The 113,272-nt window shown below is 58.1% G+C and carries 113 protein-coding genes (2 of these 113 running past the window's edge); 50 read left to right on the forward strand and 63 right to left on the reverse strand.

Going from position 1 to position 113,272, the window contains the following annotated elements:
- From K3556_RS10555 to K3556_RS10570, 4 genes are all read left to right on the forward strand, one after another.
- A protein-coding gene (locus tag K3556_RS10555) for a ligase-associated DNA damage response DEXH box helicase (RefSeq protein WP_260519229.1) crosses the window boundary here: on the forward strand, positions 1 to 1,875 show its 3' portion. 540 nt of this gene lie to the left of the window's left edge; the window shows 1,875 of its 2,415 coding nt (coding positions 541–2,415); its start codon lies beyond the left edge, outside the window; it ends in the stop codon at positions 1,873 to 1,875.
- Positions 1,876 to 1,931: 56 nt separating this feature from the next.
- On the forward strand, positions 1,932 to 2,594 hold the full coding sequence (gene pdeM, locus K3556_RS10560; RefSeq protein ID WP_260516750.1) for a ligase-associated DNA damage response endonuclease PdeM: 663 nt from the start codon (positions 1,932 to 1,934) through the stop codon (positions 2,592 to 2,594).
- 72 nt (positions 2,595 to 2,666) lie between these two features.
- Entirely contained in the window at positions 2,667 to 3,110 is a 444-nt protein-coding gene (locus tag K3556_RS10565; protein ID WP_260516751.1) for a PaaI family thioesterase, read from the forward strand.
- 60 nt (positions 3,111 to 3,170) lie between these two features.
- Positions 3,171 to 3,965, forward strand: coding sequence for a crotonase/enoyl-CoA hydratase family protein (locus K3556_RS10570; RefSeq protein ID WP_260516752.1), 795 nt, complete (start codon positions 3,171 to 3,173; stop codon positions 3,963 to 3,965).
- Between the two features lie 23 nt (positions 3,966 to 3,988).
- On the opposite strand, the gene K3556_RS10575 is transcribed toward K3556_RS10570, so the two are convergent.
- From K3556_RS10575 to ruvC, 21 genes are all read right to left on the reverse strand, one after another.
- Positions 3,989 to 5,041, reverse strand: coding sequence for a Hint domain-containing protein (locus K3556_RS10575; RefSeq protein WP_260516753.1), 1,053 nt, complete (start codon positions 5,039 to 5,041; stop codon positions 3,989 to 3,991).
- A 304-nt stretch (positions 5,042 to 5,345) separates the two neighbouring features.
- Entirely contained in the window at positions 5,346 to 6,398 is a 1,053-nt protein-coding gene (locus K3556_RS10580) for a Hint domain-containing protein (RefSeq protein ID WP_260516754.1), read from the reverse strand.
- A 245-nt stretch (positions 6,399 to 6,643) separates the two neighbouring features.
- Complete coding sequence (gene folD, locus K3556_RS10585) at positions 6,644 to 7,546, reverse strand: bifunctional methylenetetrahydrofolate dehydrogenase/methenyltetrahydrofolate cyclohydrolase FolD (RefSeq protein WP_260516755.1); 903 nt, start codon at positions 7,544 to 7,546, stop codon at positions 6,644 to 6,646.
- Between the two features lie 163 nt (positions 7,547 to 7,709).
- On the reverse strand, positions 7,710 to 9,386 hold the full coding sequence (locus K3556_RS10590) for a formate--tetrahydrofolate ligase (RefSeq protein WP_260516756.1): 1,677 nt from the start codon (positions 9,384 to 9,386) through the stop codon (positions 7,710 to 7,712).
- Positions 9,387 to 9,591: 205 nt separating this feature from the next.
- On the reverse strand, positions 9,592 to 10,176 hold the full coding sequence (locus K3556_RS10595) for an MOSC domain-containing protein (RefSeq protein WP_260516757.1): 585 nt from the start codon (positions 10,174 to 10,176) through the stop codon (positions 9,592 to 9,594).
- Between the two features lie 93 nt (positions 10,177 to 10,269).
- Positions 10,270 to 10,881 (reverse strand): LysE family translocator, encoded by a 612-nt coding sequence (locus K3556_RS10600; RefSeq protein WP_260516758.1) that lies wholly within the window; start codon positions 10,879 to 10,881, stop codon positions 10,270 to 10,272.
- A 134-nt stretch (positions 10,882 to 11,015) separates the two neighbouring features.
- Positions 11,016 to 12,932: an ATP-dependent zinc metalloprotease FtsH gene (gene ftsH, locus K3556_RS10605; protein WP_260516759.1), complete on the reverse strand. Its 1,917-nt coding sequence runs from the start codon at positions 12,930 to 12,932 to the stop codon at positions 11,016 to 11,018.
- A gap of 87 nt (positions 12,933 to 13,019) precedes the next feature.
- Positions 13,020 to 14,273, reverse strand: a complete 1,254-nt coding sequence (tilS, locus tag K3556_RS10610) for a tRNA lysidine(34) synthetase TilS (protein ID WP_260516760.1) — start codon at positions 14,271 to 14,273, stop codon at positions 13,020 to 13,022.
- A complete protein-coding gene (gene ybgF / locus K3556_RS10615; protein WP_260516761.1) occupies positions 14,270 to 15,103 on the reverse strand; it encodes a tol-pal system protein YbgF in 834 nt (277 codons plus the stop codon). The genes tilS and ybgF overlap by 4 nt, the downstream gene beginning before the upstream one ends.
- Positions 15,104 to 15,129: 26 nt before the next feature.
- A complete protein-coding gene (pal, locus tag K3556_RS10620; RefSeq protein ID WP_260516762.1) occupies positions 15,130 to 15,636 on the reverse strand; it encodes a peptidoglycan-associated lipoprotein Pal in 507 nt (168 codons plus the stop codon).
- 148 nt (positions 15,637 to 15,784) lie between these two features.
- Positions 15,785 to 17,089: a Tol-Pal system beta propeller repeat protein TolB gene (tolB, locus tag K3556_RS10625; protein WP_260519230.1), complete on the reverse strand. Its 1,305-nt coding sequence runs from the start codon at positions 17,087 to 17,089 to the stop codon at positions 15,785 to 15,787.
- A 56-nt stretch (positions 17,090 to 17,145) separates the two neighbouring features.
- Positions 17,146 to 17,862, reverse strand: coding sequence for a copper homeostasis protein CutC (locus K3556_RS10630; RefSeq protein WP_260516763.1), 717 nt, complete (start codon positions 17,860 to 17,862; stop codon positions 17,146 to 17,148).
- Positions 17,859 to 18,926 (reverse strand): hypothetical protein, encoded by a 1,068-nt coding sequence (locus K3556_RS10635; protein ID WP_260516764.1) that lies wholly within the window; start codon positions 18,924 to 18,926, stop codon positions 17,859 to 17,861. The genes K3556_RS10630 and K3556_RS10635 overlap by 4 nt, the downstream gene beginning before the upstream one ends.
- Before the next feature lie 10 nt (positions 18,927 to 18,936).
- On the reverse strand, positions 18,937 to 19,419 hold the full coding sequence (locus tag K3556_RS10640; RefSeq protein ID WP_260516765.1) for an ExbD/TolR family protein: 483 nt from the start codon (positions 19,417 to 19,419) through the stop codon (positions 18,937 to 18,939).
- Position 19,420: 1 nt separating this feature from the next.
- Complete coding sequence (tolQ, locus tag K3556_RS10645; RefSeq protein ID WP_260516766.1) at positions 19,421 to 20,116, reverse strand: protein TolQ; 696 nt, start codon at positions 20,114 to 20,116, stop codon at positions 19,421 to 19,423.
- A 110-nt stretch (positions 20,117 to 20,226) separates the two neighbouring features.
- A complete protein-coding gene (ybgC, locus tag K3556_RS10650; RefSeq protein WP_260516767.1) occupies positions 20,227 to 20,610 on the reverse strand; it encodes a tol-pal system-associated acyl-CoA thioesterase in 384 nt (127 codons plus the stop codon).
- Between the two features lie 33 nt (positions 20,611 to 20,643).
- Positions 20,644 to 21,180, reverse strand: coding sequence for an RNA 2',3'-cyclic phosphodiesterase (thpR, locus tag K3556_RS10655; RefSeq protein ID WP_260516768.1), 537 nt, complete (start codon positions 21,178 to 21,180; stop codon positions 20,644 to 20,646).
- Positions 21,181 to 21,858 (reverse strand): hypothetical protein, encoded by a 678-nt coding sequence (locus K3556_RS10660; RefSeq protein ID WP_260516769.1) that lies wholly within the window; start codon positions 21,856 to 21,858, stop codon positions 21,181 to 21,183. It lies immediately after the preceding gene.
- 56 nt (positions 21,859 to 21,914) lie between these two features.
- Positions 21,915 to 22,982 carry a Holliday junction branch migration DNA helicase RuvB gene (gene ruvB, locus K3556_RS10665; protein ID WP_409557748.1) on the reverse strand — a complete coding sequence of 356 codons (1,068 nt, stop codon included), beginning with the start codon at positions 22,980 to 22,982 and terminating at the stop codon, positions 21,915 to 21,917.
- 17 nt (positions 22,983 to 22,999) lie between these two features.
- The gene (ruvA, locus tag K3556_RS10670) at positions 23,000 to 23,677 is read right to left on the reverse strand and encodes a Holliday junction branch migration protein RuvA (RefSeq protein ID WP_260516770.1); all 678 of its coding nucleotides are present in this window, start codon (positions 23,675 to 23,677) and stop codon (positions 23,000 to 23,002) included.
- Complete coding sequence (gene ruvC / locus K3556_RS10675) at positions 23,674 to 24,180, reverse strand: crossover junction endodeoxyribonuclease RuvC (protein ID WP_260516771.1); 507 nt, start codon at positions 24,178 to 24,180, stop codon at positions 23,674 to 23,676. The genes ruvA and ruvC overlap by 4 nt, the downstream gene beginning before the upstream one ends.
- Positions 24,181 to 24,552: 372 nt before the next feature.
- Here ruvC and K3556_RS10680 point away from each other — a divergent pair, with 372 nt between their 5' ends.
- Entirely contained in the window at positions 24,553 to 24,750 is a 198-nt protein-coding gene (locus K3556_RS10680) for a DUF1127 domain-containing protein (RefSeq protein ID WP_260516772.1), read from the forward strand.
- Positions 24,751 to 24,837: 87 nt separating this feature from the next.
- On the opposite strand, the gene K3556_RS10685 is transcribed toward K3556_RS10680, so the two are convergent.
- The 7 genes from K3556_RS10685 to rpiA all read right to left on the reverse strand — a co-directional run bounded on the left by K3556_RS10685 (position 24,838) and on the right by rpiA (position 32,299).
- A complete protein-coding gene (locus K3556_RS10685; protein WP_260519232.1) occupies positions 24,838 to 26,286 on the reverse strand; it encodes a Do family serine endopeptidase in 1,449 nt (482 codons plus the stop codon).
- A 239-nt stretch (positions 26,287 to 26,525) separates the two neighbouring features.
- A complete protein-coding gene (locus tag K3556_RS10690) occupies positions 26,526 to 27,560 on the reverse strand; it encodes a fatty acid desaturase (protein WP_260516773.1) in 1,035 nt (344 codons plus the stop codon).
- Positions 27,561 to 27,673: 113 nt separating this feature from the next.
- Positions 27,674 to 27,859 (reverse strand): DUF2065 domain-containing protein, encoded by a 186-nt coding sequence (locus K3556_RS10695; protein ID WP_260519233.1) that lies wholly within the window; start codon positions 27,857 to 27,859, stop codon positions 27,674 to 27,676.
- Positions 27,859 to 28,728 (reverse strand): protease modulator HflC, encoded by an 870-nt coding sequence (gene hflC / locus K3556_RS10700; protein WP_260516774.1) that lies wholly within the window; start codon positions 28,726 to 28,728, stop codon positions 27,859 to 27,861. Before hflC ends, K3556_RS10695 begins: the two co-directional genes overlap by 1 nt.
- Positions 28,728 to 29,873: an FtsH protease activity modulator HflK gene (hflK, locus tag K3556_RS10705; protein ID WP_260516775.1), complete on the reverse strand. Its 1,146-nt coding sequence runs from the start codon at positions 29,871 to 29,873 to the stop codon at positions 28,728 to 28,730. Before hflK ends, hflC begins: the two co-directional genes overlap by 1 nt.
- A gap of 139 nt (positions 29,874 to 30,012) precedes the next feature.
- Entirely contained in the window at positions 30,013 to 31,380 is a 1,368-nt protein-coding gene (gor, locus tag K3556_RS10710; protein WP_260516776.1) for a glutathione-disulfide reductase, read from the reverse strand.
- 136 nt (positions 31,381 to 31,516) lie between these two features.
- A complete protein-coding gene (gene rpiA, locus K3556_RS10715; protein WP_260516777.1) occupies positions 31,517 to 32,299 on the reverse strand; it encodes a ribose-5-phosphate isomerase RpiA in 783 nt (260 codons plus the stop codon).
- A gap of 194 nt (positions 32,300 to 32,493) precedes the next feature.
- Between rpiA and K3556_RS10720 the strand changes: the two genes are divergently transcribed.
- Positions 32,494 to 32,847, forward strand: a complete 354-nt coding sequence (locus K3556_RS10720; protein WP_260516778.1) for a YbaN family protein — start codon at positions 32,494 to 32,496, stop codon at positions 32,845 to 32,847.
- A gap of 88 nt (positions 32,848 to 32,935) precedes the next feature.
- Positions 32,936 to 34,315: an L-serine ammonia-lyase gene (locus tag K3556_RS10725; RefSeq protein WP_260516779.1), complete on the forward strand. Its 1,380-nt coding sequence runs from the start codon at positions 32,936 to 32,938 to the stop codon at positions 34,313 to 34,315.
- Here K3556_RS10725 and K3556_RS10730 read toward each other — a convergent pair.
- The gene (locus tag K3556_RS10730; RefSeq protein ID WP_260516780.1) at positions 34,312 to 34,974 is read right to left on the reverse strand and encodes a thiamine diphosphokinase; all 663 of its coding nucleotides are present in this window, start codon (positions 34,972 to 34,974) and stop codon (positions 34,312 to 34,314) included. The genes K3556_RS10725 and K3556_RS10730 overlap by 4 nt on opposite strands.
- Positions 34,975 to 35,122: 148 nt before the next feature.
- On the opposite strand from K3556_RS10730, the gene K3556_RS10735 reads away from it, so the two are divergent.
- Complete coding sequence (locus K3556_RS10735) at positions 35,123 to 37,225, forward strand: hypothetical protein (protein WP_260516781.1); 2,103 nt, start codon at positions 35,123 to 35,125, stop codon at positions 37,223 to 37,225.
- Between the two features lie 66 nt (positions 37,226 to 37,291).
- Here the strand turns inward: K3556_RS10735 and K3556_RS10740 are convergent, their stop codons facing one another.
- Both K3556_RS10740 and K3556_RS10745 read right to left on the reverse strand, forming a co-directional pair.
- Positions 37,292 to 37,567, reverse strand: a complete 276-nt coding sequence (locus K3556_RS10740) for a DUF2842 domain-containing protein (RefSeq protein WP_260516782.1) — start codon at positions 37,565 to 37,567, stop codon at positions 37,292 to 37,294.
- Between the two features lie 5 nt (positions 37,568 to 37,572).
- On the reverse strand, positions 37,573 to 38,868 hold the full coding sequence (locus K3556_RS10745) for an adenylosuccinate synthase (RefSeq protein WP_260516783.1): 1,296 nt from the start codon (positions 38,866 to 38,868) through the stop codon (positions 37,573 to 37,575).
- A 198-nt stretch (positions 38,869 to 39,066) separates the two neighbouring features.
- On the opposite strand from K3556_RS10745, the gene secG reads away from it, so the two are divergent.
- The 11 genes from secG (at position 39,067) to K3556_RS10800 (ending at position 49,829) form a co-directional block, all read left to right on the forward strand.
- Positions 39,067 to 39,432 carry a preprotein translocase subunit SecG gene (gene secG, locus K3556_RS10750; RefSeq protein WP_260516784.1) on the forward strand — a complete coding sequence of 122 codons (366 nt, stop codon included), beginning with the start codon at positions 39,067 to 39,069 and terminating at the stop codon, positions 39,430 to 39,432.
- Between the two features lie 198 nt (positions 39,433 to 39,630).
- Entirely contained in the window at positions 39,631 to 41,274 is a 1,644-nt protein-coding gene (locus K3556_RS10755; protein WP_260516785.1) for a CTP synthase, read from the forward strand.
- Positions 41,271 to 41,948 carry a hypothetical protein gene (locus tag K3556_RS10760; RefSeq protein WP_260516786.1) on the forward strand — a complete coding sequence of 226 codons (678 nt, stop codon included), beginning with the start codon at positions 41,271 to 41,273 and terminating at the stop codon, positions 41,946 to 41,948. The genes K3556_RS10755 and K3556_RS10760 overlap by 4 nt, the downstream gene beginning before the upstream one ends.
- Before the next feature lie 196 nt (positions 41,949 to 42,144).
- On the forward strand, positions 42,145 to 42,600 hold the full coding sequence (locus tag K3556_RS10765) for a TerB family tellurite resistance protein (protein WP_260516787.1): 456 nt from the start codon (positions 42,145 to 42,147) through the stop codon (positions 42,598 to 42,600).
- A gap of 264 nt (positions 42,601 to 42,864) precedes the next feature.
- A complete protein-coding gene (locus tag K3556_RS10770; RefSeq protein ID WP_312847258.1) occupies positions 42,865 to 43,668 on the forward strand; it encodes an amino acid ABC transporter ATP-binding protein in 804 nt (267 codons plus the stop codon).
- Positions 43,669 to 43,709: 41 nt separating this feature from the next.
- Positions 43,710 to 44,432, forward strand: a complete 723-nt coding sequence (locus K3556_RS10775) for a transporter substrate-binding domain-containing protein (RefSeq protein WP_260516788.1) — start codon at positions 43,710 to 43,712, stop codon at positions 44,430 to 44,432.
- Between the two features lie 102 nt (positions 44,433 to 44,534).
- A complete protein-coding gene (locus K3556_RS10780) occupies positions 44,535 to 45,419 on the forward strand; it encodes an ABC transporter permease (protein ID WP_260516789.1) in 885 nt (294 codons plus the stop codon).
- Positions 45,416 to 46,222 (forward strand): ABC transporter permease, encoded by an 807-nt coding sequence (locus tag K3556_RS10785; RefSeq protein WP_260516790.1) that lies wholly within the window; start codon positions 45,416 to 45,418, stop codon positions 46,220 to 46,222. Before K3556_RS10780 ends, K3556_RS10785 begins: the two co-directional genes overlap by 4 nt.
- Before the next feature lie 146 nt (positions 46,223 to 46,368).
- A complete protein-coding gene (locus K3556_RS10790) occupies positions 46,369 to 47,049 on the forward strand; it encodes a type 1 glutamine amidotransferase (RefSeq protein WP_260516791.1) in 681 nt (226 codons plus the stop codon).
- Positions 47,049 to 48,428, forward strand: a complete 1,380-nt coding sequence (locus tag K3556_RS10795; RefSeq protein ID WP_260516792.1) for a glutamine synthetase family protein — start codon at positions 47,049 to 47,051, stop codon at positions 48,426 to 48,428. The genes K3556_RS10790 and K3556_RS10795 overlap by 1 nt, the downstream gene beginning before the upstream one ends.
- Before the next feature lie 180 nt (positions 48,429 to 48,608).
- The gene (locus K3556_RS10800; protein ID WP_260516793.1) at positions 48,609 to 49,829 is read left to right on the forward strand and encodes a DegT/DnrJ/EryC1/StrS family aminotransferase; all 1,221 of its coding nucleotides are present in this window, start codon (positions 48,609 to 48,611) and stop codon (positions 49,827 to 49,829) included.
- Here K3556_RS10800 and K3556_RS10805 read toward each other — a convergent pair.
- Both K3556_RS10805 and K3556_RS10810 read right to left on the reverse strand, forming a co-directional pair.
- A complete protein-coding gene (locus tag K3556_RS10805) occupies positions 49,826 to 50,788 on the reverse strand; it encodes a LysR family transcriptional regulator (RefSeq protein WP_260516794.1) in 963 nt (320 codons plus the stop codon). The genes K3556_RS10800 and K3556_RS10805 overlap by 4 nt on opposite strands.
- A 61-nt stretch (positions 50,789 to 50,849) precedes the next feature.
- Complete coding sequence (locus K3556_RS10810; RefSeq protein ID WP_260516795.1) at positions 50,850 to 52,901, reverse strand: ComEC/Rec2 family competence protein; 2,052 nt, start codon at positions 52,899 to 52,901, stop codon at positions 50,850 to 50,852.
- A 156-nt stretch (positions 52,902 to 53,057) separates the two neighbouring features.
- Here K3556_RS10810 and gltX point away from each other — a divergent pair, with 156 nt between their 5' ends.
- From gltX to K3556_RS10825, 3 genes are all read left to right on the forward strand, one after another.
- Positions 53,058 to 54,461 (forward strand): glutamate--tRNA ligase, encoded by a 1,404-nt coding sequence (gltX, locus tag K3556_RS10815; protein WP_260516796.1) that lies wholly within the window; start codon positions 53,058 to 53,060, stop codon positions 54,459 to 54,461.
- Positions 54,462 to 54,528: 67 nt separating this feature from the next.
- Positions 54,529 to 55,824: a citrate synthase gene (gltA, locus tag K3556_RS10820; RefSeq protein ID WP_260516797.1), complete on the forward strand. Its 1,296-nt coding sequence runs from the start codon at positions 54,529 to 54,531 to the stop codon at positions 55,822 to 55,824.
- Between the two features lie 101 nt (positions 55,825 to 55,925).
- Positions 55,926 to 56,300, forward strand: coding sequence for a GFA family protein (locus tag K3556_RS10825; RefSeq protein ID WP_260516798.1), 375 nt, complete (start codon positions 55,926 to 55,928; stop codon positions 56,298 to 56,300).
- A 3-nt stretch (positions 56,301 to 56,303) separates the two neighbouring features.
- Here K3556_RS10825 and K3556_RS10830 read toward each other — a convergent pair whose 3' ends face one another.
- The 11 genes from K3556_RS10830 to K3556_RS10880 form a co-directional block, all read right to left on the reverse strand.
- Positions 56,304 to 57,080 carry an enoyl-CoA hydratase-related protein gene (locus tag K3556_RS10830; RefSeq protein WP_260516799.1) on the reverse strand — a complete coding sequence of 259 codons (777 nt, stop codon included), beginning with the start codon at positions 57,078 to 57,080 and terminating at the stop codon, positions 56,304 to 56,306.
- Between the two features lie 111 nt (positions 57,081 to 57,191).
- Positions 57,192 to 57,653, reverse strand: coding sequence for a cytochrome c-type biogenesis protein CcmH (locus K3556_RS10835; protein ID WP_260516800.1), 462 nt, complete (start codon positions 57,651 to 57,653; stop codon positions 57,192 to 57,194).
- A complete protein-coding gene (locus K3556_RS10840) occupies positions 57,650 to 59,620 on the reverse strand; it encodes a heme lyase CcmF/NrfE family subunit (protein ID WP_260516801.1) in 1,971 nt (656 codons plus the stop codon). Before K3556_RS10840 ends, K3556_RS10835 begins: the two co-directional genes overlap by 4 nt.
- Before the next feature lie 71 nt (positions 59,621 to 59,691).
- Entirely contained in the window at positions 59,692 to 60,093 is a 402-nt protein-coding gene (locus K3556_RS10845) for a hypothetical protein (protein WP_260516802.1), read from the reverse strand.
- Positions 60,094 to 60,244: 151 nt separating this feature from the next.
- Positions 60,245 to 60,439, reverse strand: a complete 195-nt coding sequence (locus tag K3556_RS10850) for a hypothetical protein (protein WP_260516803.1) — start codon at positions 60,437 to 60,439, stop codon at positions 60,245 to 60,247.
- Positions 60,429 to 61,019, reverse strand: a complete 591-nt coding sequence (locus K3556_RS10855) for a holin family protein (protein ID WP_260516804.1) — start codon at positions 61,017 to 61,019, stop codon at positions 60,429 to 60,431. The genes K3556_RS10850 and K3556_RS10855 overlap by 11 nt, the downstream gene beginning before the upstream one ends.
- Positions 61,010 to 61,621, reverse strand: a complete 612-nt coding sequence (locus tag K3556_RS10860; RefSeq protein WP_260516805.1) for a holin-associated N-acetylmuramidase — start codon at positions 61,619 to 61,621, stop codon at positions 61,010 to 61,012. Before K3556_RS10860 ends, K3556_RS10855 begins: the two co-directional genes overlap by 10 nt.
- A 67-nt stretch (positions 61,622 to 61,688) precedes the next feature.
- A complete protein-coding gene (gene ccmE / locus K3556_RS10865; protein WP_260519235.1) occupies positions 61,689 to 62,132 on the reverse strand; it encodes a cytochrome c maturation protein CcmE in 444 nt (147 codons plus the stop codon).
- A gap of 30 nt (positions 62,133 to 62,162) precedes the next feature.
- Entirely contained in the window at positions 62,163 to 63,191 is a 1,029-nt protein-coding gene (argC, locus tag K3556_RS10870; RefSeq protein WP_260516806.1) for an N-acetyl-gamma-glutamyl-phosphate reductase, read from the reverse strand.
- Between the two features lie 55 nt (positions 63,192 to 63,246).
- Positions 63,247 to 64,059 carry a glutamate racemase gene (gene murI, locus K3556_RS10875; RefSeq protein WP_260516807.1) on the reverse strand — a complete coding sequence of 271 codons (813 nt, stop codon included), beginning with the start codon at positions 64,057 to 64,059 and terminating at the stop codon, positions 63,247 to 63,249.
- A gap of 124 nt (positions 64,060 to 64,183) precedes the next feature.
- Positions 64,184 to 67,600 (reverse strand): indolepyruvate ferredoxin oxidoreductase family protein, encoded by a 3,417-nt coding sequence (locus K3556_RS10880; protein WP_260516808.1) that lies wholly within the window; start codon positions 67,598 to 67,600, stop codon positions 64,184 to 64,186.
- A 169-nt stretch (positions 67,601 to 67,769) separates the two neighbouring features.
- Between K3556_RS10880 and K3556_RS10885 the strand changes: the two genes are divergently transcribed.
- The 5 genes from K3556_RS10885 to grxD all read left to right on the forward strand — a co-directional run bounded on the left by K3556_RS10885 (position 67,770) and on the right by grxD (position 72,744).
- Positions 67,770 to 68,663: a LysR family transcriptional regulator gene (locus K3556_RS10885; protein ID WP_260516809.1), complete on the forward strand. Its 894-nt coding sequence runs from the start codon at positions 67,770 to 67,772 to the stop codon at positions 68,661 to 68,663.
- A 442-nt stretch (positions 68,664 to 69,105) separates the two neighbouring features.
- A complete protein-coding gene (gene purL / locus K3556_RS10890) occupies positions 69,106 to 71,265 on the forward strand; it encodes a phosphoribosylformylglycinamidine synthase subunit PurL (protein ID WP_260516810.1) in 2,160 nt (719 codons plus the stop codon).
- Positions 71,266 to 71,268: 3 nt separating this feature from the next.
- Positions 71,269 to 71,805 (forward strand): hypothetical protein, encoded by a 537-nt coding sequence (locus K3556_RS10895; protein ID WP_260516811.1) that lies wholly within the window; start codon positions 71,269 to 71,271, stop codon positions 71,803 to 71,805.
- 60 nt (positions 71,806 to 71,865) lie between these two features.
- Positions 71,866 to 72,108, forward strand: coding sequence for a BolA family transcriptional regulator (locus K3556_RS10900; RefSeq protein WP_260516812.1), 243 nt, complete (start codon positions 71,866 to 71,868; stop codon positions 72,106 to 72,108).
- Between the two features lie 273 nt (positions 72,109 to 72,381).
- Positions 72,382 to 72,744: a Grx4 family monothiol glutaredoxin gene (gene grxD, locus K3556_RS10905; RefSeq protein ID WP_260516813.1), complete on the forward strand. Its 363-nt coding sequence runs from the start codon at positions 72,382 to 72,384 to the stop codon at positions 72,742 to 72,744.
- A gap of 6 nt (positions 72,745 to 72,750) precedes the next feature.
- On the opposite strand, the gene K3556_RS10910 is transcribed toward grxD, so the two are convergent.
- From K3556_RS10910 to K3556_RS10920, 3 genes are read right to left on the reverse strand one after another with little or no spacing between them, the layout of a single operon-like run.
- Positions 72,751 to 73,068: an MliC family protein gene (locus K3556_RS10910; protein ID WP_260516814.1), complete on the reverse strand. Its 318-nt coding sequence runs from the start codon at positions 73,066 to 73,068 to the stop codon at positions 72,751 to 72,753.
- A 43-nt stretch (positions 73,069 to 73,111) separates the two neighbouring features.
- Complete coding sequence (locus K3556_RS10915; RefSeq protein ID WP_260516815.1) at positions 73,112 to 73,495, reverse strand: cell division protein ZapA; 384 nt, start codon at positions 73,493 to 73,495, stop codon at positions 73,112 to 73,114.
- Positions 73,488 to 74,009, reverse strand: a complete 522-nt coding sequence (locus K3556_RS10920; protein ID WP_260516816.1) for a hypothetical protein — start codon at positions 74,007 to 74,009, stop codon at positions 73,488 to 73,490. Before K3556_RS10920 ends, K3556_RS10915 begins: the two co-directional genes overlap by 8 nt.
- A 239-nt stretch (positions 74,010 to 74,248) precedes the next feature.
- Here K3556_RS10920 and tkt point away from each other — a divergent pair, with 239 nt between their 5' ends.
- Positions 74,249 to 76,273, forward strand: a complete 2,025-nt coding sequence (gene tkt, locus K3556_RS10925; protein WP_260516817.1) for a transketolase — start codon at positions 74,249 to 74,251, stop codon at positions 76,271 to 76,273.
- Positions 76,274 to 76,392: 119 nt separating this feature from the next.
- Positions 76,393 to 77,253, forward strand: coding sequence for a DMT family transporter (locus tag K3556_RS10930; protein ID WP_260516818.1), 861 nt, complete (start codon positions 76,393 to 76,395; stop codon positions 77,251 to 77,253).
- Here K3556_RS10930 and K3556_RS10935 read toward each other — a convergent pair.
- Positions 77,250 to 78,212 (reverse strand): DUF808 domain-containing protein, encoded by a 963-nt coding sequence (locus tag K3556_RS10935; RefSeq protein WP_260516819.1) that lies wholly within the window; start codon positions 78,210 to 78,212, stop codon positions 77,250 to 77,252. The genes K3556_RS10930 and K3556_RS10935 overlap by 4 nt on opposite strands.
- Positions 78,213 to 78,461: 249 nt before the next feature.
- Here K3556_RS10935 and gap (K3556_RS10940) point away from each other — a divergent pair, with 249 nt between their 5' ends.
- The 3 genes from gap (K3556_RS10940) to gap (K3556_RS10950) all read left to right on the forward strand — a co-directional run bounded on the left by gap (K3556_RS10940) (position 78,462) and on the right by gap (K3556_RS10950) (position 80,838).
- Entirely contained in the window at positions 78,462 to 79,460 is a 999-nt protein-coding gene (gap, locus tag K3556_RS10940) for a type I glyceraldehyde-3-phosphate dehydrogenase (protein WP_260516820.1), read from the forward strand.
- A 115-nt stretch (positions 79,461 to 79,575) separates the two neighbouring features.
- On the forward strand, positions 79,576 to 79,719 hold the full coding sequence (locus K3556_RS10945; protein WP_260516821.1) for a hypothetical protein: 144 nt from the start codon (positions 79,576 to 79,578) through the stop codon (positions 79,717 to 79,719).
- 120 nt (positions 79,720 to 79,839) lie between these two features.
- Positions 79,840 to 80,838: a type I glyceraldehyde-3-phosphate dehydrogenase gene (gap, locus tag K3556_RS10950; RefSeq protein WP_260516822.1), complete on the forward strand. Its 999-nt coding sequence runs from the start codon at positions 79,840 to 79,842 to the stop codon at positions 80,836 to 80,838.
- 106 nt (positions 80,839 to 80,944) lie between these two features.
- Here gap (K3556_RS10950) and K3556_RS10955 read toward each other — a convergent pair whose 3' ends face one another.
- From K3556_RS10955 to K3556_RS10970, 4 genes are all read right to left on the reverse strand, one after another.
- The gene (locus K3556_RS10955) at positions 80,945 to 83,239 is read right to left on the reverse strand and encodes an arginine/lysine/ornithine decarboxylase (protein WP_260516823.1); all 2,295 of its coding nucleotides are present in this window, start codon (positions 83,237 to 83,239) and stop codon (positions 80,945 to 80,947) included.
- A 293-nt stretch (positions 83,240 to 83,532) separates the two neighbouring features.
- Positions 83,533 to 84,024 carry a pantetheine-phosphate adenylyltransferase gene (gene coaD, locus K3556_RS10960; protein ID WP_260516824.1) on the reverse strand — a complete coding sequence of 164 codons (492 nt, stop codon included), beginning with the start codon at positions 84,022 to 84,024 and terminating at the stop codon, positions 83,533 to 83,535.
- A gap of 105 nt (positions 84,025 to 84,129) precedes the next feature.
- The gene (locus K3556_RS10965; RefSeq protein WP_260516825.1) at positions 84,130 to 84,564 is read right to left on the reverse strand and encodes a CBS domain-containing protein; all 435 of its coding nucleotides are present in this window, start codon (positions 84,562 to 84,564) and stop codon (positions 84,130 to 84,132) included.
- A gap of 108 nt (positions 84,565 to 84,672) precedes the next feature.
- Positions 84,673 to 85,563: a LysR family transcriptional regulator gene (locus K3556_RS10970; protein ID WP_260516826.1), complete on the reverse strand. Its 891-nt coding sequence runs from the start codon at positions 85,561 to 85,563 to the stop codon at positions 84,673 to 84,675.
- Positions 85,564 to 85,784: 221 nt separating this feature from the next.
- Between K3556_RS10970 and K3556_RS10975 the strand changes: the two genes are divergently transcribed.
- Positions 85,785 to 87,284: a CoA-acylating methylmalonate-semialdehyde dehydrogenase gene (locus tag K3556_RS10975; protein WP_260516827.1), complete on the forward strand. Its 1,500-nt coding sequence runs from the start codon at positions 85,785 to 85,787 to the stop codon at positions 87,282 to 87,284.
- Between the two features lie 62 nt (positions 87,285 to 87,346).
- Here the strand turns inward: K3556_RS10975 and K3556_RS10980 are convergent, their stop codons facing one another.
- Positions 87,347 to 87,781: a hypothetical protein gene (locus K3556_RS10980; protein ID WP_260516828.1), complete on the reverse strand. Its 435-nt coding sequence runs from the start codon at positions 87,779 to 87,781 to the stop codon at positions 87,347 to 87,349.
- 189 nt (positions 87,782 to 87,970) lie between these two features.
- Between K3556_RS10980 and K3556_RS10985 the strand changes: the two genes are divergently transcribed.
- The 6 genes from K3556_RS10985 (at position 87,971) to K3556_RS11010 (ending at position 93,257) form a co-directional block, all read left to right on the forward strand.
- The gene (locus K3556_RS10985) at positions 87,971 to 89,104 is read left to right on the forward strand and encodes a carboxylate-amine ligase (RefSeq protein WP_409557749.1); all 1,134 of its coding nucleotides are present in this window, start codon (positions 87,971 to 87,973) and stop codon (positions 89,102 to 89,104) included.
- A 132-nt stretch (positions 89,105 to 89,236) separates the two neighbouring features.
- Complete coding sequence (locus tag K3556_RS10990; RefSeq protein WP_260516829.1) at positions 89,237 to 90,388, forward strand: acyl-CoA dehydrogenase family protein; 1,152 nt, start codon at positions 89,237 to 89,239, stop codon at positions 90,386 to 90,388.
- Positions 90,388 to 91,416 (forward strand): enoyl-CoA hydratase/isomerase family protein, encoded by a 1,029-nt coding sequence (locus K3556_RS10995; RefSeq protein ID WP_260516830.1) that lies wholly within the window; start codon positions 90,388 to 90,390, stop codon positions 91,414 to 91,416. The genes K3556_RS10990 and K3556_RS10995 overlap by 1 nt, the downstream gene beginning before the upstream one ends.
- An 11-nt stretch (positions 91,417 to 91,427) precedes the next feature.
- Positions 91,428 to 92,300: a 3-hydroxyisobutyrate dehydrogenase gene (gene mmsB / locus K3556_RS11000; RefSeq protein WP_260516831.1), complete on the forward strand. Its 873-nt coding sequence runs from the start codon at positions 91,428 to 91,430 to the stop codon at positions 92,298 to 92,300.
- 25 nt (positions 92,301 to 92,325) lie between these two features.
- On the forward strand, positions 92,326 to 92,985 hold the full coding sequence (locus K3556_RS11005) for a Crp/Fnr family transcriptional regulator (protein WP_260516832.1): 660 nt from the start codon (positions 92,326 to 92,328) through the stop codon (positions 92,983 to 92,985).
- A 77-nt stretch (positions 92,986 to 93,062) separates the two neighbouring features.
- Positions 93,063 to 93,257, forward strand: a complete 195-nt coding sequence (locus K3556_RS11010) for a DUF2892 domain-containing protein (protein WP_260516833.1) — start codon at positions 93,063 to 93,065, stop codon at positions 93,255 to 93,257.
- Positions 93,258 to 93,381: 124 nt separating this feature from the next.
- Here the strand turns inward: K3556_RS11010 and K3556_RS11015 are convergent, their stop codons facing one another.
- The 5 genes from K3556_RS11015 to K3556_RS11035 form a co-directional block, all read right to left on the reverse strand.
- Positions 93,382 to 94,773, reverse strand: coding sequence for a TRAP transporter large permease (locus K3556_RS11015; protein WP_260516834.1), 1,392 nt, complete (start codon positions 94,771 to 94,773; stop codon positions 93,382 to 93,384).
- Positions 94,774 to 94,776: 3 nt separating this feature from the next.
- Positions 94,777 to 95,436 carry a TRAP transporter small permease gene (locus K3556_RS11020; RefSeq protein ID WP_260516835.1) on the reverse strand — a complete coding sequence of 220 codons (660 nt, stop codon included), beginning with the start codon at positions 95,434 to 95,436 and terminating at the stop codon, positions 94,777 to 94,779.
- Positions 95,437 to 95,547: 111 nt separating this feature from the next.
- The gene (locus K3556_RS11025) at positions 95,548 to 96,549 is read right to left on the reverse strand and encodes a DctP family TRAP transporter solute-binding subunit (RefSeq protein WP_260516836.1); all 1,002 of its coding nucleotides are present in this window, start codon (positions 96,547 to 96,549) and stop codon (positions 95,548 to 95,550) included.
- 245 nt (positions 96,550 to 96,794) lie between these two features.
- A complete protein-coding gene (locus K3556_RS11030) occupies positions 96,795 to 98,036 on the reverse strand; it encodes a sigma-54 dependent transcriptional regulator (protein WP_260516837.1) in 1,242 nt (413 codons plus the stop codon).
- Complete coding sequence (locus tag K3556_RS11035; protein WP_260516838.1) at positions 98,033 to 99,790, reverse strand: ATP-binding protein; 1,758 nt, start codon at positions 99,788 to 99,790, stop codon at positions 98,033 to 98,035. The genes K3556_RS11030 and K3556_RS11035 overlap by 4 nt, the downstream gene beginning before the upstream one ends.
- A 59-nt stretch (positions 99,791 to 99,849) precedes the next feature.
- On the opposite strand from K3556_RS11035, the gene K3556_RS11040 reads away from it, so the two are divergent.
- The gene (locus K3556_RS11040) at positions 99,850 to 101,025 is read left to right on the forward strand and encodes a cytochrome P450 (RefSeq protein ID WP_260516839.1); all 1,176 of its coding nucleotides are present in this window, start codon (positions 99,850 to 99,852) and stop codon (positions 101,023 to 101,025) included.
- Here K3556_RS11040 and K3556_RS11045 read toward each other — a convergent pair whose 3' ends face one another.
- Positions 101,026 to 101,487 carry an Lrp/AsnC family transcriptional regulator gene (locus tag K3556_RS11045; RefSeq protein ID WP_260519237.1) on the reverse strand — a complete coding sequence of 154 codons (462 nt, stop codon included), beginning with the start codon at positions 101,485 to 101,487 and terminating at the stop codon, positions 101,026 to 101,028. It abuts the gene before it with no gap.
- 140 nt (positions 101,488 to 101,627) lie between these two features.
- On the opposite strand from K3556_RS11045, the gene K3556_RS11050 reads away from it, so the two are divergent.
- The 6 genes from K3556_RS11050 (at position 101,628) to K3556_RS11075 (ending at position 106,235) form a co-directional block, all read left to right on the forward strand.
- Positions 101,628 to 101,969, forward strand: a complete 342-nt coding sequence (locus K3556_RS11050) for a DUF2849 domain-containing protein (RefSeq protein WP_260519238.1) — start codon at positions 101,628 to 101,630, stop codon at positions 101,967 to 101,969.
- Entirely contained in the window at positions 101,962 to 103,632 is a 1,671-nt protein-coding gene (locus K3556_RS11055) for a nitrite/sulfite reductase (protein WP_260516840.1), read from the forward strand. Before K3556_RS11050 ends, K3556_RS11055 begins: the two co-directional genes overlap by 8 nt.
- On the forward strand, positions 103,622 to 104,362 hold the full coding sequence (locus K3556_RS11060) for a phosphoadenylyl-sulfate reductase (RefSeq protein WP_260516841.1): 741 nt from the start codon (positions 103,622 to 103,624) through the stop codon (positions 104,360 to 104,362). The genes K3556_RS11055 and K3556_RS11060 overlap by 11 nt, the downstream gene beginning before the upstream one ends.
- Entirely contained in the window at positions 104,359 to 104,769 is a 411-nt protein-coding gene (locus tag K3556_RS11065; RefSeq protein ID WP_260516842.1) for a DUF934 domain-containing protein, read from the forward strand. Before K3556_RS11060 ends, K3556_RS11065 begins: the two co-directional genes overlap by 4 nt.
- A gap of 68 nt (positions 104,770 to 104,837) precedes the next feature.
- Complete coding sequence (locus tag K3556_RS11070; RefSeq protein WP_260519239.1) at positions 104,838 to 105,692, forward strand: ferredoxin--NADP reductase; 855 nt, start codon at positions 104,838 to 104,840, stop codon at positions 105,690 to 105,692.
- Positions 105,693 to 105,869: 177 nt separating this feature from the next.
- Positions 105,870 to 106,235 (forward strand): cupin, encoded by a 366-nt coding sequence (locus tag K3556_RS11075; RefSeq protein WP_260516843.1) that lies wholly within the window; start codon positions 105,870 to 105,872, stop codon positions 106,233 to 106,235.
- 67 nt (positions 106,236 to 106,302) lie between these two features.
- Here K3556_RS11075 and K3556_RS11080 read toward each other — a convergent pair whose 3' ends face one another.
- Together K3556_RS11080 and K3556_RS11085 are read right to left on the reverse strand one after the other, a co-directional pair.
- Positions 106,303 to 106,593: a hypothetical protein gene (locus K3556_RS11080; RefSeq protein ID WP_260516844.1), complete on the reverse strand. Its 291-nt coding sequence runs from the start codon at positions 106,591 to 106,593 to the stop codon at positions 106,303 to 106,305.
- A gap of 202 nt (positions 106,594 to 106,795) precedes the next feature.
- Positions 106,796 to 107,503, reverse strand: a complete 708-nt coding sequence (locus K3556_RS11085) for a translation initiation factor 3 (protein WP_260516845.1) — start codon at positions 107,501 to 107,503, stop codon at positions 106,796 to 106,798.
- 301 nt (positions 107,504 to 107,804) lie between these two features.
- On the opposite strand from K3556_RS11085, the gene infC reads away from it, so the two are divergent.
- The gene (gene infC, locus K3556_RS11090; protein WP_409557778.1) at positions 107,805 to 108,350 is read left to right on the forward strand and encodes a translation initiation factor IF-3; all 546 of its coding nucleotides are present in this window, start codon (positions 107,805 to 107,807) and stop codon (positions 108,348 to 108,350) included.
- Positions 108,351 to 108,426: 76 nt separating this feature from the next.
- Here the strand turns inward: infC and K3556_RS11095 are convergent, their stop codons facing one another.
- Positions 108,427 to 109,068, reverse strand: coding sequence for a class I SAM-dependent methyltransferase (locus tag K3556_RS11095; protein WP_260516846.1), 642 nt, complete (start codon positions 109,066 to 109,068; stop codon positions 108,427 to 108,429).
- Positions 109,069 to 109,152: 84 nt separating this feature from the next.
- Here K3556_RS11095 and K3556_RS11100 point away from each other — a divergent pair, with 84 nt between their 5' ends.
- Positions 109,153 to 110,052, forward strand: a complete 900-nt coding sequence (locus K3556_RS11100; protein WP_260516847.1) for a LysR family transcriptional regulator — start codon at positions 109,153 to 109,155, stop codon at positions 110,050 to 110,052.
- A gap of 85 nt (positions 110,053 to 110,137) precedes the next feature.
- Positions 110,138 to 110,758 (forward strand): trimeric intracellular cation channel family protein, encoded by a 621-nt coding sequence (locus K3556_RS11105; RefSeq protein WP_260516848.1) that lies wholly within the window; start codon positions 110,138 to 110,140, stop codon positions 110,756 to 110,758.
- A gap of 18 nt (positions 110,759 to 110,776) precedes the next feature.
- Here K3556_RS11105 and K3556_RS11110 read toward each other — a convergent pair whose 3' ends face one another.
- Positions 110,777 to 111,760, reverse strand: coding sequence for an XdhC family protein (locus K3556_RS11110; RefSeq protein ID WP_260516849.1), 984 nt, complete (start codon positions 111,758 to 111,760; stop codon positions 110,777 to 110,779).
- A 499-nt stretch (positions 111,761 to 112,259) separates the two neighbouring features.
- Between K3556_RS11110 and K3556_RS11115 the strand changes: the two genes are divergently transcribed.
- Positions 112,260 to 113,272: the 5' portion of a glycosyltransferase family 2 protein gene (locus K3556_RS11115; protein WP_260516850.1), read on the forward strand. It continues 34 nt past the right edge of the window; the window shows 1,013 of its 1,047 coding nt (coding positions 1–1,013); its start codon is at positions 112,260 to 112,262; its stop codon lies beyond the right edge, outside the window.

Consider the following 113,272-nt stretch of genomic DNA (forward strand, 5'->3'; position numbering starts at 1 on the left):
GGGCTGTCCGCCACGGTCGAAGATCCACCCGCCTTGGCTACGTTCCTCGCGCCATATCCGGCGCAATGCGACATAATCGAAGCCGACCCCGGCCCTGACCCTGACATCTCGATGCTGACGACGCAAACACCGCCCCCGTGGTCTGGCGGCGGCGGACGCTATGCCATCCGCGAGGTGCTGGACGCGGTCGCGCGCCACAAGACCACGCTGATTTTTCACAACACGCGCGCGCAAGCCGAGATCTTTTTCCACGAGCTTTGGCTGGCCAATGAAGCCGCCCTGCCGATTGGCATTCACCACGGATCGCTGGCGCTGGAACAACGTAAAAAGGTCGAGGCAGCGATGGTGGCGAGTGCGTTGCGCGCGGTGGTCTGCACGGGGTCGTTGGACCTTGGGCTGGATTGGGGTGATGTCGATCTTGTCATTCAGGTTGGGGCGCCCAAGAACGTCAAACGGCTTGTGCAACGCATCGGACGGGCCAATCACCGCTACAACGCGCCCTCCAAAGCGCTGATCCTACCGGCCAACCGCTGGGAGGTGATCGAATGCCACGCGGCGATCGAGGCGGTGCTGGCCCATGACCTTGATGGCGATCCGCGCGGCCCCGGCCCGCGCGACGTCTTGTGCCAGCATATCCTGATCACCGCGTGTTCAGGCCCCTTCGACGCCACCGCACTGTTTGACGAGGTGACAACCGCGGGCCCCTATGCCGACTTGTCACGCGCCGAGTTCGACGCCTGTCTGGATTTCGTGGCCACAGGTGGCTACGCCTTGCGCGCCTATGACCGGTGGCAGCGGCTGATGCAACGCGCCGACGGGCTGTGGCAGTTGCGCGATCCGCGTCTGACACAACAAGTGCGAATGAACATTGGCACGATCATCGACACCGACACATTGAAAGTGCGGATGAAAGGGCGGTCCGGTGCCTCGGCCGGCAAACCGCTGGGTGAGGTTGAGGAAAGCTTCGCCGCCTCGCTGGTGCCCGGTGATACGTTTCTGATGGGCGGCAAGATCGTGCGGTTCGAAACCCTGCGCGAGATGGAGGTGCAAGTCAGTCGCGACCGGGGGCGCAAGCCGAAACTCGCCGTGTTTTCTGGCACCAAGTTCTCGACCTCGACGCAACTGTCCGAACGTATTCTGGATCTTCTGCGCCGCCCACGCTTGCCCGATTTACCCCACCATACACTCGACTGGATCGCATTGCAGCGCGAGGTCAGTCAGTTGCCACGTGCAGGCCGCATCCTTGTCGAAAGCTTCGATCACGAGGATCGTCCACACACCTGCATCTATGGCTTTGCAGGTAAGAACGCGCAGCAAACACTGGGATTGATGGTGACACGCTGGATGGAGGACGCAGGGCTTGGCCCGCTGGGTTTTGTCGCCACCGATTATGCCACGCTGATCTGGTCCGTGTCCCATCTGGACAATCCTGCGAAAGCGCTGGACGCTTCAGGGCTGCGCGACGGGCTGGACGGGTGGCTGGCCGAGAACGCGTTGATGAAACGCAGCTTCAAAGGTGCGGCCACCATCGCGGGCATGATCACCCGAAATCTACCGGGGAAGCGATCCTCTGGGCGGCAGGCGACGTTTTCGGCCGACATCCTCTATGACACGCTCAGGAAGTACGACCCCGACCACCTGCTGTTGTCGATCACGCGGGACGAAGCGATGCGTGGGTTAATCGGGTTTGGCCGGATTGACGAGATGTTGGCGCGTACGGGCGGATTAATTGACCACGTTCATCCGGGCCGCGTGACGCCGTTTGCCGCCCCATTGTTCCTTGAGGTTGGCAAAGTGCCAGTCGAAGGAACCGGGGTCGAGGCCCTGATGCGGGCCGAAGCTGATCGCCTCATGATAGAGGCCGGGCTGGCATGATGCATGGTATGCAGGAATAGCTTGCATTGGGGCAGAAAATCGACTTGGAAGAACGTATGAAGGGGTATGAGTTCATTTTCACGGGGGTGAAACTGACGTTGTTGCCGTCCGGTGCGCTCTGGTGGCCGGATCAGAAGCTATTATGCGTCTCGGACCTGCATCTTGGGAAATCGGAACGGTTGGCGCGCAATGGTGGCGCGATCCTGCCGCCTTATGAGACCCGCGACACCTTGCACCGGCTGCAAACCGATATCGAGACTTCGGGCGCACGCACGGTTGTTTGTCTGGGCGACAGTTTCGACGATGTCGAAGCGTCAGAAAACTTGCCGGAAACCGAAGCCTTGTGGCTGGCCCGGCTGATGGCCGGACGCCGCTGGGTATGGATCGAAGGCAACCACGACCCCGGCCCCATCGAATTCGCGGGCACCCATCTGGCAGAGCTTTTACGCCCCCCGCTTTACTTCCGCCACATCGCACGGGTGGGCGCATCGGGCGAGATTACCGGCCACTTTCACCCCAAGGCGAAATTGCACGTCAAAGGGCGCACGGTCAGTCGCCCTTGTATGCTTTTTGACGGCGACCGGGTCATTATGCCGTCCTATGGCACCTATACAGGCGGCCTGTGGTCAGACCATTCTGTGCTGTCTCGATTGATGCGGCCCGAGGCCATCGCGGTGCTGCTGGGCGACCCGCCCCAGCCGATCCCAATGCCCCGGTAGGCCGTGTGACGCCACGTTCCACGTCGCACCTTCGCCGCCTGTGTTAGTCTTTGACGACAACCAGGATCGCACATGACAGACTTACCACCAGACACGATCGCGAAAATCCGCGAAAGCTTCGCGTCGCAAAACCTGATGACGCTGATCGGCGCCGAGATCACCGGTTTGCAGCATGGCTATTGCCAGATAACCGCGCCGATCCCTGACACAATGCGCCAGCAGCATGGCTTTGGTCACGCTGCGCTGACCTTTGCCTTGGGGGATACGGCGGCTGGCTATGCCGCGCTTGCGGTGATGGCCGAGGGCCAAGAAGTTCTGACCTCTGAGATCAAGATCAATCTGCTCGCGCCGGCCAAAGGAAACAAGCTTGTCGCGGAAGGTCGTGTTTTACGCATTGGTCGCCGCCTGATCCCAGTCGAAGCCGACGTCTGGGCCGAACAGGACGGGCAACGCACATTGATCGCCAAGCTTTTGGGCACGATGGTTCCGGTCTCCGCGCCACCTGCCGCAACGTGACGGTTGGCGCGGCCACTGACACGCGCCACACTCTGCCCCAAGCCCAAAGAGGAGAACCCCATGTCTGACCGCGTACGCATTACCGAAGACAATCACGTGGCCACAGTCACCCTGACCCGTGCCGACAAGCGGAACGCGCTGGATTTGGAGATGATCCGCGCCATCGTGGACGCGGGCGAAACGCTAGGCGCGCGCAAGGATATCCGCGCCGTCGTTCTGACCGGTGACGGACAAGCTTTTTCTGCAGGGCTGGACTTGGCAGCATTGCCGGAAATCGCGAAATTCGCAATGCAGGGCGACGTGTTTCTTGAACGCACGCATGGCAACTCCAACTTGTTTCAAGCCGCATCGATGGTCTGGGCTGAGATGCCGCAACCGGTGATCGCCGCCGTACACGGCTATGCTTTCGGCGGCGCGTTCCAGATCATGCTGGGCGCAGACATGCGGATTGCCGCACCGGACACGCGGTTTTCGATCATGGAAGGCCGTTGGGGCATCATCCCTGACATGGGGGGCATGGTGTTGATGCGGCGGTTGGCGCGCGGCGACGTGATCCGCAAGCTGACTTACTCTGCCGAGCAATTCGAAGCGCCACAAGCACTTGACTGGGGGTTTGTGACCGAACTGACCGACGCGCCGCTGGATCGCGCACACGCCCTTGCCGCCGAGATCGCTGGGAAGTCACCCGACGCAATTCGCGCCGCGAAGGCATTGATCCGCGACACCGAACTGATGGGGTGGAAAGAGACGTTGGTCGCGGAAAGCCATGCGCAAGAGGCCCTGATGGGCAAGCCCAACCAAATGGAAGCGGTGATGGCAGGCCTGCAGAAACGCGCGCCCAACTTTAATGACTGAATGTAAAGCGCCACGCCAATGGCTTACTGTACCGCCAGCAACGGCTTTCTATTGGACACATGACGCCGCACCAAGGTCTTCATGTGCTTGCCTTTGGGTGGGCAGAACCGCGCCATTGCTGGCAGATAGTCCGACGCGAGCAACTCGGGAAACAACGAGATAATCTCGTTATACGCGTCGTCGCCAACGCTCTTTAGGGCTTCTTTCCCTGTGAACAGGCTTTCGGTCGGGGCGCCTTCAGAGAATACAATCTCGTGGCTGTCAAACAGCATGTGCATATAGGTCACCGGCGCATTGACGGTGTCAGTAAAGATGCCGGGAATGTCGACCAGCTTGTGCGCCGGGATCAGCGTCTCTTCCTTGCCAAACATGCGCTTTGCGATGGGTGACCGCACCAACACACGATGTTGCGGCGACACGCACAGATCGCGCAACGGCAAATTCGCGCCAAGCGCCCCGGCCTTGATCCGGATCGGCGTCAGTTTCGGCTTCTTCAAAAGCTCGCGAAGGCTGAGGTCCCGCTTGCCGATCCAGCGGATTTTCTGCGGGCCATTGTCCAGTGTCAGCACCTCGTCGCCAACGTCCAGCGTTTCGATCTTTCGCGCGCCGGCTGGCGTGTCGATCATCGTGCCTGTCACAAAACAGGGCACGATTGAACTGACAGGAATCGAGGGTCCGTCATTCGTGACAGCTACCACGGTGAACGTCGTATTGGTCGGCGGCACCTGTCCGTTCAGGAACGCAATGAAATAACCTTGTTCGACAGACGTGCCCTGGATCTTGCCATTGCCGTTGGCATCCCAGTCCAAGACACCAATTTCATAGGTGTTCGTTCCGTCGGTTATCTGAATGGTATAATCCCAGATGATGACTTCGCCATTATAGGTCTGTCCTGCATCGTTCGGGTTTTCATCCTGACCGCTGTCACCGGTCACAACAGTACCATCACTACCGTCTTCGATCGTGATCTTGCTGTAAGACCCGAGTTCAAACGACGACCCTATCGTCGCGAGCTTAGCCGTAAACTTCGACATCGTCGTATCGGTGCGGAACGCACCATATATGGAAACGGACATGCTGTACCTGCAGCGCCTCTTGGCGGCGCCCTTTCGTGCGACTCTGTGGTCGCTATCGACTGCTCAATTGCCCGCGACTTTTTTGCGTCGCGTTAACGTTGAAAAGGTTAACAGAATATTTTCAGGCGCGAATCGAAATATTTTTCCCGCAAAAGCAGAGTGCTAAGTCTGCAACACTCGGTTTCGCCCATGATAACCGTGCGCCAAGGCACCAACACGCGCATCTGGCAGCGCTTCACCTCGCAAAACCTGATGGCGCTGGTCGCGGCGAAGATCACCGGACTGAGACATCGCTTTTGCCAGCTTAATGCACCGCCAACAAAGGCTTTCTATTGGACGCATGACGCCGCACCAAGGTCTTCATGTGTTTGCCTTTGGGTGGGCAGAACCGCGCCATCGCAGGCAGATAGTCTGATGCGACCAACTCGGGAAACAACGTAATAATCTCGTTATAGGCGTCGTCGCCAACACTCTTTAAGGCTTCTTTCCCAGTGAACAGGCTTTCGGTCGGGGCGCCTTCAGAGAAAACGATTTCGTGGCTGTCAAACAGCATGTGCATATAGGTCACCGGCGCATCGACGGTGTCAGTAAAAATGCCGGGAATGTCGACCAGCTTGTGCGCCGGGATCAGCGTCTCTTCCTTGCCAAACATGCGTTTTGCGATGGGTGACCGCACCAACACACGATGTTGCGGCGACACGCACAGATCGCGCAACGGCAAATTCGCGCCAAGCGCCCCGGCCTTGATCCGGATCGGCGTCAGTTTCGGCTTCTTCAAAAGCTCGCGAAGGCTGAGGTCCCGCTTGCCGATCCAGCGGATTTTCTGCGGGCCATTGTCCAGTGTCAGCACCTCGTCGCCAACGTCCAGCGTTTCGATCTTTCGCGCGCCGGCTGGCGTGTCGATCATCGTGCCTGTCACAAAACAGGGCACGATTGAACTGACCGGGATTGAAGGGCCATTATTGGTAACAGCAACAACTGTGAGGGTGGTATTCAGGGGCGGGATATTGGCATTCAAAAACGCAATGTAATAGCCTTGCTCCGCAGTCGGCCATTGGTAGTTTCCACTGCCGTTTATGTCCCAATCCATCACCCCCACTTCGTAGGTATTGGTCCCATCCGTGACCTGAATGGTGTAATCCCAGATGATGACTTCGCCATTGTAGGTCTGGCTGGGGTCATTCGGCGTCTCGTTGACGACAGTATCGCCCGTAATGATTGAACTGTCACCGCCATCCGTGATCGAGATTTTGCTGTAAGAATTGATCTGAAACGTCGACCCTATCGTGGCATAGGTCGCCGTATTGGCCGACATCGTCGTATTGGTGCGGAACGCACCATATATTGAAATAGACATGCTGTACCTGCAGCGCCACGTGAAGGCGCCCTTTCGTGCGACTCTGTGGTCGCTATCGACTGCTCAATTGCTCGCGACTTTTTTTGCGTCGCGTTCGCGTCGTGAAGATTAACAGATTATTAGCAGGTGTGAGAAAAAATATTTGGCCGAATAATCAGAGTGCTATGTCTGCAACACTCTGATCCGCAAGAAAAAAAGGGGCAAATCTGAACCTGCCCCCCCGTGATGCCGTGATCACCCGTTTCTTAGGCCGTCAGCCCCTCTGGTTCGACCAGTCCATTTGCACGGCAGCAAGCCGTCAGGGTATTGGCCAGCAGGCAGGCAATCGTCATCGGACCAACGCCACCGGGCACAGGGGTGATTGCGCCCGCAACCTTCGCCGCACTGTCAAAATGCACATCGCCCACAAGGCGGGTCTTGCCCTCGCCCTTCTCTGGCGCGTCGATGCGGTTGATGCCCACATCAATCACGGTCGCACCGTCTTTGATCCACTCGCCCGGTACCATTTCGGCCCGACCGACAGCGGCCACGACGATATCCGCACGCCGGACGACCTCGGGCAGGTCTTTGGTGCGGCTGTGCGCGATGGTGACGGTGCAGCTGTCGCCCAGCAGCAATTGCGCCATTGGCTTGCCAACAATATTCGAGCGACCGATGACCACTGCATTCAGGCCCGACAATGACCCATGATGGTCGCGCAACATCATCAGGCAGCCCAACGGCGTGCAGGGCACCATGGACTTCTGGCCCGTTCCCAGCAGGCCAACATTCGAGATATGGAACCCGTCGACATCTTTCGCAGGATCAATCGAGTTGATCACAAGGTCTTCGTTCAGGTGGCTGGGCAACGGCAGTTGCACCAAAATACCATGCACTGCGGGGTCGGTGTTCAACTTGTCGATCAGCGCCAGCAGATCGGCTTCGGAGGTGTCAGCCTCAAGCTTATGCTCATAGCTGTTCATGCCCACTTCGACGGTCTGCTTGCCCTTTGAGCGGACATAGACTTGGCTTGCGGGATCTTCGCCCACCAACACAACGGCCAGACCGGGGGTAATTCCGCTTTCGTCTTTGATACGCGCCACATGGGCAGCGACCTTTTCGCGTACCGTGGCCGCGAAAGCTTTGCCATCAATGATCTGAGCTGTCATCGCCCACTCTCCTCGTATGTCCATATTTGGCAGGTCGAGACGACAAGAATCTGGCGTGCTCTGACCGACCTTTGGCCTTCTTCAACGGCCTTTCCATCGCCCCGGCATTGACCATTGTCAATTGCAACAAGGCGCGGCGCTTGAGCGCGCCGCGCCCCTTCGATCAGAACAGACCTTCGATTTCGCCGTCTGCGTTCAAACCAATAGTCAAGGCCGCGGGTGCGCGTGGAAGACCCGGCATGGTCATGATCTCGCCGCAGACCACAACGATGAAACCAGCGCCTGCAGACAAGCGCACCTCGCGCACGGGCACAGAATGGCCAGTGGGCGCACCGCGCAGCGATGGATCGGTCGAGAAGCTATACTGAGTCTTTGCCATACAGACCGGCAGGTTGCCGTATCCCGCCGCTTCCCAGTCTTTCAACTGATTGCGGATCTTGGCGTCGGCCAAAACCTCGTCGGCGCGATAGATCCGCTTGGCGATGGTTTCGATTTTCTCCATCAGCGGCATCTCATCGGGATAGATGGGCGCAAAGCTGGCAACATCCGCATCGGCCACTTCGGCCACACGTTTTGCAAGATCCGCTGACCCCTCCGAGCCCAATTCCCAATGGCGCGACAGGATAGCTTCGGACCCATGACTATCTACATAGTCTTTCACAGCCTGCACTTCGGCGTCTGTATCGGTGACGAAATGGTTGATCGCGACGACGACCGGCACACCAAAGGATTTCAGGTTTTCGATATGACGTCCAAGGTTGGGGCAACCGGCTTGAACGGCCTCTACATTCTCAGCACCCAAATCGGCTTTCGACACGCCGCCATTCATCTTCATCGCACGCACGGTGGCCACCAGCACGACGACGCTGGGCGAAATTCCTGCCTTGCGGCACTTGATGTTCATGAATTTCTCGGCGCCCAGATCGGCCCCGAAACCAGCTTCGGTGACAACGTAATCTGTCAGTTTCATCGCGGTCTTGGTTGCGATAACCGAGTTACAACCATGCGCGATGTTGGCAAACGGGCCGCCATGCACGAAGGCTGGGTTGTTTTCCAGCGTCTGCACGAGGTTCGGCTGCATCGCATCTTTCAGAAGCACAGTCATCGCGCCATCGGCCCCGATGTCGCGGCAATAAATCGCCTTACGTTCGCGTGTATAGGCCACAATGATGTCGCCCAGACGCTTTTGCAGGTCCGCCAGATTGTTGGACAGACATAGGATCGCCATTACTTCGGACGCCACCGTGATGTCATAGCCAGTCTGACGTGCGAACCCGTTTGACACACCGCCCAGAGAAACCACGATATCACGCAGCGCGCGGTCGTTCATGTCGACGACACGGCGCCACGCAATACGGCGTTCGTCAATCTCAAGCTCATTGCCCCAATAGATGTGGTTGTCGATCATCGCCGCCAGCAGCGAATGCGCCGAGGTGATGGCGTGAAAATCGCCGGTAAAATGAAGGTTCATATCCTCCATCGGGACGATCTGCGCGTACCCGCCACCGGCAGCCCCACCTTTCATACCGAAGTTTGGCCCCAGTGACGCTTCGCGAATGCAGACCATCGCCTTTTTGCCGATCCGGTTCAGACCATCACCCAGACCTACGGTCGTGGTGGTCTTGCCTTCACCGGCGGGCGTTGGGTTGATCGCGGTGACAAGGATCAGCTTGCCATCTTTCTTGGACTGAACCGAGTTGATGAATTCCTGGCTGACCTTTGCCTTATCGTGGCCGAAGGGCAGCAGGTGTTCGGTCGGAATGCCCAGCTTGTCCCCAATTTCTTGGATCGGGCGTTTTTTCGCTTCGCGGGCAATTTGGATGTCGGACTTATAGCTCATGGCGGATCCTTAAGGTTCAATCGCATTTTCTGGACGGGTCGCAGCCCTGTTTATCCCGCGACCGTTTGTCCACTGATACATATCTACACAATTTTCAGCTCATAGAGCGAAATCCGACATGTTTGCCTAGGAATTCGTCGAAATGCCAATTGCCGGTTTCCGATGAGAACCTTGTGTTCCGGGCAAACCGTTTCAGTGGCGTTTGTCACCGGCCAGGCTGCCATGCCCGCTGGCCGGGCAAGTGCAGGCGCAATTGATCGCCCAACTTCAACACACCGGGATGTTCGACCCAGGCGGTAACGCCGCGTTTTCCTTTGGCCGCGGGCTTGAAGCCGATGCCGTGGCCGGGACGCGCCCGCTCTACCTCGCGGCTGACGAAATTGCAGGGTTGGTTTTCCATATCCACCACCAACACCGCGCCACTGTCCGCTTGCAGCCGCGCTGATGGGGGCAGATGGGTGAAATCCGGCAAACCCGCAAGCACCATCGACGCCCCCAGCCAGGTTGGATCCAATGCCTCAAGCTTCAAATCGGCTGCAATTTCGGCCAGTTCCTCAGCGGACAGCACAGAAAGCTGCCGGACATTCCGAATTTCCGTGCCAAGTGGATACTGGCTTGTCACCCGCGGACAAGAGGACCGTGTCAGGCCCGACCGTGCCTCGCCCACCACGCCTTCGTAAGTCAACTCGACTGTATCGCAGGCAACCGAGGTCAGTGTTGCGTCGCGGTCAGCGGTTTTACCAAGCCATGTGATTGTGGCGTAGTGGTCGGTTGGAATGAGGGCGGGCATAATGGCTCCTTCTTGAAAATTTTGCGCATCCTGCCAAGCCTTGCCTAAAGTCGCAATCAACCTACCGACCCAACACCGGGACAGGCAGATTGATCAAACCCCGATCTGGCCCGCGAAAAACATCCACACCGCTACAGCGCCAAGGATCACGGCGAATACGCTGTTAAGCCAGCGGGCATGGGCGGGGCTTCTGAAGCGTGCCAATATCTGATCCCCCACCACGGTCCAAAGAAGGAAGGCGATGAAGTTGTTCAGAGCGAAAACCGTCGCGATCCAAATCACGGTCGAGACACCGGGCATCGGAAAGGCCGCCAGAAACTGACTGAACATCAAGGCGATGATGACATAGGCTTTGGGGTTGAACACCAAAAGTAGCGCGCCACCAATCGCCCCAATCCCAACCGCATCGCGCCCGTGGCCTGACAAACCCGCTTGCAAGAACGTCCACGCCAACCATGCCACATAGGCAACCCCTGCCAACCGAAGCGCTGAAAACGCCGTGGGGGCCATATCTATCAGCGCCGAAAACCCCAGCCCAACGGCAAGGGTCACAATCCAGGTGGCAGCGTGGTAGCCCAGATTGGCGCGCATTGTCGCCCGCAACCCCAACCGAGCCCCCATCGCCGCGAAAACCATGTTTCCGGGTCCGGGGCTATAGGCCAGAGGGGCCAGAAACAGGATCAACGCGATTGTCGTTTGCAGCATGTGAAGCCTCCCTTCTGACAAAGATGGAAGAACACGCAGGCCAATTCGATCCGTATCCTGCGCAAATCCGGCGGCAAAGAAAAAACCCCCGAAGGGCGGAACCTTCGGGGGTTTGAATTTTTGCGTCGCTGCAATCAAGCGGACGGTTCAGGCTCCAAATCGCCATCGCCTGCCGGCTTGGTCCGCGGCTTGGTCTTGGGAATCGCCGTGAGGGATGGTGCATTGCCTTCATCCGGCGTGTCGTCGTCTTCGCTTTTTGTCGGGGGATCGCCCTTCATAACCCGCGCGATCTCTTCGCCGGTCAGGGTTTCGTACTCCAAAAGCCCTTGCGCAAGGTTTTCCCATTCCGCTTTCTTTTCGGTCAGGATCTTGAACGCGGTCTCGTACCCGGTTTGGATGAAGCGCTTCACTTCTTCCTCGATCAGCTCTTTGGTATGCGCCGACACCGAGAAACCAGCCGTGTTGCCCGAATACCCCTCGGCCGCTTCGGCATAGTCGATATTGCCAACCTTGTCGGACATGCCCCAACGCATCACCATGGCGCGCGCCAGACCTGAGGCTTGCTGGATATCACCTGCAGGCCCGTTCGAGACGTTATCTTCACCATACTTGATGATTTCGGCAGCTTTACCGGCCATGGTCATGGCAAGCTTTTCTTCACATTCGGAACGATGCCAGTTCAGGCGGTCGATCTCGGGAAGCGACACGACCATCCCCAACGCACCACCGCGCGGAATGATCGTCGCCTTATAGACCGGGTCACATTGCGGCAGCGTCAGGCCAACCACGGCATGTCCAGCCTCGTGATAGGCTGTCTTTTCCTTTTGGTCGTCCGTCAGGACCATCGAGCGTCGCTCGGCCCCCATCATGACCTTGTCTTTCGCGTTCTCGAAATCTTCCATGGTCACAAAGCGGCGACCAATACGCGCAGCCATCAGGGCGGCTTCGTTCACAAGGTTGGCCAGATCAGCACCGGACATGCCCGGCGTGCCACGCGCGATAATGCGCATGTCGGCATCTGGGCCCAGCGGAACTTTGCGGGCATGGACGCCCAGAATTTTTTCGCGGCCTTTGATGTCGGGGTTGGGTACAGTAACCTGACGGTCAAAGCGGCCCGGACGCAGCAGGGCTGGATCCAAAACATCACGACGGTTAGTGGCCGCAAGGATGATCACACCCTCATTGGCCTCGAACCCGTCCATTTCGACCAATAGTTGGTTCAGCGTCTGTTCGCGTTCGTCGTTACCACCACCGTAGCCTGCGCCACGCGAGCGGCCCACGGCATCAATCTCATCGATAAAGACGATACAAGGCGCGTTTTTCTTGGCTTGTTCGAACATGTCACGGACGCGACTTGCGCCGACGCCGACAAACATCTCGACGAAATCCGAGCCAGAGATGGTGAAGAAGGGCACACCGGCCTCGCCCGCAATCGCGCGCGCCAGCAGCGTTTTACCGGTGCCCGGAGGTCCAACCAGTAGTGCACCTTTCGGAATCTGACCGCCAAGGCGGCTGAATTTCTGCGGGTTGCGCAGGAATTCGACAATCTCTTCCAACTCTTCCTTGGCCTCATCAATGCCCGCCACATCGTCGAAGGTTACCCGGCCTTCACGTTCGGTCAGCATCTTGGCTTTGGATTTACCAAAGCCCATGGCCCCACCGCCCCCGCGACCCTGCATCCGGTTCATCATGAAGAACCAGAACCCGATCAGCAGGATCACCGGCAGAAGCAATGTCATAAGGCTCATGAAGCCCGACTGCTGTTGCGGTTCAGCTTTCAGTTCGACACCCTTATCAAGCAGCAGGTTTGACACCTCCGCGTCACGCGGAACGACGGTCTGATACATCTTTCCATCTGCTGATTGATAAATAACTTTTTCACCGTCGATGGTCGCGGTCTTAACCTCGTCCCCTTCGACAGACGTCACAAATTCCGAATAGCTGACCTGCGATGCTGCCAACCCTGCTTGCCCGTTCGAGAACAGGTTGAACAAGGCCAGGATCAACAGGAACAGAACGATCCAGAAAGCGAAATTTCTCGCGTTGCCCAAGGGTATCTCCTTTGAATGCCATGGCGACAAGGCGCAGCCTATCAGGCCACGCTGTGCCACTCTAAAATAGGGATGATCGCAGTATGTTCAATGCGATAAAATCGTTGATAGGAATTCTTCTGTGTCAGGCAAGCGCAAAAGCAGCTTCATTTCGCCAAATCCGGCAAGCGGGGCGGCGATCACTTGGTCCTGGTGCCAAAGGGCTGGGCCAGCCATCAGGGTGGTCCGGGTCAACCCGGCATCGCGCCAGTTTTCACACTGAGTGATGCCGTCCCCCAGCGGTTTCACCAGCAAATCCTGCACCTTAGCCGCGTCCGGCGCTTGCAGTACCCAGCGCCCATCCCAAAGCGCACCGGGGTGCGACTGGGTCGATGCCACTGCATTCAGCTCGCGCCCGATCACAAGCCCGTCGGATGTGCGCGAGATAAGACAGCCCTGCAACGTGCGGGTTTTCCCTGACAAAACATCGTTTTCCAAAGCACACAGGGCGGTATATCGCGGCCGGTAAGGTGTCGAAGACACATAATTGATAGCATGTGCCAACAGCCGATGGCGCGTTTCGGTCGGCAGTTTGCCGAAATCTTCCCGCGCGAAATGCACATCGCCGCCTTGCACCTGCGCAATCCTTCGCGCGGAATCATGTGCCAACCACGACAAGGCATCGCGCGCGCCTGCCATCCGGTCCGCCGTTTCGGTCAACCGTGCACGATCCAGTCCGATATGCGACAATTGCTGCATCGCTTGCCGCACCCGGACCCGATCAAACTGCGTGTCATCGTTCGACGGATCCTCGACCCAGTGTTGCCCGAGTTTAACCAACACGTTGCGCAAGGTCGCCCGGTCAGTGGCCAAAAGAGGTCGCATCCACTGCACCCCCCGGTCCCTCCAGTCGGAGCGCATGGTGGCCAAACCATCCACGCCCGACCCACGCGCAAGCCGCATGACAAATGTCTCTGCCTGATCATCCGCTGTGTGGCCCAACAGGACCGCATCAAGCTTCAGCCGCTTTGCCCATTCGGCAAGCAGGTCATAGCGGGCCCGGCGGGCGGCATCCTGCAGATTTCCTTCGGGGCTGTTCTGCCATACCAATGTCTCGTGCTGCACACTCAGACTCGCACAGGTATCATGCACCAATTGCGCCTCGTCCGCTGCGTCAGGTCGCAACCGATGGTCGACCGTCGCCGCAAACAGTGCGGCTCCATGCGCGCTGCACCAGTTTTTCGCAAGCCGCAAAAGCGCCATGCTGTCACCCCCGCCCGATACGGCAACACCCAAACGCAAAACGGGCCCGCCTGCGCGGACCCGATGCAGGGCGTCTGCCAGATCAGCGTCAGGCGTCATTGGCACCCAAGGCTGGCCCGCGCCGCTTGCGCATCGTCGACCGCTGGCGTGCCGGGGAACCGTTTTCCAACTTCGCTCAATGTCGCACAGGCTTCGGAAATCTGCCCCAATGCGCCCAGAGCATTGCCCAACCGGAACAACGCATCAGGCGCTCGGTCGCTGTTGGGAGCGCCGGAAAAGGCGTTCAGATATGACCGCGCCGCAGATTTGATGTCACCCTGCCCCGTCAAAGCCTCTCCACGCTGGAAATGCGCTTCGGCTGTCAGTGGCCCACCGGGATAGGTTTCAATGAAGGTTTCGTAAAGCGCGGCAGCGGCATCGAAATCCCCTGCCTCTAACGCGGCGCCGGCGGCGTCGAAATCCTGCTTCTCACCCACGGCAAGCTCGGTTGCCAAGGGTTGTGCGGGTTCCGGGGCGGCGACAGGCCCTACTGGAACCTCTCCCCCGCCAAGGGTTGAGGTTTCGCCAAGTTTCGAGACGTCGCCACCTTCCAATTCGACCAAGCGGAACTCAAGATCGCCAAGGCGGTTCGTGCCATCCTTAACGATCGAGTTGATGCGGAATTCCAGCTGTTCGGTCTGACCGGTCAGACGCGACAATTCGCTTTCGATCACGGCGATCCGCTCGGTCAAGCTGCCGGACCCGGTTGCGACATTTGCCGCCCCCGTGGTGGACAGCTCTGTCCTGAGTTTCTGAACTTCGACATACAGGATCGACATCTCTTGCCGGATATCGGCAAGAGATTGTGCGCGGTCCTGCGCTGAGGCCGAAGCCACCAACGCAATCGACAGGCTTAGGGCGGCGGCGGTCAGTCGGGGGAAACGCAACATCCGAACTTCCTCTATTTGGTCGTGGCTCAGCTTGTGGCCGCGCCAGCGGCCAGAACTGTCACAGCCCGGCGGTTCTTGGAATAGCAAAGCTCATCTGAACAAATCTCAAGCGGGCGTTCCTTGCCATAGCTGACTGTTTGCAGGCGGTTCGGGGCCACGCCACGTTCAATCAGGTAATTCTGCACGGTCGAGGCGCGACGCGCGCCCAGTGCGAGGTTGTATTCTCGCGTGCCTTGTTCATCTGCGTGCCCTTCGATCACCGCGGTATAAGCGGTGTTTTCCATCAGCCATGCGGCCTGCTTGGTCAAAAGGTCTGCACCTTCCGGATTAAGCGAGGATTGATCGACAGCAAACAGCACGCGATCCCCGATGGTTTGTTGGAAATACGCGGGTGATTTGGGGTCAGACGGGCTGCCCGCCACATAGTCACTGCCCAGTCCGGCAGTGCCATATTCGTCGCCCAAGCGGTCTTTTGAGCAGGCTGAAAGCGCCATAGCACCCACAACCAGCGTAGCCATTGCAAAACGGTTCATGATCGATCCTGTATCCATTTTCTCGCCCACCCTTTGGTCAGGCAGGCCATTTGTTGCTCGTTGGCGTTAGCTTAGCAGCAAAAACGCCGTTTGGAAACGGATCGGCACTGGCCCGCTGGCAAGGGCCGATCCCTGCGCAATTTTGCGCTTATTTCAACAGAGGCGACCACGCCGGGTCTGACGCTGCGCCTTCGGTGACCACCCGTCGCAAATTGCGGCCCGAGATGTCGACCGAATACAATGACGGTGCGCCCGTCGCCCCTTGGCTTTCACGGGTAAACATAATCACCCGACCATTGGGTGCCCAGGTTGGGCCTTCATCCAGGAACGAGGCTGTTAAAAGCCGTTCCTCTGATCCATCCGTGCGCATGACACCAATGTGGAAGCGGCCGGCATTTTGCTTGGTGAAAGCGATCAGATCGCCGCGCGGCGACCAGACGGGAGTGCCGTAACGCCCTTGCCCGAAGCTGATCCGCGCCGCTTCGCCACCGCCAGCAGGCATGACGTAAAGCTGCGGTGTGCCGGACCGGTCGCTTTCAAAAACGATCTGGCTGCCGTCCGGTGAAAAGCTGGGCGCAGTTTCGATGGACGGGGTCGACGTCAAGCGACGCGGATTGCCGCCGTTGATGTCCATCGCATAAATGTCGGTGTTGCCCCCTGAGGACAAGGAATAGACGACCGTTCGACCGTCTGGCGAAAAGCGCGGCGCAAAGGTCATCGTGCCTTGCTGCTGTGACAAAACCTGACGCCCGACCGTGGCGACATCCAGAACATATACCTGCGGGAAGCCGGTCTCATAACTGGTGTAAAGCACCCTGTCGCCGGTCGGCGAGAAGCGCGGGGCCAACACCAGCGCCGAACTGTCGGTCAGATATTGAACATTCGCGCCGTCGTAATCCATGACCGCAAGCCGCTTGCGCTTTGCATTTTTCGGGCCGGTTTCCGCGACAAACACGACGCGGCTGTCAAAATAGCCGCTTTCGCCGGTGATGCGGCTATAGACGATGTCGGCGACCTTATGTGCCACACGGCGCCATGACCCAATGGACCCCGAAAACTGAAGCCCCTCACCCAGAGGTTGGCCCGAAAACACGTCATAGACGCGGAATTTGACATTGATGCTGTCACCAGACGCGGACACCGCGCCGGTGATCAAAGCCTGCGCATTGATCGCCTTCCAATCGGCATAGGCGACCGGGCTAGCAAAGCTTGTGACGCCCGACACGAACGCGTCGGCCGGGATTTCGCGAAACAGCCCGGTGCCCGCCAGATCGGCTGCCACCACGCGCGCGATGGAGCTTGCATATTCGCCAGCCGCGCCATTCTCGTCCTGAAAATCAGGGACCGCGAATGGCAAGGGCTCGATCACACCATCAGTGATTTCGATCCGCAATGGCCCTTGAGCCTCAGCCGGTCGGCTCAGTCCAAGCACGCTGGCGGCGGCCACAATCATGACAGCCAAAACTGCGCCAAACGATCTTTCGAGGATCAGTTTCTTGAGGTTAATGCTCATGCGCCCAATTCCCTCTTCATTTGTTTCACTCGGTTCTTACAGGTTTCTTTGCGTCCACCGTGAGGGGAGAAATTTGAAAACCTCTCCCCTTCGGACGCAGTAACAGCGCAAGAAGCATGTACTTCGACAACCCCCGTCTGCGCCACGAAATCAGAAATATTGTCTTCTGTCAGCCCGCTACCGGGCATTATGGTGATCCGACCAGCCGCTTGCTGGACCATGGCGCGGATCATTTCGGTGCCTTCAACCGCCGCCGCAGCCCCGCCCGACGTCAATACGCGTTCAAATCCCAGCGCAATCGCCTGTTCCAGCGCCGCCAACGGATCCGGCACAATATCGATCACGCGATGCAGCGTTGCCCCCAGCCCTTCCGCAGCGGCCAGAAGACGTCCCAGCACACGGGTGTCCAATGTGCCGTCAGGATTCTGTGCGCCAAGGACAACCCCGGCCAGATCCGCTTCTTTTACGGCGGCGATATCATCCAGCATGACCTGGATCTCCGCTTCTGAATAGACAAACAAACCACACCGGGGTCGGATCATCGCGTAGGACGGGACGCCCAGCCCCGCTGCCGCAACCATCAGCCCGGTCGATGGCGTCAGTCCCCCTTCGGACAATGCAGCGCACAGCTCCATCCGGTCTGCCCCGCCAGCTTGCGCCGCGATGGCCCCGTCGATCGTATCCACACAGACTTCCAATTTGCGAGGCATCATTTGATCCTCATCTTTTCGGGATTGAAGGTCATCTCGATTTCCTGCCACTGGCCGTATTTTTCGGCCGGCAGGTCAAAACCAGCCGCGCCACAGCGAATGATCGCGCGCCGGGCGGCTTGAAACGCTGTGTTGGCCGCGCCTTCCGACGGGCCTTCCCATGATGCCATGCGGATGCCCTCGGGCTTGCCGTCGCGGCTCATCGAGACCATGACGACCACGGTGGTGGACAACGCGTCGGTCGAGCTTGAGCCAAGGTTCCAGCACCGGCTGACCGCGACCCGCAGCCCGTCTTTCTCGCCGCGGGTAAGCGGCGGGCCCTCGGGCACGTCCTCCGCCGGGCTGTCAGTTTCCCCGCCAGCCACCTGTTCGGCCACAGCCGCCGCGATCGCCGCTGCATTATTCGCAGGCGCAGGCGTTTCGGTGGGTGTTTCGGCTGGCGTCTCTGGTTCAGCAGTTTCAACGGGCGCGGGGCGGTTCGGTCTGCTTTTCGGCCGCGCAGAGGTCGCGGGGGCCAAAGACGGGTCTTCCACCGGCTCTTCCGCCTCGGTCACAATCTCGGTCGTGGCTTCAGGCGGCGCGGTTGGCGTCACCTCTTCCGGCACCGGCTCGGGTGTAGGCTCAGGCGAGGGTTCGGGTGCGGTGACCACTTCGGGCGCTTCTTCAACGGGCGTTTCCGGCGCGGGCGCTGGGGTCGGCGCCACGCGAGGCGCAGGTGCCGGTGGGGCAGTTTCGGGTTCGGGAACGGGTTCCGGCTCGGGTGCAGGTTCAGGTTCCGGGGTCGGTGCAGGCTCTGGTTCCGGCTCTGGTTCTGGTGCGGGTTCCGGTTCGGGCGCAGGCGCAGGTTCCGGCTCGGGTGTCGGGCGTGGTGCAGGCGGCGTGTCATCTTCGGTTGCGGCCTCACCTTTCGGCGCGCTTAACGCTGCAAATTCATCTTCCGAGATGATCGACACATCAGATACTTGCACAAACTCTTCATCGTCGGAGAAGTTGAACACTCCGCCGAATAGCACCCACAGGATCAGAATCCCGTGGACAGATGCCGAGATGTAAAGACCTCTGCGCATACGCTCTGCCCTAGTTGTCCGTGCCGGTCAGGCTTGGGCCGCCACCTTCGGTCACAAATCCGATCGACGTGAAACCCGCCGCGTTCAGCGCGCCCATGATTTGGGCGATCGCATCCCATTCCACCTGCCCGTCAGCGCGCAGGAACACCTTGTTGTCGGTGCGTTCTGCGGCCACGGCGCGCAGTTTGGTGATCAGCTCGTCCCGCGCAATCTCTGCAGTTTGCAGGAAAACCTGGCCATCTTCGGTGATGGTGATCGCCAGCGGATCTTCATCAGGCGCATCCAGCGATTTGGCGGCTGTTTTCGACAGTTCGACGGGCACGCCCACGACCATCAACGGCGCGGCCACCATGAAAATGATCAGCAGCACCAGCATCACGTCCACGAAGGGTGTGATGTTGATTTCTGCCATGACCCGGCGATGCTTGCCACGACGACGCCCGCGACGGGCGCGTCGATCCGCCCCCCCGCTTTGTTGCACACCCGCACCCATATCAGCTGTCCAGCTGACGGCTGAGGATGGTGGCAAACTCGTCTGCGAAGGCTTCGTATCCAGCCAGAATGTTGTCGCTGTCCACGCTCAACTTGTTGTAAAAAACTGCCGCCGGGATCGCGGCCAGAAGCCCAAGACCCGTGGCCAGAAGGGCCTCGGCAATACCGGGGGCCACAACGGCCAGGTTGGTGTTTTGCTGCTGTGCGATTTCGATAAAGGCATTCATGATGCCCCAAACGGTGCCGAACAGCCCAACGAAGGGTGCTGTTGACGCCACGGTCGCCAGAAAGCTCAGCCCGTTGTTCAGCTCTTCACCCTGCTTGGCAATTGCCACATCCATCGACCTGTCGATCCGCGATTGCGCGTTTGCAATCAGACCGCCATCGGCCCGGTGGCTGCGCCGCCATTCCAGCATGCCCGACGAAAAGACCTTTTCCGCTGATCCGCTGGGGGTCGGCCCGATCTGGTCAAAAAGCTCGTCCAGCGGCTCGCCCGACCAGAATTTCCGATCAAACGCTTCGGCGTCCGAGCGGGCCCGCCGGAACGCCATGTGTTTTGTAATGATGATTGCCCACGACCAAATGGACGCCACTATCAATAGCAGCATCACTAACTTGACCGTGAAAGTTGCGCGAAGAAAAAGGGCGAGGAAGGAGAAATCGATCTCCGCCGCCGCCTGAAGCGTTTCCGTTTCCATATGTCTGCCTCTGTACCGCCACCTCTTTGGGCAGCTTATCTGCACAAATACTAGCCCAATGCCATAAGGAATGCCATCAAAACCGCGTCATCGGCGCTAAAGGCGCTGGCTTAGTGAATCAAGCGGCGGATATTTGCCGGAAGCCGCGCAGGTTGGCCTGTCTCTGTCACACAAACGATGGTGACAACCGCTTCAAACAAACGTTCTTCGCCGCGTTTCACAACCTGTTCCATCACCAGACGCGCGCCGGTGACCTGCTGAACAGATGTTTCAACCTGCAACTCTTCGTCAAAACGCGCCGAAGACAGATAGTCAGCTTCGACCCGGCGCACGGCGAACACCTGTCCGTCCTCGCGCATCGCATTTTGGTCGATGCCTATCTCGCGCACCCAATCGGACCGGGCGCGTTCAATATAGCGCAGGTAATTGGCGTAATAGACGATCCCGGCCATGTCGGTGTCTTCATAGTAAACGCGGATGGGAAAACGGTGCATTGGGGCCTCGGCTCTGGACTGCTAGGCCTGACCCTAGCCGCGAAGGGGATAGTCTGCCAACCGCTCATATCGCGCGCCGTCCGGGCGCAACTCCGAGCGATAGAGCGACAGCGTGTCCAAGGTCACCGGATCAAACCGGATCGCGCCATGGGTTTCCAGCGCGCGACCCAAAGCCGACAGGTCACCTGCGGTCGGATCGCGCGGCAATCGCGCCAACGTCACGTGACCCCGAAACCTCCGATGTGGCAGCGTGATTCCGGCGCGACGCACAGCCCCCATGACCTGCTTGCGCAACCCATCCACCCCATGCGCGTTGACCGCGAGCACCGAGGGCACAGCCCCGCCCAAGGGCACCAGACCGGCCAGATCGACGGTTGCGGGCGGCGCGCGCAACAGATCAAGCTCGGTGTGCAGGTCTTCCAAGGCGTCGAGCGGTTGTTCATCTAAGAACGCCAGCGTCAGGTGGATGTTTTCCTCGGGCAGCGCGCGCCCAACCCGAAGGCGTCCGGCAAATCCGGCAAGTTGCCCGGCCAGAAGGTCCGGCAAGGGAAGGGCCAGAAAGCAGCGCATTCAGTGTCGCGTTTCCGCTTGCGACTGTTGACCCTGCATCCGCGCAAATATCCTGAACGCGTGAGACGCATCGTCAGCCGCAGGCGGCAGCATCGGATCATAGGCCGCCGCAATCAGTGTCGCAATTTCGGGGCGCAGGATGGTCTGGCCGTCTGGCAGCAGCGCCAGCGGGCTTTTGGCCGCAAACGCACCCTCGCTCCAGAGAAGCATCGCCTGCACAGCTTGCGTCAGAACAAGCGTTTCGGCCGGCTGGTCTGCCATCGCACCCTGCATGCAAACGAAAGTGAAACAGGCTTGAATGGCGTTCTGGTCGTCAAACCGGAAGGCGCGATATTGTGAGGCCCCGGACGCCTTCAGCCGGGCGACAAGCGGATCCAGCCCGGGGATCATCTCGCCCAGTTTCGGCACGTCCAGAAGCTCGTCCCAATCGCGAAAGAAAAAGACCATCAGGTTTGCCCCGAGTTCTGGATCGGTTTCGGCCATCTTGTGTCCAGCCAGAACGACCACGGCCTCAATCGCACCTTTGACGACCTGCAATGTCGCCTCCTCGACGCCGAACACGATCGGCACGATCGGACGGCCCCAACGGGAAAACGTGAAATCACCATTGGCACGGGTGAAATGTGCCGTCACGTCTTCGGGGGTCATAAGGGGGGCGGCTGAATTGGGGGCTGTCATATCGCGTCTCCTGATCTGCGGTGGGATGTCCCGCAAATGGACGCGCGTTTCAAGGGCTAACCGTCGAAAAGTTGTCCCTGCCCTGACCCGCGCGGCGCGGGCGCGGGAGCGGTCAGGCCAAGATGGCGCCATGCGATCTGGCCCAACATCCGCCCGCGCGGCGTGCGCTGAATCAAGCCTTGTTGCAGCAGGAACGGCTCGATCACCTCCTCCAGTGCATCGCGGCTTTCGGAAAGGGCTGCGGCCAGTGTTTCAATGCCAACTGGCCCGCCACCGTAATGCTCGGCCATCAGACCCAGATACCGCCGATCCGCGCCATCAAGGCCCAAATGATCGACGCCAAGCCGCGTGAGCGCATTGTCCGCCAAATCGCGAGTGATGCGCCCGTCGCCCTCGACCACCGCGAAATCGACAACGCGGCGCAACAGTCGCCCAGCGATGCGCGGCGTCCCACGGGCGCGTTTTGCAATTTCGCGCGCGCCGTCCTCATCGGCGGGTGCGCCAAGTTTGACAGCGTTGCGGGTTACGATCTCGTGCAACTCATCCACGGAATAGAATTGCAGCCGCACCGGGATACCGAACCGGTCGCGCAGGGGTGTGGTCAAAAGACCTAACCGCGTCGTCGCGCCCACCAGCGTGAAGGGCTGCAACTCGATCCGTACAGTGCGGGCCGCCGGACCTTCACCGATCACCAGATCCAGTTCGAAATCTTCCAGCGCGGGATAGAGCACTTCCTCGACCACTGGATTGAGCCGGTGAATCTCGTCGATGAACAACACGTCATTGGCTTCCAGATTGGTCAGGATCGCTGCCAGATCGCCCGCTTTGGCCAGCACAGGGCCAGAGGTCATGCGGAAGTTCACGCCCAATTCGCGTGCCATGATCTGCGCCAAGGTGGTCTTGCCCAGTCCCGGCGGGCCGTGAAACAGCACGTGGTCCATCGCCTCGCCGCGTTTGCGTGCACTTTCGATGAAGATGCGCAGATTGGCCCGTGCCTCGGCCTGACCGATAAAGTCGCCCAGCGTTTGCGGACGCAGGGCGCGGTTCACGTCCTCGGCGTCTTCGGGGCGGGGTGCCGGTCGCAGCGTAGGGTCCGGTGTGTTCAGGGGATCAGAGGCGGTCATGAACTCTTTCTAGCCCCCTACCCTTTGGGCGCAAGAAGTTTCAACGCAGCGCGGATCAGGCCAGAGGTCTCAAGCGATGGATCCTCGCCCAGCGCCTGTGCGACAGCGGACGCTGCTTCACCGGGCGCATAGCCCAGATTGGTCAAGGCAGACAACGCTTCAGATTGCGCGGCTGCATTGCCCGGGTGCGCCGGCGCAGCAACGGGCGCAGATGGGGCGACCGGTTCAATCACAGCCTCATCCGGCAGCGTATCAGCCGACGCTGCTTTGGTTTGGCCAGACAGCGCCATGACCGAGGCTGCCTTGTCTTTCAACTCGTTGACCACGCGCTGCGCCGTTTTGGGGCCAAGCCCCTTGGCAGCCTTCACCGCGTTCCAGTCACCCAGTGCAATCGCACGGCTGACCCCGTCCGGCCCCAGCGTGCTGAGGATCGACATCGAGGCTTTCGCGCCGATGCCCTGAACGCTCGTCAAAAGCCGATGCCATTCTTTTTCAACCAATGTGGTGAAGCCAAACAGTTGCAGATTGTCTTCGCGCACCAAAAGCTCGGTATAGAGCGCGACCGCCTCGCCCGGTCCAGGCAAGCTGGCCATAGTGCGATCCGAGACATAGACCAGATAACCCACCCCGCGCACATCGATCAGCACGTGATCTTCGGCACGGTAATCAAGACGTCCTGCGATTTTCCCAATCATGCCGACGCCTTTCTAAGCGCAGCTTCCAGCCGCCCCGCAGTCTGCGCGTGGAAGGCATGGCAGATCGCGATGGCCAGCGCATCTGCTGCATCGGCGCCTTTGATCTGAACGCCGGGCAACTGCATTTTCACCATGTGCTCGACCTGTTTCTTGTCGGCGTGCCCGACTCCCACCACGGCTTTCTTCACTGCATTGGGGGCGTATTCCCCGATGGACAGTCCAGCCTTGGCAGGCACCAACAACGCAATGCCGCGCGCCTGCCCCAGCTTTAGGGTGGCGACCGCATCTTTGTTCACGAAGGTCTGCTCAACCGCGGCAGTGTCCGGGGCGAACTGGCCCAGCACCTCGGACAATTGGTCGTAAAGCGACAACAGCCGCGACGCCAAGTCGCCGGTGCGCGAATGGCATATTCCGTTGGCCACGTGCGACATACGTGTACCGTCTGTGTCGATCACACCCCAACCAAGGTTTCTTAGCCCGGGGTCAATGCCAATTACGCGCATGGTAAACCCTGTCCGTCTGCTCTGTCCGGTTGCTATCGCGTAATGCGTGGCAACACTCGTTTTGATCGGGACTAGCACGAAACAAGAACACGCGCCAGAAAGATTTGCGAAGCCGCGCGGTTCCCGGACGTCTGACGCTGCGCCTCAGGGCTGATGTTTTTATGACACAGCTCGTTGTCAGAGGCGAAATCAAACGCACCATTTGCGCCAATTTCGTCCTGTTTTCGACCGTGCACAATCTGAATGCGACCCCATGCAAAAAACGCATATGGGTCATGCAAATAAGAGACTTGTCGCAACGGAAGTTCGGTTCTACGTGCCCGTCAACGCAATGATGCAAAGCACAGTATTTTAACCGAGAAGGACAAGAAAATGGCTGCTTTCGAAACCACCTACATCCCAGCACAAGGCGCGTCTTTCGGGAACCGCCTGTCCGCAACCATTTGGGCCGCTGTCGCCTCGATCTCGACTTGGAACGACGCCCGCAAGACACGCATCGCGCTGTCCAAGTTGACGGACCGTGAGCTGGACGATATCGGCCTGTGCCGCGGCGACATCGACGCCCTGTAAGCACACCACAACGACAAAGCCCGCGCGGTTAGGCGGGGGCTTTTCGCCCCGTCCGGCCACGCCAGACGGGGTTTTCTTTTGTCTGGACTATTCCAGCGTCAATGCCACGAAACGCGGATTGTCATCGCGACGCACTAGAAGAAGCACCGACTTGCGGCCTCCGTCTTTTGCAGCCGCAAGGCGCGCTTCAAGGTCTTCGATAGACCCGACGGCCTCTTGCCCGGCTTCGGCAATGACATCACCAGCGCGAATGCCTTTTTCAAAGGCTTCGCTGTCTTCGTCGATATCCAGCACAACCAGCCCCTCGGCGGTTGGCTTCAGGCCGAGTTCTTCGCGGCGGGTGTCGTCAAGTTCGCTCAGCGACATGCCAAGCACTTTGCCTTCAACCGGCGCTTCTGGTGCCGTCTCGCTGGGTGCCTCGCCCGGCGCTGTACTGGCATCCTCGCGACGGCCCAGCGTGATCTTCAGCGTTTCGGTCTGACCGTCGCGCAAGATCAACACACGAACCGCCTTGCCGACCGGCGCATTGCCGACAATGCGCACGAGTTCGCGCGTGTCGGTCACGTCCGTACCGTCGAAGGCCAGAATGATGTCATTGGGCAGAATGCCGGCGTCTTTTGCCGGACCATCAGGCACATCTGTGATCAGCGCACCGTTGGTATTCTCCAGCCCCATGGCTTCGGCAATGTCATCCGTGATGTCCTGAATGCGGACACCCAGCCAACCACGACGGGTTTCACCGAACTCTTTCAACTGGTCCACAACGCGTTTCACCACCGTGGAAGACATCGCAAAGCCGATACCGATTGAGCCACCATTGGGGCTAAGGATCGCGGTATTCACGCCGATTACTTCGGCATCCATGTTGAACAACGGCCCGCCCGAGTTGCCCCGGTTGATCGCTGCGTCGGTCTGGATGTAGTCGTCATACGCACCCGACAATTCGCGGTTGCGCTGAGAGACAATCCCGGCCGAGACAGAAAAACCCTGACCCAGCGGGTTGCCCACGGCCATGACCCAATCGCCGACGCGCATGATATCGCTGTCGCCGAACGTCACAAAGGCCAACGGCTTGTCGCTTTCCACTTTCAAAAGCGCAATGTCGGTGTTGGGATCGGTGCCGATGACTTTGGCCGGCAGTTCACCACCACCGTTGAAAAACTCGATCATGATCTCGTCCGCGCCTTCGATGACGTGGTTGTTGGTCACGATGAAGCCGTCCTCAGAAATAACGAAACCGGACCCAAGCGCCTGACTGCGTCGCTGGCGTTGTTGTTCTCCGTTACCATCCGGGCCACCGGGCTGGTTGCGTTCAAGGAAATCACGGAAGAAATCTTCAAACGGGCTGCCTTCGGGTATCAATGGCTGGTTGCCGGTTCGCTGGGCAACAAGGGTCGAAGTGGTGATGTTCACCACCGCCGGACTGACCTGCTCTGCCAGATCGGCAAAACTGTCAGGAGCGCCGCGCGCCTCGGCTCGAAGTCCGGTTGCAAGGACCACTGCCAGCGCCATGATAAGCCCGACAAAAGCGCGCATGCCCCGGATCTGCATGTGTTCGGGGGAAATAGCCTGCACTTTCACACCTCTCTCCTTTCAAGAAACAGTTTCGGGCCTCTGCCCGATTAGGAATAGTCTCTAGATAGGGACGCAAAAGCGCAACGCAAAGTTCCTAAACAGTGTTCACCGGCATGTGAACGTCTGTAATGCGGCGTGAGGCAAGTGCTATGCGCGCAGTGTGGCCCCCAAAAGACCTGTACTTACGCTGATTGGAAGGCTTAACCGTAGATCGCGCGGGCTTGTGCAAAAGACAAAAGCTGTTTGTTTTTTGCATCCCACAGATGCAGCCGCGCACAAGACAGGCTTTCTGCAATCGTCATCCGGTTGGCCTGTGCCAGCTCGGCATGATCGCGCAGAACTTCGGTCAGCCGATAAAACGGAATGCGACTGTATAGGTGATGCACGTGGTGAATGCCTATATTGGCGCTGAACCATTGCAGAACAGGCGGCATGATATAATGCGAGCTGCCTTCAAGTGCTGCATCGTGAAGCTGCCATTCCTCTTCGGTGCTCCAATGTGTGTCTTCGAATTGGTGCTGGACATAGAACAGCCACATGCCGGCCGTGGCCGCCAGAATTGTGGTAGGCAGGAAAATCAGGAACACGGCCGCAAAGCCACCGAAATACCAGATCACACCCAGGCCCGCGACGATTGCCAGATTGGTGCCCATCGCGCTGATCCAGTATCGAGCGCTGTTCATCAGGCCAAGTGGCAGGCGGTTTTGCAGCAAGAAAAGATAGCTTGGGCCAAATCCAAAAAGAACCACAGGGTTTCTGTAGAGCCGATATCTGAGCCGCTCGAATCGTGACAGCTCATTATATTCGTCAACAGTCAGGGTCACGATGTCGCCGATCCCCCGCTTGCCCAGATTGCCGGCAGAGCTGTGATGGATCGAATGGGTGCGCCGCCAAACGGCATAGGGGGTCAGGGTCAAGACCCCGATCACCCGCCCCACCCAATCGCTGAGCGCGCGTTGTTTGAAAAATGCCCCGTGACCGCAATCATGCTGAATGGTGAAAAGGCGCAGTAAGAACAAAGCGTTGACGATCGAGATCGCAAGCGTCAACCACAGGCTGACCGACATCGACAACCACGCCAGAACCCACAAGATTATGAACGGGCCAATGCTGACACCAAGCTCAAACGCACTGCGCCACTGGTTCGGTTCGCGATAGGCGGCCAATGTCTTAACCCAGTCTTTTGCGGATTTTGGACTGTCGGATGATGTCGGAAAGTCTGGTGTGTGTTTCATGAGCCTGCTTTTTCAATAACTCGGGCACGGATATACGACCTGCCCCACATAGCAAGTAATTTTTGCGAAATGGTCAATGTGCCACGGGTACCTGACGTCCAGCCATCACAGGTCTAAACACGCGACAGCCACACCAGCACAACACCCAACGCAAGCGCCAGCAACCCGATCAGCCGTCGTTGATCGCGTGACATCGCTGCCATCATGGCCACAAGGTCATCCAGACGCGAAGGGGCCAGTGCGAACACCAGCCCCTCGATCACGAGCACAAGCCCGATCCCTAACAGTATCGTTGAGATCACCGGCCGGTATCCGATTTCAGATAATCAAAGAATTCGCTGTCTGGCGATATGACCAGCGATGAATTGCCTCCGACCAACGAGTTTTCATAGGCTTCCAGCGACCGCAGGAAGGCATAGAATTCTTCGTCGCGACCCAGCGCATCGGCCAGAATACCGTTGCGGCGGGCGTCAGCCTCACCTCGGATAATCTGCGCCTGCTTGCGCGCTTCGGACACGGTTTCAACCACGGTCCGATCTGCGGTCGCCCGCAAACGTTGCGCGGCTTCATTACCACGTGCGATTTCATCCGCAGCCAGACGCTGACGTTCAGCCCGCATCCGTTCAAACGTTGCTTCAAGGTTTTGCTTGGGCAGATCGGCACGTTTGATACGCACGTCGATGATCTCGACCCCCAGCGACGATGCTTGCGCGCGTGCTTGGTCGCGGATCTGGTTCATCAGTAGAACACGGTCAGCGGACAGAACCGCATTCGAGTTCACTTTACCCAGAACCTCACGCAGTTCAGCGTTCAGGATGCGTTCAAGACGCGGTTGCGCACCGGCTATCGAGCTTGCGCCCACCGCACGGCGGAACTGCTTGGCATCGGAAATGCGCCAGCGCGCAAAGGCGTCAACTTCAAGCCGTCGGCTGTCTGCAGGCGTCACTTCAAGCTTGCTGGTTTCCAAAGGCAGGATACGAGCGTCATATTTGACGATCTCGTGAAACACCGGAATTTTGAAATACAGGCCGGGATCGGTGATCTCGGCTTGCACTTCACCAAACCACAGCCGCAGGGCGGTTTCGCGTTCATCCACGATGTAGACAGCCTGCAAAGCACCAAAGACAAGCGCGACGATGGCGACAAGGAATATCTGAGTACGTTTCATCAGTTCGTCCCTCCTTCGGTCTGCGCCGGTTTGCGGGTCAGCTCATTCAGCGGCAGGTAAGGCACCACGCCCCCTTCTCCGCCGACGTTGTTGTCAAGGATCACCTTATCCACGCTGCGCATCACCTTCTCGATCGTTTCCAGATACAGGCGCTTTCGCGTGATTTCCGGTGCCTTCGCAAATTCGTCGTACACCGCGATGAAGCGGGCGGCTTCACCTTCGGCCTCGTTGACGACACGGGCACGATAGCCTTCGGCTTCTTCCAGAAGCTGAGCGGCCTCACCACGTGCCGCAGCGACCACACGGTTTGCGTAAGCATCGGCTTGTTTCTGCAACGTGTCGCGGGTCTGCTCGGCAGCCTGCACTTCACGGAAACTGTCGATCACGTCCTCAGGCGGGTCGGCCTTGTCAAAGTTGACCCGAACGATGTTGACGCCCGACTGATATCCATCCAGCGTCGACTGGATCAGATCTTGCAGATCCTGTTGGATGATCCCGCGATCCGAAGTCAGGATCGGAGACAGGCGAGAGCGTGCGATAATCTCGCGCATGGCTGATTCCGACACAGCCTGAATGGTGTTTTCCGGTGCAGCCAGATTGAACACGAACTTCTCGAGGTCCGAGATGTTCCAGACAACCTGAAAGTCGATATCAACGATGTTTTCGTCACCGGTCAGCATCAAGCCTTCGTTGGTGCCATCGCCGATGTTGATCACGTTCTCACGCGTCACCGGATAGATTTCCCGGGTCACAATCGGCCAAGGCGCAAAGTTCAGACCCTCTTGGCCAACGCCGTAACGTTCGCCGAACAGAAGTTCGACCGATTGTTCAGACGTGTCCACGCGATAGAAACTGGCATAAATCCAGACCGCGACAGCTACAAGGGCAACCAAAAGGATGGAGCCGCGTCCGATGCTGGGGCCTTCGCCGCCGCCTGCACCGCCGCTGCCGCCGCCGCGTTTGTCGCCACGGCCGCCCATGAGCACGCGCAACTGCTCCTGACCCTTTTTCATAAGCTCTTCGATCTCAGGCATTTGCGGTGGTTCGTTTCCACCGCGCTTGCCGCCGCCGTTCGAGGGGGGACGCCCGTCCGAGCCGCCACGGTTACCACCGCCGCCCCAAGGGCCGCCATTGTCACTGGCCATTTGGTCCTATTCCTTCCACGTAAATGGTTTCGACGTATACCTGACCCTTTGCGGGCCGGATTTCAAGGCAAAGGGCATGTGAACCGCGCCCTTTTGGTTTGAAATCCATGTGGTTTCGCATTGCAGGCCGGTTTGAAGGTCAATCGCTGCGGGTTGGTGTCTTCATCAGAACGATTTCTTCCGACATGGTCGGATGCACCGCGACGGTCCGATCGAAATCGGCCTTGGTCGCGCCCATCTTCACCGCAATCGCGGCCAGCTGGATCATCTCGCCCGCGCCATCGCCAACAATGTGACAGCCCAGCACCTTCTGGGTTTTCTGGCTGACGATCAACTTGAACAACACCCGCTCATTCGTGCCGATAAAGCTTTTCTGCATGGGGCGAAACGCCGCGCAGTAGACGTCGATCTTTTCAGTCTCGCGCGCGTCCTCTTCCGACAGGCCAACGGTGCCGTATTCCGGCTGCGTGAACACTGCCGAGGCCACGTTTTCATGGTCGGGTTTAGTCGGATTGCCATTGAAGACCGTTTCGACAAAGGCCATCCCTTCGCGGATCGCCACCGGTGTCAGGTTGATCCGGTTGGTGACATCCCCCACCGCATAGATCGACGGAACCGAGGTCTGGCTGTAGTCATCCACCACCACCTCGCCCGAGCGGCCAAGCGTCACGCCAAGATCTTCCAATCCCAAACCATCGGTATTGGCCACCCGCCCAGTGGCAAACAGAACCTGATCGAATACCTCTTCGCGCCCGTCCGTACCCTTGACCCAGATTGTACCATCGCGGCGCTCCATCCGCTCCACCTCAAGCCCAACATGCAAATCGACGCCACGCTGGTGAATGTGTTCAGCAAGGAACCCGCGCACTTCGTCATCAAAACCACGCAGGATCTGCGCGCCGCGATACCATTGTGCCACATGGGCGCCGAGCCCATTGAAAATGCAGGCGAACTCGCAGGCAATATACCCGCCGCCGACAATCAGGATGCGCTTGGGAAAATCGTCGAGGTTGAATACCTCGTTCGAAGTGATCCCCAACTCTTTCGCGCCCGGCGTGTCGGGCAGGAAGGGACGACCGCCCGTGGCGACTAGGATGTGTTTTGCGGTGAAACTTTCACCGGTCGACAGCTCAACCGTATGGGCATCTTTCACCGTCGCGCGCGCATTGAAAATGTCCGCGCCTGAATTGCCCAGATTGCGAGTATAGATGCTTTCCAGCCGGTCAAGTTCCGCGTGCAATGCCGGGCGGAACGTGCCGGCCCAGTCAAATTCGCCACGCACATTGCCTTGCCAGCCATAGGCGCGGGCATCTGCTGCGGCCGGGCCGAATTGCGAGGCAAAAACCATCAGCTTCTTGGGCACGCAGCCGCGTATCACGCAGGTGCCACCCATACGAAACTCTTCTGCCAGCCCAACTTTCGCGCCACCCTCGGCTGCAACACGGCCTGCACGCACGCCGCCCGATCCGCCGCCAATCACGAAGAGGTCATAGTCAAATCCGCTCATGTGCATCCGCCTTTCCTGCCCCGACCACCGCGCCGAGGTGTAAACATATTCCGGCAGAAGCTATGGGCTTCGCCGCCGGACTTCCAGAGCCAGCAATGTCACATGGATCACGATTGCGCGGGTCAATCTGACCGGATCAGATATCGGCGAAGATATTGCTGCTGTCGCCAAACTCGATCCGCTCTTCCTCATGGGTGCCTTCGTTGATGTCGATCACCTCGACCCGGCCATCGCCATGGCCGATGACAACTGCATCACAGATGTCTATGAACAAACCGTTTTCAACCACGCCGGGCACTTGGTTGAGAACCATCGACAGTTTGCGCGGGTCTTGGATGCGCTTCAGGTGCAAATCGATGATGTGGTTGCCTTCGTCCGTGACAAACGGCACCCCGCCGCTTTCGCGCAGGATCGTTTTGGTGCCCAGCACATCCATCGCGCTCAGAAGCTCTTCGACCAGACCTTTGGTCGCCTGAAGGCCAAAGGGAATCACTTCGATCGGCAGCGGAAACGCCCCCAGCATATCAACGGCCTTTGTCGGGTCTGCGATCACCACCATCCGGTCTGACGCGGTGGCCACGACCTTTTCCTGCAGATGCGCACCGCCGCCACCTTTGATCAGGCACAGGTCCGGGTCATATTCATCCGTGCCGTCAATCGTCAGATCCAACCACTTGGCCGCGTCCAGCGTTGTGACCTCAATGCCCACCTGACGCGCCAAATCGGCGGTTCGGGTGCTGGTCGGCACGCCGGTGATTTTCAGCCCCTCGGTTCGGACCCGTTCCCCCAGGCAACGCACCATCCAAGCGGCGGTCGAACCGGTTCCCAGCCCCACGCGCATGCCATCCTCGACATATTGAACCGCGCGTTTTGCGGCGACGAATTTGGCGGTGTCGATGGGTGAGAGTTCTCCGGACATGGCAGCGATTCCCCTTGTGGCGCATGTTACGAGTCCTGCGGTTTATAAAACGCATGGGCAGAGGTGGCGAGGGGCTAACGTCGTGCGACGCTGAATTTCGCGCACGCCAGCATCCCGCGTGGGTCGGGTGGACAATCGCCACCGCTTCGCCCAATGCTGGCGCGACGCAGAACCGGCACAGGTTTCAAGGACCAATGAGCAGAGTTTTCTATATCGCGTTGGGTTGGAGCGCCGTGGCGCTGGGGCTGATCGGCGTCATATTGCCCGTTCTGCCCACCACTCCGTTCTTGCTGGTCGCAGCCTTCGCCTTTGGCAAAAGCAGCCCGAAAGCGCGCGCCTGGCTGATTGATCACGCCCATTTCGGCCCCGCCATTCAGGATTGGGAAGAGCGCGGCGCGATCTCGCGACGGGCCAAAACGCTTGCCGTATCGATGATGTCGCTGGTCTTTGTCCTGTCGCTAACCCTAGGAGCGCCCGGCTGGGTCCTGCTTGCTCAGGGCATCTTGATGGGCGCGGGAGCAGCTTTTGTGCTGACCCGGCCGGACTGACCTAAAAAGCGTCGCTTTCGCGATGACATTTACCGCTGATATAATCACTGTAGTCTGAACCACTAAACCCCTGAAGCACGAGGTCATTATGTTCCTGTCCGTTTTCGACATGTTCAAAGTTGGAGTAGGTCCCAGTTCATCCCATACCATGGGACCGATGGTGGCCGCCGGGCGTTTCCTTGACCACCTCAGGGCGCAGCCGTTCAAAGTTGTTGGTCTTCAGGCGTCCCTACACGGGTCGCTGGCGTTTACTGGCGTCGGCCATGCGACGGACCGCGCAACCATCCTTGGCTTGGCCGGCTTTCTGCCTGAGACCTATGACCGGGCTCGCGCAGAGGAAACGTTGGCCGAGATCGAACGCACTGGCACGGTAAGTCCTGAAGGGTTGGGCACTTTGTCTTTCACCCCCAAAACCGACCTGTATTTTGATTATGAAACGCCCTTGCCCGGCCATGCCAACGGGATGCAACTGATGGCGACCGATGCGCAGGGCGACGTTGTGGTGCGCGAGACCTATTACTCGATCGGTGGCGGTTTTGTGGTGACTGCTGCCGAACAAGCCCGCGAAGCAGTGATGGATGCGCGCGACGCCAAGCGCCACCCCTACCCGTTTGAGACCGCCGCCCAAATGCTGCAAATGGCAGAGGAATCCGGCAAAACCATTGCCGAGATGAAACGCGCCAATGAACTTGAGCATATGGGTCCCAACGCGCTGGCCGAAGGGCTGGACCGGATATGGGAGGTGATGAACAACTGCATCGACCGCGGCTTGACGGAAGACGGTATTCTGCCGGGCGGCTTGATGGTGCGCCGCCGGGCGATGGCGATTCACAACAGCCTGATGGCCGAACAGGGTCTGAACATTTCCGCGCCGCACATCATCAACGACTGGATGAGCGTCTATGCGATGGCGGTGAACGAAGAAAACGCCGCGGGTGGCCAGGTGGTGACCAGCCCAACCAACGGCGCGGCTGGCGTGTTGCCCGCCGTGGTGCGCTATTGGTTGCAACATGTGCCCAGCGCTGTCCCCTCTCGCGTGCACGACTTCCTGCTGACCGCCGCCGCCATCGGCGGGATTGTGAAACACAACGCCTCCATCTCGGGTGCCGAAGCTGGCTGTCAGGCCGAGGTTGGATCAGCCAGCGCCATGGCCGCCGCCGGGCTGTGCGCGGTCATGGGCGGCACACCAATGCAAATCGAGAACGCCGCCGAGATCGCGCTGGAACACCATCTTGGCCTGACCTGCGACCCTGTGCGCGGGCTGGTTCAGGTGCCGTGCATCGAACGCAACGGGCTGGGTGCGATTAAGGCCGTGTCGGCGGCGTCACTGGCGCTGCGGGGCGACGGCACGCACCTTGTGCCGCTGGATGCCTGCATCAAGACGATGTTCGAGACCGGGCAGGACATGTCGGAAAAGTACAAAGAGACGTCATTGGGCGGCTTGGCTGTAAACGTCCCAAACTGCTAGGATGGCGTCAGGGCCGCAATCGCGTCCGTCAGATGCGCCCGTGGCAGAATCACCAGAAGGCCCGCGCCATCGGCCTCAACCGTGACAGCGGGCGCATTGGTTTCGTTTGACGTGCCAATCATCCCCCAAGGCGACATTTCAAGATCGTCGAGCGGCCAGACCAATCCTGTGCCGCGCACATTCACTTTCGCCATCGGGAACAGCGAAAACCGTGTGCCGACCGGCAGCGTCATTTCCAATGGGCGGCTCAGATGGAAGCAAATATCCACCTCGCCCACCAGGATCACGCGCTTTTCAGGCAACCCAACCAAAGTGTTATAGCAGGCAAGCTCATGATCCAGCCGCTTGCCCATGAACCCAACACCCAACACCACAGGCGCATCAATCAGATCGAGTGTCTTGTGAAAATCCGTGCGATTCTGGTCAGGGGTCTCAACAAATCTGTCCGCGCCAATGGTCTTGCGCGCGTGCTCGGAAACAGAATCCATGTCTCCCGCGACAACGACAGGCACGTGCCCCAGCTCCAACGCCTGATCCGCGCCACCATCTGCCGCCACCAACTCCGGTGCGAGCTGAAGACAGTGCGAAAGCGTGGCAGGATTTACAGCGCCGCCGCCCAGTAAGGTCACATTGTGGGAAAATTGGCGAAAATATCTCATTATGGACACAATTGTCTCCCAATCTGATCTTAAGAACGGATTTGTCCGGAAAAAAATTTACCGTGCATTTGCACGATTTTGTTAAAGTTCCCGGAACCATGTACAGTGTGTATACCTGTGCAGTTTCGGAGGAGAAAGTGAGTTATCCATGGTGAGTAACAGCAAAATCCTCACTGTTTCCTATGGCACGTTTTCGTGCACGCTTGAGGGATTCGACGAGCCATTTGGGACGATGAAGTCCATCGCGGAGTATTTCCGCGACCTTGCCGCTGACGACCGTTATTTCGGTGCTGAACCGCCAACCCCTGATGCCGAAGTACTGCACCGCATTGCGGAACGCGAAGTTCAAAAGCGGGTCGAGGCGCGTGTGGAAGAAGACGGCGTTGTCTTGCGTCAAGAAGGCACCTCTCTGCCCTCCGTGACCAAGACCGGCGCGACATTAGTTGCGGGTCAGGCCCTGTTGAACGACGACGACGCCGATCAGCAGGTCGACGAAGTTGAAGAATCGGCAGACGAGCCCGAAGCAGCCGCGGTTGAAGAAACCGCAGCAGAAGAGGCCGTAGAAGAAGAAGCGTTGGCTGAAGAAGCCGCAGAAGAAACTGCCGAAGAAACCGTTACAGAGGCAGAGGAAGCTGTCGCTGAAGCCGAGGAAACTGAGGCCGCTGCCGATGAAACCGAAGCCGAAGTCGCTGACAATTTCGAACACATGGCGGAAGAAGCCGCCGCTGTGGAGCCGGAAGAAGTTGAGGTAGAAAGCGTAGAAGCAAAGCTGGCGCGCATTCGTGATGCCGCTGACGCAGATGACCTGGAAAGCTTCTCGGACGACCCGAACGCCGAGCCGTTCTATGAAACTGATGACGATGAAACGGACCTGACAGTATCGGAAGCCGACGACGCCGACGACGTCGATCAACCGGACCAGCGGGACGTTGCGCGGGCTGAAGATGACGAAGAAGCTGAGGTCATCGCCGACCTGACAGACAGCGATAAAGACGATGAAGGCACAACCGACGGTCCGTTGCTTCTGTCCGCCAAAGACAGCGTGCAAGGTGAAACCGACGATGACGTTGACGCGATCTTGTCGCAGTTGAACGCGCGTGGCGACAAAGCCGAAGCGGACACTGACGATTTTGAAGACAGCTACGACGACGATGACACCGCGGACCTGGATCTGGAGGACGGTGTCTCTAACGTTCTGGAGAACACATTCGACGACGAACCTGAGCCTGTCGTGCCGGTGAACCGTGTCGTGCGCGTTAAACGGATGCGCCGCAACGACGGCTCCGAAGAACTTGCGGTTGATCCCAAATCTGCGGATGACGCGGCTGTCGTGGATGCAGAAGCCACTGAGGCGACGGATCAAGGTGCCGACGAGACGGCAGGGGACGATCATTCGACGCTGAAGCTTCTGAACATGATCGACCACGAAGTCAAAACAGAGGCACGCCGCGAACGCCGCGAGCAAGTCTTTGACAATGGCGCCGCCGATCAAAGTGACGAGACGCTGAACCGCATTCTGGCGGAAACCAACGACAAAATGGACAGCCAAGAGGCTTCGCGCCGTCGCAATTCGATCGAGCACTTGAAAGCAGCCGTACAAGCCAAACGCGCGGACGAAGACGCGGGCGATGTTGAAGTGTCCGAAGACGAAGCTGATCCCTATCGTGCAGATCTCGCCCGTGCAGTGCGCCCGAAGCGGCCTGAAATTACCGAGGAAAAAACCAGCTCTTTGCGTATGGCGCCGCTGGTTCTGGTGTCAGAACAGCGGGTTGATGGTGTCGATGTTGCCGACGATGCTGATGACGCACAAACCGCTGAGCACAAAGCAAACAAAGCTGTTCGAATCGTGCGTCCGCGTCGCGTCAGCCGCAAGCCCGGAAGCAAGGCCGAGACCGTCGCCGGGCAAACCCAGATTGAAGGCATCGAAAAAGACGCACAAGCTGTATCAGCCGATCCGTCGCAGGACGGGTTCGCTGCTTATGTAAACGGCGCTGATGCCTCGGACATGAACGGCCTGATGGAGGCTGCGGCCACCTATGCCACCAAAGTTCAGGGCCTGCCCCAATTCAGCCGCCCACATGTGATGCGGTTGGTCATGGGACTGAAAGTGAACGGCGGCATCTCACGCGAAGAAGCGTTGCGTGCTTTTGGACGCCTGCTGCGTGAGGGCCGTATCAGCAAAATCGCACCGGGTCGGTTTGCCTTGGCTGCAGGTCAGGACTCTGACGAAAACGGTCGCCAATCGGCGTAAGATCTACGACAGAAACGAGAAAAGGGAGCCTGATTGGCTCCCTTTTTTTTGTGATCGCGTTCGATCCTATTTATCTTCGTCTTTCAGCGCATATTTGCCTTCTGGATCATGCGGATAGCTTTCCGGGTCTGCTTCCGGATCGGGCTTCCCCACCCCCAAAAACACTTTGCGCAGCGGGATCATCCACAGGAAACCAAGCACGATATAGACCAGCAGTTCCAGCAGAATTGGTGGACGGTCAAACAAGCTGACAACCTTTACGGCCACGAGAATGTAGAGTGGCAGGCCCACCAGTAAAACCAGCAAAGACAATCGTTTACGTGCTTTGTATCCCAAGGCCATGTCGATCAATCCGCAAACGGGTCGGTGACAAGGATCGTGTCGTCACGTTCCGGGCTGGTGGACAAAAGCGCGACAGGGCAGTCGATCAGCTCTTCCACCCGCTTCACATATTTGATCGCATTGGCGGGCAGGTCGTTCCAGCTGCGTGCGCCTTCGGTCGTTTCCGACCAACCGGGCATTTCTTCATAGATCGGGGTGCAGCGCGCCTGTTCATCTGCAGCGGTTGGCAGATAATCCATCTGCTTGCCGTCCAGATCATAGCCCACGCAGATTTTCAGCGTCTCAAACCCATCCAGAACGTCCAGTTTGGTCAGCGAGATGCCGGTCACACCCGATGTCGCACAGGTTTGGCGCACCAAGGCGGCGTCAAACCAACCACAGCGACGCTTGCGCCCGGTGGTGGTGCCAAACTCGTGGCCCCGTTCGCCCAGCATCTGACCGTCGGCATCGTCCAGCTCGGTCGGGAACGGGCCTTCACCGACGCGGGTGGTATAGGCCTTCACGATCCCAAGCACATAGTCGATTGATCCGGGGCCAATGCCCACACCCGTCGCCGCCTGCCCGGCGATGACGTTGGACGATGTGACAAACGGATAGGTGCCGAAATCAATGTCCAGAAGCGCCCCTTGCGCGCCTTCGAACAGGATACGTTTGCCAGCCTTACGCTTTTCGTTAAGCACCTTCCAGACCGGGGCAGCAAAGCGCAGGATTTTCGGCGCGACCTCTTTCAACTGGGCAACCAGCGCATCGCGGTCGATCGCCTCGATCCCCAGCCCCTTGCGCAGCGGGTCGTGGTGTTGAAGCGCGCGGTCGACGCGAGCCTCAAGCGTCGCGTGATCAGCCAGATCGGCAACGCGGATCGCGCGGCGGCCAACCTTGTCTTCGTAACATGGTCCAATACCACGCCCGGTGGTGCCAATCTTTGTGCCCTTGCTGGCAGCTTCTTCCCGCGCACGGTCCAGCTCTCCGTGAAACGGCAGGATCAGCGGTGTGTTTTCAGCGATCATCAACGTCTCGGGCGAGATATCGACGCCTTGCTTGCTGATCGTCTCGATCTCGTTCAGCAGGTGCCATGGGTCCAGCACAACACCGTTGCCGATGACTGACAGCTTGCCGCCGCGCACAACGCCGGATGGCAGCGCGTGCAGCTTGTAAACCTCGCCATCGACAACCAGCGTGTGGCCCGCATTGTGGCCGCCCTGAAAGCGCGCAATCACATCGGCACGTTCGCTGAGCCAGTCAACGATCTTGCCTTTTCCTTCATCGCCCCACTGGGCGCCTACGACGACTACATTGGCCATGATCTTTTTCCTGTCTCAAAGAAAACCCGTTAGGGTCATAGCCGCACATGACCCGGCGCGAAACCCGTAATCCGCATATCGAAGTTAAACAGGTGACGGAATCGCACATTGGGGGCGCGGCCCTTCTTGCACCCCTTCCGCTTTTCCCCTACATAGCCCCGCAGATCGAACGAACCCCCAGTCACGGAAGCGTCCCTTATGGAAAACGTCATCCTCGTCATTCACCTGGTCCTGGCCCTTGGCCTGATCGGGATCGTGCTTTTGCAGCGGTCAGAAGGCGGCGGCCTTGGCATCGGCGGCGGTGGCGGCGGTGGCGTTATGTCGTCCCGCGGCGCGGCAACCGCCCTGGGCAAGCTGACCTGGCTTTTTGCAATTGCCTTTCTGGGCACGTCGATCACCCTGACAGTGATTGCCGCAAAGAACGCGGCTGACAGCTCTGTCATTGACACGCTGGGCATCGAAGCCCCTGCGGCCGAAGGCGATGCGCCTGCCTTGCCAGACGTGACCGATTTGCTTCCGCCCAGCAGCGCGGATGACAGCCTGACGCCACCGCGCGCCGACTAATACCCACAATACCTTGAGGAGGGGCGGATTTCCTGCCCCATCATCTTGCGATCCGGTTGCGCGGGGCACCGGAATCGGTTATGTCTTTAACCCCGTGGGAAGCGGATTCGCCGGGGCCATATTTATGGCCGTGCGCAGTGTTCGAAAGCCAATAATCAAAGGCGCACTGACGCCGAATTCACGGGGGCAGCCTAACGCATGGCACGTTACATCTTCATCACCGGTGGTGTTGTTTCTTCTTTGGGCAAAGGTTTGACCGCTGCAGCCCTTGGCGCGCTGTTGCAAGCGCGCGGCTATACGGTGCGGATGCGCAAACTTGACCCCTATCTGAACGTCGATCCCGGCACGATGAGCCCGTTTGAGCATGGCGAAGTGTTTGTCACAGATGATGGCGCAGAAACCGATCTGGATCTTGGCCATTACGAACGTTTTACCGGGGTTGCCGCCCGCAACACCGACTCGGTCAGTTCCGGTCGCATTTACACCACCGTGTTGGAGAAAGAACGGCGCGGCGACTATCTGGGCAAAACCATTCAGGTGATCCCGCACGTCACCAACGAAATCAAAGACTTCGTAGAGATCGGCGATGACGAGGTTGATTTCATGCTCTGCGAAATCGGCGGCACGGTCGGTGATATCGAAGCCCTGCCTTTCTTTGAGGCCATCCGTCAATTCAGTCAGGAACGCCCGCGTGGTCAGTGCATCTTCATGCACCTGACGCTGCTGCCCTTCCTTGCGGCCTCGGGCGAGTTAAAGACAAAACCCACACAGCACTCGGTGAAGGAACTCCGGTCAATCGGTATCGCGCCCGATGTGCTGGTGTGCCGCGCCGAACATAATATCCCGGAAAAGGAGCGCGACAAGATTGCGCTGTTTTGTAATGTCCGCCCGGATGCGGTGATCCCGGCCTATGACCTGAAGTCGATTTACGAAGCGCCGATGGCGTTTCACAAAGTCGGGCTGGATCAGGCCGTGCTGGACGCCTTCCAGATCGCCCCTGCCCCCAAGCCTGACCTGCGCCGCTGGGAAGATGTCGAAGATCGCATTCACAATGCGGAAGGCGAAGTGCGCGTGGCCGTCGTTGGCAAATATATCCAGCTTGAGGATGCCTATAAGTCGATCAAAGAGGCTTTGATGCATGGTGGCATGGCCAATCGTGTGCGGGTCAAACTGGAATGGGTGGATGCCGAACTGTTTGAGGCGGAAGACCCGGCGCCATATCTGGCAGGGTTCCACGCCATCCTTGTGCCCGGCGGCTTTGGCGAGCGCGGCACGGAAGGCAAGATCAAAACCGCACAATTCGCCCGCGAACGCAAAATCCCCTATTTGGGCATTTGTCTGGGGATGCAGATGGCGGTTGTCGAAGCGGCGCGCAACGTCGCGGGCATCAAGGATGCCGGATCGGAAGAATTCGACCACGAGGCCGGTGAAACCCGCTTCACGCCGGTTGTCTATCACCTGAAGGAATGGGTGCAGGGCAATTACAAGGTCAAGCGCAAGGTCTCGGACGACAAGGGTGGCACCATGCGGTTGGGCGCTTACACGGCGACCCTGACCGAAGGATCAAAAGTGGCCGAGATTTATGGCTCGACCACCATCGAGGAACGTCACCGCCACCGCTATGAGGTGGACACAAAATACCGCAAGCAGCTGGAAGAGTGTGGGTTGCATTTCTCAGGCATGTCTCCCGATGGACGGCTACCGGAAATCGTAGAATGGCAGGACCACCCGTGGTTTGTCGGCGTGCAATTCCACCCGGAACTGAAGTCCAAACCGTTCGACCCAGCGCCCTTGTTCGCCGATTTCATCCGCGCCGCGAAAGAGGTCGAGCGTCTGGTATGATCCGGGCGCTGCTGTCAGGATTTATTCTTTCCGCACAATCCCTTACTGCTGGCGAAGTGACACAGGTGGATTACGCCGATCTGGCCGGTCAATTGCCCGGCCTTGTCGATTTTGAAGACTTCGCAACATTGCCGGAACCCGGCCAGCCCGTACCGGGGCCAATCATTTATTCTGGTCTGGTCATCGGCGCGCAATTGGCCGGCCAAACGGTGCGCCCGGTCGATGGGTTTGACCTGCTTGAGGGCATACCTGACCTGCCCCTTCGCAGCAGTTTGGGCGACACAGACGCGGCACTTGCGGTCGCCTATCATGCAGGCTTCGGGTCCAACGCCGCCTTTCCGCTTGGACCTGACGGATTTAGTAAGCGCTCGGGCCGCGGCGAAGGAGCGCTGGCGCTGGTTTTCGACAATTCGGTCTCAGCGTTTGGGCTGAAACTGCATGCAGATTACCCCGATCCGCTTGGCTCCCGGCCGCAACCGGGCACTGTGACACTGACGTTTTACGATCAATCGGGTGCCGAAATCGCGCATCACGACCTGCAACCGGTCCACGGTGTGAACGCGGTGGGACTGTTGATTGCGCCACCTGCCAAAGCCATAACCCTGACCCACCGCGACCCCGGTGGCATCGCTGTGGACGACATCCGCTATGATCAGGACAGTTTGGGCAGTTAAAGCGTTTCGAAAAAACCTACGACACCGGTTTTTGGCGAAACGCGCGAAACGCTGAAGTGTTGAACGGCGTTTCGGATGATCCCGGTCTCCGGTTTAATTCGAAACGCTTTAGGTCGCGGCGATACCTGACGCGGATGTGACGCTCGGTTACAAATGTCGGGCTGGCATTTTTGGCGAAGTCGCCTAAGTTACCCCCATGTTCGGATCCCTTCTCAGCAAACTGACCCAACCCAACCCCGTCCCGCTTGCCGATGACGATGCCCGGCTGGCCATCACGGCTCTTCTGGTGCGGTTGGCGCGCTCGGACCACGCTTATGGTGCAACTGAGATCGACGAGATCAACCGCATCCTGTCAAAGCGCTATGATTTAACTCGAGACGCCGCCGCAGCGCTTCTGCACGAGGCAGAGGAAATCGAAGCCGTCGCGCCCGACACGGTGCGGTTTACCAACGCCGTCAAGGACGGGGTGCCACTTGATGACCGCATGGCTGTCATCGAAGCCGCTTGGTCCGTGGTTTTGGCTGACGGTGTACGCACTGCGGAAGAAGACGCTTTGATGCGGATGATCCCACGCTTTCTGGGCATCACAGATCGCGAAAGCAACGAAGCACGCCTGCGCGCCGCGAAGGCCATGAACGGCGCCTCGATCTAAGAGCAGCACCTTCGAAGCCATTCACGACACAAAGGTCGCGCCAGCCGAAAATCCCAACGCAACCTGGTCGTAAATCGGTCTGCGTTTGTAACAACGCTCGGGTTCAACCCAAGCGCGCGCATGATGGACTATGGCGCACAATCTGACCGGCGAACCGCCGTTCCGCCATGATTTACGTAACTTCCCCGCCTTTTCGCCGTTGCAATTCAAAGAAATATGCGCCCTACTCCGATGTCACACCACTTGCCATAACTAGGTTCATACGTGCCACTCGACCAAACTGCCAATTCCTCATCCACAGCCACGCCTGTGATCGAAATTCGTGACCTTCATAAAAGTTATGGGGCACTTGAGGTTCTGAAGGGGGTCGATCTTGTGGCCGAGCGGGGGCACGTCGTGTCGCTGATCGGATCGTCAGGCTCAGGCAAGTCCACGCTGCTGCGTTGTGCTAACCTTCTTGAAGACAGCCAACAGGGTGACATCCTGTTCGAAGGTGAGCCGATCACATGGCGGGGTCATTCGTTGCACCGGCATCCAGCGGACCGCGCACAAGTCACGCGTATCCGCACCAATCTTTCGATGGTGTTTCAGCAGTTTAACCTGTGGTCACATATGACCATCCTGCAAAACGTGATGGAAGCGCCCGTCACCGTGCTGGGGCGTGACAAATCCGACGTCGAAGAAAAAGCCCGTGCCTATCTGGCCAAAGTCGGGATCGGCGACAAATGCGATGTCTGGCCTGCGCAACTGTCCGGCGGGCAGCAGCAACGTGCCGCCATTGCGCGCGCGCTGTGCATGGAGCCAAAGGCCCTTTTGTTTGACGAGCCGACCTCGGCGCTTGATCCAGAGCTGGAACAAGAGGTGGTCAAGGTCATCAAAGACCTTGCTGCCGAAGGCCGCACCATGGTGATCGTCACCCACGACATGCGGCTTGCCGCCGACGTGTCCGACCACGTCATCTTCCTGCATCAAGGTTTGATCGAGGAAGAGGGCGCACCCGAAACGCTGTTTGGATCGCCAAAAAGCGAACGGTTAAAACAGTTTCTGTCAGCCACTCAACCTGACTGACTTGAAAGCCAAGAAAACCAACACTTAATGGGAGTTAACTTATGAAAAAGCTGATCCTTTCGACTGCGGCACTTGCAGTCACGGCCGGCTTCGCGATGGCAGACAACCACGGAAAAACCGTGCGTCTGGGCACCGAAGGCGCTTATGCACCTTGGAATTTCGTGAATGATGCTGGTGAAATCGACGGGTTCGAGCGCGAGCTGGGCGACGAGCTGTGCAAACGCCTGGAACTGACCTGTGAATGGGTCAAAAACGAGTGGGATACGATCATCCCGAACCTCGTATCGGGCAACTATGATGCGATCATCGCAGGCATGTCGATCACCGACGAGCGCGACGAAGTGATCGACTTCACCCAACCCTATACCCCGCCAGATCCCTCGGCCTATGCCGCAATGTCGGCTGACGTCGACCCGGCTTCGGCTGTTGTAGCGGCTCAGGCCACCACCATTCAGGCTGCGTTCGTGGCTGATCAGGGCTGGACCCTGGTTGAGTTCCCGACCCCCGAAGAAACTGTCGCTGCCGTGAAAAGCGGCGAAGCTGACGCGGTGCTGGCCGACAAAAGCTTCCTTGATACCATGGTCGGCACGGACGGTCTGGTGATGCTGGAGCGGATGGAAGCCATCGGCGGCGGCGTTGGCATGGGGTTCCGCGAAAGCGACGCGGAAATGCGTGACATGTTTGACAAGGCGATCCAGTCCATGAAGGACGACGGTACGTTGAACGAGATGATTGCCAAGTGGGAAGTTTCCTCGCAGTGGTAATGTAACCTACCGGCCCGCGCATATCAGTTGCGCGGGCCATTTTTTGCCGCCCGGTCTGACACCGACCGGCCAATCTGGCACAAACGTCAACCGGTATCCGCAATGTTTTCCTACTGCACCGATCCCTCAACGCTAGAAGGCCTGAGCTGGCTCAGTTGCTACCTGACAACCGGGAAGCATATGGGCTTTTACCTGTCCTTCCTGACGGTGATCTTTTTGCTGTTGATCACGGCGCCGGTGGCCCTTTTGTTCGGCTTTGCCGGGGCATCCGCCGCGCGGTCGCGGTTCTTGCCCCTCAGCCTTCTTGGCAAAACCTACACGGCGATCGTGCGCGGTGTGCCCGACATCGCCTTTTTCATGTTCTTCGTGATCGCACTGGATCAGGCGTTCGAATATTTGCGCCACAAGACAAAATGTCCCGACTGGTCCGAACCGATCCGCCAGGGCAGCGATTTCGTGGTCTGTACGCAGGCCAAGCTACCCTTATCGACCAGCCCACAATGGGTTCACGAGGCCTATGGCTTCTCACTCGCAGTGCTGACCTTTTCCATCGTGTTCGGCGCTTTTGCGGCAAATGTGCTTTATGGCGCGATGCGCGCAGTGCCACGCGCGCAACTTGAGACTGCCGAAGCCTATGGCATGACATCGCGCCAGACATTTTGGCGCATCCTAGTGCCGCAGATGTGGGTCTATGCCCTGCCCGGCCTGTCCAACCTGTGGATGATCCTTGTCAAAGCCACCCCGCTCTTGTTTCTGCTGGGTGTCGAAGACATCGTTTATTGGGCCAGAGAACTGGGGGCGACCAAGGCTGCGAAATTTACCGATTATCCGCATGGGAACTGGCACGCGATCTATTTCTTTGGGCTGCTCGTGTTCTATCTGATGCTGACCTCGGTCAGTGAACGTGTGTTCAAACGCATCTCGCGCCGCCTGTCCCACGGACAGGCCACCGCCGCTGGCGAAGCCCAACGAAAGGCCGCACAATGAGTTGCCTTCAAACCGTACAGGATTATGCGTTCAGGTCGCTGGGGTTTGGCGAACGTCTGTTACCCCGCGAGGGTTTTACCTTGTGCGAACAGGTGACGCTGATCGGCTCGGGCATGTTCTGGAACATCTATTTCGGCCTGATTGCCATCGTATTTGGGTTTTTTGCAGCCACCGGCATGGCGCTGGCTAAGAACAGCGAAAACAAATGGGTGCGCAAACCGGCCGAGTTCTTTATCTACGTGTTCCGCGGTTCGCCCTTGTTTATTCAGATGTTCTTTGCCTATGCGGTCTTTGTTGTGATCAAACAAAGCGTGCCCTTCATGGCCCCGTTCACCTCGGCCTGGCTGGGGGCTACGTTGGTTTTGTTCCTGAACACCACGGCCTATACTGCCGAGATTTTCTATGGCGCGCTGCAATCAATCCCGAAGGGCGATCTGGAGGCAGCGGATGCGTATGGCATCACAGGGCGCACCCGGTTTACCCGGATCGTCTGGCCGTCGATGCTGCGGCTTGCCTGGCCGGCTTATACCAACGAGGCAATCTTTCTGTTTCACGCCACGGCGCTGGTCTTTTTCTCGGGCTTTCCGGTGTGGGCACAACGGGGCGACGCGCTGTATTACGCAAGCTACTTTGCCGACAAGACCTTCAACCCGTTTATCCCTTATCCCATTCTGGCAGGGTTCTTCATTCTGCTGACGTTGGTGGTCATCACGGTGTTTGGCACAATTGGCAAACGATTGAACCGTCATTTGCCGCAAGCCACCGTTCGCCGTCCGGGCTTCATGCGCACACTGATGCGCTAACCGCCCAACTGGCTGCTCTTTCACCACTGGAATGACCTGCGAGCGACCTCGCTGGCTGTATAAGACAGGCGCGCATTTTCCCCCCTTGCTCCGACCAACAGGCTCGGTTAGTGTCCGTTTCATAATTTGATCAAATTCGGTGATTCATGCGGATCGGTATCCTTCAAACCGGCCACTCCCCTGATGAAGTACGCGATGATCTGGGCGATTACGGCCAGATGTTCATCCGGCTTCTTGATGGGCATGGCTATGACTTCACAATCTACAGCGTGGTGGACAACCAGTTTCCAGACGGACCAGACGCTGCCGACGGGTGGCTGATCACCGGGTCGAAGCACGGCGCTTATGAGGATCACGACTGGATCGCACCACTGGAAAAGCTGGTTCGTGACATTCGTGACGCCGATCTGCCGCTCGTCGGTGTGTGCTTTGGCCATCAAATCATTGCGCAAGCCCTTGGCGGTAAAGTGCAGAAGTTTGACGGCGGCTGGGCCGTTGGGCGTCAGGTCTATGAGATCGACGGCGAAAAGATTGCCCTGAATGCGTGGCATCAGGATCAGGTGGTGGACCTACCTGAAGGTGCGCGGGTCTTTGCTTCGAATGACTTTTGCGAAAACGCGGGTCTGATGATTGGCGACAAGATCATGACCATTCAACCACACCCGGAATTCACCGCACAGATGATCGACGCTTTGATCAAATACCGGGGACGCGGCAACATATCGGAAGATGTTCTGTCAAAGGCCCAAGATGGCTTGGCGCAGGTCATCGACACGCAAAAATTCGCAGATCAGATGGCGAAAATTCTGAACAAAGGGGACAGGTAATGGACAAGTCGAAATCAGAGGCCAACGCCTGGATGGAAAACCTGCCTGAAGCCGCACGGGCCTATCTGGATGGCAAACGGCTGGACGAGGTTGAATGCATCGTTTCCGATCTACCCGGTATTGCGCGCGGCAAAGCGGTACCTGCTGGCAAATTTGCGCGCCAGGATTACTTTCACCTGCCAGACAGTGTGTTCTATCAGACCATCACAGGCGACTGGGGCGAAGCGGCGGGCGACGAAGGTTTCATCGAACGCGACATGACGCTCATCCCGGATATGTCCACAGCCACCGCCGCGCCGTGGACCGGAGACTGGACGCTTCAGGTGATCCATGACGCGTATGATCGCAAGAAAAACCCGATCCCTTACAGCCCGCGCAACGTGCTGCGGCGTGTGGTCGATCTGTATCACAAACAGGGGTGGGAGCCTATCGTTGCCCCCGAGATGGAGTTCTATCTGGTTGCCCGCAACATTGACCCGGCTGAGAAGATCAAGCCGATGATGGGCCGTTCGGGGCGGCCGGCTGCCGCGCGTCAGGCATACTCGATGACGGCTGTCGATGAATTCGGGCCGGTGATCGACGATATCTATGATTTCGCGGAAGCTCAGGGTTTTGAAATTGATGGCATCACGCAAGAAGGCGGCGCCGGTCAGCTTGAGATCAACCTGATCCACGGCGACCCGATCAAGCTGGCGGACGAGGTCTTCTATTTCAAACGCCTGATCCGCGAAGCCGCGCTGCGCCACGATTGCTTTGCCACCTTCATGGCCAAGCCGATCGCCGAAGAGCCGGGAAGCGCTATGCATATCCACCATTCGGTGCTGGATCGCAAAACCGGCGAAAACATCTTTGCCGGACCGCAGGGGGGCGACACCGATGCGTTCTTCCACTTCATCGCCGGGATGCAGAACCACCTGCCCAGCGCGGTGGCTGTGCTGGCACCTTATGTGAACAGTTATCGCCGATATGTGAAAGACAACGCCGCCCCGATTAACCTTGAATGGGGACGCGATAATCGCACGACAGGTATCCGCGTGCCGCTGTCTTCGCCCAAATCGCGGCGTGTGGAAAACCGTATCGCGGGCATGGACTGCAATCCCTATCTGGGCATCGCGGCCAGTCTTGCTGCGGGCTATCTTGGCCTGATGGAAGAAAAACGCCCCACCTCGCAATATCGCGGCGACGCCTATGAAGGCGAAGAGGATATTCCGCGCGATCTGGGCTATGCGCTGGAGCTTTTTGATGCGGCTACAAGCCTGCATGACGTTCTGGGGCCGGAGTTCGCACGCGTTTACTCGATTGTGAAGCAAACAGAGTATAACGAATTCCTGCAGGTCATCAGCCCATGGGAACGCGAGCATCTGCTGTTGAACGTCTAAGCGGCTGGCCAAGTCACACAAAAGACCACGCAAAAAAGGAACCGTCTGACGCGACGTCGGGCGGTTTTTTCTTTTCATGGGCATCGTCCATCTTTAGATTTGCCGAAATGACTCTTCGATAATCCCGAAGATAATCGATGAACGGTCCTCGCGCTGGACCCACAGGACTGAGAGCCGGACATGACCCTTGCCCCCAACGTCTATGACGCAGAACCCATCCCCGAAGCCGCCCGCGCCGAGATCGACCAGCTTCTGAAATCTGGCGACCTGTTTCGCTATACCGCGCCGGAAGACGCACCGGTCAGCTTGCTTGAGGCCGAATTTGCCGAGATGATGGGTGCGAAATACGCGCTGGCCGTGGCAAGTTGCTCTGCCGCGTTGTTCTTGTCGCTAAAGGCACTGGCACTGCCCCGCGACGCGAAAGTGTTGATCCCGGCCTTCACATTCGCCGCCGTGCCAAGCGCGGTTGTCCATGCCGATTGCAAGCCCGTGCTGGTCGATGTGCAGGACAACTATCGCGTCGATATGGCGGATTTCGAAGCCAAACTGGCCGGCGACATCAAGGCTGTGATCATCAGCCACATGCGCGGTCACACGTCAGATATGGACGCCATAATGGCCCTGTGCGACGCAGCCGGCGTCCCGGTGATTGAGGACGCCGCGCACTCGCTGGGTACGCAGTGGCACGGACGCAAGATCGGCACGATTGGCAAGATTGGCTGCTTCTCGTTTCAGTCTTACAAGATGCTGAACGCTGGCGAAGGCGGAATTCTGATCACAGATGATGCTGACCTGATTGCACGCGCGGTGATCATGTCGGGCGCTTACGAGCACAATTGGAAGAAGCACAAAGCCCCGCACGGCGACAATACTTCGGCGTTGCAAGATGCGTTTGCGCGCTGGCAGAACCAATTGCCGCTTTACAACACACGGCTGTCCAACCTGTCTGCGGCGGTCATTCGCCCCCAACTGGGCGAACTAGAGCGTCGAGTGAATGACGGTCTGAAGAACCACGACTACGTGGCCGACAAGCTGAACCAAAGCCCGTGGATCGACGTGCCCCCGCCCTTGTCCGCCGAGACGCGCGCGCCCGACTCCATCCAGTTCAACCTTGTGGGCATGAGCGATACAGACACCGTGGCCTTTCAAGAGGCTGCGAAAGTGCGTGGAGTTTCGGTTCAGGTGTTCGGGATGAGCACGGACAACGCACGAGCCTTCTGGAACTGGCATTTCATCGATGGACAGGGGGAATTGCCGCAGACCCGCGCCATGCTGATGCGCGCCTGCGACACGCGCCTGCCGGTGCGCTTGCAAAAACCTGATCTGGATTTCATCGCTGACGCGCTTGTTGCCGCCGCGCAAGACGTCAAAACCGGATCATCCAAAACAAGCGCCGCCTAAAGCAACGCCAGTTTGCCCGCCAGCCACGGGTAAGATTGCGCGGCTGGCGCGACGATCATGTCTTCCAGAATGTGTTTTGTGCGCGTCGCCATATCCATTGGCAATGCGCCCAACACACCTTGGCGGGCGGTCAGGTTGATCCGACGAGAGATCGGCGCGAAGGGAAGTTCGATCAGATCGGTCTGCGCCCGGAAGCGTTGAGCGTGGAAAAATCCCAAGGGTGTGATGATTGTCCAGCCAGCGCCAGACGCCACCATCGCCATGATCGCGTGATAGCTGTCCAGCTCGAAACGATTGTTCAGACGGATGTTCTGCCGCGCCAGATGGTCCGTGATGACCCGCCCCATATGGTGGCGCGCGGTGTATTGCACCAACGGCAGATCACGCAGTACCTGCGCCGCATCGCCACGCCCAATCACACCCTTGGGTACGGCTGCGACGAACGGCTCTTCCATCAACGCATGCACTTCCATCCATGGCGCCGAGGCCCCTGTATCAGCCGCGATAATCACATCCAACGCACGCGCATCCAACTGGTCGTGCAAGCGGTGAGACGCTCCGGTTTCCAGCAGAAAGCGGGTGGACTGCATATCGCTTGCCAGATCCGATAGCAGACGGGGGGTCACGTCTGCGTCAAAATCCTCGATCATCCCCAAACGCAGGCGAGACAGCTGTGACATCGCCCCCAACGCAAGTTCGGCGCGGGCTTGTTCGGCTTCGTTCAGGATGGCTTGCGCGCGTTTCAGAAACAGCGCGCCGGCGGGTGTCAGGCGCATCGGGCGGGCCGACCGGTCAAGCAAGGTGGTGCCCAGAGCGGTTTCAAGATTGGTCAGTTGCTGGCTGACCGATGACGGGCTTGCCCCCAACCGCCGCGCAGCAACCGAGATCGAGCGCTCATCGGCTGTCGCCACGAAAACCTCGACTCCCCAAAGGGTGATGCGCCCTGCTGTCTCGACCATTGCTCGCTCCTTTGGCCGGAAAGCTAGGGGCTTTGCGGGCGGCGGGCAACAGGCTTGCGCCTTAGCGTGCCCATAGCCGGTCACCGGCGCGCGCGCGCGCCGTGTCAACGCGGAAGCTTCCAGCATCTGGCCAAAGTGCAATTGCCCCGGTTTCGGACAGGCTTTTGCGATCCATCACTATGCAGCCCGCGGGCGGAGTGGCTGTCGGTTTTCCCGACAGCACGACGATATCGGCCTTGGCGCAAGCGTCGCTTACCCGATCACCGGCACTGCGGCCTGTCAGATGGACCAGAACCGCGCCATCAATCTCGGCCGTCAGATGCCCGGCCTCGCCTGACAGCCCCGTCCGTGAAAACGCTGTCTCCTGATCGGCGGCGTCGCCGTCATTTTCGAGCCATGACAGGGCCGCGAAGCTTTCACCGCGTGGCTTTGACAGATCACGCCCAGCCTCGGTCATGATCCCGACCAGCCCACCTGTCGCACTGATCAGGATCGGTGGTCGGGTGGCCTGCGCCCAGACCAGTGCCGCCGCCGCTATTGGCGGTAACGCCAGCAGGCGGGCGCGTCGTGTCAGTAAGGTCGCAAAGATACCTCCCAGTGCAACCAATGGCAGCACCGCATCCGGCGGCGCGGGCACTTGTCCGGTGGCGCCGTCAAGCGAGGACACAAACCGTGCAACCCCGATAATCCAGTCAATCGGCGGGCCCATCAATTTGATCGGCGCCCAACCAAGGCCAATTGCAGACAGCAGCGCTGCCAACACCGCCAGCGGCATGATCAGCGCACCCATGACCGGCACCGATAACAGGTTGGCCAGCAAGCCAAAATGGCTGACCTGATTGAAATGTGCCGCCCCAAACGGGGCCGTCGCCATGCCAGCGACGAATGACGAAATCACCACCGCCAGAATCGGACGCGACCATTTTGGCGCGCGCCAGACGTCGTCGGTGCGCGCCCTGTCGCGCAGCCATCCAAACACCGCAACCAGCGCAGTGGTGGCGGCAAAGGACATCTGGAAACCGGGCTCGACCAAGGCCTCGGGATGAAGAGTCAGCACAATGAGCGCCGCCATAGCGACAGCACGCAATGACAGCGCGCGGCGGTCAAACAGGATGGCCACAAACATCGTGGCCACCATGATAAAGGCGCGTTCCGTCGCGATGTTGCCGCCAGACAAGGCCAGATAGAAACCACCCGAAAGGATCGCGATACAAGCCGCCAGTTTTTTGATCGGATAGCGCAAAGCCAGCCCCTGCCAAAGGCTAAGCACCATGCGGGCTGCTTGAAAGATGAAGCCGGTCAATAACCCCATATGCAGGCCTGAGATCGCAAGCAAATGCGCCAGATTGGACGCGCGCAACGCGTTGATTGTGTCCTTGCCCATCGTTGATCGGTCGCCGGTGGTTATGGCGGCGGCGAACGCACCCGTTTCGCCCGGCAGAACGCCACGCACCCAAGCCGAGATCGCTTGCCGCAGGCGGGATACGGCAAGGGTTATCCCCGGCTCTGCAGGCGCCAACAAAAGCGCGGGCACCCGTGTGTATCCCACCGCCCCGATCCCGCGAAACCACGCCATACGTTGAAAATCAAAGCCTCCGGGTTCGACCGGGCCATTTGGGCCGGACAGATGCGCAGTCATGGCAATGCGTTGGCCGATCGCCGGGGTCAGAAAGCCTTGATCGCCATGCAATGACACCCGGACAATTGTCGCGTGCTTTGTTGGGCCGACATCGTCCAGCCGGACGCGGTCAAGCGTCAGCCGTACCGCATCCGACTGCGACCGGTCAATTTTGACGATCCGCCCTTCGACCGGGCCATAGTAGCGGAAATCAAGTACCGGCGCGGCAACGTAATGCGCCCTCGCCCCGGCCAGACAGAAGCCCAACCCCACCAAGCCAACCGCCATTGCGACTGGTCCGACGCCCCAGGGCCAAAATCTTGCGATCAGGACACACGCCCCCACCAAAACCATCACACCAGCATAAACCAGCGCCGTCGGCTCTGACTGGAGAGAGAAATACAGCCCGATCCCCGCGCCCAGAAAAAGCGGTGCCCAATGCAACAGGCGACCGCGTTCTTCCTCGATCCGGGTCAGGAACTTGTGGACCAGCACCCTTGTTCGCGGCCTCCCTTTTGCGTAAAGCCTGTGGGGACAAACACGGGCTGGCGGTTTCACAGAAACACTGGCCCGGTCCGTGGTTTCATTGCGCGCGCGGCGCGCGTTGATACCTGAGTAACGTCCGCATGGTTTCCAAAAGGTTAACGCTTCATGACCACCGATCAGATCGTCACCCGTTTCGCCCCCTCGCCCACCGGCTATCTGCATATTGGTGGGGCGCGCACTGCCCTGTTCAACTGGCTGTTTGCCCGTGGTCGTGGCGGTAAATTCCTCTTGCGGATCGAAGATACAGACCGGGCGCGGTCAACACCCGAGGCGACCGCGGCAATCCTGAGGGGCATGGCATGGCTGGGGCTTGATCACGACGGCGAGGTGGTCAGCCAGTTTGACCGTGCGGGCCGACATGCCGAGGTCGCACACGAGATGTTGGCTGCAGGTCATGCCTATAAGTGCTTCGCCACGCAGGATGAAATTCAGGCCTTCCGCGAACACGCCAAGGCCGAGGGGAAGTCCACGCTCTATCAATCGCCTTGGCGCGACGCCGATCCGTCAAATCACCCCAACACACCCTATGTCATTCGCCTGAAAGCCCCGCGCGAAGGGGTGACGGTCATCAAGGATGCTGTGCAGGGCGATGTCACGATCCGCAATGACCAGCTCGACGACATGATTTGTTTACGTTCCGATGGCACACCCACCTACATGCTGGCTGTCGTTGTGGATGACCATGATATGGGCGTGACCCATGCCATTCGCGGGGATGACCACCTGAACAATGCCGCGCGCCAACAGCTTGTCTATCAAGCGATGGGCTGGGACGTGCCCGTTTGGGCGCATATTCCCCTGATCCACGGTCCGGACGGCAAGAAACTGTCAAAGCGCCACGGCGCGCTGGGGGTCGAGGAATATCAGGCCATGGGCTATCCCGCCCGTGCAATGCGCAATTATTTGGCGCGATTAGGCTGGAGCCACGGCGACGACGAGTTTTTCACCGACGCGCAGGCGTTGGAATGGTTTGATCTGAAGGGAATCGGCAAGAGCCCGGCGCGGTTTGACTTCAAAAAACTCGACAACCTATCGGGGCAGCACCTGTCAGCAATGGACGACGCCGAAGTTATGGCAGAGTTGGAGTCATTTTTGGCCGCAACCGCTCAAAACCCTTTGCAGTCGCAGCAAAGAGGACTTTTATTGGATGCGATGTATGTGCTGAAAACAGGCGCGAAGACTCTCCCACAACTCCTTGAAAAGGCTTCATTTGCAATGACTTCCCGCCCCATTATCGCGGACGAAAAAGCGGCTGCCGCACTGGATGAAGTATCCCGTGGTATACTGAAAGAATTGACGCCGCAGCTGCAAAATGCTAGCTGGGAACGCGACACGCTGGAAGGGATCCTGAACGGGCTTGCAGAAGCTCATGGTACCAAATTTGGCAAACTGGCCGCTCCGCTGCGTGCAGCACTGGCCGGTCGCGCCGTGACCCCCAGCGTATTCGATATGATGCTTGTTCTGGGCCGCGACGAATCTATTGCGCGCCTTGAGGATGCAAGCGCATAGAATATGCAGGCGTGCCTGATCCATCCGGGGGAGGCGCGACAAGATACGAACACGAAGGGATTATAGAATGGCCAAACCGACTGGAACTGCGAAGCTCACCTTTGGTGACAAGGAGCTAGAGCTACCGATGTATTCGCCCACCGCGGGTCCCGATGTGATCGATATCCGCAAGCTTTATGCTCAAGGCGACGTGTTCACCTATGATCCTGGGTTTACCTCGACCGCTAGCTGCGACTCGACGATCACCTTCATCGATGGCGACAAGGGTGAATTGCTGTACCGCGGCTATCCAATCGATCAATTGGCCGAGAAATCGCACTATCTCGAAGTCTGCTATTTGCTGCTTTATGGCGAGCTGCCAACCGAAGCTGAATTGATCGATTTCGAAAGTCGCGTGACCAACCACACGATGGTCCATGAGCAGATGATCAAGTTCTTCTCGGGCTTCCGCCGCGATGCACACCCGATGGCCATCATCACCGGTGTTGTGGGCGCAATGTCGGCCTTCTATCACGACTCGACAGACGTAAATGACGAATGGCAACGCGAAGTGGCCGCGATCCGTATGATCGCCAAGCTGCCCACGATTTGCGCCATGGCGTTTAAATACTCGGTTGGTCAGCCCTTCGTTTATCCGAAAAATGATCTGGATTACGCATCGAACTTCCTGCGCATGTGTTTTGCCGTTCCGTGCGAGGAATATGAGGTCAACCCGATCCTGTCCAAAGCCATGGACCGCATCTTCACCCTGCACGCTGACCACGAACAGAACGCATCGACCTCGACCGTGCGTCTGGCCGGGTCGTCGGGCGCTAACCCGTTTGCCTGTATCGCGGCTGGTATCGCCTGTCTGTGGGGTCCGGCGCATGGCGGCGCCAACCAAGCCTGTCTTGAGATGCTGCGCGAAATCGGTTCGGTCGATCGCATCCCGGAATATGTGGCCCGCGCCAAGGATAAGAACGATCCGTTCCGCCTGATGGGCTTCGGCCACCGCGTTTACAAGAACTTCGACCCCCGTGCGAAAGTCATGAAGGAAAGCGCGGACGAAGTTCTGGGCCTGCTGGGTATCGAAAACAACGAGACCCTGAAGGTTGCCAAGGAACTGGAGCGCATCGCGCTGGAAGACCCGTATTTCGTCGAGAAGAAACTGTATCCGAACGTCGATTTTTATTCGGGCATCATTCTTGAGGCGATGGGCTTCCCCACCTCGATGTTCACGCCGATCTTTGCCCTGAGCCGCACCGTTGGCTGGATCTCGCAGTGGAAAGAGATGCTGGGCGATCCGGGTCAGAAAATCGGCCGTCCCCGCCAGCTGTATCTGGGCGAGACAATGCGCGACTATGTGGATGTCAAAAAACGCTAAGGTAAATTTACCAGAGAAAAGCCGCCGATTTCGGCGGCTTTTTTTGTTTTCATGGCACGATTCAGGGGACGGGTTAGTCTGACCTACCAAGGGGGGTGAACATGTCTCACTATCTGTCTGGCCGGTGTCTGTGTGGCGCATGCCAATTCGACTATACAGGCGAAATAGGTTTCACACTTCAATGCTACTGCCGGGATTGCCAGCATGTCACAGGCGCGGGCCACGCCCCGCAAATGATGGTGCGACGCGACGCCCTGATGACCAAAGGCCCAACGAAAACATACCGCCAAAGGGCGGATTCCGGGTCGATGTTGGAATTCATATTCTGCCGGGATTGCGGATCGCCACTGTTGAAAGCGACGTCCCGCATGCCCGATGCAATCGCCGTTTACGCAGGTGCGCTTGACGATCCGGCGCTGTTTGTGCGCGGCAAAGATGTCTTTGAGGCCGGGCGACAGCCCTGGGATCTGACGTAACCCTTAACGACCCTCGTAATTCGGGCTGCGCTTCTCAAGAAACGCCAGAACGCCTTCTTTGAAGTCGCGTGAATTGCCACATTCGCCTTGCAGCTTCGCCTCAAGCGCCAGTTGTTCATCCAGCGTGTTGCTCATCGACGCGCGCAGGGCTTTCTTGATATTGCGATAGGACAGCGTCGGTCCCTTCGCCAGATGCGCGCCGCGTTTGCGCCAGACGGCCTCGAACTCATCATCCGCGACACATTCCCAGATAAGTCCCAAATCGGCAGCCTCACGCGCGGGGGTTTTTTCTGCGAACAGCGCCGCACCCATCGCTTTGGCAAACCCCATCTGGCGCGGCATCCAATAGGTGCCCCCCGCATCAGGGATCAGGCCGATGCGCGAAAAGGCCTGCATGAAAAACGCGCTTTCAGCCGCGATCACAACGTCCGCCGCCAGTGCGATGTTCGCCCCTGCCCCTGCCGCCGCGCCGTTTACAGCGGCAATGGTCGGAATGGGGCTGTTGTAGATGGCGTCCAGCAGCGGTTCGTATTCATCACGCAGGGTGCGTTCCAGATCAACATGGGCCGCGTTTGCCCGATCACCCAAATCTTGGCCCGAGCAGAAGGCGCGTCCAGCCCCGGTCATGACCAGCGCGCGCGCGGTTTGGCCAGCGTCTTTGACAGCATGAGTCATTTCTGCGCGCATCTGGGTGTTCAGCGCATTCATCACATCGGCGCGGTTCAGTGTCAGCACTGCCAGCCCATCGGTGACGTCGACCGTGATCGTTTCGTAGTTCATTGGGTCCTCCCGCAAGTTTCAGGCAGAATACCCGACCAGCTGGTCAGGTAAAGGTGAACGCTCCGTCACATTGGCAAAAACATGCATCGGCAACACCAGCGCTGTGTGGAATCAGTCTTTTAACAGCTCTTTCAGCCGGGCTTCTTCATCCGTTGACAATGCTGATGCGGTCTCGTTGGCTTGGGAACGCCGGCGCAAATACAGCCCGCCCGCGATCAGCGCGGCGATGAACAGCGCTGGGCCAGCCGCCCAGAGAACCACATTGGCCCCCGAGCTGTTGGGCTTCATCAGGACATACTCGCCATATCGCTCGACGATGAAATCCACGACCTCGCCATTGCTGTCGCCCTCCACAAGACGTTCGCGCACCAAAAGCCGCAAATCCCGCGCAATCGCGGCATTGCTTTCGTCGATATTCTCGCCCCGGCACACCACGCACCGCAGATCGGCCGAGATATTGCGGGCACGCTCTTCCAGCGCCGGGTCCGCCAGCACCTCGTCTGGATTGACAGCAAAGACAGGCGTCGCCGCAAGGGTCAAAGCCAGAACTGTCGGAAAGACAAACCGTCTCATTCAGCGGGCACCCCCTGCATGCGTGACTTTCCCGCCCCCGCCGCCACCCGGAACCGACGGTCCGTCAGGCTCATCAGACCGCCCAAGGCCATGATGATCGACCCAGCCCAGATCCAGTTGGCGAACGGCTTGATGAAGGTTCGCACCGCCCAACCGCCACCATCCTGCGGGTCACCAATAACCAAGTAGATATCGCGCCAAAATCCATTTGCGATGGCGGCCTCCGTGGTCGGCATCGACTGCACCGGATAAACGCGTTTTTCGGGATAAAGCGTCGTCACCGGTTGCCCGTTTTGTGAGACGAGCATTTCAGCCTTTGTTGTCACATAGTTTGGCCCTTGCTCGCGTCCGACATTCATCAACGTGATTTCATAATTTGAGACGGTGAAGCTTTTACCAATCTCTGCCACGCGGATGTCTTCGACACTCCACGCCATCAGGCCCGAGATGCCCATGACGGTGATCCCAAACCCGGAATGCGCTGCAAGCTTGCCCCAATCTGATCGAGGCAAACGTGTCAGTCGGGAAAGACGGTTTGAAACAGTCCCCCGCCCGGTTCGGCCAGCCAAGTCGACCAAAGCACCAGCAACCAGCCATGTGCCAAGAAACATGCCAATCGGGCCCAGCGCCGTTTTACCGGTCTGCATTGCCCAGACCAGCGCACCAACGGCCACGGCAAGGCCAAAGGCAGGCGCGAGCGGCTTGATCACGCGGCCCAGCTTGGCGCGCTTCCAAGGTAACATGGCCCCGACGGGAAGCACCAAGGCCAGCACCACCATGAAAGGTGTGAAGGCAGCCTCAAAAAACGGTGCGCCGACTGAAATTTTGCGGCCAAATATCTCGCCGATCAGCGGCCAGATTGTGCCCACGAATACAACAAGGGACGAGACAGCCAGCAGGATGTTATTCAACACCAGCGCGCTTTCTCGGCTTACGAAACCGAAGACACCCCGTGCCTCCATCGTGCCCGCGCGCGCGGCAAACAACGTCAAAGCGCCGCCGGTGAAAAACGCCAAAATCATCAGGATGAAGACGCCGCGTTCAGGGTCAGACGCAAAAGCGTGCACCGACGTGATGACGCCTGACCGCACAATAAACGTGCCGATCAGTGAAAACCCGAAGGCAAGGATCGCCAGCAGAATGGTCCAGCTTTTCAGGCTTTCGCGTTTCTCAACCACAATGGCGGAATGCAACAGTGCGGCGGCGAAAAGCCACGGCATGAATGATGCGTTCTCAACCGGGTCCCAGAACCAGAACCCACCCCAACCAAGTTCATAATACGCCCACCAGCTACCAAGGCCGATTCCAATGGTCAGGAAAATCCAGGCGGCAAGCGTCCATGGGCGCACCCAGCGGCCCCACGCGGCATCAATTCGACCCTCGATCAAAGCGGCGACGGCGAAAGAAAATGCCATCGAAAGGCCGACATAGCCGAGATACAGGAAGGGCGGGTGGAAGGCCAAGCCAGGGTCTTGCAAAAGCGGATTCAGATCGCGCCCGTCAAAGGGCGGCTGAGCGATCCGGACAAAAGGGTTCGAGGTGAACAAAACGAAGCCCAGAAACGCCACCGCGATCGAGCTTTGCACTGCAAGCACCCGCGCTTTCAGGCGTTGCGGCAGGTTGCCCCCAAACCACGCGGCCATTGCGCCAAACAGCGTTACGATCAACACCCACAGCAACATCGAGCCTTCGTGATTGCCCCACACGCCCGACACTTTGTAAAGCATCGGTTTGGCGGAATGCGAATTCAACGTGACCAGCTGGACCGAAAAGTCCGACGTCACAAAGGCGTATGTCAGCGCCAGAAAAGACGCAAACACCAGAAGGAATTGGATCGTGGCAGCAGGCACCGCCAGATCCATCCAGCCGTGCCAGCCTTTATGTGCCCCAATCAGTGGAACGATCATCTGCACGACCGCCACGCCCAGCGCTAAGATCAGCGCAAAATGTCCAAGCTCTGTAATCATGAACGCGACCTTAAAGGGAGTCGCGGGCGGGGCCTAGCCCTCTGCGGCGTCTGGTCACGGGTTTGTGGTCGCTAAATGGCCAGATAGATGATTGTGGACAGGATCGCAGCTGCCAAGACCGGCCATAGAAAGGTCAACCCATGGCATCCAAATGATCGGTGTATGACGCTGAAGTGCAAAAGCGCTCCGGCAAGATAAAGGGCAAGTGGTACAAAATGTGCGGTACTTTGTGTCATCACGACGGGTTCGCCTGCCAACGCAAAGATCCACCACCACCCCAGAACAAGGCTTGCCCCGGACCAGCTATAGGCCATGCCCAAAGCCAGCGGCGTCGCGCGCTGCACATATAGCCACAGAAACGTGAGCGAAATCATCAGCCCCATCAGGGTGATTGCGCCATATCCAATCTGATACATCGCGTCATAGCCCGCGACCAGGTAACCAAGTTGCAGCAGCACGGCAAGAAACATCATAAGACCGAATGCTTGTTTCATTTTTGCAAGACCTCTCGCACAACCGCATCTAATTCGGCCGCTGCATGTTCGTTATGTTCAAGTGACTTTTGAAAGCGCGTGCCAACCATAATGGCCCAAACCCAGTGTCTGAGGCGCAAAATCATGCGGGTCATAGCGCCCGCCCTCCGCCAGCAGGCAGGCGTTCGCGGATGATGGTCGTAATCTCGATCAGTATGGAGGAATTCTTGTCCAAAACAGCCCGGGTGGCCTGATCCTTTTGCAAGTCTCGGTACAGCAGATAGAACACCAACAGTACCCACGGCCCGTGTTCTGCCACGAGGTTCAGAAGCATCTCAGTGGCCACGCCGCGCCTCCTGCCAATCGGCCAGTGCGGCGTTGTCCGAGACATCGACCCCTGCCCGCACCCGATGCGGTCTGACGGGCGAAGTGTCCGCAGAAACAGCGGGCCGGAAAACGGATGGCGATTTCGGGCGATCAGACTGCGCCCGTCTCAACTCGTTTTCACGCGACAAGGTCACGGCAATCGCGCGCTGAAACTCCTGCCCTTTGATCTGATGCCGGGCACCGAAATAGAAGCTCACGACCACGCCCATAAGCCACCACAGCGGTTCAGGCACCAAGGCGACACTATGCATGCGTGCCGCAAACCAGTCAGGGCTGATCATCGCCGCAGCGAACAAGCCCAGCGTCGACAGCGCAAGGGCTGGGCGGGGAAGCCTGTTTAGCCCATCCATAAATCGGTTGAATCGCCCGGTATGTGCTGCCGCGAACTCGGCGCGATAGGCGGCAAGTGCTGTCATCTGCACTTCGCTGTCGCGGGCTGATGCGGCCTCGGTGTTCTCACGAAATACTTCTGCGGTCTGGCGAACGACATTGCCGCCCGGGCCAAACAACACATTGAAAATGTTACCAATCAGCCCCATGCTGCGGTCCTTTCGTGATGATCTTGATCAGAGAAATGGTATTTTGCGGACAAGAAGGCTTCGGCGCGTGCAATCCACCCGCCCTTCCCGCCGTCACGGCGTTTGGCATATTTGCGTGATTTCGGACGGCGATCAGCCAGTCGGTAATAATAGTTGCGCCGCTCGATCCCGTAGGCATCAACCAGATGCTCCGGCGCTGCCTTCATCGCAGCGCGCGCGACACCAAGCGTTTGCGGCCCCAGCTTGCCATCAATGGCCAGTTCATAGCCCATCTTGGCGAACAGTTGCTGCAACACGCGCACCGCATTGCTGCCGGCATTGACATACATATCGAAGACGGAAGCCTGCAAGGGATGCGGCAGTTCAGCCAGCCGAGGCTTTTGAAAATAGTGCTTCAGGAAGATGTCACGGGCCTGATCGCGGGTCAGCGCATTGACGTCCGATGACGTCACTTGCCCGTCACGATCCAGATCCAGCCCAAGGCGGCGCATCGTGTGGATGGTTACGCCGTATTTCGTCGCCCCGCCCGGATCGTCCGGGTCGTTCACAAAGCCGCCCTCGCGGGCGACAATCTCGGTCGCTATTTCTTCAACGCTTTTCATGTGCGCCTTTACCCCGCATGTCAAACATGGGGGTAAGGCTGGTTAAGAAGCGTTAAGAAACCTCAAATCAGGAGGTCGGCTCGACGTAGACGCCAGTTTCCTTGAGGCTGTCGATTACTTCTTTCGGCATATAATCCTCGTCGTGTTTGGCAAGGATTTCCGTGGCTTGGAATGTGCCATCTACGTAGGTTCCGGTGCCAATCATGCCTTGGTTTTCAGCAAAAAGATCAGGCAACACGCCGGTATAGCTGACCGGCACGACTGCTGCCCCGTCAGTGACGGAAAAGGTCACCGTCTCGCTTTGACCACGCACCAACGTGCCATCTGACACCAGTCCACCCATTCGGAACACCTCGTCCGAACGGGGCGGTTCAGCCAGCACCTCGGTCGGGGACCGGTAATAGTTGATCCCGTCCTTCAGCGCATATCCGATCAACCCGGTCGAGATCGCAAGCGCGACAAATGCCAGAATGATGATCTGGATGCGCCGCGTTTTCTTCAGACTTTTCAAACCAGCCATTATCGACTCCTTTTCGAAAGCTTATGGAAAGACCGGGGGCATCATCAGCCCCGCCGTCTCATCCTCACCCAGCATGAGGTTCGCGTTCTGCATCGCCTGACCGGACGACCCTTTACACAGGTTATCCAGTGCCGATACCACCAATGCACGCCCCGGCACACGGTCGCCCACGACACCCAAGTGGCATAGGTTCGACCCCATGACATGCCCCATACCGGGCAGTTGGCCTTTGGGTAGCACAGTCACGAATGGTTCGTCTTGATATTGCTCAACCAAGGCTGCGTGAATCTTGTCCGCATCCCCGTCAACATAGCAATCCGCCAGAATGCCGCGGTTCACCGGCACAAGGTGCGGCGTGAACATGATCCTGACATCGCGACCCGCGAGTTTCGAAAACTCCTGATCAAACTCGCCCAGATGGCGGTGCTTGCCGCCTTGGGCGTAGCCTTGCACGTCGGTTGAACGCTCGGCGAACAACATGTTTTCCTTCAGCGACCGGCCGGCCCCTGAAATACCGTTCTTCAGGTCACAGATGATCCGATCAAGATCGATCAACCCTGCAGAAATCAACGGGCGCAGTGCAAATTGCACGGTCGCGGCATTGCAACCGGTGCCCGCTACCAACCGCGCATTCCGAATGTCATCGCGATAGAACTCGGTCAGGCCATACACCGCTTCTTTCTGCAATTCGGTCGCGACATGCGGCGCGCCATACCATTTCTCATACGCCGCCGGATCGCGCAGCCGGAAGTCCGCACCCAGATCGACAACTTTTACCGTCTCAGGCAAATCGCGGACCAAAGCCTGGCTCAACCCATGTGGCAAGGCTGCAAAGGCCAGATCGACCTGTGCGAAATCAATCTCGTCCACTGTGACCAGCTTTGGCAGATCAAGATGACGCAGTTGCGGATAGACATCTGCCATTTGCATCCCGGCCTTACGGTCAGCGGACAGAGCGACAATTTCCATCGTCGGATGGGTGGCGATCAACCGGACAAGTTCGGCGCCGGTATAACCGGATGCACCAAGGATGGCTATTTTGTGGGTCATCATGACCTCCTGCGAGTTCGAAGAAAGATGTAGTGCTTTTGTGCGCGGCCTTCAATCAGGCCGCTTCGAACGTGATCTTTCGTCGCAGAAACTGCGTCGCGCGGTTTGAAACCCGAGCCGGATCACCGGTGGTCAGGAATTTCGATCCTGAAGCACTTCCACGCATGTCGGGGTGCCGGCTCAGGTAATCCGCAAGACTTTCGGCCACCAGATTGGCTTGGCTGTACACCTGCACACCATCGCCCAAGGCGCTCTGGAAGATTTCTTCCATCAGCGGGTAATGCGTGCAGCCCAAAATGGCGGCTTCAGGCTTCGGCATTTTTCGTTTCAGAGCATCCACATGGCTGCGCACCAATGCTTCGGCCAGGATCATGTCGCCCTCTTCGATGGCGTCAACGACACCACCACAGGCCTGCGCCTCGACGTCGACACCAATGGCCCGGAACGCCAGTTCGCGCTGAAACGCGCGGCTGGACACCGTGGCTGGCGTTGCAAACAGCGCCACATGTTTCACAGCCACCTCGCGTGGCGGCGAGTTGTCGCCCCAGTCCCGCTCGGTCATCGCTTCGATAAGGGGGACAAAGACGCCCAACACACGCTTGTCGCCAGGGATCCAGCTTTCCTGCATCCGGCGCAGCGCGGCGGCAGATGCGGTGTTGCAAGCAAGAATGACCAGATCGCAACCCTGATCCCAAAGCGCTTGCACCGCCTGTGTGGTCAGGTTGTAGATGTCATCTGCATCCCGCACGCCATATGGCGCGTGCGCGCTGTCGGCATAGTAGATGAAATCCACATCCGGCAGGCGTTTCGCTACGGCATCAAGCACCGTCAAACCACCTAGTCCTGAATCGAAAATGCCCACTGCCATCGTCTATGGTCCCGTTCGTTTTGCAATTGTGCAAGCCATAGGTCCGTTCGCCGTGAAAATCCATCGCCGATTGCGCGCTGCGACGATTATCCGCCTAGGTGCGGCGTCGCAGCGCTATCAGGTTTTATTCTGCCGCATGGGCCATTGGGGCCATTCCATCGAATTGCGCCAGCAGTTCAGCACGGCGGGCTGCAGCTTTTTTGACGTTCGCCTCCTTCACGGGGCCAAAGCCACGGATCGTCAACGGCAGCGCGGCAAGCTCTCCCGCTATTGCCAGATTGTCGTCGGTCAATCCTGCCGCAATGGCTTTCATGTCCGCCTGATACTCGGCAATCAGCGCGCGTTCCGTGCGGCGTTCATCTGCCCGCCCAAACGGGTCAAACGGTGTGCCCCGCAACACTTTCATCTTGGCCAACCAAGGGGCTACCGTCTCAAACCACGCCCCAAAGGCGCGTTTCTTAGGCCGCCCATTGGCGTCCTCGCCGCTCAGCATCGGCGGTGACAGATGATAGGTCAGCTTAAGATCGCCATCAAACTCAGCCTCGGCCTTGCTGCGGGTTTCACACAACATGCGCGCAACCTCATATTCATCCTTATAGGCCAACAGTTTGTGATAACTGCGCGCCACCGGTTCCTTCAGGTCTTCGGGCATTTGATCAACAAAAGTACGATAACGTTTTGCCAGCCGCGCACTCTGATAGGTCTTCAGATGATCTGCACGAAAGTCGATAACCTCGGCCAGCGTCTTTGGTTTTTCGACCACTTCGCCGCCGATCATTTTTTTCGCCTCGTCCGGGTGCAAAACCGCCCAGCGTCCAAGTTCGAACGCCCGTTTGTTACGCTCAACCGCCTGCCCGTTCAGCTCAATAGCATACATCAACGCGTCATGGGTCAGCGGAACGATACCCGCCTGCCAGCTCGCGCCAAGAACCATCATGTTCGAAAAGATGTTATCGCCCATCAGCGCCTGTGCCAGTTCTGTCGCATCAAACATCGACACGCGGTCGCGCAGCCGTGCTTCAAGCGACAATTCCAGCCGGTCGCCGGGGATGGCGAAATCGGTGTTGCGCGTGAACTCACCTGTTACGGTCTCGTGGCTATCAACAACTGCACCTGTGCGCCCGGTTTTGGTCAGACCCAATGTCGTGGACGCTGCCGAAACGACCAGATCACACCCGATCAGCGCGTCGCATTCGCCCGTCGCCACGCGGATTGCCGAGATATCGTCGGGCTGCTCCGCAAGCCGAAGGTGCACGGTTACGGCGCCGCCTTTCTGGGCCAGACCGGCCATCTCCATCATGCCGACGCCTTTGCCGTCGATATGCGCCGCTTGCGCCATGATCGCACCAATGGTCACAACGCCCGTGCCCCCGACACCAGTGATCACGGTGTTGAACGTCCCATCGATGGCGGGAAGTGCTGGCGCTGGCAGATCAGGAATATCCACCTCGGCGGTGGCCGATTTCTTCAGCTTCGCGCCCTCAACGGTGACGAAGCTGGGGCAGAACCCGTTTACGCAGCTGAAATCCTTGTTACAGCTGGATTGGTCAATGGCACGTTTGCGGCCCAGCTCGGTTTCCACTGGAACGATGGACACGCAGTTCGATTGAACCCCGCAATCGCCACACCCTTCGCAAATGTCGGTGTTGATGAAAACGCGCTTGTCCGGGTCAGGGAACTGCCCGCGCTTGCGGCGGCGGCGTTTCTCGGCCGCGCAGGTCTGGATGTAAAGGATAACCGATACACCTTTGATCTCGCGACATTTCCTTTCGACAGACAGCAGCTCGTCCCGGGTGTGATGCGACAAACCTTTTGGGAAAGCTGACAGATCCACATCCTCTTTGTCATCATAGACAAGGAAGATATCTTTTACGCCCATCGCCTGGACTTCGCGCGCAATGCGTTCGGCGTCCAAGCCGCCTTCGTTGGTCTGCCCGCCCGTCATCGCGACCGCATCGTTGTATAGGATCTTGTAGGTGATATTGGCGTCCGACGCCAAAGCCGCCCGGATCGCCAAATTGCCCGAGTGGTTATAGGTTCCGTCGCCAAGGTTCTGGAACACATGCTTGGTGGTCGAGAACGGAGCCTCTCCAATCCAGTTCGCGCCTTCACCCCCCATTTGGGTGAAGCCGACAGTATCGCGATCCATCCACTGGACCATATAATGGCAGCCAATCCCGGCATAGGCGCGCGACCCGTCCGGCAGTTTGGTCGAGGTATTGTGCGGACAGCCCGAACAGAAGAACGGCAGCCGCGCGGCGATATCCGGTGCGTTGTCAGCGTTCTTTGCTTCGGCCAGCTGGGTCAACCCTGCTTTGACCGACTCCGTTCCGCGCCCTTCTTCGATCAGGATTTCACCGATCTTTTCGGCAATCATGATCGGGTCCAGAGCATAGCGGGTCGGGAACAATTCCAACCGACGGCCGTTTTCCCATGTGTCGCCTTTGTGCCAACCATAGACGCGCCGTGCATCGCGGTCGTCAAAGATCGCTTCTTTGATCTGCACTTCCATCAGCTTGCGTTTTTCTTCCACTACGACGATCAGGTCGAGCCCTTCGGCCCATTCGTGGAAACTGTCCATATCCAACGGGAAGGTCTGCCCCACTTTGTATGTGGTAATGCCAAGCCGTTCGGCCTCGGCCTCGTCAATGCCCAGCAGGCCAAGCGCATGAACCAGATCCAGCCAGTTCTTACCCGCAGCCACAAACCCGATCTTCGCGCCTGCTTTGCCCCATTTGCGTTGGTCAATCCGGTTGGCGCGGGCATAGGCTTCGGCCGCGAAACGCTTATAGTCGATCATCCGCGCCTCTTGCGGCACTGGTTTGTCGCCCAAACGGATGTTCAGCCCGCCTTCGGGCATGACGAATTCCGGTGTAACCAGTTCCATGCGGTCGGGACGTCCATCGACAACCGATGTGGCCTCGACCGTGTCTTTCATCACTTTCAGGCCAGCCCAGACCCCGGCAAACCGGCTCAGACCATAGCCATAAACGCCGTAGTCCAGAATTTCCTGAACACCAGCCGGGCTGAGAACCGGGATGTAAGCGTCCACCATTGCCCAGTCAGACTGGTGCAGCACGGTCGAGCTTTCGCCAGTATGATCATCCCCCATCGCCATCAACACACCACCATGCGGGCTGGTGCCGGCCATATTGGCATGGCGCATCACGTCGCCGGTCCGGTCCACGCCCGGTCCCTTGCCATACCACAGACCAAAGACGCCATCATGGCTGCCTTCGCCGCGCAGCTCTGCTTGCTGGCTTCCCCACAAAGCCGTTGCGGCCAGATCTTCGTTCAGTCCGGGATGAAACTTGATGTCATTGGGCTCTAGCACCTTTTTGGATCGGCCCATCCACAGGTCAACAGCGCCCAAGGGCGACCCGCGATAGCCAGTCACATATCCCGCCGTGTTCAGGCCGGCTGCCCGGTCGCGTTCTTTCTGGATGAGCATCAGGCGCACAAGAGCTTGCGTGCCATTCAAAAGAACCTGTTCTTTGCTCAGGTCAAATCGGTCGTTCAGAGTGATGTCTGGCTTGCCCATGACGCACCTCCCATTACGTTACAGAGATAACTGGATTGGGATTGATTATAGGTCAAAACTTATGACCTATCAAATGATTTCGCATTCCAATCCGTGCTGGAAATCAACGTGTTTTTGATGATAACACTGTGCAAAGTTTTCAGCGCTAACAGATATCGGTTATTTCGCCATGGATTGGGACAAGCTCAGAATATTTCACGCTGTGGCAGATGCGGGGTCTTTGACCCATGCGGGCGATGCACTGCATTTGTCTCAATCAGCAGTGTCACGCCAGATCCGGGCGCTCGAAGAAAGTCTGAATGCCACGCTTTTCCACCGCCACGCTCGCGGACTGATTCTAACCGAGCAAGGCGAGCTTCTTTTTGATGCCTCACGGGCGATAAATCAGCGGATCGAAGCTGCCGTCGCCCGCATCCGCGACAGTAAGGAAGAAGTGTTTGGCGAATTGCGCGTCACCACGACAACCGCCTTTGGATCGCTTTGGCTGGCGCCGCGCTTGTCGAAACTTTACGCGAAATATCCAGATCTCAAAATCGACTTGATGATGGACGAACACGTACTGGACCTTCCCATGCGCGAAGCCGACGTCGCAATCCGCATGAAGGAACCCAGCCAGGCCGATCTTATTCGAAAACGGCTGATGGATGTACGAATGCGCTTATATGCAACACCCGCCTACCTGAAAGAAAACGGCACACCAGAGACGCTTGATGATCTGTCCGTACATCGGTTGATTTGTCAGAATACATCCTCTGCCCAAGTCAGGGCCGGCGCGGATTTGGCGCGCGAGTTGATGACATATGACGTGAAATCTCTTTTGACCGTGAATAACTATTTTGGCGTGTTGCAAGCCGTCCTGAATAATCTCGGGATAGGCATGCTGCCTGACTACGTCACCCACGACATTCCGCAAATCCAGCGCGTATTGCCCAACATCGAAAGCAAAGAGATACCGGTTTTCCTTGCCTACCCCGAAGAATTGCGGGCATCTAAGCGCATCGAAGCGTTCCGTGATTTTGTCATTGAAGAGCTGATAGAGCATCGCAAGGCCCGTCAGGACTGAGGTTTTTCAGATCTTGATAAAAATACAGCACCGGAAATGATGTTTTTTTGCAACAATCAAAATACGGCGACAGATTCGAATGTATACCATCGTCCACCGAAAGTGGTGCTTAACCTGTTCTAAAATCAGGGATTATCTGACATCCACTCTACCTATTAGAGATTGCGTCCCGTTTTTTCGGCGCAGATATGCATTCCGCACATAGCTGCAATGCAGCATTTTCCCTTGATCCGGCGCGCCCAGAACCCTAACTCTTGTTCAAAGCCAATAGTTGAGCTTCGCTCTAGTTGGCTTTTACCTCCCTGTTGGACTTGGCCGGGCTCTGCCCGGCCTCTTTTTTTCTCAAACGCCCCTTTGGGCCTTTGTGGCCTATGCCTTTGCTCTTTCCCATCCTGCAGGCATCGCCTAAAAGACGCCAACGAAAGCCTAAGGGGGAACGGGCATGACCGAGCCAAAGATCACCGAGGACCTGATTGCCGCACACGGGTTGAAATCCGACGAGTATGAGTTGCTCCTCGAAATCATTGGTCGCGAGCCGACATTTACCGAACTTGGTATCTTCTCGGCCATGTGGAACGAGCATTGTTCCTACAAATCCTCAAAGAAATGGCTGCGGACGCTTCCCACCGAAGGCCCTCAGGTCATTTGCGGACCCGGCGAAAACGCGGGCATCGTCGATATCGGTGATGGTCAGGCGGTTGTCTTCAAAATGGAAAGCCATAACCACCCCTCGTACATCGAGCCTTATCAGGGCGCGGCCACCGGCGTAGGCGGCATCCTACGCGATGTCTTCACGATGGGCGCGCGTCCAATAGCCGCGATGAACTCGCTGTCCTTCGGTGAGGTTGATCACCCCAAAACCAAACAGCTTGTGAATGGTGTTGTCGAAGGCATCGGCGGCTATGGCAACTGTTTTGGCGTGCCCAATGTCGGCGGCGAAGTGCGCTTTCATTCAGCTTATAACGGCAACTGCCTTGTGAATGCATTTGCCGCTGGGTTGGCCGACACAGACAAGATCTTCTATTCCGCTGCGTCCGGTGTCGGCATGCCCGTCGTTTATCTTGGTGCCAAGACAGGCCGCGATGGCGTTGGCGGGGCGACAATGGCGTCAGCAGAATTTGACGACACGATTGAAGACAAGCGCCCAACGGTGCAGGTCGGCGATCCGTTCACCGAAAAACGCCTGATGGAAGCCACGCTGGAGCTGATGCAGACAGGGGCCGTGATCTCGATCCAGGATATGGGTGCCGCTGGCCTGACCTGTTCAGCGGTCGAAATGGGCGACAAAGGTGGTTTGGGCGTCAAGCTGAACCTCGAAGACGTCCCACAGCGCGAAGACAACATGACGGCTTACGAAATGATGCTGTCAGAAAGCCAGGAGCGGATGCTCATGGTGCTGAAGCCGGAAAAAGAGGCCGAAGCCCGCGCCGTGTTCGAAAAGTGGGATCTTGACTTCGCTATCGTCGGGGAAACGCTGGCCGAAGATCGCTTTTTGATCATGCACAATGGCGAGGTGAAGGCTGATCTTCCCCTGTCCCCGTTGTCGGGACGCGCGCCAGAGTATGACCGTCCATGGGTCGAAACTCCGGCCGTAGACGCGTTGTCGGACGTGCCGGAAATAGACGCGATTGACGGCTTGAAGGCCCTGATCAGCTCGCCCAATTATGCGGCAAAACAATGGGTTTACGAACAATATGACCATATGGTCATGGCCGACACCGTGCGCGCGCCCGGATTGGGTGCAGGCATCGTGCGGGTGCACGGAACTGACAAGGCTATTGCCTTCACTTCAGATGTGACTCCGCGCTATGTGCATGCCAACCCGTTTGAAGGTGGCAAGCAAGCCGTTGCCGAAGCCTATCGCAACCTGACGGCCGTCGGTGCTAAGCCCCTTGCAACCACCGACAATCTGAACTTCGGCAACCCCGAAAAGCCCGAGATCATGGGGCAATTGGTGGGCGCTATCAAAGGGATTGGCGAAGCGGTCGCTGCTCTGGATGTGCCAATCGTTTCGGGCAACGTCTCGCTCTACAACGAAACCGATGGCACTGGCATTCTGCCGACACCAACCATCGGCGCTGTCGGACTGCTGAGCAACCTTGATGAGATGATCGACGGTGTTGCGCGCGACGGTCACGTGGCTCTGGTTGTTGGCGAAACCCGTGGTCATCTTGGCCAGTCTGCGCTGTTGGCCGAGGTTTTCAACCGCGAGGATGGAGACGCGCCACATGTAGATCTTGCAGCCGAAAAGAAACATGGCGAATTTATCCGCGCAAACCGCGCCTTGATCAAAGCCTGTTCTGACCTGTCAGACGGAGGCCTTGCCCTCGCTGCGTTTGAGATGGCCGAGGCCGGCGGCGTGGGTGTCACACTCGACACTGCTGACACAGCGACGCTGTTTGGCGAAGATCAGGGTCGGTATCTGGTGGCCTGTAATTTTGATCAGGCCGAGGCACTGATGATTGAAGCCGGCAATCTGGGCATCCCTGTCGCGTCGGTCGGTCGTTTTGCGGGCGACACGGTTAAGATGGGTGGTTCAGAAGCCCCGCTTGCCGAATTGTCTCAGATCTTCCGCACGGGATTTGATCAGGCGCACCGTTAATCCATGGCAACGGCACCCGATCCTCAGGACATGACCGCGCTCGTCGCCGATTGCGCGTCCTGCGCGGGGTTGTGCTGTGTCGCTCCGGGATTTGACGCAGGCGACGATTTCGCCTTTGACAAACGAGCGCTGGCGCCATGCCGCCACCTTGGCAGCGACAACCTGTGCCGCATCCACGAAAGTCTAGAAGATCAGGGGTTTCCGGGCTGTGCGCGGTTTGACTGCAAAGGGGCCGGACCTTACGTGATGACGCATATCTTCCCGCGCAAACGCTGGCGCAAAGATCGTCAACTGCTTGAAGACATATCCGAAGCTTACCGCCGTATGCGCGCGATTTGCGACATGATCGAGATGTTCCGTGTGGCCGAACTCCTGCCCCTGAACCCAACCCAAGAAGCCGCGCGCCAGAACATGCTGAAAACCCTTTTGCCCGCTCCCGCATGGACAGCGGCCACGCTGGCAGCTGCCGAGCAGGCCGGGCTTTTGTCCGACGCGCGCGCGGTGTTGACCAGTTTTCGCGATGCCGCGACGCGCCGCTAGCCCTTGCGGCCCCCTGCCCCCGATCTTAGATTGAGTTGAAACACACACGAGGTTCTGAACATGGCCATGGAAGCATCCGCAATCGAAGCCCTTATCCGCGAGGCCTTCCCGGACGCAAAAATCACCATCACCGATCTGGCCGGTGACGGGAATCACTATGCCGCCGAAGTGGTGGACGAGAGCTTTCGCGGTCAGAACCGCGTGCAACAACAACGTGCCGTCTATGCGGCGTTGAAAGACAAAATGGCCGGTAGTCAGGGCGAGTTACATGCTTTGGCACTGACCACGAAGGTGCCTGAGTGATTACAGGCGCAATAGTTTCGGCGATTGTTGCGGTTGTCTTTGTCGCGGCATTGACCGAAGCTTTTCTGAAGCGCAACCGACGCAAACCTTTGAGCTCTGGCCGCCCAAGCAGACCGCCAAAAGACTTAGGAACCGAACCCGGTATGGAGGCGACAGACACAAAACTTGTCGACGCAGCCCACCGCGAGAACGAATACATCCAAAGGCTTCATAGCCAACTCTCCAAGCACCACAAGAAACGGCGCTAGTTGGAAAACAGATAAGGACTGAGACATGACCGACGCAAAATCGCAAATCCAAGAGACCGTGAAAGCCAACGACGTTGTGCTTTACATGAAAGGCACAAAAGAAATGCCGCAATGCGGGTTTTCCTCGCGCGTGGCCGGAGTTCTGAACTTCATGGGCGTCGATTTCGCCGATGTGAATGTTCTGGCCGATGAGGGCATTCGCCAAGGCATCAAGGATTATTCGGACTGGCCCACGATCCCGCAGCTTTACGTGAAGGGCGAATTCGTGGGTGGCTGTGACATCATTACCGAAATGACTCTATCGGGCGAACTGGACACGCTGTTTGATGAAAATGGCGTCGCCTATAATAAAGAAGCCGCCGACAAGATCCGCGAAGCAAACGGCTAAGCCCGATCACATCGCATGACATTGCGACAGAAGCGTTTCTTCTGAACCATTCGGGACATCATCCCAGGCCAGAAACGCTTCGTCGCCTTTGGTCCACCAGACATACCCGGCGCCGTCGGGCGTTTGCGCGTATTTGGCACCCGAGGCCGAAATGACGTGGGCCAAACCGAGCTGCTGACCTTCGACGAAGATCACAGCAAATGACTGATCCGCCGCATTCAGATAAGTGGCCGAAACTACTGCGCCCCGATCGCATTGATACTGCACCGTCTGGATGGATGGTGCAGCGAAAAGGCTCGCTGCGGTCAAAGGCAGAATCAGCATGCCAAGTGCGAAACGCCCAGACCTGGCCGCCAAACTCGCCACTTTACGAAGCACGCCCTTCGACTTCTGCAGCCATGGCTTCTGCGCGGGCAGCAATCTCGGCCAATGTGTCCGTCACTGCATCCGGGATGACCGGAACTTCGACCTTTTGCGGCGCGGCGTTTTGCAGGGCGTAAATCTGCGCTTCCATATCCGCGATTTTCTTGTCGGCCAGCTTCACTTTGTCTTCCAGACCGGCCGTTTTGTCCGCCAGCATCAGACCCGCCATCAACAGCATCCGGCTTTCTGTCAGGTTGCTCATCTGGCCAACCAGAACCGCCGCTTCATTGTCCAACATTTTCGCGGCTGAGATCAGGAAATGTTCTTCACCTTCCTGGCAGGCAACGTCGAAATTACGGCTTCCAATGGTGATGTTGATATCAGGCATCGGTGCCCTCCTTTTCGGTCCCACCTGCCGTGGGGGCGTTGGGGTCGTTTTCTGCGATCAATTTGCCCAACTCGCCAAGAACAGCTTCCAGTTCGGCGCGGTCCGCCGCCTGTGCGACCCGCAAGCCTTCAAGCTCTGTCGCCATCGCGGCATTGACCAGATCAGCGTCAGCCACACCGGACCCAACCGCCTCGCGCAAGGCATCGTTATTGGCCCGTAGCTCGGCATTCACTTGCCGCAGCTGTGCCATCACCGCCTCGTCTGCCGCCAGTTGTGCGGTCAGCCGGTCCAGCTCATTGCGCAACCTATCGACCTCTTCTGCGCGGCTTTGCTGCACAGCTTTCACGCGTTCCGCCAATTGGCTGTTCGTTGTGCGTTCGTCTTCAAGCTCGGCCGTTAGCCGGGCCACGTCTTCATCCGCACCCGTTGCCTGAGGGGACAGCACGGCGATGCCTTTGCTGATCCGCTCAAGCGCGGTGGTGATGCGGGTCTCCAATTCGGAAATATCGTTCATATTCTGCCCTGAACCAGTTTGTTCATCCGATCTTGTCACATGCCCTTCATCCTGACAACGCAAGAGATGCACGCGAATCGGCCTGTTGTGTCCATACGCCGATCTTAACCGACTGCTGCCCGGATTTCGCCCCTCGTTCTATTCCAAGGACTTGGCAGGCGACACGCACCTTAGCTTGACCCTTGGCACATGACTGTTATCAGGGGGCCAACCACAACTTTGTCAAAGGATGTTGACCGTTGGACATCGCCACACTGCGCAAAAGCCACCCCGACCACTGGAAAAAAGCGACCGCGATCCGCGCGCTGACACTGGATGCCGTAGCCGCCGCAAACTCCGGCCACTCTGGCATGCCAATGGGCATGGCCGACGTGGCCACCGTTCTGTATCAAAACCACCTTAAATTTGATGCATCTGCACCGCGCTGGCCAGACCGCGACCGGTTCATCCTGTCAGCCGGTCACGGTTCAATGCTGATCTATTCGCTGCTGCACTTAACGGGCTACGAAGATGTGACGCTGGATCAAATCAAAGATTTCCGCCAGTGGGGCTCGATCACCGCAGGCCACCCCGAATATGGTCACGTCTCAGGCGTGGAAACGACCACCGGGCCTTTGGGTCAAGGCATCGCCAACGCAGTCGGTTTCGCAATGGCCGAAGAAATCCAGCGCGCACGGTTCGGCAAGAAGATCGTGGACCACTTCACCTATGTGATTGCGGGCGATGGCTGCCTTATGGAAGGCATCAGCCAAGAGGCCATCGGCCTGGCCGGACGTCATCGTTTGGGTAAGCTGGTTGTCTTCTGGGACAACAACGACATCACCATCGACGGCAAAGTATCGCTGTCTGACCGCACCAATCAGGTCATGCGCTTCAAGGCATCTGGCTGGCACGTACAGGAGATCGACGGCCACGACCCGGAACAGATTGACGCTGCGATCACCAAAGCCAAGTCGACCAACAAACCGTCAATGATTGCCTGCAAAACCCATATCGCTTTGGGTCATGCGGCACAGGACACGTCGAAAGGTCACGGCGCGCTGACCGATGCGGAGCAACTGAAAGCCGCGAAAGAGGCTTACGGCGCACCGCTTGGCGCGTTCGAGGTGGCAGACGATGTGAGATCCGAATGGAAGGCAATCGGTGCCAAAGGGGCCGACGCTCGCGCCGAATGGGACGCGCGCTTTGCCTCGATCAGTGAACGCAAGCAAGCCGAATTCAACCGCGCCTATGCGCTGGACGTGCCCAAGAAACTGGCGGGCGTTGTCCGCGCGTTGAAACGTCAGGTCGCTGAAGGCAAACCCGCAGTTGCGACCCGTAAATCGTCAGAAATGGCGTTGGAAGTGATCAACCCGGTGATGCTTGAAACCGTTGGCGGCTCGGCTGATCTGACCGGGTCGAACAACACCAAGACCGGTGACCTAGGCGTGTTTGACGTGGATAACCGCAAAGGTCGCTATATCTATTGGGGCATCCGCGAACACGGCATGGCGGCGGCCATGAACGGCATGACCCTGCATGGCGGCATGCGCCCCTACGGTGGTACGTTCTTTTGCTTCACCGACTATGCCCGCCCGGCCATGCGTCTGGCGTCGCTGATGAAAATACCGACGGTCTTCGTGATGACCCACGATTCAATCGGTGTTGGCGAAGATGGCCCGACCCACCAACCGGTCGAGCATCTGGCAATCTGCCGCGCGACCCCCAACAGCTTCACGTTCCGCCCTGCCGACACGGTGGAAACAGCCGAGGCGTGGGAACTGGCGTTGTCGTCGAAGGACACACCGTCAATCATGGTTCTGACCCGTCAAAACCTGCCCACCGTGCGCACCGAGTATAAGCAGAAGAACCTGACGGCACAGGGGGCGTATGTTCTGGCAGATGCAGAAGCTGGTAAGCGTCAGGTGATCCTGATCGCCACCGGATCCGAGGTGTCGCTGGCGATGGAAGCCCGCGCCGCGCTGGAAGCCCAAGGCATCGGCACCCGCGTTGTCTCCATGCCGTGTATGGAGCTGTTCGCGCAACAAGACGAAGCCTACCGCCGCAAAGTTCTGCCTCCGGGCCCTATGCGCGTCGGTATCGAAGCTGCCGTGCGTGATGGTGGCTGGGATCGCTGGCTGCTGGGCGAGCGTGGCCGCGAAGCCAAGGCCGCTTTTGTCGGGATGGACAGCTTCGGCGCGTCAGCGCCCGCCGGCACTTTGTTTGAGAAGTTTGGCATCACGGCGGACAACGTTGTTTCCAAAGCCAAGGACCTTTTGGGCTAAGTCAGCAAACAGCCGAAAAACGAAACGCCTCGCCAAACCTTTGGCGGGGCGTTTTTCATTGCACCGCCGTAGTTTTCTGACAGGTTGGGCGCATTCGCGCGACACAAAGGACCATCTCCATGACCGAGAACACGCGCGGCGCGCTTTTCATGGTCTTGGCCATGGCAACATTCGCGTTGGAGGACATGGCCCTTAAAGCCGCTGCCCGAGACATTCCCATTGGGCAGGCCGTCGCGTTGTTCGGGCTTGCTGGCACGGTCGTTTTCGCCACGATGGCACGCGCCCAAGGCACACCGGTTTTGCATCCAGCATTGCTGGGCAAAGTCATGATCCTTAGGTCGGCTTTCGAAATTGCCGGGCGCTTGTTTTATGCGCTTGCAATCGCGCTGACACCTTTGTCCAGTGCCTCGGCCATCCTGCAAGCAACGCCGCTTGTGGTCGCATTGGGCGCAGTGTTTGTCTTTGGCGAGCGGGTGGGATGGCGGCGCTGGCTGGCAATCGGAGCTGGGTTTGCTGGCGTGCTGATGATCTTGCGACCGGGCCTTGACGCCTTCGACCCTCTGTCGGTTTTCGCTGTTCTGGGAATGCTCGGCTTTGCAGGGCGCGATCTGGCCACACGCGCAAGCCCGGTATCGATGTCGGCAGCGCAGTTGGGCGTGGCTGGCTTCGCCGTTTTGACCGTCGCTGGCACTGTTCTGCTGACTGTATCTGGTGGCGTTACTGTCCCGACCCCTGCCAGCCTTGCCTTCGTGGCGCTTGCAACGGTCGTTGGAGTCCTTGCCTATTGGGCCCTGACCCGCGCCATGCGCACCGGCGAGGTGTCTCTGGTCACCCCGTTCCGCTATTCGCGCCTGCTGTTTGCACTGGCCATTGGCGTCACCGTATTTGGGGAACGCCCGGACAGCTGGACCCTTCTGGGCAGCGCGGTGATTGTGGTAAGTGGGCTATTCCTGCTATCGCGCACGCGGCCCGCCCACTAGGCCTTGCCCTTGAACACGGCCTGCCAGATCGGCCCGATCACGCGCGTTGCAAACGGGATGATCAGAACGCCCAGTGCCAGCCCGACGATTCCATCCAGCGTCGCCGTCACAGCCCATTCAACAAATCCCTCCATGCTTGGCACGGCATGAGCCGCCGCAACGGCGATATCATGTATGATTTCATAGGGTTGATGCGCACCAAGCTCGTGCAATCCGTGGATGATGATCGAGCCGCCAACCCAGATCATCGCGGCTGTCCCGATAATCATCAGAAGTTTCAGAAGGCCCGGCATCGCGTTTACAATCCCGCGTCCAAATGCGCGCGTGGCAGAAAGTTTTCCACGATTGGCCATGAACAGCCCCACGTCATCCATTTTCACGATCAGCGCGACCGAGCCATAGACCGCCACCGTGATCCCCAGCGCAACCACGGCCAGCGTCGCGGCCTCCATCCAGATGTTACTTTCGGGAATCGCCGCCAGCGCGATGGTCATGATTTCTGCGGACAGGATGAAATCCGTTTTGATCGCACCTGCGACCTTCTCTTCCTCAAGATGGGCCGGATCACCAATATCGTGTTCCGCATGGTCCCAGGTATGTTCGTGCGGGAACAGGACATGCCAAACTTTTTCGGCTCCTTCGAAGCACAGATAGGCCCCGCCCAACATCAACAGCGGTGGGATCAGCCATGGGGCAAACGACGACAACAGCAGCCCGATTGGCAAAAGGATCAGAAGTTTGTTCTTGATCGATCCCCACGCGATGCGTCCGATTATAGGAAGCTCGCGCTTGGCCTCAAACCCCTGCACATATTTCGGCGTGACAGCAGCATCGTCGATCACTGCACCCGCCGCCTTCGCACCCGCCTTCGCCGCCTGTGCGGCAACATCGTCAATCGACGCCGCTGCAATCTTTGCTATTCCCGCCACATCATCAAGAAGTGCAATCAAACCACTCATAAAACCTGCCCTCATATTAGCCTTGGGCAGAACACTAATGTCTTTCGCGTCTGGGGTGAAGCACTTGCCGCACAAGCAAGGCGGACGTCGCAGGACGACAAAGAGTTTGCGCTAACTGCACGATGTCACTGCATGTTTTCGCTAACAAGTTGGTGTCACAGGCGTTTTCCGGGTTGGGCCAAAGCACACTGACCGCTATATCACCCCAAAGTCTTGTGGCCACCGGGCCAGAATCTGAGGGGAAGCGCGATGACCGTCACAGTTGGTATCAATGGATTTGGCCGGATCGGCCGCTGCACGCTGGCGCAGATCGCGGCGTCCGGTCGCAATGACATCAATGTGGTCAAGGTCAACGCGACCGGCCCGCTGGAAACCGCGGCGCATCTGCTGAAATACGACAGCATCCATGGCCGCTTCCCGAACGAGATCACATTGGGTGACCGGACCATGGATGTGGGCCGCGGCCCAATGCAGATGATGTCGACCTATGACATGGGCGAATTGGACTGGACTGGCTGCGACGTGGTTCTGGAATGCACCGGTAATTTCAATGACGGTAAAAAAGCCAAGCGTCACATTGAACAAGGTGCCCGCAAGGTCCTGATCTCGGCACCGGCCAAGAATGTGCACAAGACCATTGTGTTGGGTGTGAACGACAAGGAACTGGAAGCTCAGCACACATTGGTGTCGAACGGATCCTGCACCACCAACGGGCTGGCCCCGCTCGCTAAAGTGCTGCACGAGGCACTGGGGATCGAGCGCGGCATCATGACGACGATCCATTCCTACACCGGCGACCAGCCGACGCTGGACCGCCGCCACAAGGATTTGTATCGCGCCCGCGCCGCCGCGATGGCGATCATTCCGACCTCGACCGGCGCGGCCAAAGCTCTGGGCGAAGTCATGCCGGAACTGGCAGGCAAGCTGGACGGCACCGCGATGCGCGTGCCAACACCGAATGTATCGGCCATCGACCTGACCTTTGAAGCCGGTCGCGATACCAGCGTGGAAGAGGTCAACCGGATCGTGCGTGAAGCCGCAGAGGGCGCGATGTCACGCGTCTTGGGTTATGACCCCGAACCCAAGGTGTCGATCGACTTCAACCACACGGAGCAAAGCTCGATCTTCGCCCCTGACCAAACCAAAGTCGTAGGCGGTCGCACCGTCCGCGTAATGGGCTGGTATGATAACGAGTGGGGCTTCTCGACCCGCATGGCAGACGTTGCCGTAAAAATGGGCTCGTTTTAAGCCATTGCGCTAAACCGGATTTAGTCCCCGTCACCTTGTGGCGGGGGTTTCCTTTTGCCCTTGCCCCTGCCCCAAAGGCATTGCAACAATACGGCAAAATACGCAGGAGCAGACCGTGACAAACCAGATCGCGCTTGTACTTGGCATTCTGATCCTGGTGTTGGTCGGTGCCGACTTGTTGTTGGCGGACGGCAGCAGCCTTGTGTTTCTATCCAAAAAATTCCTTGAATTCACCGAATGGCTGGCCTTCTGGCGATAGTCCGGTACGGCATGTAACGTGATCTTCTCTTGACCTTTCGGCTAAAATGATGATGTTAGCGCTCACATACATGGGTGGATCAAAGAAACGATTGCCCCCTCGCATGCAAGGAAGATGAAAATGACAGTCAAAGTGGCCATCAACGGATTTGGACGTATTGGACGACTGGTGCTGCGCGCCTTGCATGAAACCGGCCGCAAAGACGTGGAAGTCGTGGCCATCAACGATCTTGGATCGGTCGAGATGAACGCGCACCTGCTTCAGTTCGACAGTGTGCATGGTCGCTTTCCCAACGAAGTGAAATTCACTGAAACCACAATCGACGCTGGCCGTGGGCCCATAGCTGTCACTGCGATCCGCAACCCGGCTGAACTGCCCTGGGGCGACGTCGACATTGTCTTGGAATGCACCGGCATTTTCAAAGGCGACAAGGCCCTTGTGCATCTTGAAAACGGCGCAAGCCGCGTTCTAGTCTCGGCCCCGTCCTCGGGCGCAGACAAGACCATCGTTTATGGTGTAAACCATGACACGCTGACGAAAGATGATGTGCATGTTTCAAACGCGTCGTGCACCACCAACTGCCTTGCCCCTGTCGTCAAAGCGCTCAATGACGCTGTCGGCATCAAAAAAGGCTTCATGACCACCATCCACTCTTATACCGGCGATCAGCCGACCCTTGATACGCTGCACAGCGACTTCTATCGCGCCCGTGCTGCCGCTCTTAGCATGATCCCGACCACGACCGGCGCGGCCCGTGCGGTCGGCCTTGTACTGCCGGAACTGGCGGGCAAACTGGACGGCGTCGCGATCCGCGTCCCAACTCCAAACGTGTCCTGCGTTGACCTGACTTTCGAAGCCAGCCGCGACACCACGGTCGAGGAAATCAACGCCGCCGCCATCGCCGCCGCAAATGGCCCCCTGAAAGGTATCCTTGGCATCGTCGATCGCCCTCTTGTTTCGACCGACTTCAACCATGACCCACATTCGTCAAACTTCGCCCTGGATCAAACCAAGGTTCTGGATGGAAATATGGTCCGCGTGCTGAGCTGGTATGACAATGAATGGGGCTTCAGCGTGCGCATGCTGGATACCGCCGTTGCGATGGCAAAGTTTCTGTAATCTCGTGCAAACCTAGAAAAAGGCCGGGGATGCATACCCCGGCCTTTTTTTGTTTGTCGACGTAGGCGCACTCTTTGATGGAAGACCCGGATGGCTGGTTTCGGAGCTACGCCTCTGCGACACAATCGGCAAAATATTCGATCTGTCCATTCTCTCCAACTTCCTGCACCAGGCCATGAATATCGGTCTCAAAACCCGGGCATTCCCGCGCAAAGGCTCTGTTGAATTTCAGGTAATCGACGATTTTCTTGTTGAACACCTCGCCCGGTATCAACAGCGGGATACCCGGCGGGTACGGCGTGACAAGGCTAGTGGTGATCCGTCCCTCAAGGTCATCAATCGGTACCCGTTGCGTTGTGCGCGCGGCGATTTGCGCGAACGCGTCAGACGGTTTCATCGCTGGGGTCAGGTCGCTGAGATACATCTCGGTCGACAGGATCGCCACGCCGTATTTCGCATAAAGCGCATGAACATGCTGGCACATATCCCGCAGGCCCATCTTTTCATAATGCGGGTGTTTGGCGCAGAACTCGGGCATTGAACGCCACATCGGCTGGTTCTTGTCGTAGTCATCCTTGAACTGCTGCAATTCGGTCAGCAGGGAATTCCAACGCCCCTTAGTGATCCCGATCGTGAACATGATGAAGAAGCTGTACAGACCAGTTTTTTCCACAACAACGCCGTGCTCGGCCAGATATTTGGTCACGATGGATGCCGGAATACCGGTGTCCTCAAACCGACCGTCCAGATTGAGACCGGGCGTTATAATGGTCGCCTTGATCGGGTCCAGCAAGTTGAACCCTGGCTCCATATCGCCAAACGCATGCCAGCTGTCTTCACCATCTGACGGCTGCACGCCCTCAGCATCGGTTTTTTTCAGAACCCAGTTTTCCGGGCTGTCGACGCCATCCTCGTCAAGCTCTTCCGGGCCCCAAACCTGGAACCACCAATCATCCGCGCCATATTCAACATCGACTTTGCGCATGGCGCGCCGGAAATCGAGGCTTTCCAAAATGCTTTCTTCAACAAGCGCACGGCCACCCGGAGGCTCCATCATCGCCGCAGCCACATCGCAACTGGCAATGATGCTGTATTGTGGGCTGGTGCTGGAGTGCATCAGGTAAGATTCGTTAAACAGATGGCGGTCCAGTTTTGTGTTTTTGCTGTCCTGCACCAGCACGTGGCTGGCCTGGCTGATACCGGCGAGCAGTTTGTGGATGGATTGCGTCGCATAGGTCACGGATTGGCTTGGACGTTCACGCTTGCGACCCATCGCATGGAAATTGCCGTAAAACGGGTGGAACGCAGCATGGGGCAACCATGCCTCGTCGAAATGCAGGTTCTCAACATAGCCGTCCAGCATCGCCTTGATGGTTTCGGTGTTATAAAGCACCCCGTCATAGGTCGATTGCGTTAGCGTGATGATGCGGGGTTTCACCGTCTCCGCGTCGACATGCGCCAGCAGCGGATTGGCACGGATCTTGTCCTTGATCGCGTCGATCTCGAACTCGGATTTCGGGATCGGGCCAATGATGCCGTAATGGTTTCGTGTTGGCTTCATGAAAACCGGTATGGCGCCGGTCATGATGATGCCATGCAGGATGGACTTGTGGCAGTTGCGGTCCACCACGACAACGTCGCCGGGTGCGACCGTATGGTGCCAGACCATCTTGTTGGACGTGCTGGTGCCGTTGGTCACGAAAAAACAGTGATCCGCGTTGAATATCCGCGCGGCATTCCGTTCAGATTCGCCGATGGAACCATTGTGATCGAGCAACTGACCAAGCTCTTCGACCGAATTGCACACATCCGCGCGCAACATGTTTTCGCCATAGAACTGGTGATACATCTGACCAATCGGGCTTTTCAGAAAGGCCACGCCGCCGGAATGCCCGGGACAATGCCACGAGAACGAGCCGTCTTCGGCGTAGTCGAGCAGCGCTTTGAAAAATGGCGGCTGTATGCCCTCAAGATAGGCTTTTGCATCGCGAATGATGTGGCGCGCCACAAACTCGGGCGTGTCTTCATACATGTGAATGAAGCCATGCAATTCGCGCAGAATATCGTTGGGCAGATGCCGGCTGGTTTTGGTCTCGCCGTAGATGTAGATCGGAACGTCGTCATTCTTCCAACGGACTTCCTCGATGAAGTTCCGCAAATTCAGGACAGCAGGGTCAAGATCGGGACCCGGCGTGAATTCCTCGTCGTCGATTGACAGAACAAAAGCGCTGGCGCGGGATTGTTGCTGCGCAAATTGCGACAGATCGCCATAGGTGGTGGTGCCCAGAACTTCAAAGCCTTGATTCTCGATGGCTTCGGCAACAGCTCGGATCCCCAGACCCGAGGAGTTTTCTGATCGGTAGTCCTCGTCGATGATGACAATCGGAAAGCGAAACTTCATGGAATACTCCAAGTGAGAAACCGCGAGCGGTAATCGGCACGCCGGTTCTGTGTCAACAAAGGGCCGTTTCGGACACTACCGAAACGAAACGCCTGCCACGCTTTGTCTGCCGTGCATTTGTCTGCGTCAAGATGCACCGACAGCCTATTATAGCTGCAAGTGGCGCCCGGGGACGCTTCAGGCGATCTTCCGCGCTTCAAGTCGTCAATAGACGCATTTGTTTACTTTGGCGGCAATCAAAAGGCATCGACAAACAGCCGCCTGACGCAGGCTTTGGATGAAAGTCGTCGCGCCTAGCCGATCTTCTCAAGCAGTTGCGCCTTCACGCTCTGCGGCACGAATTTTGTAACGTCCCCGCCCAGTTTCGCGATCTCTTTTACCAGCTTTGACGCAATCGCCTGATACTTGGCTTCGGCCATCAAAAAGACGGTCTCGACGCTGTCATCCATAGCCCGGTTCATGCCAACCATCTGGTATTCATATTCAAAATCAGTCACGGCGCGCAGACCGCGAATGATAATCTGCGCGTCTACGTCGTGGGCGCAATCGATCAGCAGGTTCTCGAACGGATGTGCGACGATCTCGGTTCCGGTCTCACGCGACAAGCCCGCGCATTCCGCCTCGACCATGGCAACACGCTCTTCAAGCGAGAACATCGGGCCTTTTCCGGTGTTGACCGCAACACCTATCACTAGGCGGTCGACCAGCGCACAGGCCCGCCGAATGATATCGGTGTGCCCCAAAGTGATCGGGTCGAATGTTCCGGGGTATAGTCCGACACGCATGATCTGATCTCCTTACCTAGCGGGCACGCAACAATAATGCGCCCGCTATTGCAAGTTTTTTCCGCACCGCGGCGTATTACTACCTATGGTTTGAGGTACCCTGGATCAGTAGCCCATGATCATGTTTTTCAAAGCATCGGCTTGCTGAGACAACTCATCCAGACGCGCTTTGACCACGTCCCCAATGGACACCAGACCGATCATCTTTTCCCCATCCATCACCGGCATGTGGCGAAAGCGGCGCTCGGTCATGGTTTGTAGAACCTGAATGGCCCGATCGCTCGACACGCAGGTCACCAGCTTCGACGTCATTAGATCATCCACCGGCTGATCCAAACAGGATGTACCAACCTTACCCAGGGCAGAAACAATATCTCTTTCCGACAAAATGCCTAATGGACGCACGCCGTCTTCGGACACAATGACAGCACCAATTTTCTTCTCAGACAGAAGGTTCGCGGCGGCGGATACTTTGCTGCCCGGTTTGACCGTCGCAACACCCGCCAGCGATTTGTCTTTAAGGATCTGGTGAATGAGCATGGTGCCCTCCTGTCTGGTAAAATGCTTGTATTTTTCTGTCTTTAGCGTCACCTCAAGCGCAACAATATGTCAAGACTTGTTTGCAATCGCAGCAAAGGAAATGTGGGTTTAGACCATTGCTTCCAATCTCCCGACCTCCTCCCGGATACCACGCGCCAATTCCTCGGCCACGCGTGCAAACCGCTCAACCCGCGCATCGCCCTCGTGCCGGATCAGGTAAAACGAGCGGGTGATCGACAACTGCTCGGTGAGCACCCTCTGAAGGTTGGGCGCGAATGGAAGAATGAAATCATGTGTGATCCCAACTCCGCCCCCTTGCCGCACCATGCCCAACTGGACCGACACGAGGTTTGACGCAAGCGCCACCCGCTCGATCCCCATGCTGGTCAGAAAGTCCAGCTCGGGATAGAAAATCATATCCTGAATATAGCCTACCATCGGATGCGCCCTAAGGTCGTCCAATGCGGTCAATGGTGGCGCATCCCTAAGATACTCTTTGGCCGCAGCCAGATGCAGATGGTAGTCGGTGACTTTCTGCACCGTGATCCGCCCGGTTTGCGGCGGCGAGACCGTGATCGCCATATCCGCCTCGCGCTTGGACAAGTTGATCACACGCGGCAACGCCACAATCTGCAACTCAAGCTCTGGGTGTTCTTTCTGAATGGCCGCACAAACTTGCGGCAAGATATAACTGGCACATCCGTCAGTCGCACCAATCCGCACTTGCCCAGACAACTGACCAGACTGCCCCGCCACCTCGTCCGCGCCAGATAATACCGCCTGCTCGGCCCGCTCTGCATGGGACAACAACCGGGATCCTGCCTCGGTCATTGCGTATCCCTGCGGCGACTTGGTGAAAAGCGGCTGGCCTAAATCGCTTTCAAGCTTTGCGATCCTGCGCCCAACCGTCGCCGCATCCCGCCGCAACACCTTGCCGGCCCGCGAAAGGCTCTCGGCACGCGCCACCGCCAAAAAGACTTTCAGATCATCCCAGTCCATCTAAAAACCACTCCATTACCGCCACGCCAGTTCTTTTCTTCTGGCTCCAAATATCCCCGCCGGAGGCACCCGTTCTTTCAAACATGCACCGACCTTTGCCCTTCAGGATCGCCCATTCCGATTGCCCATTTTGCATTTTTGCAAAACCCTTTTGGAAAACTGCCTCTTTTCCAAGCAGAAATGCAAGCCTATCTTACCTGCGAAATGATGGGAGAGAATCCGTGAAAACACTTGGACATTGGATCAACGGCCAGATGGTCGACGGCACGTCAGGCCGCACCGCTGACGTCTTTAACCCTGCCACTGGCGAGGTTCAGGCAAAGGTTGCACTGGCATCACAGGCAGAAATGAGCGACGCGGTCGCCAAAGCCGCCGAGGCGCAGAAAGCCTGGGGCGCGACAAACCCGCAAAAGCGCGGCCGCGTGATGATGGCGCTGGTTGGCCTGCTGAACCGCGACATGGACAAGCTGGCGGAAGCCCTGTCGCGTGAGCACGGCAAAACCATTCCCGACGCCAAAGGTGACGTGCAGCGTGGCCTTGAGGTCATCGAATATTGCATCGGTGCCGCCCAGATGATGAAAGGCGAGTTCACTGACAGCGCTGGCCCCGGCATCGACATGTACTCCATGCGCCAGCCATTGGGTGTTGTTGCCTCGATCACACCGTTCAACTTCCCGGCCATGATCCCGCTTTGGGGTATGGGTCCGGCGCTGGCTGCGGGCAACGCGATGATCCTGAAACCGTCCGAGCGCGACCCGTCAGTCCCGCTGATGCTGGCCGCCCTGTGCAAGGAAGCAGGCCTGCCGGACGGCGTGCTTCAGGTGGTCAATGGTGACAAGGATGCGGTGGACGCGATCTTGGACAACGAGACCATTCAGGGCGTGGCTTTCGTCGGCTCAACCCCAATCGCGCATTACATTTATTCGCGCGCAACGGCGAATGGCAAACGTGCGCAGTGCTTCGGTGGTGCCAAGAACCACATGATCGTCATGCCTGACGCGGATATCGAACAAGCGGCCGACGCATTGATCGGTGCGGGCTTCGGCGCGGCTGGCGAACGGTGCATGGCAATCTCGGTTGCCGTTCCGGTCGGTGAAACCACCGCCGACCGTCTGCGTGATGCGCTGATCCCGCGCATCGAGAAGCTGAAGGTCGCACCATATACGGCTGGCGACGACGTCGATTACGGCCCCGTCGTGACCGCCGCCGCCAAGGAAAACATCTTGCGCCTGATCAACTTGGGCGTGGAACAGGGCGCTGACCTGGTGGTCGACAGCCGCAATTTCAGTCTGCAAGGTTATGAAGACGGTTTCTTTGTCGGTCCGCATTTGTTTGACCGCGTGACCACTGACATGGACATCTACAAGACCGAGATTTTCGGCCCGGTACTGTCCATGGTTCGCGCTGAAAACTACGAAGAAGCCATCGGCCACGCGATGAACCACGAATATGGCAACGGCACCGCGATCTTCACCCGTGACGGTGACACCGCCCGCGATTTCGCCAATCGGATCAACATCGGCATGGTTGGTATCAACGTGCCGATCCCGGTGCCGCTGGCCTATCACACCTTTGGCGGATGGAAAAAATCCGGCTTTGGCGATCTGAACCAGCACGGACCTGACGCGTTCAAATTCTATACGCGCACCAAGACCGTGACGCAGCGTTGGCCCTCGGGGATCAAGGAAGGCGGCGAGTTCAATTTCAAAGCGATGGATTGATCCGCAGTTTTCCACAAAGAGTGACAGAGTGCCCCGGTTTGCAGCCGGGGCATTTTTTTGGGTCAGCCCAATTGTTGTCCCTTGCCCAAGGACCTGATGAAATCATCAACGTCGTCCGCTTCGATCCCTAAAAAAGCCAGCGCATCCGAACCGTTTCGGAACACTTCGATTTCGGTTGACACCTGATCCTGTGCGGATTGCTCAAATATCCGGGCCAGGACAAACGTTTCGGGCCGGGTCGCAAGCAAGGCCAATTTGCGCGCGGACTGGTAATCCTGTGACAACTTCTTTTGCAGTTTTATATATTCGTCCGTGCCGTCTGTCGGGCGGTCAATCGTGCGCAACCGGCGCAGATCGACCAACACGCTACGATCCTTGGGTGCATCAATGGCGATGATCCATTCAGCGATGCTGGCCGTCAGGCTCGCGAAATGAACATGCTCTGCGCAGCTGACATAAAGAAATTGTTGGTCATCAAAATAGGTGGCAGTATGCATTTTTCAACCTCGGCGCGAAAACACCACTTCAAACAAAGACCGATCCTTACCTAAGGTCAACCTTCAATGTGAAACTGCTGTGGGCAGCGCGCCCACGCGGCGCACCGCGTGCCACCGTGCCTGACGCTTGTCGCATATGCGATTTGATGCAAAGCTGACAACAAAGAGACACGACCGAAAGGATACCCAATGGCCCTGCAGGAACCGCCGTTTTCTATTGGTGTCGAAGAAGAGTATTTGCTGGTCGATCGCGACAGTTATGCACTCGCCCGTGCCCCAGATCGCCTGATGGAAGACTGCAAAGCCGAGCTTGAAGGTCAGGTCAGCCCGGAATTCCTGCAATGTCAGATTGAGATCGGCACACGTGTCTGCGCCAATGTCGCAGAGGCACGCGACGATCTGAAACGTTTGCGTGCAACCGTGTCAAAACACGCAGCAACCTATGGTCTGACGCCAATCGCGGCCTCGTGTCATCCGTTTGGTGATTGGAAAGAACAGCACCACGTCGACAAAGACCGCTACAACGATCTGAAACGCGATCTGGCCGGCGTCGTGCGCCGGATGTTGATCTGCGGCATGCACGTTCATGTTGGCATCCCCGACCCTGACACGCGGATCGATCTGGTCAGCCAGCTGAGCTATTTCCTGCCCCATCTACTGGCCCTTTCCGGCAGTTCTCCGTTCTGGCAAGGCGATGACACCGGGCTTGCATCTTATCGGTTGACGGTCTTTGACAACCTGCCCCGCACCGGCCTTCCGCCACAATTGTCCGGGTGGTCAGAATTTGAGCGGTCTGTGCAGGCGTTGATAGATATTGGCGTGATCGAGGACAGTTCAAAAATTTGGTGGGACCTGCGCCCCTCCTCTCGTTTTCCGACCATCGAAAGCCGCATCTGCGATGTCCAGCCCCGGTTGGAACACACGGTCAGCCTTGCTGCCCTGACCCAATGCCTTGCCCGCATGTTGTGGCGTCTGAAGGCAAAAAACCAACGCTGGCGGTTGTATGATAATTTTCTTATCGCAGAAAACCGATGGCGCGCGCAGCGATATGGCATCAGTGGGGGATTGATCGACTTCGGCATCGGTGAAATAGTCGATTTCGAACAGCTGCTGAAAGACATGCTGCAACTGATCGAACAGGACGCAGAAGCGCTTGGCTGCATGGCCGAAGTGGAGGCTGCACAAAGCATCCTGACGACAGGAGTTTCATCGGATCGACAACGGGCGGTCTATCACGACAGTCTTCAAGCGGACAAACCGAAAGAGCAAGCGCTTCAGGATGTTGTGCGCCACTTGATCGATGAGTATCACGCCGATCTGTGACAACCCGACCGCCAATCCGGCCAAACTACCCTAGCGGCAACTTGCGACGCGACGGAACTCTGCCACCGCTTGAAAAACTCCTGTAAGAATTGCGCCATAACGTATCCGCAAACACGTGGACGGGAGAGATACATGGATTTCGCGCTTTCCGAGGAACAAACCCTCATTTTCGATATGGCCAAGGGCTTTGGTGAAGAAAACATTGCCCCCAATGCCGAGAAATGGGAGGCCGAAGGCACAATCCCTAAAGAACTCTGGCCGCAACTGGCCGAGCTGGGTCTGGGCGGGATTTATGTCAGCGAAGAATATGGCGGCTCTGGTCTGACCCGACTGGACGCGACGTTGGTGTTCGAAGCGCTTGCCATGGCAGACCCGGCTGTCGGGTCTTTTCTGTCCATCCACAACATGTGCGGTGGCATGATCGACAAGTTTGGCTCGGAAGAGACCAAGCAGAAATGGCTTCCTGACCTTTGCACGATGAACAAGGTTTTTTCCTACTGCCTAACCGAGCCCGGATCCGGGTCGGACGCGGCCGCGTTGAAAACCCGCGCCGAAAAACACAATGACGGCTATGTTCTGAACGGCAACAAAGCGTTCATCTCAGGCGGCAATTACTCCGACGTTTACGTCACTATGTGCCGCACCGGCGAAGACGGCCCCAAGGGGATATCGACCGTGGTGGTTGAAAACGGGACACCCGGCCTGAGTTTCGGCGCCAATGAACGCAAGATGGGCTGGAAGGCGCAGCCGACCTCTCAGGTGCAGTTCGACGACTGCAAAGTCCCGCTGGACAATTTGATGGGCGAAGAAGGCAAAGGGTTTGTCTATGCCATGGCAGGTCTGGACGGTGGCCGTCTGAACATCTCGGCCGGTGCCTTGGGCGGCGCGCAAAAGGCGCTGGAACTGACCCTGCAATACATGGGCGAGCGCAAGGCGTTCGGAAAGACCATTGACCAGTTCCAGGCGCTTCAGTTCCGTCTGGCGGAATACGAAACCCGCCTTCAAGCTGCGCGGACCTTCCTGCGCCAAGCGGCGTGGAAGCTGGACAACAAGACGCCCGATGCCTCGAAATTCTGCGCCATGGCAAAGTTGATGGTGACGGATGCGGCGTTTGACGTGGCCAATGGCTGCCTGCAACTGCATGGCGGTTACGGCTATCTGTCTGACTACGGGATCGAAAAGATCGTGCGTGACCTGCGCGTGCACCAGATTCTGGAAGGCACCAACGAGATCATGCGCCTTATCGTGGCCCGCCAGTTGTTGGCCGAGCGCGACCGCGGCTAATGTCGGATATCTCGATCCGAAAAGAAGGCAAAGCCGGGCGGATCACGCTGACCCGCCCTGACGCCCTGAACGCACTGTCTTACGCCATGTGTCTGGCCATCGATGCGGCCTTAATTGACTGGGTTGACGACGACGATGTCGAACTGATCGTGATTGATGCCGAAGGCGACCGCGCCTTTTGCGCTGGCGGCGACATCCGCGAGATTTACGAGATCGGCCAGTCCGGTGATCCCACACGGGCACAGCATTTCTGGCGCGACGAATACCGGATGAACGCGCGCCTGTTCGAATTCCCCAAACCCATCGTCAGCTTCATGCAAGGCTTCACCATGGGTGGCGGCGTCGGTGTGGGCTGTCATGCCTCGCACCGGATCATGGCGCGGTCCTCACGTATGGCGATGCCAGAATGCGGCATCGGCCTTGTGCCGGATGTAGGCGGGTCTCTGATCCTGGCTCATGCACCTGGACGACTGGGCGAATATATTGGCATGACCGGGGCGCGACTTGCGCCCGGCGACGCGATTCATGCTGGTTTTGCGGATTTCGTGATCCGGCAAGCCGAATGGCCCGCGCTGAAGACCGACCTGATCCGCACCGGCGATCCCAGCCACATCAATGAGGCCGCAATCCCGGCGATCCCCGGCAACCTGTCCGCCATGCAACCGATGATCGACGCCCATTTCGACGGAGGCAGTCTGGTCGAGATTGTAACCTCGCTGCGGAACGACGACAGTGTCTTTGCCATAAACGCGTTGGACCTGCTTGGCCGCAACTCACCGCTTTCCATGGCTTGCACGGTCGAAATGATACACCGCCTTTCAACCACGCGTGACGTGCGCGCGTCGTTGGAACTGGAATACCGCTTCGTCTATCGCGCATTGGAGCAGTCCGACCTGATGGAGGGCATTCGAGCCGCGGTCATCGACAAAGACCGCACGCCAAACTGGAAACACGATCTGGATGACCCATTGGCCGCGGCGGTTGACGCGATGCTCGCGCCCTTGGGCGACAACACACTGACATTCTAAGGAGACCTGCCATGAAAATTGGATTTATCGGACTGGGCAATATGGGTGGCCCTATGGCCGCAAACCTCGCCAAAGCGGGCCACGAGGTCGCTGGCTTCGACATGGCCCCGGTTGATATCGAGGGTGTCACCATGGCGGCTTCTGGCGCAGAGGCGGCCAAGGGGCGGGACGTGGTCATCACCATGCTGCCCAACGGCCAGATCCTGCGCGCCGTCGCCAACGAAATCGTCCCGGCGATGGACAAGGGCACCGCGTTCGTTGACTGCTCGACCGTTGACGTCGAAAGCGCGCGCGATGTCGCCAAACAAGCGTTGGACGCAGGTTTGCTGCCGGTGGACGCGCCCGTGTCTGGTGGCGTCGGTGGCGCATCGGGCGGCACATTGACCTTCATGGCCGGAGGCTCAGCCGAGGCGTTTGCCAAAGCAGAGCCTTTGTTTGACATCATGGGCCAGAAAGCCGTGCATTGTGGTGACAGCGGCGCAGGGCAAGCCGCCAAGATCTGCAACAACATGATCCTTGGCATCACCATGATCGGCACTTGCGAGGCGTTCGCGCTGGCCGACAAGCTGGGTCTGGACCGCCAGAAGATGTTCGACGTTGTGTCGACCTCGTCGGGCTATAGCTGGACGATGAATGCCTATTGTCCCGCGCCCGGTGTTGGGCCGCAGTCGCCCGCCGACAATGACTACAAACCCGGCTTTGCTGCTGAATTGATGCTGAAAGACCTGCGTCTGAGCCAGCAAGCCGCCGAAGCGGCGGATGCAGACACTCCGCTGGGTCAGGCCGCAACGGCGCTGTACTCGCAATTCGTCGAGGATGAAGACGGCAAGGGTATGGATTTCTCGGCCATGTTGCCGCGGTTTGAAAAACGCGGTCGCAGCTAACCCCCGCACCGCTTAGACTGGCACCATGAGCTGGACACAGGACACTGACGAAATTGCCGATTTGGACGCGCCCGCGCGAGCGCTTCTGGACACGCTTACCCCGGTCGACGTGCCCAAAGGTGCCGTGCTTTTTTGCCCGGGTGAAGCCGTCAAAGGCTATGTCGTGATGCTGTCCGGTCAGGTCGACGTGAACCTGATCGGCCCCAACGGACGCGACATTTTGCTGTATCGCGTCGCACCGGGGCAAAGCTGCATTCAGTCGACTTTGGGACTTCTGGGGGGCGACGCCTACACCGCCGAAGCAATGGCCGAAACGCCTGCCCGGCTGGTTCTGATCCCGCGCGATGTGTTCTTCGCCCTTCTGGACAGCTCGCCGGGTTTTCGTCGGCTTGTGTTCGGCGCGTTTGCAGAACGTATGCAGTCGATGATGCAATTGATCGAAAACGTCTCGTTCATGACGGTCGAGGCCCGGTTGGCTGCGCTGATTTTGGACCGCGCGGGGCCAGATGGCTGCCTGCATATGACACAGGCCGAAATGGCCACCGCAATCGGGACCGCGCGCGAAGTGATCTCGCGTCGGTTGGAGAAGATGGCCCATGCGGGTTCTTTGGCACATGAACGTGGCACCGTTACGATCCTGAACAAGACAGCGCTGAACGAAATGGTGCGTGGCACGGCTTTCTGAACCTCAATGTGACCACGTCACATGCCTTTTCCGACTCACCCGGCTAATATTGGGTCAGACATGGAAAGGAGTTCACTATGCTCAAACGAAACGAAGGTAACCTTGATCGTATCCTGCGCGTGGTCGCTGGTTTAGCGCTGCTGGGATGGTATTTCTTCGCTGGTGGTCCAATCTGGGCTCTGATCGGTATCGTTCCCTTGGCAACTGGTGCCATAGGATCCTGCCCGATCTATTCGATCCTTGGCATGAATACCTGCAAACTGAAGAACTGAGTTCAGAAAATCGCAACTATTGGGCGTTAAACCCAACGTGTTAGCGAGTAAAACGGTAAACGCCGGGCAAGCTTGCCCGGCGTTGTTGTAAGAGGGGTGGGCCGCGTCAGCGGCCCGCCCTTTCTTATTTCGTGATGATCTCTGGTCCCATCAGCATGGTTGGCAGCCATGTCGACAAGAATGGGATGTACGTCACCATGATCAGGAACACGAACAACACAGCCAGGAAGGGCGCTGCCGCTCTAACCACCCGCATCATCGGCATTCCGGCGACGCCAGAGGTCACGAACAGGTTCAACCCGACCGGCGGCGTGATCATCCCAATCTCCATGTTGACCACCATGATGATGCCCAGATGGATTGGATCGACGCCAAGTTCGATGGCAATCGGGAACACCAGTGGGGCCACAATCACGATCAGGCCTGAAGGCTCCATGAACTGCCCACCGATCAGCAGGATGATGTTGACGATGATCAGGAACATGATCTTGCCAAAGCCAGCCGACAGCATCGCGCCTGCGATCTGTTGCGGGATCTGCTCATCCGTCAGAACATGCTTCAGGATCAGCGCGTTGGCGATGATGAACATCAGCGTGATGGTCAGCTTGCCCGCATCAAACAGAGTTTTGCGGGTGTCTTCGTGAAAGAACCCCGTGATCAAAGCTTGAGGCTTTTGCAATAGTGTCTTCTTGCCTTCGCCTTTGTCCGCAAGCGGTCCCATGTCGCGGTAAATGTAGGTCGCCACTACGAAAGCATAGACGGAGGCGACCGCTGCAGCCTCGGTGGGCGTAAACAGCGCGCCAGTAATACCGGGAATGCCATAGATACCGACCATGATGATCACGATCAGCAACAGCCCCCAAAGCGCGTCCGAGAAGCTGGATACGATCTCTTTCCAGCCCGCAAAGTCACCCTTGGGCATGTCTTTGATCGTCGCGATCACATAGATCGCGATCATCAGCATGACGCCCGCCATGATGCCCGGAATAACACCGGCAAGGAACATCCGGCCAACTGACACCTCAACCGCCGACGCATAAACAACCATAACAATTGACGGTGGGATCAGGATGCCCAGCGTACCTGCGTTACAGATGACACCTGCGGCGAAGTCCTTGGTGTAGCCCACCTGACGCATCGCCGCGATGACGATCGTCCCGATGGCAACCACGGTCGCTGGGCTGGACCCGGACAATGCCGCGAACAGCATACAGGCAAACACGCCCGCAATCGCCAGACCGCCCCGGAAGTGACCCACACAGGCGATCGAGAAGCGGATGATCCGCTGTGCCACGCCGCCGGTGGACATGAAGCTTGAGGCAAGGATGAAGAACGGGATCGCCAGAAGCGTATAGTGCCCGGCTTCCGCCTGATAAAAGCTCTGCGCAACCGACGCCAGCGAGGTGTCGGAAAACAGCAGCAGGAAGATGATAGAGCTCATGCCAAGGGCGACCGCGATCGGCACACCGATCATCAGAAACCCAACGACCATGGCAAAAAGGAATACGACGTCCATGAGTTATGCCTCCCCCTGCTGGTCTTGAAGTTGTTCGATCTCGTCCTCAACCTCGTGGCTGACGATCAGACTGTCCTGTTGGCCGCGCCAGATGCGGATGGTGGCCTGAACGAACCGGTAAAGCAGTAAGGCCATGCCCACTGGCAAGATGGCATAGGGAAGCACACGGGGCAGCTTGTCATAAGCTTCGCCTTCGTTGATCAAACCCTCCAAAAAGCGCAGAAAGTCAAGCATCGGCACCTGATCGGTGATGTACCACGCTTGCGACCGCGTTTGTTCGAACCCGGTCGGAAACCAACGGCCCGACGTGCGATCAAGCGAGGCATAAGGCGCCCAGTAATCCCAAGCCCCTTTCAGAAGCAGGAAGGCATAGATGATGCAGACCGCCGCCGAGACCAGCGCCAAAACTTTGCGCACGTTTTCCGGCAATATGTTGGTCAGAGCATCGACGCCCAAATGGGCTGTGACTTTGACGCCGTAGCTGACACCGAGAAGCACCAGCCAGGCAAACAGGATCAACGTGACTTCAAGTCCCCAGATCAATGACAAGTTAAAAACATAGCGCATGACCACGTTCACGAATGTGATCATCGTCATGAGGCCCAAAATGATGGCAATCGCCGTCTCTTCGAAACCCTTGGTGTTGTGAGTATGTGTGCTCATGGCTGTCCCCTCCCCATGAAGCTGGGCACGACAATGACTTTCGCAAAAGTCAGGCCGTATCAGTGGGAATAACCGGGGCCCGAGTTGTGGTCGGGCCCCGAAACGCTCAGCTTAGTTCTGTGCGTTGATTTCTTGTGCGATGGCGATGTTTTCGGCACCGACGTCAGCTTCGAACTGCGCCCAAACCGGTTTCATCGCGTCAACCCAAGCCTGACGCTGTTCTGCAGTCAGCTCGCGGATTTCTCCGCCTGCATCCAGAACGGCCTGACGGGCTTCGGCGTCAACCTCGCCCACAGCACTGTTCCGTGTCTCGGTGACTTCACGCATGATCGTGGCAAGCTGGTCGCGAACGTCCGCGTCAAGACCTTCCCACCAATCCACATTGGTCACGACCATATAGTCAAGCGCACCGTGGTTGGTTTCCGTTGTGCCATCCTGCACTTCGAAGAACTTTTTGCCGTAGATGTTGGACCAGGTGTTTTCCTGTCCATCAACAACGCCGGTTTGCAGCGCGCCATAAACTTCAGAGAAGGCCATCGGCTGCGGGCTTGCACCCAAAGCTTGCATCTGCGCCACCAAAACGTCCGACGGCTGCACGCGGAATTTCAGACCCGCAGCATCCGCAGGCGCAATCAGCGGCTTGTTGGCCGAGAATTGCTTCAGGCCATTGTGCCAGAATTCCAGGCCCAGCAAACCACGGCGAACCATGGATTGCTTCATCGCAACGCCAGTTTCCGATTGTTGGAATGCATCAACCGCCGCCATGTTTTTGAACATGAATGGCAGATCGAAAATGCGGAATTGCTTGGTGAAGGCTTCGAACTTCGACAGCGACGGCGCTGCCAGTTGAACGTCGCCTTGCAGCATCGCTTCAAGCACCTGATCGTCATTATAGAGTGTGGAGTTCGGATAGACCTCCATACAGGCTTTGCCGTTCATCTCTTCGTTCACACGGTCGGACAGCAACGAGGCAGCGATGCCTTTCGGGTGCTTGTCCGCGTTTGTGACGTGGCTGAATTTGATGACAATCTCGCCTTCGTCGCAAGCAGCCGATGCAGCAGTTACAGATGCCGACAGCGCGATCGCCGATACGGCCATGGTCAGGAATTTCATATGGTGTCCTCCCAGACAGATATCCTCCGGCAGCCCGGTTGAGCGCCTGTTGTCTATTGGGGCATGGTTCCTCGACGGCACCAAGAAAAACGATCACGTCACCGTGATTTTTTTGTTTATTGAATAATTTCAAAATACTAACGATCATACTTCAATTGCGCGAATATAGTTGAAACACTGTGTGAGCGGTTAGCCGCACAATAGCGCCCGGCATCTGTGCGGAAATCCGCACAGTTTTCCCATTGCTAGTTCCGATAGGTTTCCGGCCGAATCTCGTGTCGCGCCAGCTTGTCATAGAAGGTTTTTCGCGGCAGTTGCAGCTCTCGCGCTGCCGCAGAGGCACCCCCCCCGTGACGTCTGAGGGCGTCGATCAAGAGCGAGCGTTCCACCTGCGCTAACTGCTCGGCCAAGCCCGGACGCGCACCTGACACAGCGCTGTCGGCATCGGACAATCCAAGCCCCATCGCAAAACGCATCGCCGCATTCATCAACGCGCGCGCGTTGCCCGGCCAGTCCTGCGCCATCAATCGGGCGATGACATCATGTTCAATTTCTGGCGGGGCCAATGCCGCCTGTTCGCTGGCAATCGAGACGTAATGGCGAAACAGGACCGGAATATCATCTTTGCGCTCTCGAAGCGCCGGAATGCGGATGCGCAAGACGTCGAGCTTGTAAAACAGATCGGGGTTGAACTGCCCCGCCGCGACCTCTGCATCCAGATCGCGATAAGTGCCGGCCACAACCCGTGTCTTGCCCGTTCGATCCAGAAGGTCGAGCAGCTGATACTGCGTCGGTCCATCAAGCGCTGCCACCTCATCAAGGAACAGCGTCCCGCCTTCAGCGCGTGCAAAAGCGGCCTCAAGCGCGTCAGGCGTCAAACCGGTCGCGGGCAGCTTGGTAAATGGCCGCGTCGCGTCGCCAGACAAAAGATGCACAACTTCGGCGACTTTCGATGTGCCTGACCCCGGTTCGCCGCAGATCAACACTTCTGCTTGCGCGCGCGCAGCCGCCCGCACCTTGTTGCGCAAGTCCTCAGCCAGATCGCTTTCGCCAAACAACAGGCGTGCAGCGGCATCGCCTGATTGAGCACGCGCCTTCAGCGACCTGTTTTCAAGCACCAGCACACGCGTGCGCAACGCGCGCGCCACCACCGCCAGCAACGCTGCGGGTTCGCAGGGCTTCTCAAGAAAATCAAACGCGCCTTCGTTGATCCCGCGCACGGCCGTCGGAATGTCCCCCTCGCCTGTCAGCAAAATCACCGGCAGTTCTGGGTCCACGGCCTGCGCCTGTGCCAACAGGGCAAACCCGTCTTTTCCCGGCATCCGGATGTCCGACAGGATAACACCGTCAAACCCCGGCAGGATATGGTCCTTGGCCTCGATGTAACTGCCCGCAAGGATCGTCGTCAGGCCGTCCAGTTCCAGTGTCTGGCCCAGCGCCTCCCGGACAGTCGGGTCATCATCGACCAGAAGAACGGTGTTGGTCATGCGGCCTCCTGTTCACCGGCGCGATCAAGCTCGACAGTAAATATGGCTCCGCCTTTCGGGTGATTGCGACCCCGGATCGCCCCACCAAAGCTTTGCACCAAACCATAAGAGATCGACAGACCAAGCCCCATCCCTTCTGTCGGACTGACCTCCTTGGTCGTATAAAAGGGGTCAAAAATCCTGTCAGGCTGGTCAATTCCAGGCCCGGTGTCGCGCACCGACAGGATCACACGTTCTGTCGAGGGTTCCAGCGTGATCTCGATCTTCTTGTGAACGCGGGCCGCCATGGCATCCATGGCGTTAGACATAAGGTTCATCACCACTTGCTGAAGCCGCACCTCGCCGCCGCGGACCTGAGGCGCGTTTGGCGGACGGGTCCAATCAACGTGGACACGGTCTGCAACGATACGCGGTTCCAGCATCTCGAGCGCCTGATCAACGACCTGCACCAGATCGACATTGGTGATCGGTTCGCTTTCCTGACGGGCGAAGGCGCGCAGGTTCTTGATGATCCGGTCCATCCGACCCGCCTGTTGCGAGATGCGACCGAGGTTTTGACCCACCTCATCGGTTTGCCCCCGCTCAAGAAACACGGTTCCATTGTCGGAAAAAGACCGGATCGCCATCAACGGTTGGTTCAACTCGTGACTGATGCCCGCAGACATCTGACCCAAGGCAGACAGCTTGCCCGCCTGAACCAGATCGGCTTGCGCCTTGTTCAATGCGGCCTCGGCCTCGCGCCGTTCCCGGTTTTCACGCAGCAGGTCAGCATTGGCCGTCGAAAGCGCTTTGGTGCGCTCCGCGACGCGAGCCTCAAGACGCGCGTTCACCGCCGCCTCCATCTGCAAGCGTTTATTCAGGGCGCGCCGTCGCTCACCAACTGCCAGCAACAACGCTCCGATGCCAAGGCAAATGGCCGCAGCGATGCCCGCCAGCAAGGCGGCGCTGCGCTCGGCCGGGGCAGTGTCCAGCAAAATCTCTCCGGTCAGGCCAATCACCGGCAAGTCCCGCGACAGATGGATCGCCCGGTTTGGCAAATAGGGTCCGGCGTCCAGTGTCCAGACTTCGCGCCCTGCCCACAGGCTGGCAGAGCTTTTCAAGAAATCCTCGCGGGCGCGCTCTGCACTCACAAGTTCAGACCGGTTGGCCGCAAACACCCGCGAGCCATTCAGCGTGAAAAACAAGGCCGCGGCGGTCGAGGGCCAGTTTTCTTCAAAATCCAACAAATCGGTGCGCGCGACCACGGTACCCAAGGTCTGCTCTGCACCTTTGTGTATCGGCGCCGCAAACGAGAAAATGCGTTGGGTTGCACCGGATTCCACAGCCTGAAACCTGGCCTCGACACCCAAAGCGCCTGTCAATGCCCGGTGGATCAATGGCGCGCCCGGATCGACCTGCGCCTCCCCCTCGCCGGATGCGGCAAGCACTTTTCCGTCCAGTCCAACCAGCGACAGGTGATAGGCCCCTGTCATGTCGGCCATGGCTTGCAGCAACGCGTCCGCCTCTCCCTCACTGTCCACTTCGCCGCCAAGGCGGTCGCGCAACACGGGGTGTTCGGCCAATACAACTGCCAGTTCACGATACCGAAACAGGTGACGCGTTAGCTGGTCCGATGCCAAAGCAAGCTCGGACGCCGCCTGATCTGACAGTGGCGATAGCGCCGCACGCCAGGCCACGGCCCAGACGCCTGCGCTGATTGCGAGGGTGCCAATAAGGAAGGGAATGACCCATTTTGTACGCAGGTATCGAAACATGAGCCGAAGAATAGAAAGCCGCGCTTGCAAAGGCCAGCCGCTTTGATGAACATGAGCGGATGTTGCGCCTTAGCCAGTCCCCGACGGACCCCGACTTCATTCAGAACCCTTACGTGTTTTACGACCGCGCCCGCGCGGGCGGTGACATCTTCTGGTGGGAAGACTATGACATGCCAATGGCGGTCAGCTTTCGCGCGGTGAACGCCTTATTGCGTGATCGCAGGTTCGGCCGCGAACCTGTTGAACCGCTTGAGTTTCCGGATCACCTTGCCCCTTTCTATGCGGTCGAAGCACATTCCATGTTGGAGTTGGAAGCCCCGCGCCATACGCGCTTGCGCAAACTTGTGCTGCGCGCCTTCACCAGCCGCCGGATCGCCGGGCTGGGGCCAGAGATCGACGCGCTGGCCCATCAGCTGATCGACGAATTTCCGGGTGGCGAGTTTGATTTGCTCCCCACCTTCGCGACCCGCATTCCCGTCATCATCATCTGCCGCCTGCTTGGCGTTCCCGAAGCGATGGCGGATGATCTGCTGAAATGGTCGAACGCCATGGTCTCGATGTATCAGGCCCGCCGCACCCGCGCGATCGAAGACGAGGCTGTGGCCGCAACCGAAGCTTTCGTTGCCTTCATGCGGAACTATGTGGACCAGCGCCGTAACGACCCGAGCGACGATCTGATATCGGAGCTGATCGCGGCTGAGGCAGAAGGTGAAAAACTGTCGTCAGACGAGCTGATCTCGACCTGCATCCTGCTTTTGAATGCGGGCCACGAGGCGACGGTCCACGCTTTGGCCATCGCTGTGAAAACGCTGCTGGAGCAGCAAACACCCGCATCCAGCCTGGCACCAGAGACACGCGACAACACCATCGAGGAAACCCTGCGCTTCGACCCGCCCCTGCATATGTTCACCCGATATGTTTACGAAGATACGGTGCTTTACGGCCAGAACCTAAAGCGTGGCGACAAGATCGGGTTGCTGTTGGGCGGCGCCAATCGCGACCCGGATGTCTGGGATGAACCCGAGGTCTTCGACCCCACCCGCCCGATCAAACCCAACACGTCTTTCGGCGCGGGGGCGCATTTCTGTATTGGTGCACCGCTGGCCCGGTTGGAACTGGCACATGCCCTGCCGATCCTGGTTGAACGCTGCCCAGATCTTCGCCTGACCGCCCCGCCGCAGTTCGGTAATGTTTATCATTTCCACGGCCTGGAGACGTTGATGGTCAAAGCGTGATCAGATCGGCAACTCGGTCGAAAACTTGATCTCTTCCATCGACAGCAACGCCGTGACGTTGAAAATTTTCACTTCCGAGATTAGCGCCTGATAAAATTCATCATAGGCGCGGGCGTTCTTGACGCGGACCTTGAGGATATAGTCAATTTCGCCCGCCAACCGGTGGGCTTCCATCACTTCAGGGCGCGATTTCAAAGCCCGCAGGAAAGCGTCCTGCCACCCTGCGTCATGTTCGGCTGTACGGACCAGCACGAAAAAACAAGCCTCGAACCCAAGGCTGTCTGCGTCCATCACCATGGTGTTCTTGCCGATCACGCCACCCTCTCGCATCTTGCGAATCCGGTTCCAGACCGGGGTCTTCGAAGACCCCACTTTCTTGGCGATCACGTCCAGCGACTGACCCGCATCGCTTTGAAGCTCTCGTAGAATTTTCCGGTCAATCTCATCCAGACGAACAGGCATTTCGTTTTCTTCCTTCTTTTGGTCCATACGTTCTGCGGCCAGCAGAAACCGAAACAATATTCCTTTTCTGCCGCAGCATATCGCCGTTTTGTGGGAAAATGTCCTATATAGAGCAGGAACGCAATAAGAAAGGACTGGCCATGCCGCGCCCCTTCACACCCAAAGTAGTGACTGCAAATGACCTTGTTGAAGGTGATGTGATCTATCTGGCCCATGATGGGGCCTGGGTGCGTGACATGTGTATGGCATGGTTGATCGAGGACGAGGACGAAGCCGCCACACAGCTCGCACTGGCCGAAACACAGCCAGAGATTGCTGTCGGCCCATATCTGGCGGGGGCCAAAGCTTGCCCTGTTGGTCCGGTCCCGACCCATTTCCGCGAAGTCTTCCGGGCCAACGGCCCATCAAACCGTGCCCATGGCAAGCAAGCCTCGGCGCCGGTCGCCGCGCACGCATACGCAAAGGCCGCAGCCCATGTATGACTACAATAATTTCGACGAAGGCTTTGTGCGCAACCGCGTCAGCCAGTTCCGTGCGCAGGTCGCGCGCCGCATTTCGGGCGCGTTGACCGAAGATGAATTCAAACCCCTGCGCCTAATGAACGGCGTCTATCTGCAACTGCATGCCTATATGCTGCGTGTGGCGATCCCCTATGGCTCGCTCAACCCGCATCAGATGCGCCAGTTGGCAATGATCGCCGAGCGTTGGGACAAGGGCTATGGCCATTGGACCACGCGACAGAACATCCAATATAACTGGCCACGTTTGGCCGATATTCCTGACATGCTAGAGGCGCTGGCTGATGTGGGAATGCACGCTATCCAGACCTCGGGCAACACGATCCGCAACGTGACCGCGGACCATTTCGCAGGCGCAGCCGCGGATGAAATTGAAGACCCGCGCCCCACGGCTGAGCTTTTGCGCCAGTGGTCCACCGACCATCCGGAATTTCAGTTCCTGCCGCGCAAATTCAAGCTGGCGGTAACCGGATCGAAGGCTGATCGCGCCGTGACCAAAGCCCATGACATCGGCATTCGCATCGTCAAGAACGACGCGGGAGAGGTTGGTTATCAGATCCTCGTTGGTGGTGGCCTTGGCCGCACGCCGGTCGTCGGTCAGGTTTTGAAAGACTTCCTGCCGCGCGAAGACCTGCTGCCCTATGTCGAGGCCGTCGTCAGCGTCTACAACACGCTGGGTCGCCGCGACAACAAGTACAAAGCCCGCATCAAGATCACCACGATGGAAAACGGGATCGACAAGATCCACGATCTGGTCGAGGCACGCTTCGCCCAGTTGCGCCCGCAATTCTCGGGCATTGATCAGGCACATTTCGCTGACATTTCGGCCAACTTCAAAGCGCCGGAGTTCAAAACAGCATCGCTTGACGGCTATCACGCCGCCCGCGACGCTGATCCGATCTTCCGGTCATGGAGCGACACCAATGTCGATGACCACCGCGCCAATGGGTATGGGATCGTCACGATCTCGATGAAAGCGCATGGGGCGACGCCGGGTGACGCTGATGGAAATCAGATGCGCATGATTGCTGATCTGGCAGAACAGTTTGGCCATGGCGACATTCGGATCAGCCACGAACAAAACGTGGTCCTTCCGCATGTCCACCGCGCCGACTTGCCCGCAGTCTTCGCGACATTGCGCGCGCATGGGTTGGCGACGGCGAATGCGGGTCTGATCTCGGACATCATTGCCTGCCCCGGCATGGATTATTGCGCGCTGGCCACCGCCCGTTCGATCCCCGTTGCACAAGAGATTGCCGAGCGGTTCGATGAACTGAAAATCGAACATGATGTCGGCCACCTGCAAATTAAGATCTCAGGCTGCATCAACGCCTGTGGGCACCATCATCTGGGCCATATTGGCATCCTTGGGTTGGACCGTGCTGGCGTTGAAAACTACCAGATCACCCTTGGCGGTGACGCGGGTCCCGATACGACGATCGGCAAACGGGCCGGGCCGGGCTTTGCCTATGACCAGATCGTTCCGGCGATCGAACGCCTTGTGCTGGCCTATCTGGACCTGCGCGAAGACGAGAGCGAAACCTTTATCGACGCTTTCCGCCGCTTGGGCGAAGCGCCGTTCAAGGCCGCCCTCTACCCTGAGGAGGATAAGACACATGCCGCTTGAAGCTCCCCTTCCCGCTCCCGTTGAACGGGTCGGTACGCTGAACACCCGTTACAAGCACCATTCGGCCACATCCGTTATTGAACGCGCATTGACTGACAGCACCATCGGCGCACTGGCCATGGTGTCGAGTTTCGGCGCGGAAAGCGTTGTCTTGTTGCACATGGTGTCGCGCATCGACCGGACCGTGCCGGTTGTCTTTCTGGACACGCAAATGCTGTTTCAGGAAACGCTCGACTATCAGATCGAAGTCTCCAGGAAACTGGGCCTGACCGATGTGCGCGTCATCCAGCCCGACGCAAACGAACTGTTCAAACGCGACCCGGACAACATCCTGCATCTGGCAGACACCGATGCCTGCTGCGACTTGCGCAAGGTCGAGCCACTGGAAAACGCGCTAGTGGGCTTTGACGGCTGGATCACCGGGCGCAAGCGGTTTCAGGGCGGCAAGCGTGTCGATCTGCAGTTTTTTGAAGCCGAAGACAATCGGCTGAAGGTCAATCCGCTGGCCCATTGGGCGTCTGAGGACGTACGCGACTATATGATCAACAACCGCCTGCCCCGCCACCCGCTGGTCGGGCGCGGCTTCCCCTCGATCGGCTGTGCGCCATGCACATCACCGGTGAAGCCCGGAGAAGACCCACGCGCCGGGCGCTGGCGCGGGGCCGAAAAGACAGAATGCGGCATCCATTTCGTGGATGGCAAAATGCAGCGGATAGGAGCAAGCGCATGAGCGTGATCGTAACAGATGCGGGCTTTGCCCATGACGATTGGAACTACGGTTTTGCCTTGTCTGATGAGCGGGCCGCCAACGACACCCGTGGGCTGCACTTGCCGTCTGACACCGACCCTGCCGTTTTGCCCCAGTTGATGATTGGCGTCGACATGATCCGCATCGACTTCCCGTCTTTCGCGGATGGGCGCGGCTTCACGCTGGGCCGCCAATTGCGGCTGCTCGGCTATCAGGGCCGGTTGCGTGCGCATGGCCATGTCATCTCGGATCAATACGCGATGGCACGCCGGTCCGGGTTCGACGAGGTCGAGATTAGCGAAGACCTGTCCCTACGCCAGCCGGAAAAAGAATGGCTGTCGCGTGCGGATTGGCAAGCCTATGACTATAGGTCGCGGCTGACCGGCTAGACCCTTTCGCGCAACCCACTTATATACCCAGACAGAAAAGGGCGGGGCTTTTAGCCTCGCTGATGCTTATGAATGAAGTGACGCCGATTATGGATGCTGAAGCCAAAGTGAAACCGGTCCCCACCCTGCCCGACGCGCAGACGGTGACCGACGTTGAACATTACACCGACCGATTGTTCCGGTTCCGCTGCACCCGGCCGCAAACCCTACGCTTCCGGTCAGGCGAGTTTGTGATGATCGGCCTGATGGGCGACCCGGACCCCAAAACCGGCAAGCAAAAACCACTTCTGCGCGCCTATTCGATTGCCAGCCCGTCTTGGGATGAAGAGCTAGAGTTTTATTCGATCAAAGTGCCCGATGGGCCGCTGACCTCGAAGCTGCAGCACATCAAAGTTGGCGACCAGATCATCCTGCGCCCCAAGCCGGTGGGCACCTTGGTGCATGACGCGCTGATTCCCGGTAAGCGCATGTGGTTCTTTGCCACTGGCACCGGGTTTGCGCCGTTCGCCTCGCTTCTGCGCGAACCGCAGACCTATGAGGATTACGACGAGATCATCATCACCCATACCTGCCGCGAAGTGGGAGAGCTGACCTATGGCGCGAACCTGATCGACGCGCTGAAGGACGACGAGCTTCTGAACGAAGTGATCGGCGAAGGTTTCTGGAAGAAGATCAAATACTACCCGACCACCACCCGCGAAGAGAGCCCAAAGATGGGCCGCATCACTGACCTGATCCGTTCGGGCGAAGTGTTCAGGGATTTGGGCATCGAGCCGCTCTGCCCAGAAAATGACCGTGCGATGATCTGTGGCAACCTGCCCTTCAACCTCGAACTCAAAGAGCTTCTGGAAGAAGCTGGGTTGGAAGAGGGTGCGAATTCAAAACCCGCGCAATACGTGGTCGAGAAGGCGTTTCTGGATTAAAGCAGCGGCACCAGTTCGGTGGTCATCGCAACAAGTTTTGTGCGTTGCCATAGGCCAAAATGCGGAATGGGGTGGACCTTCGGTCTGCCCCTTTTGTATATAATCGCCTGCCTCTTATTGGGTGGGCGTCGAACGGCATGTTAGCATTGATCGGTCAACCGTCCTTAGGAGGCTTTTTTGGAATACTGCAAACTCTACTCTGATGATGCTGGCGAAAGCCGTTGGGCCGATGTCGACGTCGCGCTTGAACCGCGCAGCTTCGCACCGCCGGCACAGGACATCGAGATATCCGACCCCGAACCCGCCCGGCAGATGATGTTTCTGAGGCTAAGAGCCAGTTGGGATGAGCCAATCCATCCCACGCCCGTGCGGCAAAAACTGATCTGCCTAGCAGGTAGCGTCCGCGTCACCGCAAGCGACGGAGAAACCCGAGACATCACCAAAGGCGACGTGTGGCACATGGAAGACAAGCATGGCAAAGGCCATCACACGATGGTCACGAGTGATGTCGATTTCGAGGCCGTCATCATTCAGCACGAATAGGATCTGTCGCCACGCCGTTTCCTGCGCGAAGCGTCTTTCTGCGCGGCGAGGTCCAGTTGCAAGATGGTCAGGCTTTCCAATCGGCAATGATCGAAAAGGACTGCACCTTTGGCTCTTCTTCCAAAAACTCGGAAAAAACAGACCAAAGCGCTTTGACCTTTTCGCCGGTCTCTGGAGTCATCTCAGCCAGTTCGGTGATCGAGATGACATAGCCAGATCCCTCATCGTCATTCATGACATTCAGGAAGGACTTTTGCCCCGGCAGGGCCATGATCTTGTCTTTCAGGCCCTCCATCAATTTGGTTGCAGCAGCTTTGCTTCCGGGCTTCATTTTATACGGCGTAACACGAGCATACATAGAACTAACCCCTTTCTGCGAACGCTGTCGGGATGCGTTCAACCCACCCGCCCATGATTGGGCATGATGGTGTAGTATAGCACAGTCATGTGATGGACTGTCGGCCAGGCGGTCTGCTGTACCGGTTTTCCGCGCAGTGCGCACAAAAAAAACGCCGCGCAGTTTCCCGCGCGGCGTTGTGTACTTTGGCTGTGCTGTCGGCTTACATGCCCAGCGCGGCTTTTACCTGGTTGATTGCAGCGTCCAGCAGGGCCGGGTTGTTCGCAGCAGCTTCAACAGCGGCCTTCAGGCCAGCTTTTTCGGCATCGCCCAGCGATGATCCATCGATCATTTCGCTTACCTTGGCAGCGTCAAAACCATCTTTGGTCAGCGCTTCTGGCGCGGCTTCGGTTGTTGCCTCTGCTGCAGCTTCGGTCGTTGCCTCTGTTGCCGCTTCGGTGGTCGCCTCTGTGCCTGTTACAGCTTCGGTGGCTGATTCCACGGCACCTTCAACCGCATCAGTTGCGGCTTCGGTTGCTTGATTCAACAGCTCAGTGGCGGCAGCGTTTTCGCCGATAACGCCTTCAACCGCGTCACCAACAGCTTCAGCCGCGCCTTCGACGACATCCGTCGCAGCTTCCGTTGCGGCAGCAGCGGCTTCTTCGGCCGCTGTCGCGGCAGCTTCTGCGGCAGCGGCAGCTTCTTCAGCAGCGGCGGTGGCAGCTTCTTCAGCAGCAGCGGCAGCAGCGGCGGCTTCTGCTTCGGCTTGCGCGGCAGCAGCGGCAGCAGCTTCTTCCGCAGCCTTGGCAGTTTCAGCAGCTTCCACTGCAGCTTCTTCGGCCATCATTTTAGCTTGGTTGTTGTTGTACCAAACAAAACCGCCCACAGCGGCGACGACCACGATCACAAGTGCAATAATGCTATTTTTCATGTCGACATCCTCAACTTGTCTATACATGCGCGGCGCAGATTTGCGCAGCATCCAGAAGGGATGTGAGGTCAAAGCAGTTCGAGCGCAAGGGGAGTTTCATCCAATGCGCGTCAAAACGCCAATACAGCCAATAAAATACTGTAAAAGCAGTCTTGCAGCCGCCAAACGCCGCCACCAGCCACCAATTCACAGCCCGCATGAAACAATCCACTGCGAAAACGCTTTATCGGGTTGAAACACACCCGGTTGGGCCTTACCTTCCGCAACCGAAGAATACTGAAACGTCAGAAGGAATGGCACAATAGCTCGCAGACCTCACAACGCGCCTCCACAGCGCGACACCGGCCCTCGCATTAACGAACGCATCACGGCCGCTGAAATCCGCCTCATTGGCGCCGAAGGCGAAAACGTCGGCGTTGTCACCCCTGCTCAGGCAATGGTTATGGCACAAGAAGCAGGTCTGGACCTGGTGGAAATCTCGCCCAACGCCGCCCCGCCCGTGTGTAAAATCATGGATTTCGGCAAGTTCAAATATGAACAGCAGAAGCGGGAAAGCGAAGCGCGCAAAAAACAGAAAACCATCGAGGTCAAAGAGGTCAAGTTCCGCCCGAACACGGACACGCACGACTACGACGTGAAAATGCGAAATGTGTTCAAGTTTCTAGAGAACGGCGACAAGGTCAAAGTGACCCTGCGCTTCCGTGGCCGCGAAATGGCCCACCAAAACCTTGGTCGCGAACTGCTTGAGCGGGTCGCCGAAGACACCAAGGACGTCGGCAAGGTCGAAAACATGCCGAAAATGGAAGGCCGTCAAATGGTGATGATGATCGGCCCGATGTCCAAGTAAACAACTTTACCTGAACCTGAAAAACGCCTCGCAATTGCGAGGCGTTTTGTATTTCCTGGGACCGGCAGATGACAGGTCAGTCCGGTACATGTCGGGCGACAATGTATCGGCGCAACTCGGTTGCCGGAAAACTACCGCTTTCAATGATCTTAAAGCCATGCGCTGTGATTGCGGACTCCAACTCGCCAATCGTCATGAACGACACAAACGGAGCTTTGCCAATCAATTGCAGGATTGGCAGCAACGGAACCAAGGCATAGTACAGCCACGGCCCGCGACCGGTTGGTTTGCAGAAGGTTTTCGAGATGAAGACCCCGCCGGGTTCCAAAATCTCATGCACCCGCGCCAGCGTCGCGGGTAAATCCTCGACCAGATGAAGCACGTTGTGGGCCAGCACCGCATCATAAGGGCCGGTCAGGTCCTGAACCTGTGCATCGGCAACATGAAACTCAACGTTTGTGACCCCTTGCTCGCGCGCCTTTTCCTTTCCGATCCTGACCATCTCGGGCGACACATCGGTGATCGTGACATGACCTGCCGAACTGGCCAGCTCCAACGCAGTCGATCCTGTGCCCGCGCCGATCTCCAGCACCTTGTCCTGCGCGCCCAGATAGGACCGCGTGCGGCCCAACGTATATTGATAGCTTTCCACGTCCTTGATCGAAGACTTGGCGTATTTCGCGGCAATCTTGTCCCAGAATTTGGCTGATGTGATCATTTGAATTCTCCTTTGATCCACATATATCCATGCAGAAAGCGGATAAAAATTGCCTATTTCTGTTGCACCTCTATACATTATTGCATGAATTGGGCCGCTATCTCGTTTGACTGGAACCAAGTGCGTGCGTTTATGGCGACCGCCGAGGAAGGGTCATTGTCGGCTGCGGCACGGGTGCTTGGCCAGACTCAACCAACTTTGGGTCGGCAGGTCTCTAGCCTCGAAAACACCTTGGGCATCACCCTGTTCGAACGTGTAGGCCGTGGTTTGGTGCTGACGCCAGCGGGGCGCAACCTGCTGGAACACGTGCGCAAGATGGCCGATGCGGCGGTGCAGATTTCGCTGGTGGCGGACGCGCAGACCCAAACCATCGACGGCACGGTCCGCATCACGGCGTCGGACATTTTCGCGGCGCATCTGCTACCACCGGTCTTGCAACATTTGCGCGAGGTTGCCCCAAAACTGAATGTCGAAGTTGTTGCCGCCAATGATATCCGCGACATCCAGCGCCGCGAGGCCGATATCGCTATACGCCACGTGCGGCCGGAACAACCAGAGCTCTACGCGCGTCTCGTCCAGGACGCGGATGCACATCTTTATGCGGCGAAATCCTATATCGAGCGTCGGGGACGACCAACCTCAAAAGCTGATCTTTCGCACCACGAATTCGTCAGCTTCGGGGATGCGGACGAGATGATTGGCTATCTCGCACCGCTTGGCATCGAAATCACGGCTGACAATATTCCCATCGGCTCTAACAGCGGCGTGGTGGCATGGGAATATGTTCAGCATGGGCTGGGCATTTCGTTCATGTCCGAGGAAGTCGGGGACGCCACTCCCGGTGTTGAACGCCTTTTGCCGGACATGGACCCAATCGTCTTTCCGGTCTGGCTGATCACCCATCGCGATTTGCACACAAGCCCCCGTATTCGGTTGGCATTTGACACCTTGGCGGATTATCTGTCGCGCCCACGCCGCAAGTGATCGTTTTGGTCTGGCAACCTGCCACGATGTCAGGCTAAGACCGCCCCACTTTTCCCGTCCTACATTGCTGTTTAGGGTCACCCTTATGGAAACACTGTCCTTTCTGTTCGTGCCGCTGTCACTTCTTGCGACGGCCGTCATGGCTGCATCCGCCGCAATCCAGGCCCACCGCGTTCATATGGACCCGTTCGGGGCCACTGTGCTGGCGATTGCGACATCAATGGGCGGAGGAACTCTGCGCGATCTGTTTCTGGGGCTGACACCGGTGTTCTGGATCACCGACACCCGCTATCTTGCAACTGCAGTGCCTGTGGCCCTGATCAGTTTTGCATTCGCGACGCGTATGTCATCCGGCAACGGGCGCAGGCTCAAGGTGCTTTTGCAGTTGGATGCGATCGGGCTGGCATTGTTCACACTCACCGGGGTTCAGGTTGCGCTGGATGCTGGCATTTCACCAGTGCTGGCGATTGTAATCGGCTGCGTGACGGGCACGGCGGGCGGAATGATCCGCGACCTTTTATGCAACACCACCCCCAGCCTGTTGAAAGAGGATCTCTATGCCACGCTTTCACTGATTGGTGGCGCGGTCTATCTGGCGCTTCTGACCTATCTGGGCGAGACGCTGGCCGCAGGTATTGGCTTTGCCATCATTCTTGTGGCGCGGTTGTTGGTGTTGCGCGTAAAGCCGCCACGCGACTCGATTTAAGGCGGAACTCCGACGTTCTCAGCCTTTCCCGTGCCGGATGGCGACCAGTTCAGACAAGATCGAGACAGCAATCTCGGCCGGGCCTTCTGCACCAATATCCAGACCAACCGGCCCATGGATTTTGGCCAACGCGTCGTCGGCCACGCCTGCCTTACGCAAGCGATCCAACCGCGCGGCATGGGTGCGCCGCGACCCAAGGCACCCGATGTAGAACGCGCCCTTTGCGACCCCTTCAAGGATTGCCGGGTCATCAATCTTGGGATCATGGCCCAGAGTCACAATCGCGGTTTGGGGGTCAACGCCGGTTTGCCCAATGGCATCCTCAGTATCATCGCAGATCACACGCTGCTCAGGGAACCGGTCCCGCGTCGCAAAACTGCTGCGCGGGTCCATGATGATAGGTTCAAACCCAGCCGCAGCGGCCATCGGCGCCAAAACTTGCGCGATATGCACGGCCCCAACAAGGATGAGGCGTGGCGGCGGGGTGTGAACGGCAACAAATCGGTCGCCCATAATCCCGGCGTTGCCCAGTGGAAACATTATGGTTTCGGGATCCGCCACCACGAGACGGCAAGCCCATGTCCTCAGATCAACTTCTATGGCGACTGGCACGCGGGCGGCGCGTTTTTCAACAAGATCTGACAGGAACGCGACGGGCAAGCCTTTCGCATTGCCCTCGAGACCGATGACGGGCTGGACCAAAATGCGGATGGTGCCACCACAAGCCAAGCCGACGGCAAAGGCGTCCTCACCCGTTACGCCATAGGTCAACAGACGCGGCGTGCCGACAGCAAGGGCATCCAGCGCTTCGCCAACCACCGCGCCTTCGACGCACCCGCCCGAAACAGAGCCTTCGATTGACCCGTTATCGACGACGATCATTTGGCTGCCCGCCGGACAGGGCGCGCTGCCCCAAGTCTCAACCACCGTGGCGATCGCCACGCGCCTACCTGTGCGATGCCAATTCAAAGCTGTTTCCGGGGCTGTTTTGAAACCTGTCACGTCGGCCAATCCGTTCTTCGATCCGAATGAGAAATGTCGCTGGCCTGTTGATGGGCTGCAAGCCCAAACTGGGATGTGGGTAAAAAAGGGTCGCCTGACATGTCAGACGACCCTTTATGGAGTATACCACTTACGACACACTATCAGTTGGCCTTTGCGCCTCGCGAAAAGGCGCGCCACACCGCGAAACCATTAACCAACACCTTCAGCCAGAGGTTTTAGACCTATGGATAATGCGCCTGATTCCCGTTTTCGCGTCGGACGCTAAATGCCACCTGAGACGCTGCTGTCGCAAGAAAATAAGGCCTTCCGTCACGTAAACTCTACCCTCGCGATAGCTGGCGAGAAGGTGCACCACGCGCCACGTTGACGGTATTTCGCGCGTCTGCCAAAGTCAGGCACGCAGGTATCGACGAGAAAGGGCGTGGGCTAAGCTTATGTTACGGCGGAAAAAAACTTACCCATCCGACACCCTGTCAAAGGGGCGTTTGTCCTGACGATGCGCATCACAGCGGTTACATGTGTAAAAAACGAAGCGGCCTTCCTGTTGGAATGGCTCGCCCATCACAAAGCCGTCGGATTTACCGATTTTCTGGTGCTGTCGAATGCTTGTGACGACGGCACTGATAGAATGCTCGATCATTTGCAGGATATCGGCCTGCTGACCCACCTGCGCAACGACGGCCCCTATGATAAAGGCGGCATCCAATGGACCGGGTTTAAGAGTGCAGACAAACACCCTCTGGTGCGGGACGCGGATTGGCTGATGACGTTGGATGTCGACGAGTACGTGAACATCCAAACAGGCGATGGTACGTTGGGTGCGCTGTTCCACGAATTGCCTGACGCGGACGCAATAACGATGACGTGGCGGCTGTTCGGCAATGACGGTGTAATTGATTATGCCGACCGCCCGATCACCGAACAATTCATCCACGCAGCACCCGAGGTCATGACGTGGCCATGGCGCGCCTTTATGTTCAAGACGCTTTATCGCAATGCCGGCGCGTACCGAAAACTTGGCGTTCACCGCCCGCGCGCGCCTGTTGACGGGCGTGTAGAAACCACCCGCTGGTTTGACGGGTGCGGTCGGCCGCTAGACCAAAAATACCAGCGCAGCCAGATATTCTCGCCGTTCAACCGGCCGAACTATGATCTTGTGCAGTTAAATCACTATCCACTTGGCGCGATGGAAAGCTTCGTTCTGAAATGCGACCGCGGGCGGGTAAACCGGTCCGATAAGCCGATTGCTATGGATTACTGGTGCGAGCGGAACTGGTGCGATGTCGAGGATACCTCGATCCAGAAGACGGCAGCAGCGCGCAAGTCACACTTGGCGCAACTGACAAGCGATCCAACGCTGGCCAACCTGCATAATGCGGCCGTCAATTGGCGTAAGAATCGTTTCCACGAGTTGATGCAGGAAGAAGCCAATCGCGCCCTGTTCGGACGTCTTTTGATGACGCCGCCTGCGCGCGCACTTTCCTTGAACGATGCGCAAAAAATATACAA

The sequence above is a fragment of the Aliiroseovarius sp. M344 genome (assembly GCF_025140835.1).
Lineage (GTDB): Bacteria > Pseudomonadota > Alphaproteobacteria > Rhodobacterales > Rhodobacteraceae > Aliiroseovarius.

What these genes read in the sequence shown, in the direction of transcription:
- K3556_RS10965 (WP_260516825.1), bottom strand. Translation starts at nt 84,564, where the DNA reads ATGCTCATTCACCAGATCCTTAAAGACAAATCGCTGGCGGGTGTTGCG.
- K3556_RS10985 (WP_409557749.1), top strand. Translation starts at nt 87,971, where the DNA reads ATGGCCCTGCAGGAACCGCCGTTTTCTATTGGTGTCGAAGAAGAGTAT.
- K3556_RS10630 (WP_260516763.1), bottom strand. Translation starts at nt 17,862, where the DNA reads ATGATGCCTCGCAAATTGGAAGTCTGTGTGGATACGATCGACGGGGCC.
- thpR (WP_260516768.1), bottom strand. Translation starts at nt 21,180, where the DNA reads ATGCGCTGCTTTCTGGCCCTTCCCTTGCCGGACCTTCTGGCCGGGCAA.
- K3556_RS10830 (WP_260516799.1), bottom strand. Translation starts at nt 57,080, where the DNA reads ATGAACTACGAAACGATCACGGTCGACGTCACCGATGGGCTGGCAGTG.
- K3556_RS10835 (WP_260516800.1), bottom strand. Translation starts at nt 57,653, where the DNA reads ATGAGACGGTTTGTCTTTCCGACAGTTCTGGCTTTGACCCTTGCGGCG.
- K3556_RS10790 (WP_260516791.1), top strand. Translation starts at nt 46,369, where the DNA reads ATGCGGATCGGTATCCTTCAAACCGGCCACTCCCCTGATGAAGTACGC.
- K3556_RS11080 (WP_260516844.1), bottom strand. Translation starts at nt 106,593, where the DNA reads ATGTATGCTCGTGTTACGCCGTATAAAATGAAGCCCGGAAGCAAAGCT.
- K3556_RS10600 (WP_260516758.1), bottom strand. Translation starts at nt 10,881, where the DNA reads ATGCTGCAAACGACAATCGCGTTGATCCTGTTTCTGGCCCCTCTGGCC.
- hflC (WP_260516774.1), bottom strand. Translation starts at nt 28,728, where the DNA reads ATGAAACGTACTCAGATATTCCTTGTCGCCATCGTCGCGCTTGTCTTT.
- tilS (WP_260516760.1), bottom strand. Translation starts at nt 14,273, where the DNA reads ATGACGCCTGACGCTGATCTGGCAGACGCCCTGCATCGGGTCCGCGCA.
- K3556_RS10930 (WP_260516818.1), top strand. Translation starts at nt 76,393, where the DNA reads ATGACCGAGAACACGCGCGGCGCGCTTTTCATGGTCTTGGCCATGGCA.
- K3556_RS11105 (WP_260516848.1), top strand. Translation starts at nt 110,138, where the DNA reads ATGGAAACACTGTCCTTTCTGTTCGTGCCGCTGTCACTTCTTGCGACG.
- gltA (WP_260516797.1), top strand. Translation starts at nt 54,529, where the DNA reads ATGGCCAAACCGACTGGAACTGCGAAGCTCACCTTTGGTGACAAGGAG.
- purL (WP_260516810.1), top strand. Translation starts at nt 69,106, where the DNA reads ATGACCGAGCCAAAGATCACCGAGGACCTGATTGCCGCACACGGGTTG.
- K3556_RS10575 (WP_260516753.1), bottom strand. Translation starts at nt 5,041, where the DNA reads ATGTCCGTTTCCATATATGGTGCGTTCCGCACCGATACGACGATGTCG.
- K3556_RS10730 (WP_260516780.1), bottom strand. Translation starts at nt 34,974, where the DNA reads ATGAGATATTTTCGCCAATTTTCCCACAATGTGACCTTACTGGGCGGC.
- K3556_RS10895 (WP_260516811.1), top strand. Translation starts at nt 71,269, where the DNA reads ATGGCAACGGCACCCGATCCTCAGGACATGACCGCGCTCGTCGCCGAT.
- K3556_RS10805 (WP_260516794.1), bottom strand. Translation starts at nt 50,788, where the DNA reads ATGGTCGAGACAGCAGGGCGCATCACCCTTTGGGGAGTCGAGGTTTTC.
- K3556_RS10760 (WP_260516786.1), top strand. Translation starts at nt 41,271, where the DNA reads ATGATCCGGGCGCTGCTGTCAGGATTTATTCTTTCCGCACAATCCCTT.
- folD (WP_260516755.1), bottom strand. Translation starts at nt 7,546, where the DNA reads ATGACAGCTCAGATCATTGATGGCAAAGCTTTCGCGGCCACGGTACGC.
- K3556_RS11085 (WP_260516845.1), bottom strand. Translation starts at nt 107,503, where the DNA reads ATGAAAAATAGCATTATTGCACTTGTGATCGTGGTCGTCGCCGCTGTG.
- K3556_RS10995 (WP_260516830.1), top strand. Translation starts at nt 90,388, where the DNA reads ATGTCGGATATCTCGATCCGAAAAGAAGGCAAAGCCGGGCGGATCACG.
- K3556_RS10970 (WP_260516826.1), bottom strand. Translation starts at nt 85,563, where the DNA reads ATGGACTGGGATGATCTGAAAGTCTTTTTGGCGGTGGCGCGTGCCGAG.
- coaD (WP_260516824.1), bottom strand. Translation starts at nt 84,024, where the DNA reads ATGCGTGTCGGACTATACCCCGGAACATTCGACCCGATCACTTTGGGG.
- K3556_RS11095 (WP_260516846.1), bottom strand. Translation starts at nt 109,068, where the DNA reads ATGATCACATCAGCCAAATTCTGGGACAAGATTGCCGCGAAATACGCC.
- mmsB (WP_260516831.1), top strand. Translation starts at nt 91,428, where the DNA reads ATGAAAATTGGATTTATCGGACTGGGCAATATGGGTGGCCCTATGGCC.
- K3556_RS10765 (WP_260516787.1), top strand. Translation starts at nt 42,145, where the DNA reads ATGTTCGGATCCCTTCTCAGCAAACTGACCCAACCCAACCCCGTCCCG.
- ruvC (WP_260516771.1), bottom strand. Translation starts at nt 24,180, where the DNA reads ATGCGCGTAATTGGCATTGACCCCGGGCTAAGAAACCTTGGTTGGGGT.
- K3556_RS11040 (WP_260516839.1), top strand. Translation starts at nt 99,850, where the DNA reads ATGTTGCGCCTTAGCCAGTCCCCGACGGACCCCGACTTCATTCAGAAC.
- K3556_RS10735 (WP_260516781.1), top strand. Translation starts at nt 35,123, where the DNA reads ATGGTGAGTAACAGCAAAATCCTCACTGTTTCCTATGGCACGTTTTCG.
- K3556_RS11025 (WP_260516836.1), bottom strand. Translation starts at nt 96,549, where the DNA reads ATGAAATTCCTGACCATGGCCGTATCGGCGATCGCGCTGTCGGCATCT.
- K3556_RS10855 (WP_260516804.1), bottom strand. Translation starts at nt 61,019, where the DNA reads ATGGGGCTGATTGGTAACATTTTCAATGTGTTGTTTGGCCCGGGCGGC.
- gor (WP_260516776.1), bottom strand. Translation starts at nt 31,380, where the DNA reads ATGAGCGGATTTGACTATGACCTCTTCGTGATTGGCGGCGGATCGGGC.
- K3556_RS10840 (WP_260516801.1), bottom strand. Translation starts at nt 59,620, where the DNA reads ATGATTACAGAGCTTGGACATTTTGCGCTGATCTTAGCGCTGGGCGTG.
- K3556_RS10570 (WP_260516752.1), top strand. Translation starts at nt 3,171, where the DNA reads ATGTCTGACCGCGTACGCATTACCGAAGACAATCACGTGGCCACAGTC.
- pal (WP_260516762.1), bottom strand. Translation starts at nt 15,636, where the DNA reads ATGAACCGTTTTGCAATGGCTACGCTGGTTGTGGGTGCTATGGCGCTT.
- K3556_RS10745 (WP_260516783.1), bottom strand. Translation starts at nt 38,868, where the DNA reads ATGGCCAATGTAGTCGTCGTAGGCGCCCAGTGGGGCGATGAAGGAAAA.
- K3556_RS11010 (WP_260516833.1), top strand. Translation starts at nt 93,063, where the DNA reads ATGCTCAAACGAAACGAAGGTAACCTTGATCGTATCCTGCGCGTGGTC.
- K3556_RS10780 (WP_260516789.1), top strand. Translation starts at nt 44,535, where the DNA reads ATGTTTTCCTACTGCACCGATCCCTCAACGCTAGAAGGCCTGAGCTGG.
- gap (WP_260516822.1), top strand. Translation starts at nt 79,840, where the DNA reads ATGACAGTCAAAGTGGCCATCAACGGATTTGGACGTATTGGACGACTG.
- K3556_RS11100 (WP_260516847.1), top strand. Translation starts at nt 109,153, where the DNA reads ATGAATTGGGCCGCTATCTCGTTTGACTGGAACCAAGTGCGTGCGTTT.
- gap (WP_260516820.1), top strand. Translation starts at nt 78,462, where the DNA reads ATGACCGTCACAGTTGGTATCAATGGATTTGGCCGGATCGGCCGCTGC.
- K3556_RS10680 (WP_260516772.1), top strand. Translation starts at nt 24,553, where the DNA reads ATGGCTGCTTTCGAAACCACCTACATCCCAGCACAAGGCGCGTCTTTC.
- K3556_RS11045 (WP_260519237.1), bottom strand. Translation starts at nt 101,487, where the DNA reads ATGCCTGTTCGTCTGGATGAGATTGACCGGAAAATTCTACGAGAGCTT.
- K3556_RS10595 (WP_260516757.1), bottom strand. Translation starts at nt 10,176, where the DNA reads ATGCCCGCCCTCATTCCAACCGACCACTACGCCACAATCACATGGCTT.
- argC (WP_260516806.1), bottom strand. Translation starts at nt 63,191, where the DNA reads ATGACCCACAAAATAGCCATCCTTGGTGCATCCGGTTATACCGGCGCC.
- K3556_RS11020 (WP_260516835.1), bottom strand. Translation starts at nt 95,436, where the DNA reads ATGAGCACACATACTCACAACACCAAGGGTTTCGAAGAGACGGCGATT.
- pdeM (WP_260516750.1), top strand. Translation starts at nt 1,932, where the DNA reads ATGAAGGGGTATGAGTTCATTTTCACGGGGGTGAAACTGACGTTGTTG.
- K3556_RS10955 (WP_260516823.1), bottom strand. Translation starts at nt 83,239, where the DNA reads ATGAAGTTTCGCTTTCCGATTGTCATCATCGACGAGGACTACCGATCA.
- murI (WP_260516807.1), bottom strand. Translation starts at nt 64,059, where the DNA reads ATGGCAGTGGGCATTTTCGATTCAGGACTAGGTGGTTTGACGGTGCTT.
- K3556_RS10740 (WP_260516782.1), bottom strand. Translation starts at nt 37,567, where the DNA reads ATGGCCTTGGGATACAAAGCACGTAAACGATTGTCTTTGCTGGTTTTA.
- K3556_RS10640 (WP_260516765.1), bottom strand. Translation starts at nt 19,419, where the DNA reads ATGGGTGCGGGTGTGCAACAAAGCGGGGGGGCGGATCGACGCGCCCGT.
- K3556_RS10660 (WP_260516769.1), bottom strand. Translation starts at nt 21,858, where the DNA reads ATGACAGCCCCCAATTCAGCCGCCCCCCTTATGACCCCCGAAGACGTG.
- K3556_RS11035 (WP_260516838.1), bottom strand. Translation starts at nt 99,790, where the DNA reads ATGTTTCGATACCTGCGTACAAAATGGGTCATTCCCTTCCTTATTGGC.
- K3556_RS10860 (WP_260516805.1), bottom strand. Translation starts at nt 61,621, where the DNA reads ATGAAAAGCGTTGAAGAAATAGCGACCGAGATTGTCGCCCGCGAGGGC.
- K3556_RS10800 (WP_260516793.1), top strand. Translation starts at nt 48,609, where the DNA reads ATGACCCTTGCCCCCAACGTCTATGACGCAGAACCCATCCCCGAAGCC.
- gltX (WP_260516796.1), top strand. Translation starts at nt 53,058, where the DNA reads ATGACCACCGATCAGATCGTCACCCGTTTCGCCCCCTCGCCCACCGGC.
- K3556_RS10935 (WP_260516819.1), bottom strand. Translation starts at nt 78,212, where the DNA reads ATGAGTGGTTTGATTGCACTTCTTGATGATGTGGCGGGAATAGCAAAG.
- K3556_RS10880 (WP_260516808.1), bottom strand. Translation starts at nt 67,600, where the DNA reads ATGGGCAAGCCAGACATCACTCTGAACGACCGATTTGACCTGAGCAAA.
- K3556_RS10720 (WP_260516778.1), top strand. Translation starts at nt 32,494, where the DNA reads ATGAGCAGAGTTTTCTATATCGCGTTGGGTTGGAGCGCCGTGGCGCTG.
- K3556_RS10725 (WP_260516779.1), top strand. Translation starts at nt 32,936, where the DNA reads ATGTTCCTGTCCGTTTTCGACATGTTCAAAGTTGGAGTAGGTCCCAGT.
- secG (WP_260516784.1), top strand. Translation starts at nt 39,067, where the DNA reads ATGGAAAACGTCATCCTCGTCATTCACCTGGTCCTGGCCCTTGGCCTG.
- K3556_RS10915 (WP_260516815.1), bottom strand. Translation starts at nt 73,495, where the DNA reads ATGCCTGATATCAACATCACCATTGGAAGCCGTAATTTCGACGTTGCC.
- K3556_RS11070 (WP_260519239.1), top strand. Translation starts at nt 104,838, where the DNA reads ATGAATGAAGTGACGCCGATTATGGATGCTGAAGCCAAAGTGAAACCG.
- K3556_RS10590 (WP_260516756.1), bottom strand. Translation starts at nt 9,386, where the DNA reads ATGAGCTATAAGTCCGACATCCAAATTGCCCGCGAAGCGAAAAAACGC.
- K3556_RS10885 (WP_260516809.1), top strand. Translation starts at nt 67,770, where the DNA reads ATGGATTGGGACAAGCTCAGAATATTTCACGCTGTGGCAGATGCGGGG.
- ybgF (WP_260516761.1), bottom strand. Translation starts at nt 15,103, where the DNA reads ATGTTGCGTTTCCCCCGACTGACCGCCGCCGCCCTAAGCCTGTCGATT.
- K3556_RS11030 (WP_260516837.1), bottom strand. Translation starts at nt 98,036, where the DNA reads ATGACCAACACCGTTCTTCTGGTCGATGATGACCCGACTGTCCGGGAG.
- K3556_RS10980 (WP_260516828.1), bottom strand. Translation starts at nt 87,781, where the DNA reads ATGCATACTGCCACCTATTTTGATGACCAACAATTTCTTTATGTCAGC.
- K3556_RS10565 (WP_260516751.1), top strand. Translation starts at nt 2,667, where the DNA reads ATGACAGACTTACCACCAGACACGATCGCGAAAATCCGCGAAAGCTTC.
- K3556_RS10785 (WP_260516790.1), top strand. Translation starts at nt 45,416, where the DNA reads ATGAGTTGCCTTCAAACCGTACAGGATTATGCGTTCAGGTCGCTGGGG.
- K3556_RS10910 (WP_260516814.1), bottom strand. Translation starts at nt 73,068, where the DNA reads ATGCTGATTCTGCCTTTGACCGCAGCGAGCCTTTTCGCTGCACCATCC.
- K3556_RS10580 (WP_260516754.1), bottom strand. Translation starts at nt 6,398, where the DNA reads ATGTCTATTTCAATATATGGTGCGTTCCGCACCAATACGACGATGTCG.
- K3556_RS11060 (WP_260516841.1), top strand. Translation starts at nt 103,622, where the DNA reads ATGCCGCTTGAAGCTCCCCTTCCCGCTCCCGTTGAACGGGTCGGTACG.
- K3556_RS11050 (WP_260519238.1), top strand. Translation starts at nt 101,628, where the DNA reads ATGCCGCGCCCCTTCACACCCAAAGTAGTGACTGCAAATGACCTTGTT.
- K3556_RS10690 (WP_260516773.1), bottom strand. Translation starts at nt 27,560, where the DNA reads ATGAAACACACACCAGACTTTCCGACATCATCCGACAGTCCAAAATCC.
- K3556_RS10900 (WP_260516812.1), top strand. Translation starts at nt 71,866, where the DNA reads ATGGCCATGGAAGCATCCGCAATCGAAGCCCTTATCCGCGAGGCCTTC.
- grxD (WP_260516813.1), top strand. Translation starts at nt 72,382, where the DNA reads ATGACCGACGCAAAATCGCAAATCCAAGAGACCGTGAAAGCCAACGAC.
- K3556_RS10635 (WP_260516764.1), bottom strand. Translation starts at nt 18,926, where the DNA reads ATGCGCAGAGGTCTTTACATCTCGGCATCTGTCCACGGGATTCTGATC.
- tolQ (WP_260516766.1), bottom strand. Translation starts at nt 20,116, where the DNA reads ATGGAAACGGAAACGCTTCAGGCGGCGGCGGAGATCGATTTCTCCTTC.
- K3556_RS10755 (WP_260516785.1), top strand. Translation starts at nt 39,631, where the DNA reads ATGGCACGTTACATCTTCATCACCGGTGGTGTTGTTTCTTCTTTGGGC.
- K3556_RS10845 (WP_260516802.1), bottom strand. Translation starts at nt 60,093, where the DNA reads ATGATGTTTCTTGCCGTGCTGCTGCAACTTGGTTACCTGGTCGCGGGC.
- K3556_RS10920 (WP_260516816.1), bottom strand. Translation starts at nt 74,009, where the DNA reads ATGAACGATATTTCCGAATTGGAGACCCGCATCACCACCGCGCTTGAG.
- ybgC (WP_260516767.1), bottom strand. Translation starts at nt 20,610, where the DNA reads ATGCACCGTTTTCCCATCCGCGTTTACTATGAAGACACCGACATGGCC.
- tolB (WP_260519230.1), bottom strand. Translation starts at nt 17,089, where the DNA reads ATGATTGTGGCCGCCGCCAGCGTGCTTGGACTGAGCCGACCGGCTGAG.
- rpiA (WP_260516777.1), bottom strand. Translation starts at nt 32,299, where the DNA reads ATGTCCGGAGAACTCTCACCCATCGACACCGCCAAATTCGTCGCCGCA.
- K3556_RS10775 (WP_260516788.1), top strand. Translation starts at nt 43,710, where the DNA reads ATGAAAAAGCTGATCCTTTCGACTGCGGCACTTGCAGTCACGGCCGGC.
- K3556_RS11065 (WP_260516842.1), top strand. Translation starts at nt 104,359, where the DNA reads ATGAGCGTGATCGTAACAGATGCGGGCTTTGCCCATGACGATTGGAAC.
- K3556_RS11055 (WP_260516840.1), top strand. Translation starts at nt 101,962, where the DNA reads ATGTATGACTACAATAATTTCGACGAAGGCTTTGTGCGCAACCGCGTC.
- ruvA (WP_260516770.1), bottom strand. Translation starts at nt 23,677, where the DNA reads ATGATTGGGAAAATCGCAGGACGTCTTGATTACCGTGCCGAAGATCAC.
- K3556_RS11005 (WP_260516832.1), top strand. Translation starts at nt 92,326, where the DNA reads ATGAGCTGGACACAGGACACTGACGAAATTGCCGATTTGGACGCGCCC.
- K3556_RS10795 (WP_260516792.1), top strand. Translation starts at nt 47,049, where the DNA reads ATGGACAAGTCGAAATCAGAGGCCAACGCCTGGATGGAAAACCTGCCT.
- K3556_RS11015 (WP_260516834.1), bottom strand. Translation starts at nt 94,773, where the DNA reads ATGGACGTCGTATTCCTTTTTGCCATGGTCGTTGGGTTTCTGATGATC.
- K3556_RS10685 (WP_260519232.1), bottom strand. Translation starts at nt 26,286, where the DNA reads ATGCGCGCTTTTGTCGGGCTTATCATGGCGCTGGCAGTGGTCCTTGCA.
- ruvB (WP_409557748.1), bottom strand. Translation starts at nt 22,982, where the DNA reads ATGACCGCCTCTGATCCCCTGAACACACCGGACCCTACGCTGCGACCG.
- hflK (WP_260516775.1), bottom strand. Translation starts at nt 29,873, where the DNA reads ATGGCCAGTGACAATGGCGGCCCTTGGGGCGGCGGTGGTAACCGTGGC.
- K3556_RS10990 (WP_260516829.1), top strand. Translation starts at nt 89,237, where the DNA reads ATGGATTTCGCGCTTTCCGAGGAACAAACCCTCATTTTCGATATGGCC.
- K3556_RS10825 (WP_260516798.1), top strand. Translation starts at nt 55,926, where the DNA reads ATGTCTCACTATCTGTCTGGCCGGTGTCTGTGTGGCGCATGCCAATTC.